Origin of the sequence: Agromyces italicus DSM 16388, assembly GCF_000421545.1 — a bacterium.
Lineage (GTDB): Bacteria > Actinomycetota > Actinomycetes > Actinomycetales > Microbacteriaceae > Agromyces > Agromyces italicus.
This window is the reverse complement of the sequence record NZ_ATXF01000005.1, coordinates 171593-285123: the sequence shown is the minus strand read 5'-3', so window position 1 is coordinate 285123 and position 113531 is coordinate 171593. Positions and strand designations below refer to the sequence as shown.

At 71.7% G+C, this 113531-nt stretch carries 101 protein-coding genes (2 of these 101 running past the window's edge); 41 read left to right on the top strand and 60 right to left on the bottom strand.

Features of this window, described 5'->3' with window-relative positions; all coding sequences use genetic code 11:
* Positions 1-182, top strand: partial view of a MocR-like transcription factor YczR gene (yczR, locus tag H516_RS0105590; protein ID WP_022888736.1) — the 3' end only. The gene continues 1276 nt to the left of window position 1, outside the view; only the last 182 of its 1458 coding nucleotides appear in the window; the start codon falls outside the window, past its left edge; its stop codon occupies positions 180-182.
* A gap of 198 nt (positions 183-380) precedes the next feature.
* On the opposite strand, the gene H516_RS22820 is transcribed toward yczR, so the two are convergent.
* Positions 381-1574 carry a hypothetical protein gene (locus H516_RS22820; RefSeq protein WP_281166813.1) on the bottom strand — a complete coding sequence of 398 codons (1194 nt, stop codon included), beginning with the start codon at positions 1572-1574 and terminating at the stop codon, positions 381-383.
* Between the two features lie 100 nt (positions 1575-1674).
* Positions 1675-2781 (bottom strand): hypothetical protein, encoded by a 1107-nt coding sequence (locus H516_RS0105580; protein ID WP_157432159.1) that lies wholly within the window; start codon positions 2779-2781, stop codon positions 1675-1677.
* 104 nt (positions 2782-2885) lie between these two features.
* On the opposite strand from H516_RS0105580, the gene H516_RS18560 reads away from it, so the two are divergent.
* Entirely contained in the window at positions 2886-6671 is a 3786-nt protein-coding gene (locus tag H516_RS18560; RefSeq protein ID WP_022888733.1) for an efflux RND transporter permease subunit, read from the top strand.
* A 451-nt stretch (positions 6672-7122) separates the two neighbouring features.
* Here the strand turns inward: H516_RS18560 and H516_RS0105570 are convergent, their stop codons facing one another.
* Both H516_RS0105570 and H516_RS0105565 read right to left on the bottom strand, forming a co-directional pair.
* Positions 7123-8421: an RNA polymerase sigma factor gene (locus tag H516_RS0105570; RefSeq protein ID WP_022888732.1), complete on the bottom strand. Its 1299-nt coding sequence runs from the start codon at positions 8419-8421 to the stop codon at positions 7123-7125.
* A gap of 1 nt (position 8422) precedes the next feature.
* Positions 8423-8845, bottom strand: coding sequence for a YciI family protein (locus H516_RS0105565; RefSeq protein ID WP_026378469.1), 423 nt, complete (start codon positions 8843-8845; stop codon positions 8423-8425).
* 213 nt (positions 8846-9058) lie between these two features.
* Between H516_RS0105565 and H516_RS20895 the strand changes: the two genes are divergently transcribed.
* From H516_RS20895 to H516_RS18550, 3 genes are all read left to right on the top strand, one after another.
* On the top strand, positions 9059-9439 hold the full coding sequence (locus H516_RS20895) for a heavy-metal-associated domain-containing protein (protein WP_022888730.1): 381 nt from the start codon (positions 9059-9061) through the stop codon (positions 9437-9439).
* Positions 9436-10047: a DUF305 domain-containing protein gene (locus tag H516_RS0105555; RefSeq protein ID WP_022888729.1), complete on the top strand. Its 612-nt coding sequence runs from the start codon at positions 9436-9438 to the stop codon at positions 10045-10047. The genes H516_RS20895 and H516_RS0105555 overlap by 4 nt, the downstream gene beginning before the upstream one ends.
* A gap of 98 nt (positions 10048-10145) precedes the next feature.
* Positions 10146-10748 carry a DUF6226 family protein gene (locus H516_RS18550; RefSeq protein WP_022888728.1) on the top strand — a complete coding sequence of 201 codons (603 nt, stop codon included), beginning with the start codon at positions 10146-10148 and terminating at the stop codon, positions 10746-10748.
* Positions 10749-10803: 55 nt separating this feature from the next.
* On the opposite strand, the gene H516_RS0105545 is transcribed toward H516_RS18550, so the two are convergent.
* A complete protein-coding gene (locus tag H516_RS0105545) occupies positions 10804-13074 on the bottom strand; it encodes a copper-translocating P-type ATPase (protein ID WP_022888727.1) in 2271 nt (756 codons plus the stop codon).
* Positions 13075-13617: 543 nt separating this feature from the next.
* Between H516_RS0105545 and H516_RS0105540 the strand changes: the two genes are divergently transcribed.
* Together H516_RS0105540 and H516_RS0105535 are read left to right on the top strand one after the other, a co-directional pair.
* A complete protein-coding gene (locus H516_RS0105540) occupies positions 13618-14550 on the top strand; it encodes an arginase family protein (RefSeq protein ID WP_022888726.1) in 933 nt (310 codons plus the stop codon).
* Positions 14551-14617: 67 nt separating this feature from the next.
* Positions 14618-15103: a SixA phosphatase family protein gene (locus H516_RS0105535; RefSeq protein WP_022888725.1), complete on the top strand. Its 486-nt coding sequence runs from the start codon at positions 14618-14620 to the stop codon at positions 15101-15103.
* Positions 15104-15114: 11 nt separating this feature from the next.
* Here H516_RS0105535 and H516_RS0105530 read toward each other — a convergent pair whose 3' ends face one another.
* The 7 genes from H516_RS0105530 to hutH form a co-directional block, all read right to left on the bottom strand.
* On the bottom strand, positions 15115-15681 hold the full coding sequence (locus H516_RS0105530) for a GNAT family N-acetyltransferase (protein WP_022888724.1): 567 nt from the start codon (positions 15679-15681) through the stop codon (positions 15115-15117).
* Between the two features lie 154 nt (positions 15682-15835).
* Complete coding sequence (hutI, locus tag H516_RS18545) at positions 15836-17071, bottom strand: imidazolonepropionase (RefSeq protein ID WP_022888723.1); 1236 nt, start codon at positions 17069-17071, stop codon at positions 15836-15838.
* Positions 17072-17199: 128 nt separating this feature from the next.
* Complete coding sequence (locus tag H516_RS0105520) at positions 17200-18954, bottom strand: urocanate hydratase (protein WP_022888722.1); 1755 nt, start codon at positions 18952-18954, stop codon at positions 17200-17202.
* A 494-nt stretch (positions 18955-19448) separates the two neighbouring features.
* Complete coding sequence (locus H516_RS18540) at positions 19449-20285, bottom strand: CPBP family intramembrane glutamic endopeptidase (RefSeq protein ID WP_022888721.1); 837 nt, start codon at positions 20283-20285, stop codon at positions 19449-19451.
* The gene (locus H516_RS18535; RefSeq protein ID WP_022888720.1) at positions 20282-21079 is read right to left on the bottom strand and encodes a CPBP family intramembrane glutamic endopeptidase; all 798 of its coding nucleotides are present in this window, start codon (positions 21077-21079) and stop codon (positions 20282-20284) included. The genes H516_RS18540 and H516_RS18535 overlap by 4 nt, the downstream gene beginning before the upstream one ends.
* Positions 21080-21238: 159 nt before the next feature.
* Positions 21239-22702 carry a M23 family metallopeptidase gene (locus tag H516_RS0105505; protein ID WP_022888719.1) on the bottom strand — a complete coding sequence of 488 codons (1464 nt, stop codon included), beginning with the start codon at positions 22700-22702 and terminating at the stop codon, positions 21239-21241.
* A gap of 292 nt (positions 22703-22994) precedes the next feature.
* Positions 22995-24572 carry a histidine ammonia-lyase gene (gene hutH, locus H516_RS0105500; RefSeq protein WP_022888718.1) on the bottom strand — a complete coding sequence of 526 codons (1578 nt, stop codon included), beginning with the start codon at positions 24570-24572 and terminating at the stop codon, positions 22995-22997.
* Positions 24573-24687: 115 nt separating this feature from the next.
* Between hutH and H516_RS0105495 the strand changes: the two genes are divergently transcribed.
* A complete protein-coding gene (locus H516_RS0105495; protein ID WP_022888717.1) occupies positions 24688-25560 on the top strand; it encodes an IclR family transcriptional regulator in 873 nt (290 codons plus the stop codon).
* 245 nt (positions 25561-25805) lie between these two features.
* Complete coding sequence (locus H516_RS0105490) at positions 25806-26240, top strand: cupin domain-containing protein (protein WP_022888716.1); 435 nt, start codon at positions 25806-25808, stop codon at positions 26238-26240.
* Between the two features lie 191 nt (positions 26241-26431).
* On the opposite strand, the gene H516_RS0105485 is transcribed toward H516_RS0105490, so the two are convergent.
* Positions 26432-27034, bottom strand: coding sequence for an antibiotic biosynthesis monooxygenase (locus H516_RS0105485; protein WP_022888715.1), 603 nt, complete (start codon positions 27032-27034; stop codon positions 26432-26434).
* Positions 27035-27164: 130 nt separating this feature from the next.
* Entirely contained in the window at positions 27165-27758 is a 594-nt protein-coding gene (locus H516_RS18530; RefSeq protein ID WP_022888714.1) for a helix-turn-helix domain-containing protein, read from the bottom strand.
* Positions 27759-27836: 78 nt separating this feature from the next.
* Here H516_RS18530 and H516_RS0105475 point away from each other — a divergent pair, with 78 nt between their 5' ends.
* Both H516_RS0105475 and H516_RS0105470 read left to right on the top strand, forming a co-directional pair.
* Positions 27837-28553 (top strand): ABC transporter ATP-binding protein, encoded by a 717-nt coding sequence (locus H516_RS0105475; RefSeq protein ID WP_022888713.1) that lies wholly within the window; start codon positions 27837-27839, stop codon positions 28551-28553.
* Positions 28550-29347: an ABC transporter permease gene (locus H516_RS0105470; protein WP_022888712.1), complete on the top strand. Its 798-nt coding sequence runs from the start codon at positions 28550-28552 to the stop codon at positions 29345-29347. The genes H516_RS0105475 and H516_RS0105470 overlap by 4 nt, the downstream gene beginning before the upstream one ends.
* Positions 29348-29416: 69 nt before the next feature.
* On the opposite strand, the gene H516_RS0105465 is transcribed toward H516_RS0105470, so the two are convergent.
* Entirely contained in the window at positions 29417-30322 is a 906-nt protein-coding gene (locus H516_RS0105465; protein WP_022888711.1) for a LysR family transcriptional regulator, read from the bottom strand.
* A gap of 70 nt (positions 30323-30392) precedes the next feature.
* On the opposite strand from H516_RS0105465, the gene H516_RS0105460 reads away from it, so the two are divergent.
* Positions 30393-31460 carry a YeiH family protein gene (locus tag H516_RS0105460; RefSeq protein ID WP_022888710.1) on the top strand — a complete coding sequence of 356 codons (1068 nt, stop codon included), beginning with the start codon at positions 30393-30395 and terminating at the stop codon, positions 31458-31460.
* A gap of 141 nt (positions 31461-31601) precedes the next feature.
* On the opposite strand, the gene H516_RS18525 is transcribed toward H516_RS0105460, so the two are convergent.
* Positions 31602-32591 (bottom strand): YihY/virulence factor BrkB family protein, encoded by a 990-nt coding sequence (locus tag H516_RS18525; RefSeq protein WP_022888709.1) that lies wholly within the window; start codon positions 32589-32591, stop codon positions 31602-31604.
* Positions 32592-32771: 180 nt separating this feature from the next.
* Between H516_RS18525 and H516_RS0105450 the strand changes: the two genes are divergently transcribed.
* Entirely contained in the window at positions 32772-33257 is a 486-nt protein-coding gene (locus tag H516_RS0105450; protein ID WP_022888708.1) for a hypothetical protein, read from the top strand.
* A 65-nt stretch (positions 33258-33322) separates the two neighbouring features.
* On the opposite strand, the gene H516_RS18520 is transcribed toward H516_RS0105450, so the two are convergent.
* The 5 genes from H516_RS18520 to H516_RS0105425 form a co-directional block, all read right to left on the bottom strand.
* A complete protein-coding gene (locus tag H516_RS18520) occupies positions 33323-34759 on the bottom strand; it encodes an acyltransferase family protein (RefSeq protein ID WP_022888707.1) in 1437 nt (478 codons plus the stop codon).
* 112 nt (positions 34760-34871) lie between these two features.
* Positions 34872-35546: a response regulator gene (locus H516_RS0105440; protein WP_026378464.1), complete on the bottom strand. Its 675-nt coding sequence runs from the start codon at positions 35544-35546 to the stop codon at positions 34872-34874.
* Positions 35543-36916, bottom strand: a complete 1374-nt coding sequence (locus tag H516_RS18515; RefSeq protein WP_022888705.1) for a sensor histidine kinase — start codon at positions 36914-36916, stop codon at positions 35543-35545. Before H516_RS18515 ends, H516_RS0105440 begins: the two co-directional genes overlap by 4 nt.
* 80 nt (positions 36917-36996) lie before the next feature.
* The gene (locus H516_RS21195; protein ID WP_051138707.1) at positions 36997-38052 is read right to left on the bottom strand and encodes an alpha/beta hydrolase; all 1056 of its coding nucleotides are present in this window, start codon (positions 38050-38052) and stop codon (positions 36997-36999) included.
* An 85-nt stretch (positions 38053-38137) separates the two neighbouring features.
* A complete protein-coding gene (locus tag H516_RS0105425) occupies positions 38138-38665 on the bottom strand; it encodes a GNAT family N-acetyltransferase (protein WP_022888703.1) in 528 nt (175 codons plus the stop codon).
* Between the two features lie 168 nt (positions 38666-38833).
* On the opposite strand from H516_RS0105425, the gene H516_RS0105420 reads away from it, so the two are divergent.
* From H516_RS0105420 to paaZ, 8 genes are all read left to right on the top strand, one after another.
* Positions 38834-39364, top strand: coding sequence for a glycosyl transferase (locus H516_RS0105420; RefSeq protein ID WP_022888702.1), 531 nt, complete (start codon positions 38834-38836; stop codon positions 39362-39364).
* Positions 39361-40173, top strand: a complete 813-nt coding sequence (locus H516_RS0105415; protein ID WP_022888701.1) for a MerR family transcriptional regulator — start codon at positions 39361-39363, stop codon at positions 40171-40173. The genes H516_RS0105420 and H516_RS0105415 overlap by 4 nt, the downstream gene beginning before the upstream one ends.
* Positions 40174-40486: 313 nt before the next feature.
* Positions 40487-42658 (top strand): DEAD/DEAH box helicase, encoded by a 2172-nt coding sequence (locus tag H516_RS18505; RefSeq protein ID WP_022888700.1) that lies wholly within the window; start codon positions 40487-40489, stop codon positions 42656-42658.
* Between the two features lie 183 nt (positions 42659-42841).
* Positions 42842-43633 (top strand): hypothetical protein, encoded by a 792-nt coding sequence (locus H516_RS22500; protein ID WP_211217073.1) that lies wholly within the window; start codon positions 42842-42844, stop codon positions 43631-43633.
* Positions 43634-43779: 146 nt separating this feature from the next.
* The gene (locus H516_RS0105400) at positions 43780-44976 is read left to right on the top strand and encodes a thiolase family protein (protein WP_026378461.1); all 1197 of its coding nucleotides are present in this window, start codon (positions 43780-43782) and stop codon (positions 44974-44976) included.
* Between the two features lie 2 nt (positions 44977-44978).
* On the top strand, positions 44979-45758 hold the full coding sequence (locus H516_RS0105395) for an enoyl-CoA hydratase/isomerase family protein (protein ID WP_051138706.1): 780 nt from the start codon (positions 44979-44981) through the stop codon (positions 45756-45758).
* Entirely contained in the window at positions 45755-46657 is a 903-nt protein-coding gene (locus H516_RS18495) for a 3-hydroxyacyl-CoA dehydrogenase family protein (RefSeq protein WP_022888698.1), read from the top strand. The genes H516_RS0105395 and H516_RS18495 overlap by 4 nt, the downstream gene beginning before the upstream one ends.
* Before the next feature lie 49 nt (positions 46658-46706).
* Positions 46707-48791 carry a phenylacetic acid degradation bifunctional protein PaaZ gene (gene paaZ / locus H516_RS0105385; RefSeq protein WP_026378459.1) on the top strand — a complete coding sequence of 695 codons (2085 nt, stop codon included), beginning with the start codon at positions 46707-46709 and terminating at the stop codon, positions 48789-48791.
* A gap of 363 nt (positions 48792-49154) precedes the next feature.
* On the opposite strand, the gene H516_RS0105380 is transcribed toward paaZ, so the two are convergent.
* Together H516_RS0105380 and H516_RS0105375 are read right to left on the bottom strand one after the other, a co-directional pair.
* Positions 49155-49772 (bottom strand): hypothetical protein, encoded by a 618-nt coding sequence (locus H516_RS0105380; RefSeq protein WP_157432157.1) that lies wholly within the window; start codon positions 49770-49772, stop codon positions 49155-49157.
* Positions 49773-50233: 461 nt separating this feature from the next.
* Positions 50234-52372, bottom strand: a complete 2139-nt coding sequence (locus tag H516_RS0105375) for a RecQ family ATP-dependent DNA helicase (RefSeq protein WP_022888695.1) — start codon at positions 52370-52372, stop codon at positions 50234-50236.
* 142 nt (positions 52373-52514) lie between these two features.
* On the opposite strand from H516_RS0105375, the gene H516_RS0105370 reads away from it, so the two are divergent.
* Positions 52515-52715 (top strand): hypothetical protein, encoded by a 201-nt coding sequence (locus H516_RS0105370; protein ID WP_022888694.1) that lies wholly within the window; start codon positions 52515-52517, stop codon positions 52713-52715.
* A gap of 37 nt (positions 52716-52752) precedes the next feature.
* Here H516_RS0105370 and H516_RS18490 read toward each other — a convergent pair whose 3' ends face one another.
* From H516_RS18490 to paaI, 3 genes are all read right to left on the bottom strand, one after another.
* Positions 52753-53382 (bottom strand): TetR/AcrR family transcriptional regulator, encoded by a 630-nt coding sequence (locus H516_RS18490; RefSeq protein WP_022888693.1) that lies wholly within the window; start codon positions 53380-53382, stop codon positions 52753-52755.
* A gap of 25 nt (positions 53383-53407) precedes the next feature.
* Entirely contained in the window at positions 53408-54667 is a 1260-nt protein-coding gene (gene paaK / locus H516_RS0105360) for a phenylacetate--CoA ligase PaaK (RefSeq protein ID WP_157432186.1), read from the bottom strand.
* Positions 54668-54762: 95 nt separating this feature from the next.
* On the bottom strand, positions 54763-55173 hold the full coding sequence (gene paaI, locus H516_RS0105355) for a hydroxyphenylacetyl-CoA thioesterase PaaI (RefSeq protein WP_022888691.1): 411 nt from the start codon (positions 55171-55173) through the stop codon (positions 54763-54765).
* Between the two features lie 146 nt (positions 55174-55319).
* On the opposite strand from paaI, the gene paaA reads away from it, so the two are divergent.
* The 6 genes from paaA to H516_RS0105325 all read left to right on the top strand — a co-directional run bounded on the left by paaA (position 55320) and on the right by H516_RS0105325 (position 60294).
* A complete protein-coding gene (paaA, locus tag H516_RS0105350) occupies positions 55320-56300 on the top strand; it encodes a 1,2-phenylacetyl-CoA epoxidase subunit PaaA (RefSeq protein WP_026378457.1) in 981 nt (326 codons plus the stop codon).
* Between the two features lie 112 nt (positions 56301-56412).
* Entirely contained in the window at positions 56413-56718 is a 306-nt protein-coding gene (gene paaB, locus H516_RS0105345) for a 1,2-phenylacetyl-CoA epoxidase subunit PaaB (protein ID WP_022888689.1), read from the top strand.
* On the top strand, positions 56715-57614 hold the full coding sequence (gene paaC / locus H516_RS0105340; protein ID WP_022888688.1) for a 1,2-phenylacetyl-CoA epoxidase subunit PaaC: 900 nt from the start codon (positions 56715-56717) through the stop codon (positions 57612-57614). Before paaB ends, paaC begins: the two co-directional genes overlap by 4 nt.
* Entirely contained in the window at positions 57608-58108 is a 501-nt protein-coding gene (gene paaD / locus H516_RS0105335; RefSeq protein WP_022888687.1) for a 1,2-phenylacetyl-CoA epoxidase subunit PaaD, read from the top strand. The genes paaC and paaD overlap by 7 nt, the downstream gene beginning before the upstream one ends.
* Positions 58108-59391 (top strand): 1,2-phenylacetyl-CoA epoxidase subunit PaaE, encoded by a 1284-nt coding sequence (paaE, locus tag H516_RS0105330; RefSeq protein ID WP_022888686.1) that lies wholly within the window; start codon positions 58108-58110, stop codon positions 59389-59391. The genes paaD and paaE overlap by 1 nt, the downstream gene beginning before the upstream one ends.
* A gap of 111 nt (positions 59392-59502) precedes the next feature.
* Positions 59503-60294 carry an enoyl-CoA hydratase/isomerase family protein gene (locus H516_RS0105325; RefSeq protein WP_022888685.1) on the top strand — a complete coding sequence of 264 codons (792 nt, stop codon included), beginning with the start codon at positions 59503-59505 and terminating at the stop codon, positions 60292-60294.
* A 231-nt stretch (positions 60295-60525) separates the two neighbouring features.
* Here the strand turns inward: H516_RS0105325 and mnhG are convergent, their stop codons facing one another.
* The 6 genes from mnhG to H516_RS18470 are packed head-to-tail and all read right to left on the bottom strand — an operon-like array spanning position 60526 to position 66901.
* Complete coding sequence (gene mnhG, locus H516_RS18485; protein ID WP_022888684.1) at positions 60526-60882, bottom strand: monovalent cation/H(+) antiporter subunit G; 357 nt, start codon at positions 60880-60882, stop codon at positions 60526-60528.
* The gene (locus H516_RS22340; protein WP_026378455.1) at positions 60879-61151 is read right to left on the bottom strand and encodes an MrpF/PhaF family protein; all 273 of its coding nucleotides are present in this window, start codon (positions 61149-61151) and stop codon (positions 60879-60881) included. The genes mnhG and H516_RS22340 overlap by 4 nt, the downstream gene beginning before the upstream one ends.
* Complete coding sequence (locus H516_RS20890; RefSeq protein WP_022888683.1) at positions 61148-61786, bottom strand: Na+/H+ antiporter subunit E; 639 nt, start codon at positions 61784-61786, stop codon at positions 61148-61150. Before H516_RS20890 ends, H516_RS22340 begins: the two co-directional genes overlap by 4 nt.
* Positions 61783-63390: a Na+/H+ antiporter subunit D gene (locus H516_RS0105305; RefSeq protein WP_022888682.1), complete on the bottom strand. Its 1608-nt coding sequence runs from the start codon at positions 63388-63390 to the stop codon at positions 61783-61785. Before H516_RS0105305 ends, H516_RS20890 begins: the two co-directional genes overlap by 4 nt.
* Complete coding sequence (locus H516_RS21190; protein ID WP_022888681.1) at positions 63387-63941, bottom strand: sodium:proton antiporter; 555 nt, start codon at positions 63939-63941, stop codon at positions 63387-63389. The genes H516_RS0105305 and H516_RS21190 overlap by 4 nt, the downstream gene beginning before the upstream one ends.
* Positions 63938-66901 carry a Na+/H+ antiporter subunit A gene (locus tag H516_RS18470; protein WP_022888680.1) on the bottom strand — a complete coding sequence of 988 codons (2964 nt, stop codon included), beginning with the start codon at positions 66899-66901 and terminating at the stop codon, positions 63938-63940. Before H516_RS18470 ends, H516_RS21190 begins: the two co-directional genes overlap by 4 nt.
* Positions 66902-67011: 110 nt before the next feature.
* Here H516_RS18470 and H516_RS0105290 point away from each other — a divergent pair, with 110 nt between their 5' ends.
* Positions 67012-68232 carry an ATP-binding protein gene (locus H516_RS0105290; protein ID WP_022888679.1) on the top strand — a complete coding sequence of 407 codons (1221 nt, stop codon included), beginning with the start codon at positions 67012-67014 and terminating at the stop codon, positions 68230-68232.
* 177 nt (positions 68233-68409) lie between these two features.
* On the opposite strand, the gene H516_RS0105285 is transcribed toward H516_RS0105290, so the two are convergent.
* Positions 68410-69075, bottom strand: a complete 666-nt coding sequence (locus H516_RS0105285; RefSeq protein ID WP_022888678.1) for a response regulator — start codon at positions 69073-69075, stop codon at positions 68410-68412.
* The gene (locus H516_RS0105280) at positions 69072-70340 is read right to left on the bottom strand and encodes a sensor histidine kinase (RefSeq protein WP_026378453.1); all 1269 of its coding nucleotides are present in this window, start codon (positions 70338-70340) and stop codon (positions 69072-69074) included. The genes H516_RS0105285 and H516_RS0105280 overlap by 4 nt, the downstream gene beginning before the upstream one ends.
* Before the next feature lie 146 nt (positions 70341-70486).
* Here H516_RS0105280 and H516_RS0105275 point away from each other — a divergent pair, with 146 nt between their 5' ends.
* Together H516_RS0105275 and H516_RS18465 are read left to right on the top strand one after the other, a co-directional pair.
* Positions 70487-71476, top strand: a complete 990-nt coding sequence (locus H516_RS0105275) for an SMP-30/gluconolactonase/LRE family protein (protein ID WP_022888676.1) — start codon at positions 70487-70489, stop codon at positions 71474-71476.
* Between the two features lie 155 nt (positions 71477-71631).
* The gene (locus H516_RS18465) at positions 71632-72240 is read left to right on the top strand and encodes an ankyrin repeat domain-containing protein (protein WP_033196878.1); all 609 of its coding nucleotides are present in this window, start codon (positions 71632-71634) and stop codon (positions 72238-72240) included.
* Positions 72241-72308: 68 nt separating this feature from the next.
* Here the strand turns inward: H516_RS18465 and H516_RS0105265 are convergent, their stop codons facing one another.
* Genes H516_RS0105265 through H516_RS0105250 form a run of 4 tightly spaced genes read right to left on the bottom strand, consistent with a single transcriptional unit; the run spans position 72309 to position 77118 of the window.
* Positions 72309-73013, bottom strand: coding sequence for an ABC transporter ATP-binding protein (locus H516_RS0105265; RefSeq protein ID WP_022888674.1), 705 nt, complete (start codon positions 73011-73013; stop codon positions 72309-72311).
* Positions 73010-75049, bottom strand: coding sequence for a branched-chain amino acid ABC transporter ATP-binding protein/permease (locus H516_RS0105260; protein WP_022888673.1), 2040 nt, complete (start codon positions 75047-75049; stop codon positions 73010-73012). The genes H516_RS0105265 and H516_RS0105260 overlap by 4 nt, the downstream gene beginning before the upstream one ends.
* A 1-nt stretch (position 75050) precedes the next feature.
* On the bottom strand, positions 75051-75920 hold the full coding sequence (locus H516_RS0105255; protein ID WP_022888672.1) for a branched-chain amino acid ABC transporter permease: 870 nt from the start codon (positions 75918-75920) through the stop codon (positions 75051-75053).
* 4 nt (positions 75921-75924) lie between these two features.
* The gene (locus H516_RS0105250) at positions 75925-77118 is read right to left on the bottom strand and encodes an ABC transporter substrate-binding protein (protein ID WP_022888671.1); all 1194 of its coding nucleotides are present in this window, start codon (positions 77116-77118) and stop codon (positions 75925-75927) included.
* Between the two features lie 236 nt (positions 77119-77354).
* Between H516_RS0105250 and H516_RS0105245 the strand changes: the two genes are divergently transcribed.
* A complete protein-coding gene (locus tag H516_RS0105245; protein WP_022888670.1) occupies positions 77355-78197 on the top strand; it encodes a sulfurtransferase in 843 nt (280 codons plus the stop codon).
* A gap of 4 nt (positions 78198-78201) precedes the next feature.
* On the opposite strand, the gene H516_RS0105240 is transcribed toward H516_RS0105245, so the two are convergent.
* From H516_RS0105240 to H516_RS18460, 3 genes are read right to left on the bottom strand one after another with little or no spacing between them, the layout of a single operon-like run.
* Positions 78202-78978, bottom strand: coding sequence for a MerR family transcriptional regulator (locus H516_RS0105240; protein ID WP_022888669.1), 777 nt, complete (start codon positions 78976-78978; stop codon positions 78202-78204).
* 4 nt (positions 78979-78982) lie between these two features.
* Positions 78983-79801 (bottom strand): alpha/beta fold hydrolase, encoded by an 819-nt coding sequence (locus H516_RS0105235; protein ID WP_022888668.1) that lies wholly within the window; start codon positions 79799-79801, stop codon positions 78983-78985.
* Between the two features lie 46 nt (positions 79802-79847).
* On the bottom strand, positions 79848-80690 hold the full coding sequence (locus tag H516_RS18460; protein WP_022888667.1) for a class I SAM-dependent methyltransferase: 843 nt from the start codon (positions 80688-80690) through the stop codon (positions 79848-79850).
* 112 nt (positions 80691-80802) lie between these two features.
* Between H516_RS18460 and H516_RS18455 the strand changes: the two genes are divergently transcribed.
* Positions 80803-81768: an FKBP-type peptidyl-prolyl cis-trans isomerase gene (locus H516_RS18455; protein WP_022888666.1), complete on the top strand. Its 966-nt coding sequence runs from the start codon at positions 80803-80805 to the stop codon at positions 81766-81768.
* Between the two features lie 98 nt (positions 81769-81866).
* Here the strand turns inward: H516_RS18455 and H516_RS18450 are convergent, their stop codons facing one another.
* Together H516_RS18450 and H516_RS0105215 are read right to left on the bottom strand one after the other, a co-directional pair.
* A complete protein-coding gene (locus H516_RS18450; RefSeq protein ID WP_022888665.1) occupies positions 81867-82721 on the bottom strand; it encodes an energy-coupling factor transporter transmembrane component T family protein in 855 nt (284 codons plus the stop codon).
* Positions 82718-84508: an ABC transporter ATP-binding protein gene (locus H516_RS0105215; protein WP_022888664.1), complete on the bottom strand. Its 1791-nt coding sequence runs from the start codon at positions 84506-84508 to the stop codon at positions 82718-82720. Before H516_RS0105215 ends, H516_RS18450 begins: the two co-directional genes overlap by 4 nt.
* Before the next feature lie 187 nt (positions 84509-84695).
* Here H516_RS0105215 and H516_RS0105210 point away from each other — a divergent pair, with 187 nt between their 5' ends.
* Positions 84696-85112, top strand: coding sequence for a UDP-3-O-(3-hydroxymyristoyl)glucosamine N-acyltransferase (locus tag H516_RS0105210; protein ID WP_022888663.1), 417 nt, complete (start codon positions 84696-84698; stop codon positions 85110-85112).
* Positions 85113-85142: 30 nt separating this feature from the next.
* On the opposite strand, the gene H516_RS0105205 is transcribed toward H516_RS0105210, so the two are convergent.
* Positions 85143-87509 carry an arylsulfatase gene (locus H516_RS0105205; RefSeq protein WP_022888662.1) on the bottom strand — a complete coding sequence of 789 codons (2367 nt, stop codon included), beginning with the start codon at positions 87507-87509 and terminating at the stop codon, positions 85143-85145.
* A gap of 131 nt (positions 87510-87640) precedes the next feature.
* Positions 87641-88690 carry an LLM class flavin-dependent oxidoreductase gene (locus H516_RS0105200; RefSeq protein WP_022888661.1) on the bottom strand — a complete coding sequence of 350 codons (1050 nt, stop codon included), beginning with the start codon at positions 88688-88690 and terminating at the stop codon, positions 87641-87643.
* Positions 88691-88850: 160 nt separating this feature from the next.
* Here H516_RS0105200 and H516_RS0105195 point away from each other — a divergent pair, with 160 nt between their 5' ends.
* On the top strand, positions 88851-90050 hold the full coding sequence (locus H516_RS0105195) for a baeRF3 domain-containing protein (RefSeq protein WP_022888660.1): 1200 nt from the start codon (positions 88851-88853) through the stop codon (positions 90048-90050).
* A gap of 77 nt (positions 90051-90127) precedes the next feature.
* Here the strand turns inward: H516_RS0105195 and H516_RS0105190 are convergent, their stop codons facing one another.
* Positions 90128-90472, bottom strand: a complete 345-nt coding sequence (locus tag H516_RS0105190) for a hypothetical protein (protein ID WP_022888659.1) — start codon at positions 90470-90472, stop codon at positions 90128-90130.
* Positions 90473-90589: 117 nt separating this feature from the next.
* Between H516_RS0105190 and H516_RS0105185 the strand changes: the two genes are divergently transcribed.
* Positions 90590-91594 (top strand): LLM class F420-dependent oxidoreductase, encoded by a 1005-nt coding sequence (locus H516_RS0105185; RefSeq protein ID WP_022888658.1) that lies wholly within the window; start codon positions 90590-90592, stop codon positions 91592-91594.
* 53 nt (positions 91595-91647) lie between these two features.
* Here H516_RS0105185 and H516_RS21185 read toward each other — a convergent pair whose 3' ends face one another.
* The 5 genes from H516_RS21185 to H516_RS0105160 form a co-directional block, all read right to left on the bottom strand.
* Positions 91648-92247: a hypothetical protein gene (locus H516_RS21185; protein ID WP_022888657.1), complete on the bottom strand. Its 600-nt coding sequence runs from the start codon at positions 92245-92247 to the stop codon at positions 91648-91650.
* Positions 92248-92383: 136 nt separating this feature from the next.
* Positions 92384-92806, bottom strand: coding sequence for a PIN domain-containing protein (locus H516_RS0105175; RefSeq protein WP_022888656.1), 423 nt, complete (start codon positions 92804-92806; stop codon positions 92384-92386).
* A gap of 31 nt (positions 92807-92837) precedes the next feature.
* A complete protein-coding gene (locus H516_RS0105170; protein ID WP_157432155.1) occupies positions 92838-93158 on the bottom strand; it encodes a hypothetical protein in 321 nt (106 codons plus the stop codon).
* A gap of 118 nt (positions 93159-93276) precedes the next feature.
* Positions 93277-96132, bottom strand: a complete 2856-nt coding sequence (locus tag H516_RS22815; protein WP_022888654.1) for a helix-turn-helix transcriptional regulator — start codon at positions 96130-96132, stop codon at positions 93277-93279.
* 117 nt (positions 96133-96249) lie between these two features.
* Complete coding sequence (locus tag H516_RS0105160) at positions 96250-96483, bottom strand: glutaredoxin family protein (protein WP_245561753.1); 234 nt, start codon at positions 96481-96483, stop codon at positions 96250-96252.
* A gap of 153 nt (positions 96484-96636) precedes the next feature.
* Between H516_RS0105160 and H516_RS0105155 the strand changes: the two genes are divergently transcribed.
* Positions 96637-97095 carry a PPOX class F420-dependent oxidoreductase gene (locus tag H516_RS0105155; protein WP_022888652.1) on the top strand — a complete coding sequence of 153 codons (459 nt, stop codon included), beginning with the start codon at positions 96637-96639 and terminating at the stop codon, positions 97093-97095.
* Positions 97096-97132: 37 nt separating this feature from the next.
* Here H516_RS0105155 and H516_RS18440 read toward each other — a convergent pair whose 3' ends face one another.
* Entirely contained in the window at positions 97133-100801 is a 3669-nt protein-coding gene (locus H516_RS18440; RefSeq protein ID WP_033196873.1) for a TM0106 family RecB-like putative nuclease, read from the bottom strand.
* Between the two features lie 129 nt (positions 100802-100930).
* Positions 100931-101551 (bottom strand): TetR/AcrR family transcriptional regulator, encoded by a 621-nt coding sequence (locus tag H516_RS0105145; protein ID WP_026378450.1) that lies wholly within the window; start codon positions 101549-101551, stop codon positions 100931-100933.
* 78 nt (positions 101552-101629) lie between these two features.
* Here H516_RS0105145 and H516_RS0105140 point away from each other — a divergent pair, with 78 nt between their 5' ends.
* Both H516_RS0105140 and H516_RS0105135 read left to right on the top strand, forming a co-directional pair.
* Complete coding sequence (locus H516_RS0105140; protein ID WP_022888649.1) at positions 101630-102664, top strand: agmatine deiminase family protein; 1035 nt, start codon at positions 101630-101632, stop codon at positions 102662-102664.
* Positions 102661-104385 carry an amidase gene (locus H516_RS0105135; protein WP_022888648.1) on the top strand — a complete coding sequence of 575 codons (1725 nt, stop codon included), beginning with the start codon at positions 102661-102663 and terminating at the stop codon, positions 104383-104385. Before H516_RS0105140 ends, H516_RS0105135 begins: the two co-directional genes overlap by 4 nt.
* 52 nt (positions 104386-104437) lie before the next feature.
* Here H516_RS0105135 and H516_RS0105130 read toward each other — a convergent pair whose 3' ends face one another.
* From H516_RS0105130 to H516_RS0105115, 4 genes are all read right to left on the bottom strand, one after another.
* Positions 104438-104968 carry a hypothetical protein gene (locus H516_RS0105130; protein WP_022888647.1) on the bottom strand — a complete coding sequence of 177 codons (531 nt, stop codon included), beginning with the start codon at positions 104966-104968 and terminating at the stop codon, positions 104438-104440.
* Positions 104969-105240: 272 nt separating this feature from the next.
* The gene (locus tag H516_RS0105125) at positions 105241-106842 is read right to left on the bottom strand and encodes a molybdopterin-dependent oxidoreductase (RefSeq protein ID WP_022888646.1); all 1602 of its coding nucleotides are present in this window, start codon (positions 106840-106842) and stop codon (positions 105241-105243) included.
* Between the two features lie 73 nt (positions 106843-106915).
* On the bottom strand, positions 106916-107611 hold the full coding sequence (locus H516_RS0105120; protein ID WP_026378448.1) for an alpha/beta hydrolase family protein: 696 nt from the start codon (positions 107609-107611) through the stop codon (positions 106916-106918).
* A gap of 5 nt (positions 107612-107616) precedes the next feature.
* Complete coding sequence (locus H516_RS0105115) at positions 107617-108699, bottom strand: DUF2207 domain-containing protein (RefSeq protein ID WP_022888644.1); 1083 nt, start codon at positions 108697-108699, stop codon at positions 107617-107619.
* Between the two features lie 90 nt (positions 108700-108789).
* On the opposite strand from H516_RS0105115, the gene H516_RS0105110 reads away from it, so the two are divergent.
* Positions 108790-109008 carry a hypothetical protein gene (locus tag H516_RS0105110; protein WP_022888643.1) on the top strand — a complete coding sequence of 73 codons (219 nt, stop codon included), beginning with the start codon at positions 108790-108792 and terminating at the stop codon, positions 109006-109008.
* A gap of 70 nt (positions 109009-109078) precedes the next feature.
* Here H516_RS0105110 and H516_RS0105105 read toward each other — a convergent pair whose 3' ends face one another.
* Entirely contained in the window at positions 109079-109786 is a 708-nt protein-coding gene (locus H516_RS0105105; RefSeq protein ID WP_022888642.1) for a FadR/GntR family transcriptional regulator, read from the bottom strand.
* 199 nt (positions 109787-109985) lie between these two features.
* Between H516_RS0105105 and H516_RS0105100 the strand changes: the two genes are divergently transcribed.
* Complete coding sequence (locus H516_RS0105100) at positions 109986-111785, top strand: 2-isopropylmalate synthase (RefSeq protein WP_033196820.1); 1800 nt, start codon at positions 109986-109988, stop codon at positions 111783-111785.
* Positions 111786-112023: 238 nt separating this feature from the next.
* Here the strand turns inward: H516_RS0105100 and H516_RS0105090 are convergent, their stop codons facing one another.
* Complete coding sequence (locus H516_RS0105090) at positions 112024-112314, bottom strand: response regulator transcription factor (RefSeq protein WP_211217071.1); 291 nt, start codon at positions 112312-112314, stop codon at positions 112024-112026.
* 183 nt (positions 112315-112497) lie between these two features.
* Positions 112498-113531: the 3' portion of an FUSC family protein gene (locus H516_RS0105085; RefSeq protein ID WP_022888638.1), read on the bottom strand. 4 nt of this gene lie beyond the right edge of the window; only the last 1034 of its 1038 coding nucleotides appear in the window; its start codon lies beyond the right edge, outside the window — the gene reads right to left on this strand; its stop codon occupies positions 112498-112500.

Here is a 113531-nt window from a genome sequence, read left to right as displayed (position 1 = left end):
GGCTGCTCATCGCCGCAGGCCCGCGGTTCGGCATCGACGGCGCCTTCGAGCGCTTCCTGCGCCTGCCGATCTGCCAGCCGGTCGCCGAGACCGAAGCCGCCGTGCAGGCGCTGCGGGTCGCCTGGGAGTCGATGGCGGGGATGCCCGCGGTCGACGCCGGCCTGCTGCCGGCCGTGGTCTGACGGGCGCCCCGCCCGTGGGCAGGGGAGTGCGGGGTGGCGGACGACTGCGCTCGTCCGTCACCCCGCCCCGACCGCACCGAGTGAGGTGCGGCCTACCCGTGCCGCACGGGTCTGCGGCACGGAATACGGGGCCGACCGGTTCGACCCGCTGAGCCGGTCGGGACCCGGCGCCGGTAGGGCGGCGCCGGGTAGATCCCGTTATCGGCGCATCGCGAACCGTCGGAAGCCGACGAGCACGAACCCGGCCACCAGCGCGAGCATCGCGAGGCCGAGGCCCGAGAGGTCTGCGCCGGTCGAGGCGAGCGACGCGTCCTCAGCGAGGACCGCCGTGGCGCCGCCCGAGGCGACGGCGGAGCCGTTGCCGTTGTCACCCGGGTCGGTGGGGTTCACCGGGTCCACCGGGTCCACCGGGTCCACCGGGTCCACCGGGTCCACCGGGTCCACCGGGTCCACCGGGTCCACCGGGTCCACCGGGTCGACCGGGTCGACCGGATCGACGGGGTCGACCGGATCGACGATCGTCGTCGACCCGCCGGTCTCGCTGTCGCCGATCACCGAGATGGCGTTGCCGCCGATCGTGATCGGCAGCGACAGTTCAGGCAGCAGCTGTGTTCCCCCGAGCAGCCCGCCATCACCGCCTGTCGTTGCGGAACCGCCCCCGGTTCCGGGCTGCACGACCGTCTCGGCGCCGGTCGACGACGAGTCGCCGATGACCGAGATGGCGTTGCCGCCGATCGTGATCGGCAGCGACAGTTCAGGCAGCAGCTGTGTTCCCCCGAGCAGCCCGCCATCACCGCCTGTCGTTGCGGAACCGCCCCCGGTTCCGGGCTGCACGACCGTCTCGGCGCCGCTCGACGACGAGTCGCCGATGACCGAGACGGCGTTGCCGCCGAGGGTGATCGGGATGTCGAGGTCGATCAGCCCCTGCGTGCCGCCGAGGAGCGAATCCTCCCCACCGGTCTCGGCGTTCGCAGCCTCGCCGGCGTCGCCGCCCGGCTCGGCCGCCGGTGCGCTCGACGTGGCGGCATCGTCGCTCGACGAGTCGCCGATGACCGAGATCGCGTTGCCGCCGATCGTGATCGGCACCTCGACGTCGATGAGCGCCTGGGTGCCCGAACCGATGCCGTTGTCACCCGAGGTGGCCGCGGCGGGCGCGGAGTCGTCGCCCGTCGCGACCTCCGTCGAGGCGTCCGACGACGACGAGCCGCCGATGAGCGAGATCGCGTTGCCGCCGAGCGTGATGGGCAGGTCGATCGAGATCCCGGCTTGGGTTCCCGACACGATACCGTCGCCGCCGCCCGTTTCGGACGCGTGGGCGACGCCGGCTCCGAGGAGCGTGAGCCCCCCGGCGAAGAGGGTCGCGTACAGCGCCCTCAAGGCCATTCTCTTCATGATCCAGTCCTCCTGACTGATGGGAATGTCGCTCCCGGGCAGGGAGCGATGACCGTGTCCGCGGGTGCACGCGGTGTGCGTGCCTGCGAACCGGCCCCCGTCAGTCAGGGGTGGAGTCGGTGTCGTACACCGGCGACGACGGCAGCTCGTCGTCGACCGAGTGGAGCGCGAGTGACGCGAGTGCGTCGAGTTCGAGGGCGGCGAACGCCGCGTCAGAGGTGCTGGATGCCGCGCCCGCACCAGCGCCCGCGGCGCCCGTGCCGGGCATGCCCGAACTGCCGCCGGGCGCGGCCGGCGTGCTCGGGGCGGTGGGCACGCCGTCGTGCGGGATTCCCCGTTGCGACGGCAGTGCGGAGGCGCTGCCGGTCTGCCCCTCCGCGTCCGAAGGCGGGCCCGAACTTGGAGGCCCGGAACTCCCGACCGTCGCAGGGTCGCTCCCACCCGGAGGCGCCGCCGGCGCCACCGGAGTCGTTGGGGCGACCGGGTTCTCGCCGGGTTCGCCGGGTTCACCGGGCACGACGGGGTCGTCCGGATCGCCGGGAAGCAGCGGGATCGACGGCACGTGGGGGAGCACCCCGGAACCGTCGATCGGCAGTTCGCCGATGTCGCCGACGACCGCGCCGAGCGTGGTGTCGACGGCGCCGACCACGGGGTCGAGCACCCCGCCGAGCGTGTCGTCGCCGAGCAGTGAGCCGAGCACGGGAAGCGAACCGACGAGCTCGTCGACGGCTCCCGTGACCGGGGTCGTGATCGCGCCGACCGTGCCATCGCCCGCGACGTCGGAGACGGTGCCGGTGACCTCGTTCGCGACCTGACCGACGGTGGAGTTCGCCCCGCCGATCAGGGAGTTCGTCGTGTCGGTGACCGTGTCGACCACCTCGGGGACGACGGTTTCGATCGTGTCGGCCACGGGCTCGGGCGCGACTTCGACCACGGGGTCGAGCAGCTCGTTCACGGGGTCGACGACCGTGTCGACGACCCCGTCGAGGGTGTCGCCGACCGCGCCGGTGAGCTCGGTCACCCCGCCGACCAGCGAGCCGACGCCGCCGAGCAGCCCGCTCGGCTCCTGCTCATCGGCCGAGGCGCTCGCGCCGCTCGAGAAAAGCGTGACGGCGAGCCACAGAGCCGAGAAGGCCGTGCCGAGCACGGCGTAGCGAAGCCACGGCACCTGCCGCGAAGCATCCCCGCCGACTCGCTCGACCCCCACGAGCGTCACCATATCGTGGGGAGCACCCCTCGGTCGAGGGGTTCTCGCGACGGATTCCGACACTCGGTGACATCCGCAGGCCACCCGCCTGCGAGAATCGAGCAATGCACCTGCTCGCTGCGCTCAGCATGAAGAACCGCGCGCTCATCGCGCTCGTCACGATCGTGGTCGCGATCTTCGGCGGCATCTCGCTCACAAGCCTGAAGCAGGAGCTCGCGCCGTCGATCGAGTTCCCGCAGCTGTCGATCGTGTCGAGCTATCCCGGCGCCTCGCCCGACATCGTCAACACCGATGTCTCGACGCCGATCGAGACGGCGATCCAGGGCATCACCGGCCTCGAGTCGACCTCGACGACGAGCTCGACGGGCCTCTCGCGGGTGACCGCGAGCTTCACCTACGGCACCGATCTCGCCTTCGCCGAGCAGAAGCTGCTGTCGGCGGTGAACCGAATCCAGAGCCAGCTGCCCGACGACGTCGACCCGCAGGTCGTCGCGCTGAGCCTCGACGACTTCCCGGTGCTCCAGATCGCCGTCACCGGCGCCGACGACCTGAGCGCCCTCTCCGACGAGATGGAGCGGACGACCCTCGGGGAGATCACCGACGTCGACGGTGTCCGCGACGCGACCCTCGTCGGTGAGATCGGCCAGCGGGTCACGATCACGCCCGACCCCGCGAAGCTCGCCGAGTTCGGCATCAGCCAGCAGGCCATCCGCGACGCGCTGGCGCAGAACGGCCTCCTCGTGCCCGCCGGCACGATCACCGAGGGTGACTCGACCTTCGCGGTGCAGACCGGCACGCGCATCGGCAGCGTCGACGAGATCGCGGCGCTGCCGGTGCTCGGCGCCACCGAGGCGCCGACGATCCCGGATGCCCCGGAGGGGGGCGAGGGCGAAGGCACCGAGCTGCCGACCGACGGCACCGAGCCGCCGACCGACGGCACCGAGACCGGCACCGAGACCGGCACCGAGACCGGGACCGGCAGCCTCCCGACCGCCGTGGTGCGGGTCCCCGCCGAGGTGTCCATCTCCGACGTGGCCACCGTCGAACTCACCGACAACCCGGTCACGAGCATCTCGCGCGTCGACGGCGAGCCCGCCCTCACGATCTCGGTCACGAAGCTGCCCGCCGCCAACACGGTCGAGGTGTCGAACGCCGTCACCGCGCTCCTGCCCGGTCTCGAGTCCTCGCTCGACACGACGAACCCCGGTGCGACCTTCACCGTCGTCTTCGACCAGGCGCCCTACATCGAGCAGTCGATCGAGTCGCTCGCGACCGAGGGCCTGCTCGGCCTCGCGTTCGCGGTGCTCGTCATCCTGATCTTCCTGCTCTCGGTGCGGGCCACCCTCGTCACCGCCATCTCGATCCCGACGTCGGTGCTGATCACCTTCATCGGGCTGCAAGCGGCCGACTACACCCTGAACATCCTGACACTCGGCGCCCTCACGATCGCCATCGGTCGTGTGGTCGACGACTCGATCGTCGTCATCGAGAACATCAAACGCCACCTCGTCGAGGGCGTCGACAAGGCCTCGACCATCGTGCGGGCGGTGCGGGAGGTCGCGGGCGCGATCACCGCCTCGACGATCACGACCGTCGCGGTGTTCCTGCCGATCGCGCTCGTCGAGGGGGTGACGGGCGAGCTGTTCCGCCCGTTCTCGCTGACCGTGACGATCGCGCTGCTCGCCTCGCTCCTCGTCGCGCTGACGATCGTGCCGGTCCTCGCCTACTGGTTCCTGAAGCCGGCCAAGCTGCACGTCGAGCAGGGAGCCGAGGAGGTCGAGGCCGAGGTGGCGGCGGCGGCGTTCGTCGACGACGTCTGGCTCGCGCCCGAGCTGCGCGACGAGAGCGGCGCCACCGAGCTGCCCGTCGCGGGCGGCGGCGAGCGCGGGGCCTCCGCCCGAATCGCCGTGACGCCGGCCGCGCCGGTGGTCGCGCCCGACGAACTCGAGCACCCGTCGCGCCTCCAGCGCGGCTACCTGCCGATCATCGCCTGGACGCTGAAGCACGGCGTGATCACGCTCATCATCGCCGTGCTGGTGCTCGTCGGCACGGGCGCGATGATCCCGCTGATGAAGACGAACTTCCTCGGCTCCTCGGGGCAGAACACCTTCCGCGTCACGCAGGAGCTGCCGATCGGCACGAGCCTCGAAGCGCTCGACGAGGCGTCGGAGCCGGTCGAGCAGGTGATCCGCGACACCGAGGGCGTCGAGACGGTGCAGACATCGATCGGTTCGGGCTCGAACCCGCTCGCCGCGGCCTTCGGCGGCGGCGGTGCCACCGTCACCTACTCGGTCACGACCGACGAGGACGCCGACCAGGACGCCCTTCAGGCCGAAGTGCGCGACGAGCTCGACGGTCTCGACTCCGGTGAGGTCGGCGAGGTCTCGTTGGCCGCATCGAGCGGCTTCGGCGCCTCGAACGACATCGAGGTCGACATCACGGCCTCGAACGCCGAAGACCTGCAGGCCGCGACCGACGCGGTCGTCGAGGAGCTCGACGGCGTGGGCTCGGTGTCGCAGGTCACCTCGAACCTGTCGGAGTCGCGACCGTATGTCGCCGTCGAGGTGAACCGCGCGGATGCCGCGGCCGCGGGCTACTCGGAGGTCGCACTCGGCGGCTTCGTCTCGGCCGCCATGCAGCCGCAGAGTGCCGGCTCTGTCGTGATCGACGAGAAGACCCTGACGATCTACCTCGCGACGGCGAACCCGCCTGTCTCGGTCGAGGAGCTCTCGGCACTGGAGGTCCCGACTTCGACGGGGATCGTGCGACTCGACACGCTCGCGACGGTCGAGCAGGTCGACGGTCCCGCCTCGGTCACGACGGTGCGGGGCCTGCGCAGCTCGACCGTCGCGGCGACGCCCGCGGGCGACGACCTCGGCACGGCGAGCGGCGAGGTGCAGGCCGCGGTGAGCACCGTCGAGTTGCCCGAGGGCACGACCGCCTCGCTCGGCGGCGTCACCGCCGACCAGCAGGAGTCGTTCTCGCAGCTCGGGCTCGCGCTGCTCGCCGCGATCCTGATCGTCTACATCGTGATGGTGGCGACGTTCCGCTCGCTGCTGCAGCCGCTGCTGCTGCTCGTGTCGGTGCCGTTCGCGGCGACCGGTGCGATCGCGCTCCAGGTGATCACGGGCATCCCGCTCGGCGTCGCCTCGCTCGTCGGCGTGCTCATGCTCGTCGGCATCGTCGTGACGAACGCGATCGTGCTCGTCGACCTCGTGAACCAGTACCGCGACCGGGGCATGAACGTGCGCGACGCTCTCGTGCACGGCGCCTCGCGACGACTCCGGCCGATCCTCATGACGGCCCTCGCGACGATCTTCGCGCTGCTGCCCATGGCGCTCGGCATCACCGGACATGGCGGCTTCATCTCGCAGCCGCTCGCGATCGTCGTGATCGGCGGACTGCTCTCGTCGACGCTGCTCACGCTCGTCGTGCTGCCCGTGCTGTACGACCTCGTCGAGGGCGGGCGCGAGCGGCGCAAGGCCAAGCGCGCCGCGAAGGCGGCGGCGGGCGGGGTGGATGCCCCGGTGCCGGTGCCGGTGCCGGTGCCGGTGGAGGCGCCCGCGGCAGAGGCGCCTGCGGCGGTGCCCACGGCCGACGCGGCCGCTCCGGAGCCAGTGGGGCCGGTGGTCGACGAGGACGCGGAGTCCGCCGGAACTGCCGACTTGCCGGTGAAGCCTTGGCCGACCGCCTCGCCGAGCGAATCGCCCGATGCAGCCGAAACTCGTGAGCCGGCAGCGCCGAGCGGAGGGGCGGAGCCGGCGGAGCAGGCCGAGCCGGCGGAGCAGGCAGAGCAGGCAGAGCCGATCGAACCGGCCGATTCGAGCGAATCCACTCGCCCGGATGAAGCCCGCGATGATGACGAGCCCGGAAGCTCGCAGCCCCGCTGAGACCGTCGCCCGCGATTCACCGCGGGAGGGTTTCCGTTTCGGGCTGTGCCAGTTCCCCCTCATCGTGAGGGGGGACTTGCGCGGGGTGAACGGCAGATGGGTCTGCGGAGGGTTTCTGTTTCGGGCTGTGCCAGTTCCCCCTCATCGTGAGGGGTGTGAAGGTCCCAGGACCTCGATGAGGGGGAACTGGCACAGCTCGGAGGGGAGCAGGTCTGGGGGCGGGGCTTCTTCGAGCGCGGCGGGTTCGGGTTTGCGATGAGGGGGAACTGGCAGAGCTCGGAGGGGAGCAGGTCTGGGGGCGGGGCTTCTTCGAGCGCGGCGGGTTCGGGTTTGCGATGAGGGGGAACTGGCAGAGCTCGGTGGCGCGGCTACCCGCGGACGGTGGTGCCCGGCACCGACGGCGATCGCGCCGCAAGGCGGCCAGCGATCGTCGCCGACGGTGCGGCGATCCTCAGCCGCTCAGCTTGGCGACCTTTGCGAGGAGGGCCTCGCGCTCGCGTTCGTTGCCGGTGAGGCGAGCCGCGGTCTCGAGTTCTGCGCGCGCCTCGTCGGAGCGTCCGAGCCGTGCGAGCAGTTCTCCGCGCACCGCGGGCAGGGCGGGATAGCCCGCGAGGCGCCCCGCCGCCACGAGTTCGTCGACGAGCCGCAGCGCCGAAGCCGGCCCGGTCGCCATCGCGACGGCGACGGCCCGGTTGAGCTCGACCACGGGCGACGGGGCGATGCGGCCGAGCGCCTCGTAGAGCACGACGATCTGCGCCCAGTCGGTATCGCCGGCGGTCGGGGCGACGGCGTGGCATCCGGCGATCGCGGCCTGCAGTCCGTAGGCGGCACGACCACGTCCGACGCGGTCGGCCCGCGCGAGCGCCGCCTGACCGCGCGCGATCTGCGCGCGGTCCCAGCGCGAGCGGTCCTGCTGATCGAGCGGGATCGCGCTGCCGTCTCCGGCGGTGCGCGCCCGAAACCGGGCGGCGGTGAACTCCATGAGCGCCACGAGCGACTGCGCCTCGGGTTCGCGGGGCATGAGCCCCGCGACCACGCGGGCGAGCCGCAGGGCCTCGGCCGAGACATCCGCACGTACCCATTCGCCGCCCGAGGCGGGCAGGTAGCCCTCGTTGAAGATCAGGTAGATGACGTGCAGCACCGAGGCGAGGCGCTCGCCGTACTCGGCAGGCTCCGGCACCGCGAAGGGCACGTTCGCCGCCGCGAGGGTCTTCTTCGCACGCACGATGCGCTGCTGGATGGTCGCGGTCGGCACGAGGAACGCGCGGGCGATCTCCTCGCTCGTGAGACCGCCGACGATGCGCAGGGTGAGGGCGATCTGCGCTTCGCGGGAGAGCACCGGGTGGCACGAGACGAAGACGAGCCGCAGCACGTCGTCGTCGATCGTTTCCGGGTCCCAGAAGGTGTCGGATGCCTCGGCGCCCTGCTGCTCGAGGTCGCGAGCCATCGCGGCGTAGCGCTCGTCGAGCCGCTCGCGGCGCCGCCAGCCGTCGATCGCGCGGCGCTTCGCGACGGTCGTGAGCCACGCGCCCGGGTTGTGCGGCACGCCCTCGGCCGGCCACTGCCTGAGCGCCTCGACCAGCGCCTCCTGCGCGAGGTCCTCGGCCTGGCCGACGTCGCCGGTGAAGCGGGCGAGCGTCGCCACGATGCGGGCCGACTCGATGCGCCACACCGCCGCGACGGCGCGCCGGGCCCGGTCGGCGTCGGCGTTCGCCGAGCCGGCCGTGCCCGAGGCATCCGCTGCGGTCATCTCAGCCGACCTTGCCCTCGAGCTCGTCGCGCCAGCCGGCCTCCTTCTGGATCCACTCGTTGTCCTGCGGGAAGTCCTCGAGCTCGGTGACGCGGCGCACCTCGAGCTTCGCTCCCGGGCCGAGCGGGCAGCGCTTGGCCCACTCCGCGGCCTCCTCGGGGCTCTGCGCCTGGATGATCCAGAAGCCGTTGAACAGCTCCTTCGTCTCGCCGTAGGGGCCGTCGGTCACGACGGGAGGAGTCTGGTCGAAGTCGACGACGAAGCCCTCCTTCGCGTCGGTCAGGCCCTCGCCGGCGAGCAGCACGCCGGCCTTCATGAGCTCCTCGTTGTAGGCGCCCATCGCGGCGATGACCTCGGTGAAGTCGAGCTGCTCGTAGGCCTCGACTGCGGCGTCGTTCGATCGCATGATCAGCATGTACTTCACGGTGTTCTCCTCGTTCGGGATTCGTGTTTCGGGTCGGGTCGAAGTGCCCGCCTCACTCATGCGTCGAACGGGCGACGACGAGATCGACACCTCGGCGAACTCTCTTCGCCCATGTTGTCAGGCGCGTGCGACCGCGTCATCCGTGAACCCGGCGGCTTGCGAAGGATACCCCACCGGGGTATAGTTCCAACCGAACCGACGGAAGGACGCATCATGACCATCGAGAACCCCATCGCCACCGCTGTTCCCGCAGGCGCCACCGAGCTCGCCCTCGCCGAGTCGAGCGGCGCCGATGCCTCGTGCTCGTGCTGCGCGATCCCCGACGCGTCGGCATCGACGGCCGCGGCCGAGACCGCGGCATCCGATGCCGCGGGGCTCGTGAGTGCCGACTACGCCGTCGCGGGCATGACCTGCGGCAGCTGCGTGAGCCACGTGAGCGCCGAGCTCGGTGCGCTCGAGGGCGTTGACTCGGTCGACGTCGCGCTCGTCGCGGGCGGCGTCTCGACCGTCACGGTGCGCAGTACCGCGCCCCTCGCCGACGCGGCCGTCGCCGCGGCCGTCGAGGAGGCCGGCTACGCGGTGGTCGCGCGATGAAGCGGCTCGCTGCGCTCGGCCTCGGGGTTGTCGGCGTGCTCGTGCTCGCGGGTTGCGCAGCGGCGGGCGGCTCGGGCGGCTCGGGCGACGCGGACGCGAGCGGACATGGCGGCCACGGCAGCGCCTCGCCCGAGGCATCCGCGAGTGAGGCGACGAACGCCGGCGCCGCCGACGTGATGTTCGCGCAGATGATGATCCCGCACCACGAGCAGGCGCTCGAGATGAGCGCGATCGTGCTCGCGAAGCCGGGTCTCGATCCCGAGGTCGCGACGCTCGCGGAGGAGATCCAGGCGGCGCAGGGGCCCGAGATCGCCCAGCTCGACGAGTGGCTCGAGGAGTGGGACGCCCCGCGCGAGATGTCGGGCGGCGGGCACGAGATGGCCGGGATGCTGAGCACCGACGAGCTCGCCGCGCTCGAGGCGGCCGATGCCGAGTCGGCGTCGACGCTCTTCCTCGAGCAGATGATCGCGCACCACGAGGGCGCGGTCCACATGGCCGAAGCGCAGCTCGAGTCGGGTGCGCACGCCGGGGCGCTCGAGATGGCCGAGGCGATCGTCGAGACGCAGAACGCCGAGATCGAGCGGATGCGGGAGCTGCTGGCCGAATAGCGGCACCTTGCAGGATGAGCGGGCCGAGACCCCCGGTAGCGGGAGTCTCGGCCCGCTCGTCCTGTTCTCCGCCGATGACGACGGCTAACGTTGCCGGCATGGATGTCGCAGCCGACGCTGCCCGATGGGGTGCCTCGTCGGGCATCGACGAGCTCGAATGGGTGTCGCGCTGGGGCGTGGAGAGCCCGCCGACCGAGTCGTACAGTCGGGTCACCGACGCCGAGCGGTATCGGGTGCTCCAGCCGTTCGCGCTCGCCGTGCTCGACGACCTCGAGCGGGTCTTCGACGTCGAGCGCGACGAGCTCACCGGGCTGAGCGGCGGCACCGCCGACCACGTCGACCTCGAGCGGGTCGTGCGCCTCGTGCCGGCCGATCCGGCCTCCGGTCCGCTGACCGTCGGGCTGACGAGCCTTCCCGGCCTGCTGCTGCGCTTCGGCGAGCACACCGACCTCGTGCTGCCCCGCTGCGGGTGCGACGCCTGCGACGAACTCGTGCAGGAGCTGCGTGACGCCCTGCGTTTCCGCGTCGAGGCACTGGTGACGGGGCGATTCGCCGAGAGCGGCGCCGCCGATGGTTCGGCATGGCACCGGTTCGTCACTGAAACGGGTTCGTCGGCCGGGTCGTCGAGTCCGGATGCCGCGGGGCCCGGTCCGCACCCGGTCTACGACCACGAGTGGTCGGCCTGGCGTCGCCGAGCATGACGGATGCTCCGCGCCGGTCGCGGCACGGAGCATCCGATCATCGTCGGGGAGCGACTCAGCGGCTGCGCTCGAGCACCGCCCGGGTGGATGCCTCGGGCCGGAGGTCGAGCCGGCGCAGCAGTTGCGCGTTCGCCGCGACGATGACCGTCGAGAGGCTCATCAGGATCGCCCCGACCGACATCGGCAGCACGAAGCCGATCGGCGCGAGGATGCCCGCCGCGAGCGGCACCGAGACGAGGTTGTAGCCGGCCGCCCACCAGAGGTTCTGGCTCATCTTGCGGTAGCTTGCCCGCGAGAGTTCGATGACCGAGATCACCGAGCGCGGGTCGCTCGATGCGAGGATCACCCCGGCCGAGGCGATCGCCACGTCGGTGCCGGCGCCGATCGCGATGCCGACGTCGGCCTGGGCGAGCGCCGGGGCGTCGTTCACGCCGTCGCCGACCATCGCGACGCTCAGGCCTTCGCCCTGCAACTCCTGCACCTTTGCGGCCTTGTCTTCGGGGCGCACCCCCGCGTAGACCCGGTCGATGCCGAGCGAGGCTGCGACGGTGCGCGCGACCGGTTCGGCGTCGCCCGTGATCATCACGACCTGAACGCCGAGCGCGTGCAGCGCCTCGACCGCTTCGCGCGACTCGGGCCGCACTTCGTCGGCCAGGGCGATCGCTCCCGCGACCTCGCCGTCGATGAGGACGTGCAGCACGGTCGCGCCCGATTCGGCCCACGGGGCGGATGCCTCGAGCACGTCGAGACCCTCACGGGCGAGCAGCCCGGGGCCGCCAACCTGCACGATGCGGCCGCCGACGTTCGCGCGCACGCCGATCGCCGCCGACGCCTCGAACTCGGTCGCGCCGTACACGGCCAGACCGCGGCGGAACGCGTCGGCGACGATCGCGTTCGCGAGGGGGTGCTCCGAATCCATCTCGGCGGAGGCGGCGTCGACCAGCACGGCGTCGAGGTCGAAGCCGGGTGCCGCCGCGGCATCCGTCACCGTCGGCTCACCCTTCGTGAGCGTGCCCGTCTTGTCGAACAGCACCGCCCCGACCGTGCGCATCGTCTCGAGCGCGAGGCGATCGGTCACGAGCACGCCGCCCTTCGCCGCCCGCTCGGTCGCGATCGAGACGACGAGCGGGATGGCGAGGCCGAGGGCGTGGGGGCAGGCGATCACGAGCACGGTGATCGTGCGGACGACGGCGTCGTCGGGGTTTCCGAGCAGCGTCCAGGCGATCGCCGTGATGACCGCGGCGCCGAGCGCGAACCAGAAGAGCCAGCCCGCCGCACGGTCGGCGAGACGCTGCGCGCGCGAGCTCGAAGCCTGCGCCTTCGCGACGAGCCGCTGGATGCCGGCGAGCGCCGTGTCGTCGCCGACCGCGCCGACCCGAACCCGGATCGCGGTGTCGGTCGCGACCGTGCCGGCGACGACGGGCTCGCCCGGCCCGCGGCTCACGGCGACCGACTCGCCCGTGATCATCGACTCGTCCATCGCTGCGGTGCCGTCGACGACCTCGCCGTCGGCGGGGACACGGCCTCCGGGGCGCACGATCACGAGGTCGCCGACGCGCAGCTCACTCGGCGAGACCGTTTCGGTGGCGGATGCCCCGTTGCCGGTCTCTGCGCCGTCGCCGCCGTCGACCACGCGCTCGGCCTCGTCGGGGAGCAGCGCGGCGAGGGCATCGAGCGCGCTCGAGGCCTGCATGATCGAGCGCATCTCGATCCAGTGGCCGAGGAGCATGATCACGATGAGGAGCGCGAGCTCCCACCAGAAGTCGAGGTGGTGGCTGAGCAGCATGAGGCTCGCGCCCAGACTGGCGAAGTACGCGACGGTGATCGCGAGGCCGATGAGCAGCATCATGCCGGGCTTGCGAGCCGTGAGCTCCGACCAGGCGCCCGTGAGGAACGGCTTGCCGCCCCAGAAGTACATGACCGTGCCGAGCACCGGCGAGATCCACGGGATGATCGCGTTGTCGGGCAACGTGTAGCCGAGGATCGACGCGAACATCGGGCTGAAGGCGATCGTCGGGATCGCGATGACGAGCATGATCCAGAACAGGCGGCGGAACTGGCCGACGTGGTCGCCGTGCCCGGCGTGCGAGCTCATGTCATGTCCGGCGTGGGCGTCGTGGGCGCTCATGTCGTGTCCGGCGTGGGAGCTCATGTCGTGTTCGGCGTGGGTGCCGTGCTCGGCGTGTCCTGTGTGGGCGCTCATGTCGTGTCCGGCGTGGGAGCTCATGTCGTGTTCGGCGTGGGTGCCGTGCTCGGCGTGTCCTGTGTGGGCGCCGTGCTCGGCGTGGTCGTGCCCTGTGTGCGTCTCGTTCCTGCCGGTGCTCATCTGCGCCACCCTCCTGCGTCTCTTGGCCTCAGGTTAATACCCCAGTGGGGTATCTGCAAGAAGGAACTCCGATGCGCCCCACACTATTCCGGGCACGGCCCCGGTGGGGGTGATCCGCGCTCGGCGAACACCCTCCCGCACATCGACGACGGCTGCCGCGATGGCCTCGAGGGCACTCGAAGCCCGGGCGCGAGCGTGCCCTCGTAGCCGTGCTCAGCACCGCGGCCGGGGCATCGCCGATCGCCGGCTCGTGACCGATGCAGGATGAGCGGGCCGGCACACACCTGAGCGGGCATGCCGATTCGCTCATCCTGCACACGACGATCGGATGTCGCGGCACGCGCCCGGACGGACGGCACCGGGACTTCAGACCGCACTCGTCAGGACGACGCGGCGGTCGACCTCGTCCTGAGAAGTGCGGGAGCGGCGCGGCCCGTGGCGCGTTCGGGCCCGCCCGCCCGGGCCAGCCCCCAGTCTGGGATCACAGACGTCCGGCGGCGCGGAGGACTGGGCACCGGCGCGCGCGACTCGTAGCGTGGGGGCATGGCCGATGTCGCACTCTCGCATGATCCGCTGTGGCGCCGCACGGGCGACTGGCCGTCGCCCGAAACGCTCGCCCCCGAGGCATCCGCCGCCCTCGCGCTGCTCGGCGTGCCCGCCTGGCGCACCTCGCTCTCGCCGACGAACGCGCACGCCACCCCCGCGGCAGTTCGGCAGGCACTGCGCCGCTACAGCCCTGCACTCGTGCCCGACCGAGTCGGTCGTGCCGATGCGGTCGACCTCGGCGAGCAGCTCGTGGTCGACGCGGGCGACGTCGTCGAACCCGACGGGCCCGAGGGCGAGGCGCGCACGCGCGCGACGGTCGCCGGCCTGCTCGGTCGCGCCGACGCCGTCATGGCGCTCGGCGGCGACAACTCCGTGACCGTGGCGACGGCGCTCGGTGCCTTCGGCGACCGGCTGGGCAGCGCCGGGCTCGTCACGATCGACGCGCACTACGACCTTCGCGACGGCGTCTCGAACGGATCGCCGGTGCGGCGCCTCGTCGAGGCCGGGCTCGACCCGCGCCGCATCGTGCAGATCGGCATCGCCGACTTCGCGAACTCCGCCGACTACGCCCGACGGGCTGCCGGGCTCGGCATCACGGTGATCCACCGCGACGAACTGCACGGGCGCCGCCCCGCCGACGTCATGGCCGAGGCGCTCGAGATCGCCGGCGCGGCAGGGGGCCCGGTGCACCTCGACATCGACGTCGACGCGTGCGACCGCGCGGTGGTGCCCGGATGCCCCGCCTCGATGCCGGGCGGACTCGCCGCCTGGGAGCTCCGCGCGCTCGTGCGGGCTGCGGGCTCGGACGCCCGGGTCGTGAGCGCCGACCTCACCGAGGTCGATGCGACCGCAGACTCGCCCGACGGGCGGACGGTGCGGCTGACCGCGCTCTGCGTGCTCGAGTTCCTCGCCGGCGTCGCCGGGCGCTGAGCGTCGCCGGGCGCTGACCGGCGCCGCGCGCGTTGTGGCCCGCCTCGAACGGTGCCACGCTGGAGGGGTGAAGACGCTCTACCTCGTGCGGCACGCGAAGTCGGACTGGGGCGATCCGATGCTCGACGACCACGATCGCCCGCTGAACGACCGCGGGCTGCGCGACGCACCGACGATGGGCCACCGGCTCGCGGACCGGGGCGTGCGACCCGACCGCATCGTGACGAGCACCGCGGTGCGCGCGCGCAGCACGGCGCGGCTCCTGGCGCGGACGCTCGGCATCGGCGACCATCACGTCGTGGAGGAGCGGAAGCTGTACGCGGCCTCGGAACGGAGCATCCTCGCCGTCGCAGCGGACCTCGACGACGAGCTCGGGGTCGCCATGCTCGTCGGCCACAATCCCGGCATGAGCGACGCCGTCGGCGAGCTCACCGGCGAATGGGTCGAGCTGCCGACGTGCGCCGTCGTCGAGTGCCGGGTCGCGGTCGACTCGTGGGTCGAGCTCGTCGAGGGCGCCGGCGAACTCATCAGGGTCGACACGCCCAAGCACTGACGCGACGCGGGTCAGCGGCCGACCCGATGCCAGGGTCTCGGGTCGGTGCGGACGAGCCCGAACAGGTCGACGTCGTGGTTCGTCCCGGCGTTGAAGAAGGCGCCGCGCAACCGCCCCTCGTGCGTGAACCCGCATTTCTCGGCGATGCGCCTGCTCGCGGCGTTGTCGGGCACGATGACGAGCTGGATGCGGTGCTGCTTCTTGGACGCGAAGAGGTAGTCGACGAGCAGCTGCACCGCCTCGGTCGTGTAGCCGTGGCCCGCGTGGGCGTCGCCGTACAGCTGGTACGAGAGCTCGAAGGCGTCCCAGTAGTTCACGGGCGTGAAGAACTCGATGTGGCCGACGATCCGCCCGCCACGATCGTGGATGAGCAGCGTGCCCTCCTCGCGCTCCCAGAACCCGTTCTCGGCGAACCGCGCGCGCAGCACCGATTCCGAGACGACGCCGAGCGGGAAGTAGGCGCCCCGGGTGCGGATCTCGACGTGCGCCGCGCAGAACGCGTCGAGCTCGCCTTCGCGCACCGGTGCGAGGGTGACCAGTTCGCCGCTCAGCATGCCGTCGTCTCCGGATGCCGCCATCCGCTCATGCCCGCAGCGTACACCTCGTCGAGACGGCGCCGATGAACTGCTCGGGGTCGACACGCCCAAGCACTGAGCGCCCGCACGCCATGCCGGATCGTGGTGTCGCACGAACCGTCGTCAACCGGCCGCAGTGACGACGATGTGCGCGACATCAGGTTGCGGCTGGTCGCCCGACGACCGGGGCGCCGGCGGCCCAGACGCGCCGCACGAGCGGCACACCCGGGCGGTAGGCGAGGTGCAGATGGCTCGGCGCGTCGAGCTCGACGAGGTCGGCACGCAGGCCCGGCCGGATCGAGCCGACGTCGTCACGACGCAGCGCCAGTGCCCCGCCCGCGGTCGACGCCCACAGCGCCTCGGCCGGGGTCATGCCCATGTCGCGCACGGCCACCGCGATGCAGAACGGCATCGAGCTCGTGAAGCTCGAGCCCGGGTTGCAGTCGCTCGCGAGTGCGACGGTCACGCCCGCGTCGATCAGCCGGCGCGCGTCGGGGTAGGGCTGGCGGGTCGAGAACTCGACGCCGGGCAGCAGCGTCGCGACGGTGTCGGACGAGGCGAGCGCCGAGACGTCCGCGTCGCTCAGGAAGGTGCAGTGGTCGACCGACGCGGCCCCGAGCTCGACGGCGAGGTGCACGCCCTCGCCTTCGCCGAGCTGGTTGCCGTGCACGCGCACGCCGAGACCGGCGGCGGCGCCCGCCTCGAGCACCCGGCGCGACTGCTCGGCGGTGAACGCCCCGCGCTCGCAGAAGGCGTCGACCCAGCGCGAGTGCGGGGCGCAGGCGGCGAGCATCTCGCCGATCACGACGTCGACGTAGGCGTCGCCGGCCGCAGCCTGGTCGCCGTCGAAGCGCGGGTCCTCGCGGAACTCGAACGGCACCACGTGCGCGCCGAGGAAGGTGACCTCCTGGGTCACCTCCCGGGCGAGGCGCACGAGGCGCTCCTCATCGGCGACGCTCAGGCCGTAGCCCGACTTGATCTCGAAGGTCGTCGTGCCCTGCGCGTGCAGTTCGGCGACGAAGCCCGCGAGACGCGCCCGCAGCTCGTCGTCGGTCGCGGCACGCGTCGCGGCGACGGTCGAACGGATGCCGCCCGCCTCGTAGCGGTCGCCCGCCATGCGCGCGGCGAACTCCTCGGCGCGGTCGCCGCCGAACACCAGGTGGGTGTGGCTGTCGACGAATCCCGGGATGACCGCACGGCCGCCGGCGTCGAGGAGTTCGACGCCGGCGGTCTGCGCGGGCGCGTCGGCCGCGGGGCCGACCCACGTCACGAGGCCGTCGTCGAACAGGACGGCGGCGTCGCGGATGATGCCGAGCGGGCCGCCCTCGCGGCCGGCCTGCTCGTCGTTCGTGACGAGCTCGCCGATGTTGGTGATGAGGGTGGCCCGAGGCATCCGTGTCGCCTTTCGATCGTTGTGCGGTGTCGAGTCTCTCAGTCGAGTGGGCGATCCTTGCGGCGAGATCGCGGGGCGATGCGCCAGGATCGCCCACTCGGCGAGAGCACGCGGGGGTGGGAGCGCGCTCAGCCTTCGAGCATCGGCACGTCGACGCCGCGCTCGCGCGCCACCTCGATCGCCCGCTCGTAGCCCGCGTCGACATGCCGGATCACGCCCATGCCCGGGTCGTTCGTGAGCAGCGCCGTGAGCTTGGCCGCGGCGAGCTCGGTGCCGTCGGCGACCGACACCTGGCCCGCGTGGATCGAGCGGCCGATACCGACGCCTCCGCCGTGGTGGATCGACACCCAGGTCGCGCCCGACGACGCGGCGGTGAGGGCGTTGAGCAGCGGCCAGTCGGCTATCGCGTCGGAGCCGTCCTTCATGGCCTCGGTCTCGCGGTAGGGGCTCGCGACGCTGCCCGAGTCGAGGTGGTCGCGGCCGATCACGATCGGCGCCCTCAGCTTGCCCTCGGCGACGAGTTCGTTGAAGCGCAGACCGGCCTTGTGGCGCTCGCCGTAGCCGAGCCAGCAGATGCGCGCGGGCAGGCCCTCGAACTCGACGCGCTCGGCGGCGGCGTCGAGCCACTTGTGCAGGTGCGTCTTCTCGGGGAAGAGCTCCTTGATCGCCTCGTCGGTGACGCGGATGTCTTCCGGGTCGCCCGAGAGGGCGACCCAGCGGAACGGCCCGAGGCCCTCGCAGAAGAGCGGGCGGATGTACGCCGGCACGAAGCCGGGGAACTCGAACGCGCGTTCGTAGCCGCCCTTGCGCGCCTCGTCGCGGATCGAGTTGCCGTAGTCGAACACCTCGGCGCCGGAGTCCTGGAACTCGACCATGGCCTGAACGTGATGCGCCATCGACTGCTGCGCCCGGGCCGTGAAGCCCTCGGGGTCGTCGGCGGCGGCCTGCTTCCAGTCGGCGACGGAGACACCCTCGGGCAGGTAGGCGAGCGGGTCGTGCGCGCTCGTCTGGTCGGTGACGACGTCGACCGTCAACTCGCCCGCGCGGTGGCGGCGCAGGATCTCGGGGAACACCTCGGCGGCGTTGCCCACGTAGCCCACCGACCAGCCGCGGCGCTCCTCCTTGGCCTTCAGCACCTTCGCGATCGCGGTGTCGAGGTCGGTCTCGATCTCGTCGAGGTAGCGCTTGCCGACGCGGCGGCGGAGCCGCGACTCGTCGACATCGACGATGAGGCAGGCGCCGTCGTTGAGCGTGACGGCGAGCGGCTGCGCGCCGCCCATGCCGCCGCAGCCGCCGGTGAGGGTGAGGGTTCCGGCGAGCGGGCCCTCGCCGTCGCGCCGGCCGGCCGCCGTCGCGCTGCCTCCGAGCGCGCTGCCGCCGAGCGCGCTGCCTCGGCCCTCGGCGATGAGCTTGCGGCCCACCGCGGCGAAGGTCTCGTAGGTGCCCTGAAGGATGCCCTGCGAGCCGATGTAGATCCACGAGCCGGCGGTCATCTGGCCGTACATCGTGAGGCCCTCCGCCTCGAGCCGGCGGAATTCGGGCCACGTCGCCCAGTCGCCGACGAGGTTCGAGTTGGCGATGAGCACGCGCGGCGCCCACACGTTGGTGCGGAAGACGCCCACGGGCTTGCCCGACTGCACGAGCAGGGTCTCGTCGGCCTCGAGGCGCTCGAGCGTCTTCGTGATGGCGTCGAACGCCTCCCAGTTGCGGGCGGCCTTGCCTGTGCCGCCGTAGACCACGAGGTCTTCGGGGTGCTCGGCGACCTCGGGGTCGAGGTTGTTCATGAGCATGCGCAGCGGCGCCTCGGTCTGCCAGCTCTTCGCGGTGAGCTCGGTGCCGCGGGGGGCGCGGACGGTGCGCGGGGTGGTCGTTGCGTCGGTCATGGTTCGATGGTCGCGCACCTGCGGCACCGCGACAACGGATGCCGCGTGTCGGGCGTCTGGGATTCCAGACGCGCCGGCAGCCGGCGTCGGCGGAGCGTCAGGGTGACGCCAAGCCGATTCCCGAATCGGGTGGAGGGCGGTCGTGAGGCGGCACCCTCGCCGCTGTCCAAGGGAGGGCGTCCCAATCACCCTGTGCCAGTTGCGCCTCATCGTGAGGCGCAACTGGCACAGCGTGAACGAGATCGTCGTGGGGCTCTTGCCGGTGGCTGCCGAGAATGCGGTTCGCGCGGGCCGCCGCTGTTCGGCGTGGGACAGCCCGGTCGCGCCGCGACGGCTCGGCGATCACGGGTGGGATGACCCGTAGGGCTCTCCGGGGAGGCGGACCGTCACGAGGAGCCTTCCGCCCGGCCGTCGTCGGCGTGGTCTCGGCTCTACCCCGCGATCCGGGCCTCGCGCCTCTCGCCGACGGAGGCGCTCGCGGCGGCCTGACCCGACTACACGCCCGGAACCGCGGTGCCGGGCAGTCCCGAGCCGGCCTGCTGCTGCGCGACCTTGCCGCGGATGAAGATCAGCAGCACGAGGCCAGCGAGAATGACCACGATGTTGCCCTGGGCGGCGAAGGCCGTGAGCGGGCCGTCGGCCGGATACGCAGTCTGCAGGAAGATCGACGGGTCGGTCGTCGCATGGAGCAGAATCGGCCAGATCAGGTTGCCCGTGACGCGGAGGGCGAGGTACATGCAGATGCCGAACGCGAACGTGTAGACGAGCTGGAAGGCGGTCGCGAGCGGCGGCTGACCCGACAGCAGGTTGCTCGAGTGCAGCGCGGCGAACAGTGCTGCGGAGACGAGGGCGACGGTGATCTCGCGGTAGCCGCCCCTGCGCATGAGGTTCACGACGAACCCGCGCGTCAGGGTCTCTTCGGCGAACCCGATGAACAGCCCCGCGACGAGCCACGCCACGACGAGCCCTGCACCCGCAGCGGCGTAGTCGACGGTCGCGAAGCGCAGCACGTTGAAGAGCAGCACGGCTACGACCGCGATCCACATCCAGCCGCGGCCGCGGATCGGCTGCGGGCCGAACAGCTCGCGCAGCCGGCCGAGCGACCAGGCGAGCACGACGAGCACGAGGCCGCCGAACGCGACCGGGATCACGGTGAAGACCCACACCATCGCTGCAGGTTCGATCTCGTCAGACGGGAACAACGGTGCGAACAGGAGCGGAACGCCCTGATACACGGCGAAGTACCCGACGACGAGCAGAAGGGAGCGCCACCAGCCGCCCTCCTCCCAGAACCGTCGCCACGGCGACCGGCCCTGCCCCGCGGGGGTCACGCGACCGCCGTCGTGAGACGCGTCGACCCGAGGCGCTCGTCGGCGCCGCGGATGACGAACCAGACGACCGCGAGGCCGATCACGCCGGCGATGAGATTCACGGTGCCCGCGAGAACGGCGAGCGGTCCGGGGGTGCCGTGGCCCACAGCGAAGGTCGAGAAGTCCCACAGGGCGTGCAGCACCATCGCCCAGATCAGCGTGCCCGTCGTGCGACGCAGGATGTAGAACACGGTTCCGCCGAGGAAGGCCATGCCGACCTGCTGCAGGGTCAGGAGGAGATCCTGGCCGGTGAACGCGTTCGCGAGGTGCATCAGGCCGAACAGGGCCGAGGTGATGAACCACACCCAACCCTCGCCGAGTCGGCTGCGAAGACCGACGAGCAGCAGGCCGCGAGTCGCCATCTCCTCGGTGAAGCCCACGAGCAGCAGCACGATCGACGCGGCGAAGAAGCCGATGTCGTACGAACCCCAGTCGGTGCTGGCGATGTTGATCACGAGCGCGACCGCCATGATGGCGGGCACGAAGATGGGCCAAGATGCGCTGCGCTTGCGGTCGAACAGGGCCGGATGCCACCACCCGAGCAGGCTCGCGGTGATCGCGAGCAGGACGGCGCCGACGACGAGCGAGACGCCGGCGCCGAGGAAGAGCGTGCCGCCGTCGTCGCCCAAGCGGGTGTACGGTATCCCGCTCAGCTGCTGGACGATGAAGACGACGATCGCGTACCCGAGCCAGATCGCGAGCCCGATCCAGACCCGAGGTCGAACGCGGAGAGGGGTGGTGGTGGACTCGATCACGGGCAGCCTCTCAATACGGGAACCGCGCAGCGCAGGCCTGCGCGAGCCGGTCATCGAATCATGGCAGAAGACGCCCCCGCTTCGGCGTCGAGGCACGTGCGGGACCGAGCGAGCGCGTCACCCCTCCGCGAGCGTCGTCGTGGTGACGCCCGAGGAGCGTCAGCCGAGCGCGATGCCGCGCGCCGCCATGAACGGGATCGCGTCGATCGCGGAGCCGTCGATCCGGACTTCGTAGTGCAGGTGGCAGCCGGTGGAGGCGCCGGTCGATCCGACCGCTCCGATGAGCTCTCCGGCAGCGACCTGCTCGCCGGGGGCGACGAGGATGCCGCCGTCGATGAGGTGGGCGTACCCGGTCGAGACGCCCGAGCCGTGATCGATGAGGATCCAGTTGCCGTACGATCCGCTCGGGCGGGCCTCGACGACGGTGCCGCCGGTCGCGGCGAACACCGGCGCGCGGCAGCCCGCGGCGAGGTCGGTGCCGCGGTGGAAGTCATTGACTCCGGGCAGCGGCTTGTTGGGCCGCGGGCCGAAGCCGTCGGTGAGATCGCTGTTCTCGACGGGCGTCGACCAGCCCTGGTCGCTCAGCTGCCCCGAGTCCTGCGGAAGGGTGTCGAGGAAGGCGACGCTCGTCGACGCCACGCGCGTCTTCAACCCGGAGAGGGCGGAGCGGGCCTTGCCCACGGCGCGCTCGGCATCTGCGACCTTCTCCTGTGCGCCATCGACGTCGATCTCGTCGACGGCCGCCCATGCTTCATCGGCGCGCGCCTCGGCCGCATCGGCCTCGGCGTCGCGCTTCGCGGTGATCTCGAGCAACTGGTCGGCGTCGCCGGCGATATCGGTGATTCGCGCAACCCCACCGAGCCCGGCGAGCAGGTCGCGCCCGGAGCCGATCGCGGCACCCATGGAGTTGAGGGAGGCGTTGCCGCCCTTCGACGCGGCGAGATAGCCCGCTGCGGCCACGTCGGCGTCATGGCGGGCGTCGTCGGCGAGCGACTGCAGGCGCTCCGCGATGCCCCGCGCGACCTCGCGGGTCGAGGTCAGTGCCTCGAGCTCGGCCTCTGCATCGCGCAGCGCGGCAATCGCACGGTCGAGTCGCGCTCGCGCCTGGAGCAGGGGACCGACGTTCGAGTCGGTCGGGGTCGAGATCCGGGCGAACGGACCGTCGCCGACGAGCACCACCGGTGCCCTCGGAGCCGTGACCGGTTGCGGGGCGGGCTGCTGGGTGCCCGGCGTGGGGGTCGGCGTGGGGGTCGGCTCGGGCGTCGGCGTCGGCTCGGGCGTCGGTGTCGGCGTGGGGGTCGGTGTCGGCGTGGGGGTCGGCGTGGGGGTCGGCTCGGGCGTCGGTGTCGGCGTCGGTTCTTCGGTCGGCGTCGGCGTCGGTTCTTCGGTCGGCGGGGGCTCTTCGCTCGGCGTGGGCTCTTCGGCCGGCGTCTCCACGGGCTCTTCGGCCGGCGTCTCCGCGCTCGCGGCAGGATCGCTCGCGGCAGGATCGCTCGCGGCAGGATCGGTCGGCGCGGCTTCGGTCGTCGCGGTGTCGGTCGCCTCGACCGGGGCCGTCTCTTCAGCGATGGCGGGAGGGACCACGCTCAGACCGATCAGCACCGCGATCGCGGTGGCCGCCACCGCAGTTCCGCTCGGCCGGGCGCGACGCGCTCGGAGAGGATCTTTCGCGATGAGACTGAATCGGTGCGGCATTGGTTTCCGTTCGGGTTGCCGGGCTTTCGGGCCGACGTACCTCAGTCTTGCATCCGTCTGTGCGGGGCACAACATCTCGATGGGTCGTGACCGTGCCCTCTTCGGGGGAGCCCGAGGGGGTCGCAGGCGAGCCGGGGACGACGACCGGAACGGTGCGGTCGCTACGCGGGGGGATCCCTCGATCCGCGGTGATCGCCGCCGAAACCCGGGGGCACGGGGCTCAGTCGAGTGCGCCGAGCGGCGCGGTTGCGCGTGCGGCGACCTCGCCCGACCGCACTGCGGCGGTGATCGCCTCGATCTCGGGCGAGAGGAAGCGGTCGGGGCCGGGGCCGGCCCCGACCGACTCGGTGAGCGCGACGACCGCGCCGGTCGCTGCGCCGGGCTCGAGCGGCGCCCGCAGCGAGAGGCCGCGGGCGGCCGTCATCACCTCGATCGCGAGCACGCGGGCGAGCCCGTCGACGGCGCGACGCAGCTTGCGGGCGGCGGCCCAGCCCATCGACACGTGGTCCTCCTGCATCGCCGAGGAGGGGATCGAGTCGACCGAGGCCGGCACGGCGAGGCGCTTGAGCTCCGAGACGATGCCCGCCGCCGTGTACTGCGCGATCATGAGGCCCGAGTCGACGCCGACCTCGTGGGCGAGGAACGGCGGGAGCCCCTGGTTGCGCGCCCGGTCGAGGAAGCGGTCGGTGCGCCGTTCGCTCATCGAGGCGACGTCGGCCACAGCGATCGCGAGGAAGTCGAGCACGTACGCGACGGGGGCACCGTGGAAGTTGCCGTTCGACTCGACCCGGCCGTCCTTCGTGAGCACTGGGTTGTCGATCGCACTCGCGAGCTCGGCCTCGGCGACCGAGATCGCGTGGGCCAGGGTGTCGCGGGCCGCACCGTGGACCTGAGGGGCGCACCGCAGCGAGTAGGCGTCTTGCACGCGGCCGTCCTCGGGGCCCTTGTGCGAGTGCACGATGGGCGACTCGGCGAGGAGCCGCCGCAGGTTCGAGGCCGAGTGGGCCTGCCCTCGCTGCGGGCGCAGCTCGTGCAGGTCGGCGGCGAACACCGCGTCGGTGCCCATGAGGCCCTCGATGCTCATCGCCGCCGAGATGTCGGCGGTGGTGAGCAGCAGCCGCAGATCGTCGATCGCGAGGGCGAGCATGCCGAGCATGCCGTCGGTGCCGTTGATGAGGGCGAGGCCCTCCTTCTCGCCGAGCTGGAGCGGCGCGATGCCCGCGGACGAGAGCGCCGACGAGGCATCCACGAGGTCGCCCTCGCCGGCCGAGCCCGTCGAGACCCGCACCTCGCCCTCGCCCATCGCGACGAGTGCGCAGTGCGCGAGGGGTGCGAGGTCGCCCGAGCAGCCGAGCGAGCCGTACTCGCGCACGACGGGGGTGATGCCGGCGTTGAGGATCGCCGCGTAGGTCTCGGCGGTCTCGCGGCGCACGCCGGTGCGGCCGGTCATGAGGGTTGAGAGGCGCAGCAGCATGAGCGCGCGGACGACCTCGCGCTCGACCTCCGCGCCCGAGCCGGCGGCGTGCGAGCGCACGAGACTCGCCTGCAGCTGCGCGCGGCGGTCGTCGGCGATGAAGGTCGTCGCGAGGGCGCCGAATCCGGTCGAGATGCCGTAGTGGGGGTGCGGGTCGGCGGCGAGCGCGTCGATGATCGCGCGGCTCGCGGCGACGCCGTCGAGGGCGGTCGGGTCGAGCACGACGGATGCCCCGTGGCGGGCCACGGCGACGACGTCGTCGATGCTCAGGCCGGCGATGCCGACGGTGACGGCAGAGGGGGTCGAGGTCGCGTTGCTGCTCATGTCTGATAGTCCACCTCGCGGATGCCTCGTGCGGGAGTGGTTCGCGGTGACATCCGTCTGGGATGCCAGACCGGCGTACGCTGGTGGAACCGGATCCCGAACGAGATGGCAGACGATGTCGGAATCGAACTCCCAGACCGACCGCGAGCGTCACCTCGATGCGGACGGTGCGAGCGGTGCGGTCGGCGCGGTCGGCGCGGCGGCGACCCGCCCGGCGACCTCGAAGGTGCCGGCGGCCGACCAGACGCTCGCGATCCTCGCGCACCTCGCCGCGCAGCGCGGCCCGGTACCCGCCGCGACCATCGCGCAGGCGCTCGAGCTGCCGCGGTCGACCGTGTACCACCTGCTCGCGGTCATGCAGGAGCGCGGCTTCGTCGTGCACCTGCCCGAGGAGCGGCGCTACGGCCTCGGCATCGCGGCGTTCGAGCTGTCGAGCGGATTCAGCAGGCAGCAGCCGCTGGCCCGCCTCGGCGGACCGCTCGTCGCGGGCCTCGTCGATCGCCTCGGCGAGAGCGGTCATCTCGCTGTGCTGCACGGCCGCGATGTGCTCTACCTCGTCGAGGAGCGCGCCCCGCGCCGCCCCTCGCTCGTCACCGACGTCGGGGTGCGCCTGCCCGCGCACCTCACCGCGACCGGCCGGGCGATGCTCGCGGCGCTGCCTCCCGCGCAGCTGCGCGCGCTCTACCCCGACCGAGGTGCGTTCGCCTGGCGCGGAGCGCCGAGCGATGCGGGCGAGTGGCGGTACGGCCGCCTCAAGCAGGTGCTGGAGCGGGTGCGCGAGGCAGGATGGGCCGCCGAGGACGGCGAGGTCACCGAAGGGCTCGCCTCAGTCGGTGCGGTCGTGCTCGATCACGTCGGCTGGCCGGCCGCCGCGATCGCGGTCACGTTTCGGGGCGATTCGGATGCCGCGGCGCGCGCCGACGAGATCGCCGCGGCCGTGCGCGCCGCGGCGGGCGAGCTGTCGCGTCGTATCGGCGCCGCCCGCTGAGCCGTCCCGCTCGTCCCGTCCCGGCCCGCCCGGCCCGTCCCGTCTCGTCTCGTCTCGTCCCGCCCTGCCTAATCCGCCGAGTCGCCAGAAAGTGTCGGAAACGGCTCGGGGAAGCGCGGATTTCGGCGACTGGCCGAGGGGTGCTCGGTGCCCGCCCGCCGAGTCGCCAGAAAGTGTCCGGATGTCGACGGGCGTGGGCGGTTCTCCGTGGGCCGTGGGCTCGCGGGGGCCGGTAGCGTGGCGGCATGACGGCATACGAGGTTGCAGACATCGGGGCGCCTGACGAGTGGCGTTCGCACTACGGCGGTTTTCGCCCCGACAGCTCGCGCGACGGGCGGCGGGTCGTCGACCACGACCTCGCCATGCAATACATCGGCCTCACTGCGAACGCACTCGAACCGGGCGAGCAGGCCGGCTACTGGCACACCCACTCGCGCATCGAGGAGCTCTATGTGTTCCTTTCGGGGCGCGGACAGATGGGCCTCGACGACGAGGTGGTCGCGGTCGGGCCCGGCTCCGTGGTGCGGGTCGGGCAGGGCGTCGCCCGTACCTGGCGCTGCGCGCCCGACGGCACCGAGCAGCTGCGCTGGCTCTGCATCAGGGCGGGCGGCTCCGAGTTGCCGCACCTGCCCGACGACTCGGCGCGCCTGCCGGAGAAGCCGATGCCCTGGGGCGACTGAGCCTCCGTGGCGAACCCGGCTCGCCCGGGCGCAACGAAGGCGCGAGCGGGGTCGCCCCCGGCGGCGGGCGAGTTGCAGGATCATCCGGTCGGCACCGCCGAGAGGAGGTGCGCCGGCCCGCTCATCCTGCAAGCCCGACCAGCGAAGCCCCGACGCGGCGGGAGCGGAAGGCGCCCCGCTCGCTGCGCTCGTTACTCGGCCGCCGCGCGCGGCGTGAGCCAGCGGTGCAGTACGCGCGTGACCCAGGGCAGCACCCAGTAGGTCATGATCGGCGTGAGGATGAGCGTGGTCACGAGCGCGCGCAGCCAGATCGGCAGCTCGCCGAAGCCCGGCACCGGTGACACGAGGTACGAGAACGCGAGGTTCACGGGGAAGAAGCCGAGCCAGATCGTGACGGCCTGCTTCCACCGCGGCGGTGCGGGCGGCGGGGATGCCTCGTCGAGGGGAGCGCCCGTGGCATCCGCCGCAGGAATCGACCCGGTCGCCGGGTCGTCGAACCAGCCCTCGATGCCCGTGCGTCGCCTGCTTCGCTCGGAGCGCACGAATCCCTCGCCCATCGACAGCCACCGGGTGCGCTCGCCCGAGCGCTCCCAGGCCTCGAGGGCCTCTTCGCTCGCGAAGCGGTAGAGCATGTGCCAGACCTGCGACGACTCGCCCGCGCGCACCCAGCCCGAGCCGAGGAAGCCCGGGTACTTGTTCGCGAGGTTGACGCCCGTCTGCACCCAGGCGGTCGCCTCGGCGATGTGCGCGGGGTCGACCTCGCGGCGGATCGAGACGGTGATGGGTTCGGACATGCGTGAATTCCTCGGGTTCCGGGCGCTTGTGGCGGGGGAAGCGGGCAGGGGAGGCGCTGCGGGGTGAGCGCGCCGACTGTCGAGTGTAGTTCGAGGATGTTTCGTGTTCGTGACCGGCGCCGACCGGTGATCAGGCCGGCCCGCTGCGCCCTGCTCGTTCGGCGGGTCCTTCTGCGGGCCGATCGGCCGGGTCGGGCATGAGCACGGTCGAGAGCATGACCGTGCGGCGGTCGGTGGTGGCATCCGAGCCGTCGGGCGGCGTCAGATAGGGCGCGAGCAGTTCGCCGAGGCCGGCCTGGATACGGGCGAGGTCGTCGGCGCCGACGTGCAGCCGCACCTGTCCGAAGCCGAGGAACTCGCGGAAGCCGGGGCCGGCCGAGGCGCGATCGAAGTCCTCGCCGAGATGGGCGAGGAAGGTGAGGAACGACTGCTGCAGTTCGCGGTCGCCCATCTCGCGGAGTTCGTCGTGGTCGACGTGGGCCATGCGCTCGCCGAGAGCGAAGGTGCGTTCGACCGCGCCCCGGATGCGCCGCTCGTCGACGACCGCGATGAGAGCGGCGTCGACGAGCGCGGCGACGTGACGGTAGAGGGTCGCCTGCGGGACGTCGGGCAGGGCGCTGCGGAGGTCGGAGGTCGTGACCCGTCGACCGTCGCCGAGCTGCTGGATGATCCGCAGCCGAACCGGGTGCATGACGACGTCGGCGATCGGCGAGACCTTGCGCACGGGTCGCTCCCTCCATTATTCTCATGATGAGAACATTCTCAATTCCTGAACGAAGTATCCCACCGAAGGGTGTCCCCCATGAACCCCACCGCGATCGAGGTCACCGGGCTGTCGAAGCGCTTCGGCGACGTCGAGGCCGTGCGCGAGGCGAGCTTCCGCGCCGAGCCCGGGCGCATCACCGGATTCCTCGGCCCCAACGGCGCGGGCAAGTCGACGACGCTCGCCATGCTGCTGGGGCTGACGCGGCCCGATACGGGCACCGCGCGAATCGGCGGCGCCTCCTATCGCGAGCTCGCCGATGCGAGCGGCACCGTGGGAGCGGTGCTCGACACGGCCGGCGCGCACCCCTCGATGACCGGCCGCGGTCACCTCCGGGCGTACGCAGAGCTCGGCGGGCACCCGATCGCCCGCGTCGACGAGGTCGCGGCGACGACGGGCATCGGCGACTACCTCGACCGGCGCATCCGCGGGTACTCCACCGGCATGCGTCGCCGTCTCGCGCTCGCGACGGCGCTGCTCGGCGCCCCGTCGGTGCTCGTGCTCGACGAACCCTCGAACGGCCTCGACCCGGCGGGCATCGTGTGGCTGCGCGAGTTCCTCCGCGCCTTCGCGGCGCGCGGCGGCACCGTGCTGCTCTCGAGTCACGTGCTCACCGAGCTCCAGCACGGCATCGACGACCTCGTGCTCATCGACCGGGGCCGGGTCGCCTGGTCGGGCCCGCTCGACGACTTCACCGGCTCCGCCGCGAACCTCGAGGCCGCGTTCCTCGCCCACACCATGGAGGTGCACCCGTGATCGCACTCGTTCGAGGCGAACTCGCCAAACTGCTCGCGACCCGTCTGCCGCTCGCCGCCCTGCTCACGGCGTTCGCGTGCGGCTTCGGGTTCACCGCACTGCTCGCGCTCGTCGGGCCCGGAGACTCGACCCCGCCGCTGCCGGGCGTCGAAACGGCCGAGGGCGTCGGCCTCGTCGTCGGCATGGGCGGACTGCTGCTGTTCGTGCCGGCCCTCATCGGCACGGTCGCCGTCACGGGCGAATACCGCCATCGAACGATCGGCACGACGTTCCTCACCGTTCCGCGGAGAGGTCGGGTGCTCGTCGCGAAGCTGCTCGTGTTCGGCGGGCTCGGGCTCGCCTACGGCGCCGTCGCCGCCGTCGGAACCGCGGGGGCGCTCCTCGCCGCCGCCGCAATGCGCGGAGTCTCGCTCGGCGTGCCGCTGGGTGCACTCGCCGTGATGCTCGCGCAGCTCGCACTGGCCGCCGCCGTCTACTCGGTGCTCGGCGTCGCGATCGGTGCGCTCGCCCGCAACCAGCTGCTCGCGGTCGGCATCGTGCTCGGCTACTTCTACTTCCTCGAGCACGTGCTGCTCCTCATCCCCGGGGTCAACGTCATCCACCCGTTCCTCCCCGGCGGTGCGACGGCGGCGCTGACCGACTTCACCTTCCTCAGCGAGGCGATCGGCGAGCAGATCCCGATCTCGATGCCCGTCGCGACCTCGCCCGCGATCGGCGCCCTCGTCCTTTTCGGGTATGCGGCCGTCGCTGCGGTGGTCGCGGTCGCCGTGCCGCTGCGGCGCGACGTGCGGTAGCCGCTCAGCCCCGCTGCCCGCTCCCCAGCCCCGCTGCCCGCTCCCGAGCCGCTCCGGCGGTCGAGCCCCTCAGCCGCCCAATTGGCCGAGCAGGGCCCCTGCCGGCGCCGACAGCGGCTCGCCGGTGCGCCACACGGCACGGAGCCGTCGCCCGAGGTCGAGTCCTTCGACCGGCACCTCGACGAGCTCGCCGCGGGCGATCCACGGTCGCGCGGCGAGCTCGCTGAGCACCGCGGGGCCGGCGCCGGACGCCGCCGAGATGAGCACGGCGGCGTTGCTCGAGAGCACCATCGCGGGAGCCGCGAGCACGCGCGCCTCCCTGCTCGCGGCCGGGCCGAGCGCCTCCGCGAGCGTGGAGCGGGTGCCCGACCCCGACTCGCGTGTGACGAGCGGTGTCGACGCGAGTTCGCCGGGGGTGATGTGGGTGCGCCTCGTCCACGGGTGTGCGGGGTCGACGACGACCACGAGCCGGTCGCGTGCGACGGTACGGCTGTGTGCGCCACGCGGGGTCGAGGGGGATTCGACGAAGCCGAGCTCGATCTCGCGGGCGGCGAGCAGTTCGAACACCTGGGCCGAGTTCTCGACGCGCACCCTGACGTCGAGGTCAGGGTGCGCGTGCCGGAGCCCGGCGATCCAGGCGGGCAGCAGGTACTCGGCGACGGTGAGGCTCGCCGCGAGGTCGAGCCGGGCCTCGTGGCGTTCGCGCAGCGCCGTGGAGGTCGCGAGGAGTTCGGCGACGCCGTCGACGAGTCGGCCGGCGAGTTCGGCGACGACGAGTCCGTCGGCGGTGAGCCGCGATCCGCGGGGGTGGCGTTCGACGAGCGTGAGTCCGAGGTTGCGTTCGAGGTTCGCGAGCGAGCGGCTCGCATTGGGCTGCGCCATGCCGACGGCGCGGGCGGCGGCACCGAGACTGCCGTGCGTGCCGATTGCGGCGAGCAGTTCGAGCACGGGCAGCTCCGGCCAACGGGAGGGCATATCTGCATGATATGCCTCAATGCCGGAATGACGGCTACTGCGCACCGAACGCCACTGCAATGGTGGAGGAATGCTCCACCCCGCACCACTGCCGAAGCGCCCACTCGCCGAGCGCCTGGGCAGCCGGATCCGGCTGCTCGCCCCCGGCCTGGCGCTCTGCGCCGCCGCCGCTGGTCTCGCGCTCGCCGCGACCCTCGTCCTGCCCACACTCAGCGCGCTGCTCACGGCGATCGTGCTCGGGGTGCTCCTGCGCAACCTCGTGCCGCTCTCGCCGCGGCTCGAGCCCGGGCTCGCGTTCGCGGCGAAGCCGCTGCTCCGCCTCGGGATCGTGCTGCTGGGCCTGCAACTCGTGCTCGGCGACATCCTCGCGCTCGGGCCCGGCATGATCGCCGTCGTCATCGCGATCGTCGCCGGCGGCATCGGCGCGACCCTCCTCATCGGCCGCTGGCTCGGCATCGGCGCGACGCAGCGCCTGCTCATCGCCTGCGGCTTCTCGATCTGCGGTGCGGCCGCGGTCGCCGCCGTCGACGGCGTGGTCGACGCCGACGAGGAGGAGGTCGTCACCGCCGTCGCGCTGGTCGTCATCTTCGGCACGCTCATGATCCCGCTCGTGCCCTTCGTCGCGGGACTCATCGGGCTCGACGATCGCCAGGCCGGGATGTGGGCGGGCGGGTCCATCCACGAGGTCGCGCAGGTCGTCGCGGTCGGCGGGGCCCTCGGCGGCACCGCGCTCGGCGTCGCCGTCGTCGTCAAACTCGCGCGGGTGCTCATGCTCGCCCCCGTGATGGCCGTCATCGGGCTCCAGCGACGTCGCGCGCTCGCGAAGGCCGAGGTCGACGGCGGTGCGGATGCCTCGGGCCGCCGTCGAACCGCGAAGCAGCCCCCGCTCGTTCCGCTCTTCGTCGTCGGCTTCATCGTGATGGTCGCGATCCGCTCACTCGGCGTCGTGCCGCCCGCCGTCGTCGCCGGCGCGGGCGTCGCGCAGACGATCCTGCTCGCCGCGGCGATGTTCGCGCTCGGCACCGGCGTGCGCTTCAGCATGTTCAAGCGCGTCGGGGTGCGCCCGTTCGCCCTCGCCGGCGCGTCGACCGTCGTCGTCGGCGGCATCGCGCTCGCGGGGGTCGCGCTCGTCGCCTGACCGCGCCCGCACCCGCATGCGCACGCACGTCAGCGTCGCGCGCGGAGCCCGCGCGTGCTCGGCGCGCCACGTCGGCATCGCCCGCGCCACTTCAACCGGCGTGGAGGGCGCGAAAGCGGTGCGCTGGGCAGGGATGCGCGTTCAGTCCTCGAGTCGCAGGTGCCGCGAGGCCTGCACATCGCGTTGGCGCTGCTCGCGGTTCTTCGCGATCATCCGCTCGTCGCGGAGCGGCAGCTGCACCCGTTCCTCGGCGATGATCCCGGCCCGCAACTGGCGCACCCGCTCGACCTCGGTGTCGAGCACCCCGCCGAACAGCAGCGCGAGGTTCGACAGCCACACCCAGAGGAGGAACGCGATCGCGGCCCCCAGGGCGCCGTAGGTGCGCTGAAACGAGCCGACGCCGAAGACGTACAGCCCGAAGAGCGCGGTGACGACCGCCCAGGCGGCGAGCGCGCCGAGGGCGCCCACGCTGAACCAGCGCAGGTGCCGGCGACGCACGTTCGGGGCCGCCCAGTACAGCACCGCGATGAGCGCGATCGCGATCGCCGCGAGCACCGGGATCTTGCCGAGGTCCCACCAGAAGGCCACGCCCTCGTCGAGGCCCATCACCCGGGCGAGGGCCTCTGCGACCGGCCCCGACACCACGAGCCCGAGCCCGGCGAGCACCGCGAGCACCACGACGACCGCCGAGACCGCGAGCATCGCCGGGCGCATCGCCCAGAACGGTCGCCCCTCCTCGACCTCGTAGATGCGGTTCATGCCGCGACCCAGCGAGCCGATGTAGCCCGAGGTCGCCCAGAGCAGGCCGATCAGGCCGGTCGCGAAGGCGAGGCCCGCGTGCGAGGCATCCAGCAACTGCTGGAGGGGAGTGCGCAGGGCCGCGACCACGTCGTCGCCGCCGAGTTCGCCGACGACGTCGAGGAACACGCCGACTGCCTTCTCGGCGCTCCCGAAGACACCGACCGCCGCGAGCGCCGCGAGCAGCCCGGGCAGGCTCGCGAGCAGGGCGTAGAAGGTGAGGGCCGCCGCGATGTCCTGCACCTGGTTGATCCGGTACTCGTGCACGGTGCGGGTGAGGACGATCCGCCAGTCCTCGCGCGACATCCGCACGGGTGAGTCGTGGTCGGGCATGCGGGGTCTCCGATCGGGGCGGTGCCGAGCATAGGGCGCGCGGCGCCCTGATGGGGAGGGGTTGCATGTCGGGTGCGTTCGACAGTGTGGCGCTCGTGGGCGAAGATATCCCGACGGCCACCGCCGCACGCGACCGACGCCCACGCGACCGAAGCCGAACGACAGACCGGAGCCGCAGCCATGTACGACGCCCCACGACCGGACCGGGCGCAGGCCTACCAGCTGAACCCGCTCCGGGTGCGACGGGCTTCACTGAAGGTCCTCTTCGTGCTCGTCACGGGTGGCGTGCTGCTCGCCGTCATCGCGGCACTCTCGGGCGCCGGACTCGGAGGGACGATCACGCAGGTCGCGCTCGAAGCTGCCTGGTGGATCATGCTCGCGCGGTGCCTCCGCTCCGAAGAGGAGGAGCTCGACCCGTCGCGGCCGTGGTGGCAGGCGACGTACCGTCCGACGGCGAGCTTCGCGATCACGGCCTACTTCGGCTTCGGCATCGGTTTCGCGACGATCAACTTCATGCCGCTCGCCGCCTACCTGCCGGCGGACGACGTGCTCGGCTTCGCGATCCGGCAGATCGTGTACCTCGCGCTCGGCCTGTTCTACCTGCACTCGGCCGTGCGACTGAAGATCCGCGAGCTGCGTCGACGGGCCGACGGCACCGGGCGCTGAGGCGCCGCTTCGGCCGGTCGCCGGGAGTCGGCCGGCACGGGCAGCCGTCGGCCCACGTGCAGAATTCAGGATGACTCGGGGCGCCACGCCGTCCTGAGCGCCCTGCGTGCGGCGCGTCGCGCGAGGCATCCTGAGTTCTGCACATCGAGAGCCGTGCGGACCCGCCGCCCGAGCCACGACCGCAACCGCGGGCCGGTGAGCGCGAGGACCAGCAGGGTCAGCGCGAAGGCCGCCGGCCATGGGGCGAAACCGGCGACGAGCAGCACCACGACGCCGCCCACGGCGCAGCCTGCCTCGAGCGCCGTCGTCGCGGCGCCGGCGCGCGCATCGGCCCCGCCGCGCGCATCGGCCCCGCCGTCCCGCTCCCGCCGCGCTCCGGCCCGCTCGAACCGGGCGAACACGAGCACGACCGCCGCCACGGCGATCGCGGCGACCGCGAGCCAGATCGGACGAGTCGCCCACCATCCGGCGCTGAGCGGCTCGGGCAACGGCATCCCGAATGCGGCGTTCGCGGCGAGCGCCGCACCCGCGAGCCCCACGAGCACGGGCATGTGCCAGAGGTAGACGGTCATGGCGCGTTCACCCGCGAACGAGACCCTGCGCGAGGCATCCCGCTCGATCACCCAGGCGCGGATGCGCGGTCGCGCGAGCTGGAACAGCGCGAGCTGCGCGACGCCGAGCACGACGAGGCAGAGCGTCGGCGGGTTGAGGTTGACGAACAGGTCGACCGGGTACGGCCCGGTGGTCGTGAGCACGGCGAGCAGCAGCAGCGATGCACCGGCGAGGCCCCTCAGTGCGCGACGGGCGAGGCCGTCGAGTGCGCCGTCGGCGAGATGGAATCCGAGCTGGTGCACGAGCAGCCAGACGAAGAGCAGATTGAGGTAGCCGATCGGCTCGATGCCCGTCGAGAGGCGCAGCAGATCGACGGCGACCACGCCGCCGAGCATCGCGAGCGGGGCGAGCACGGGCGCCCGTTCGTGCAGGCGCACGAGCATCGGCACGAGCGCGGAGATCCCGAGGTAGACGGCGAGGAACCACAGCGGCTGCCCGATGCGGAACCCCGCGGTGCCGACGACGTCGGCCGGCACGCCCGCGATCGTCAGCACGACGAGCGCGACCGCGACGACCGCGACCAGGGCGATCGCGGGGCGCACGAGCCGAGCGATGCGGGCGCGCACGTACTCCGCCGCCGATGCGCCGCGGGCGCGCATCGACCGCCAATGCGTGATGCTCGAGAACCCGCCGACGATGAAGAACAGCGGCATGATCTGCACGACCCAGCTCACCGGGCCGAACCAGGCCTGCTGCTCGAGGGCGTTCTCGAGCACCGGCCCGCCGGGGCCGACGCTCACCCCGACCATCATCGCGTGCAGCGCGAACACGACGGCGAGCAGCACCACGCGGATCGCGTCGACGCTGACATCTCGTCGCGCATCGGTGCGTTCGCGAACGGATGTCTCGGGGCGGGCCGCGACCCGCGGGCGTTCGAGTGTCTCGCTCATGGCGAGAGGCTACGAACGCGGCCGCGGGGGCGGCATCACCCCGGCGAGGGGTTCACGGGCGGTACCCCGGGGGTTCACGGGCGGTACCCCGGTACTGACCCGGGACGAACCGTCAGCCCGCGGAGGGAGAGACGAGGCCGGTGTCGTACGCGAGCACCACGGCGTGCACGCGGTCGCGCAGGCCGAGCTTCTGCAGGATCTTCGAGACGTGCGTCTTCACGGTCTGCTCGGCGATGAAGAGCGCCGCCGCGATCTCGGAGTTCGACATGCCGCGACCGACGAGGGTCAGCACCTCGAGCTCGCGCTCGGTGAGCTCGGCGAGGCGGTTGCCGGTGGGCTTCGGAGGTGGGCCGGAACGGGCGAAGTCCTCGATCAGCCGGCGGGTCACGCTCGGTGCCAGCAGGGCGTCGCCGCCCGCGACGACGCGGACGGCGTGCACGAGTTCGTCGGGCGTGGCATCCTTCAGCAGAAAGCCGCTCGCACCCGCCCGCAGTGCGTCGTAGACGTACTCGTCGATGTCGAAGGTCGTGAGCATGAGCACCCGCGGCACGTAGTCGGAGCTGCGGGGCGGGGTCTGCAGGGCACGGGTCGCCTCGATGCCGTTCTGCTGCGGCATGCGCACGTCCATCAGCACGACGTCGGGGCGCAGCTCGTGCGCGAGCGACACGGCCTCGACCCCGTCGGCCGCCTGGCCCACGACCTCGATGCCGGGCTGCGCGCCGAGCACGGCCGCGAAACCGGCACGGACCATCGCCTGGTCGTCGGCGATGAGCACTGAGATCGTCACCATTCGCCTCCGTCCGACCCGAGTGGAAGGGTCGCGAGTACACGGTATCCGCCGCCGGGCCGGGGGCCGTGTTCGGCACGCCCGCCCAGGAGGGCGGCGCGCTCGTCGATGCCGACGAGACCGTGCCCGCCGCCCGTGCGCTCGGCCGGCTCCGCGCCCCCTGCCGGCTCGCCCTCGGCCGGAGCCGGCGGCGGTTCGTTCTCGACGGCGACGACGAGGTCGTCGCCGAGCAGTTCGACCGACACGTGCGTCGCAGCGCCGGGCGCATGCCGCACGACGTTGCTCAGCGCCTCCTGCACGATCCGGTAGGCGGCGGTGCCGGCGAGACCGCCGGAAGGGAGGGCGGCATCGAGGTCGAGGGTCACCGGAACCCCCGCGCGCTCGACCGAGCCGACGAGGGCCGGCAGCTCGCCGAGACCCGGCTGGGGCGCGGTCTCGGCCTCGGCCTCCGCGCTGCGGAGGACGCTCAGCAGCTGCCGCATCTCGGTCATCGCGTTGCGCGCCGAGTCGGCGATCTCGGCGAACTCGGTCCGCGCCGCGTCGCTCAGCCCTTCCACCCGGTACGGCGCGCTCGTCGCCTGCACATGGATGATCGAGAGGCCGTGCGCGACGACGTCGTGGAGTTCGCGGGCGATGCGGTTGCGCTCCTCGACGAGCACCCGGCGCTCCTGCTCGGCGGCCGAGACGGCGCGCTCGCGGAACAGCTCTCCGGCGATCACCCGCCACTGCGCGACGAGCAGGGCGACCGGCAGTGCGATCGCGGTGAGCGAGGCGGCCGCGATCTCGTTCGCCGTCGCACCGGCGTCGGCGAACGCGAACGGCAGCGTCACGGCGACGCCCGCGAACCAGGCGATGCACATGCCCCGCCAGCTCATGCCCAGCAGGCCGAGCACGAACAGCAGCGCGGTCTGGCCGATGATCGTCGTCACGGGCCACGGCCACGGTGCTCCCTCGGAGCCCGCGGAGAGCAGCGCGAACACGAGGATGCCGGTCGTCGCGATCACGACGGCCGTCTTCGGGAATCGCATCGCGAGCGGCAGCGGGATCGCGAGCGCGAGGCCCGTGCCGAACGCGGCGAGGAGGTGCACCCCGTAGATCGTCGCGGCGAGCGGCACCGAGACGACGAACAGCACGAGCGCGAGCAGGGACGTCGCCACCCAGAGCCACGCGATGAACAGGCGCTCGGGATCGCGCGGCGTCGACTTCGCGCGCGCGAGCGTCAGCTTCGGCCACTGCCGTGCGGCGGGCCGGGTGCGCGGCGCAGGGCGAGCGGTCGGCGCCGACTGCGTCGGCGGGGGTGCGGGCGGCTCGGGTGCCCGCGGTGGAGCCGCGGGCGGACCGCTCGTCGGCTCTGGCTGGGTGGTGTCCATGATGCGAGTCAGCCTGTCACGACGGGCCGCCGCCCACATCCCTCCGGGGAACGATCCGCTGGGGCGTACCCCGGTAGGGGTCAGCCGAGGTGCTCGTGGAGGAACGCCGCGACGCGCGCGCGCAGCGCCTCGTCGAGGATGCCGATCGAGTGCTCGCCGCCCGTCACGATCGCCAACTCGACGGGGACGCCCGCGTTCGCGAGCTCCTCGGCGAGGCGCTGCGACTGGCCGAGCGGCACGATCTCGTCTTCGGCGTGCCCGATGAAGACGGGCGGGTCGCTTTCGTCGGCATGGGTCGCCGGCGAGGCATCCGCCGCCTGGGGGCAGTCGTCGTCATCGTCGCCCGGTTCGCAGCCGAGGTACGCGGCGACGATGCTGCGCAGCCAGAGGGATGCCTCGTCGGCGACCAGTTCGTCGGTTCGGAGCCCGACGGGGCCCGAGAGTTCGACGACGGCGGCGACCCGCGATCCCTCGTCGACGGCTCCCTCGCCCGAGGTGCCGAGGAGGGCGGCGAGGTTGCCGCCCGCGGAGCCGCCGAAGGCACCGATGCGCCCGGGGTCGATGCCGAACCGCTCGAACTGCGCGGGCCGGCGCAGCCACTCGACGGCGAGGGCGACGTCGTCGATCGCAGAAGGGAAGATCGCGTCGGGAACGAGCCGGTAGTCGACCGACACGGCGACGAACCCCTCGCTCGCGAGCCAGCGGCAGACGTTGCGCCAGTCGGTGTTGGCCTTGTCGCCGCGCTGCCAGCTGCCGCCGTGGATCGAGACGACGGCGGGCAGGCTCGGCGCGAGGTCGACGGCGGCGCCGGCCTCGGCGGGCACGGCGCCCGAGTCGGCACTGGCGGTGACGCCCGCCTCCGTGCCGACCGCCGTGGCGCCGGCCGCGGTCGTCTGCGCGACCGGATGGCAGACGTCGAGCGTCAGGAGTGTGCCGTCTTCGCGGACGCCGTACTCGAGGTCGGCATCGACGACGATCCCCTCGGGCGGCGTGAACGTGCGGATCCCGATGCGGTCGGTGCCGGCGACCTCGCTCGCCGAGTCGGGGCCCGGAGGGTCGATCTCGCGCAACTGCTGGTGGAAGCCCGAGAGCGCGACGATGCCCACGAGGGCGGCCGTCACGGCCGTCGCGGCCACCGCGACCCGCCTGCGGCGGGCGCCGGAGCCGCCTGTGCGTCGGGTCGAGTTCACACCGGGCTCCGGGTTCAGGGGTGGAGCGATGCTAACCCACGCGCAGCGACTTCGCCATGCAGACGCTGAACTCCTCGCCGACGTACGGCCCGAACTGTTCGATGTGCCGGTAGCCGTGCTTCTCGTACAGCGCGAGCGCGGCGAGGTGGCGCGGCCCCGTCTCGAGCACGATCTCGTCGAGGCCGAGCGCGGCGGCGTCGGCCTCGATACGGGCGAGCAGGGCGCCGGCGATGCCGAGCCCGCGGCCCGCGGGGTCGACGAACATGCGCTTGAGCTCGCCGCGGACGGGCCCGGCGGTCGGCGTTCCGGCCGTGGCCTCCGCACCCGTCGCTCCCGCGACGAGCGCCGCGATGCCGAGGGCGGTGCCGTGCGCGTCGCGCGCGACGTACAGCCGCACGTCGGATCGTTCGAGTTGCCCGACATCGAGCAGGAAGCACGCCTCGGGCGGGTAGAGGCCGCGCGAGTACTCGGTGCTGCCCTCGAGCAGACGCTCCACCTCGGGTTGGCGGGGCGGCTCGATCGCGATGGATGCGTCGGAGCTGAGTCGTTCGGCGTGCATGCGTCGAGCGTAGGCGGGCCGCGTTACGCCCAGGTTTCGCCCGGTGCACGGGGATGGTCTTCTCAGGGCCCTGCGAGGTGTCGGGCGATCTCGAGGTCGCGCATGGCGGCTCTGGTGGCGATGGCGATGTTTGACCCTCACGCGACGTGAGGATTCAAGCTTTCTCACATGACTGAGTACTTCAATGCATTCGAGATGAGCCCCGTTCCCGACGGTCCGGACGCCGTCGCGCCGGACCCGTTCCTCGGCATCTACGCGATGCCGATGTTCGTGAAGATCCCAACGAGGGACCTTCGCGCGTCGACAGATTTCTGGGTCCGCGGACTCGGCTTCGTCGACTTCTTCAGCGTTCCCGGCCAGATCGTCCATCTGCGACGGTGGGCGTTCCAGGACGTCCTGCTCGTTCCCGCGGACGACGATGCGGCCCCGTCAGCGGCATCCACGGTTCAGGTGTTCGTCTCCTGCGTGCTCAGCCAGCTCGAGTCCGTCGCCGACGCATGTCGAGAACTGTCACCAGATTCGGTGAATGGGCCGTACGACACGGCGTGGAGAACTCGCGACATCGCTGTCACCACTCCCGAGGGGGCACACGTCACGTTCACGGCGGCGACGCCGTTCACTCCCGACAGCGACGTGGGCCGCGATTTCGCGTCGGTCGGGATCTTCGCGCCGGGAGGCTCCGAAGGAGGAGGACAATGACCTCAATGGTTGACAACGAGACCGACGAGGACGCGACGGTCGGCGTCGCCGCCGACCTCCTCGGACTGACCGTTCGCACGCTCCACCACTGGGACGAGATCGGTCTCGCATCGGCATCCCGCCGCACACCTGCCGGCTACCGCCTCTACACCTGGGATGACCTCGAGCACCTCAGCCGAGTCGTGGCGTACCGCGAGGCCGGCCTGACGCTCGACGCGATTCGTGATGTGCTCGATGATGCGACCGCGAAGATCGGAGATACGCTGCGCGAGCAGCGGGCGCAGCTGGCCCGACGGATCCACGATCTCCAGCAGCTCGACGAACGACTCGAGCGCATGACCGACGCGCACGAGCGTGGCATCCTGATGAGCGACGCCGAGCAGCGTGAGGTCTTCGGCGAAGGTTGGGACCCGCAGCAATCGCGCGCGGCCCGCTTCGAATGGGGAGGTTCGAGGCAGTGGGCGCAGTTCGCGGAACGCTCCGCATCCCGATCGCAAAGTCAATGGCGGGCACTCTCCGAGGCCATGTCCGCCCTCCAGCGCGACCTCGCCGACGCGGTGAGCCGAGGCGTCGAACCCGGGAGCGAGGAGGCGGATGAACTCGCCGAACGCCACCGGCAGCTGTTCTCGAACTTCTTCCCATTGACCCGACGGATGCAGGTGTGCCTGGCTCGGATGTTCGAGGCCGACCCAGGATTCTCGTCGTACTACAACGGGATCGGAGACGGCCTCGCCACGTGGTTCCGTCAGAGCGTCGACGAATCCGCGCGTCACCACGGCATCGATCCGGATACCGCGATCTGGGAGTAACTCGCGCCCATAGGTGCAAGGGATCGCATCGCCTCGGCGGTTGTTGCCCACCGGAATCGATCGCATCCGCTGGCCTGCCGGTCGAGGGCACGGGGGTTTCCCAGCCGGATTCCGCTATCGTGGTGGAGTCGGTTCTGGACACCGTGCGTCGCACGGATGGGTTTGTGAGTCTGTAGGGCCGGTTTCGAGACGTTCGGTCTCGGATAGTCACCGTATGTGAACGGCCCCGGTCGACGAAGTTCCGGGTTCTCAGTGTGCTGCGCTCGCAGTGGCGCTGCCATGTACATCGAGTACAACCCAGGAAGTCACCACCATGCCCAAGAACAAGAAGCCCAAGGGCGGCCGACCCGCCGCCAATTTCGACCCCTCGTACGCCGGCAAGGGCCGCGCCCAGAAGTCGGGCTCGCGCAGCCCCGGCCACCGCGGCTACCGCCCCGAGGAGGAGGCGCCCCGCAAGGAGCGCTGGTCGCGCGACGAGCGCGTCGCTACCGGCCGCACCCCTCACCGTGCCGACCGTGAGGGCCGTGCCGCGAACGACCGCGACGACCGGGCGCACCGCTCGTCCGGCCGCGACGACCGCGCCCCTCGTTCGTACGACCGGAACGACCGGAACGACCGCCCTGCCCGCCCGCACTACCGCGAGGACCGTCCGGCCCGTTCGTACAACCGTGACGACCGCGCCCCCCGCTCGTACGACCGGAACGACCGCCCGGCGCGTTCGTTCGACCGTGACGATCGTGCGCCTCGTCGGTTCGACCGCGACGAGCGTCCTGCGCGTCCCTTCGACCGGAACGACCGCGACGACCGTCCCGCGCGCTCGTACGACCGCGACGATCGCGCCCCCCGCTCGTACGACCGCAGTGACCGCCCGGCGCGTTCGTTCGATCGGAACGACCGCAATGACCGCCCGGCGCGTTCGTTCGATCGGAACGACCGCAACGACCGTCCGGCGCGTTCGTTCGACCGCAACGACCGCAACGACCGTCCGGCGCGCTCCTTCGACCGCAACGACCGCAACGACCGTCCGGCGCGCTCCTTCGACCGGAACGACCGCGGCCCGCGCCGCGAGTTCGACCGCCCCGGCTTCCAGGACTCGGGCCGTCGCCCCTCGAACTTCTACCCGTCGCGCGACGAGAACCCCCGCTTCTCGCCGAACGACGACGTCGTCCTCGAGCGCCTCGAGGCCCAGGCCATCCAGGCCGACGCAGTCGACGGTGTGAGCTTCGGCGACCTCGGCCTCGGCAGCAACGTCGTCGCCGCGCTTGCGCAGCTCGGCGCCGTGTCGCCCTTCCCGATCCAGGCCGCGACGATCCCCGTCGTGCTCGAGGGTCGCGACGTGCTCGGCCGCGGAAAGACCGGCTCGGGCAAGACGATCGCCTTCGGCGCTCCCGCCGTCGAGCGGCTCATGCAGCTCTGGAGCGCTTCGGGCAAGGCCGGCGGCCGCCGCCAGATGGGCCGCAAGCCCCGCGCGCTCATCCTCGCGCCGACCCGCGAGCTCGCACTGCAGATCGACCGCACCGTGCAGCCGATCGCGCAGAGCGTCGGCCTCTTCACGACGCAGATCTACGGGGGCGTTCCCCAGGGCCGTCAGGTCGGCGCGCTGCAGCGCGGCGTCGACATCGTGATCGGCACCCCGGGCCGCATCGAAGACCTCATCGAGCAGGGTCGTCTCGACCTCTCCGAGGTCGTCATCACGGTGCTCGACGAGGCCGACCACATGTGCGACCTCGGCTTCCTCGAGCCGGTCCAGCGCATCATCCGCCGCACCGCGGAGGGCGGCCAGAAGCTGCTCTTCTCGGCGACCCTCGACCAGGGCGTCGCGACGCTCGTCGACGAGTTCCTCGTCGACCCGGCCGTGCACGAGGTCGCCGGTGAAGACCAGGCGTCGTCGACGATCGACCACCGCGTCTTCGTCATCGAGAACCGCGACAAGCGCGACATCGTCGCCGAACTCGCGAACCGCGACGGCAAGACGCTCGTGTTCAGCCGCACCCGCGCGTTCGCCGAAGACCTCACCGATCACCTCGAGAACTACGGCATCCGTGCCGTCGCATTGCACGGCGATCTCAATCAGTCGCGCCGCACGCGCAACCTCCAGCAGCTGACCTCAGGTCGGGTCAACGTGCTGGTGGCCACGGATGTCGCAGCGCGCGGCATCCACGTCGACGACATCGATCTCGTGATCCAGGCCGACGCACCCGACGAGTACAAGACCTACCTGCACCGCTCGGGCCGCACCGGCCGTGCCGGCAAGCAGGGTCGTGTCGTCACGCTCATCCCGCGCAACCGCCAGCGTCGCATGACCGAGCTGCTCGACCGCGCCGAGATCGATATCGACTTCGTCGATGTGCGGCTCGGCGACGACCTGCACGGCGAACTCGCGCGCGAAGCGTTCGTGGAGGCCGTCGAGGTGGTCTCGGTCGCCGAGACCGACGTGGTGGAGGTCGTCGAGACCGACCACGCCGCGGAGCAGACGGCCGTCTGAGTCGCGACCGACCGAGTCGAGGGCCCGCATCCGAGGGATGCGGGCCCTCGTCGTTCCGGCACGTCGGCGCCGCGAGCAGGGCGGGTCGTCTGCCGCGCGGCGGGCCGTGTCGATACGATGAGCGCGACGCGCGGGGTCGTCGTCTCGGCGACCGGGTTCCGGCGTGAGACTTGGAGGTCGAGCATGAGTGATCCCGGCGCCGCGAAGAACTCCGAACCGGCCCCCGCTTCCGTACCGGCGGCCTCGTCCGCGGGAGGGGCCGCGTCCGCCGCAGCCCCGCCCGCGGGGGTCAGCCGCACCATGCTGATCTGGTTCGGCATCGCGATCGTCGTGCTTTCCTTCGTCGCGGCGTTCCTCGGATCGGCGCTCGCCCGCCCGGCCGATTCGAACGCCGTGCCGACGCCGACGCCGACGATCAGCGAGGACGACCAGGCGGCGTACGAGGAGGCGATCGAGGAGATCCTGCCCGCGGGCTCGGCCGTGCGCGCCGGCACCGGCGCCCCCGAGTCGGGCAAGGGCTTCGAGGGCGACGTGTACCTCGATCTGGCGAGCTCCGACGTCTACGTGTTCCGAGACGGCGACTGGGCGATCGCCGGGAACATCCGGGCGGAGGCCGCCGAGAATCTGACGGGAGCGACGGGCGCGACCGGCGCCACCGGGGCGACGGGGGCCACCGGGGCGACGGGCGCCACCGGGGCGACGGGGGCCACCGGGGCGACGGGCGCCACCGGGGCGACGGGCGCCACCGGGGCGACGGGCGCCACCGGCGAGACCGGCGCCCCCGGGGCACCCGGTACGCAGGTGCTGCTCGGGGCGGGTGCGCCCCAGAACGACACGTGCACGGCCGACGGCGACGTCTACATCGACACCTCGGTCTCGGCCTTCTACCAGTGCAGCGCCGGCGCGTGGACGCTCTTCGGCCCGCCCGCCGCGCCTGCCCCGACCGCAACGCCCGACGAGCCCGCCGAGGGCTGAGGGATCGCGCCGAGTGGCGCGCGGGGCATCCGTTTGCCATAATTACTACCTGAACGGTCGGTCAGGAATTCCGGCCGTGCGGATGCCGCGGACCCCTGCCTACGCTGGGAGCAGCGTTCTCGAAGACAGTGCGGTCAGGAGTGAACATGGCAGAGGCCTACCTCGTCGGCGGGGTGCGCACCCCGGTCGGCCGTTACGGCGGCGTGCTCGCGGGCGTGCGACCCGATGACCTCGCGGCGCTCGTCGTGGGCGAGGCCGTGCGGCGCGCAGGGCTCGACGTCGTCGGGGAGCTCGGGGCGATCGACGAGGTCATCCTCGGCGCAGCGAATCAGGCCGGGGAGGACAACCGCAACGTCGCACGCATGGCGGTGCTGCTCGCGGGGCTGCCCGACGAGGTGCCGGGCGTCACGGTGAACCGCCTCTGCGCCTCGGGCATGTCGGCCATCACGATGGCGGCGCAGGCCGTGCGTGCGGGCGACGCCGACCTCGTGCTCGCGGGCGGCGTCGAGTCGATGACCCGTGCGCCCTGGGTGCAGCAGAAGCCCGAGCGGGCGTTCGCCAAGCCGGGTGCGCAATACGACACCTCGATCGGCTGGCGGTTCCCGAACCCGAAGCTGCTCGCGCGCGACAAGGCCACCTTCTCGATGCCCGAGACGGCCGAGGAGGTCGCTCGGGTCGACGGCATCACCCGTGACGACGCCGACGCCTTCGCCCTGCGCTCGCAGCAGCGCGCCGTCGCCGCGATCGCCGCTGGCCGCTTCGAGTCCGAGATCGTCGGCGTGCCGACGCACCACGGCGAGGTGCTCGTCGACGAGGGCCCTCGCCCCGAGACCACGCTCGAGGTGCTCGCCGGCCTCCGGCCCGTCGTGCCGGGCGGCTCGGTCGTGACCGCCGGCAACTCGAGCGCGCTGAACGACGGCGCGAGCGCGATCTTCGTCGCGAGCGGTGCGGCCGTCGAACGCTACGGGCTCACGCCCCGGGCGCGCATCGTCGTCGGCGCCTCGGCCGGACTCGCCCCTGAGATCATGGGCCTCGGCCCCGTGCCCGCGACCGAGAAGGCGCTCGAACGCGCCGGGATCGACCTCGACGACATCGGCTCGGTCGAGCTCAACGAGGCGTTCGCGACGCAGTCGCTCGCCTCGATGCGCCGCCTCGGGCTCGACCCCGAGCGGGTGAACGCCGACGGCGGTGCGATAGCCCTGGGGCATCCGCTCGGCTCGTCGGGCTCGCGCCTCGTCGTGACCCTGCTCGGCCGCATGGAGCGCGAGGGCTCGCGCTACGGCCTCGCCACCATGTGCGTCGGCGTGGGCCAGGGCAGCGCCCTCATCGTGGAGCGGGTGTGATGATGGCGGGTCTCGAGACGTCGCTTCGCTCCTCCTCGACCGATGATGGCGGGCCGCTGCTCGTCGAACGGCACGACGATCGCGTGGTCGCCGCCCTCAACCGCCCCGACAAGCGCAACGCGATCGACCAGTCGACGATCGACGCCCTCCATCTGCTCTGCGCCGAGCTCGAGGCGATCCCGCGCACGCTCATCCTCACGGGCTCCGGGGGCGTGTTCGCCTCGGGCGCCGACATCTCCCAGCTCCGCGACCGCCGCGCCGCCGACGCCCGCGCCGGCATCAACGCGAACGCCTTCGTGCGCATCGCGCTGCTGCCGATGCCCGTGATCGCCGCGCTCGACGGGTACGCGCTCGGGGGCGGCGCCGAGCTCGCGTACGCCGCCGACATCCGCATCGCGACGCCCTCGCTGAAGATCGGCAATCCCGAGACGGGGCTCGGCATCATCGCCGCGGCGGGCGCGAGCTGGCGCTTGAAGGAGATCGTGGGCGACGCGCGGGCGATCGAACTGCTGCTCACCGGCCGCACGATCGGCGCCGAGGAGGCGCGCGAGATCGGACTCGTCGGGGAGGTGCACCCGGCCGACGAGCTGCTGCCCGCCGCGCACGCGATCGCCGATCGGATCGCCCGCAACGATCGCGCGGCGACGATGGCGACGAAGCGCGTCTTCCGGGCGCCGCGCGAAGAGCACCCGGCCGTCGACCTCGAGGAGCAGGCCGTGCTCTTCGAGAGTCCCGAGAAGACGCGGCGGATGACCGAGTTCCTCGAGAGGAAGCAGAAATGAGCGGGTCTCAAGGTCTCGATACGCTTCGCGACTCGCCCACCGGAAGCGGCGCTCCCGCCGCCGTCGGCGTGCTCGGCGGCGGGCGGATGGGCGCGGGCATCGCGCACGCGTTCCTGCTCGCGGGCTCGAGGGTCACGATCGTCGAGCGCGACGCCGACGCCGCCGCGGCGGCCGCGCAGCGGGTGCTCGCCTCGGTCGAGGCCTCGGTCGTCCGCGGCACCGCCGACGAGGACGCCGCGGCCTACGCCGCCCGCTTCGCCACGAGCACCGACGTCGCCGACTTCGCGAACTGCGAGCTCGTCGTCGAGGCCGTGCCCGAGGACCTCGAGCTGAAGATCGACGCCCTCACCCGCGTCGAGCGGGTGCTCGCCCCGGCCGCGGCGCTCGCCTCGAACACCTCGTCGATCTCGATCGACCAGCTCGCGACCCTGCTCGACCGGCCCTCGCGCTTCGTCGGCATGCACTTCTTCAACCCCGTGCCGGCGTCGACTCTCGTCGAGGTCGTGCGCGGCGAGGCATCCGACCCGAAGCTCGTCGACGAGGCGCGCGGCTGGGTGCGCGCGATCGGCAAGACGCCCATCGTCGTCGCGGACGCCCCGGGCTTCGCCTCGTCGCGCCTCGGCGTCATGCTCGGGCTCGAGGCCATCCGCATGCTCGAGGAGGGCGTCGCCTCGGCCGAGGACATCGACGCGGCGATGACGCTCGGGTACAAGCACCCCGTCGGGCCGCTCAAGCTGACCGACCTCGTCGGACTCGACGTGCGGCTCGGCATCGCCGAGTACCTCGCGCAGACGCTCGGCGAACGATTCGCTCCGCCCGCCCTGCTGAGGCGCATGGTCGCCGAGGGCAGGCTCGGCCGCAAGAGCGGCGAGGGCTTCTACCAGTGGGATGCCTCGTGAGGGGTCTCGATTCGCCGCGCTACTCGACCACCGAGAGGACCATCAGATGATGACCGAGATCCTGCCGAGCTACGTCAACGGCGGGTGGTGGACGCCCTCCCCGTCCGCGCCGGCGACCGAGGTGCGCGACGCCTCCACGGGGGAGGTCGTGACCCGGGTGTCGACCGAGGGGCTCGACCTCGGCGCCGCGCTCGAGTACGCGCGCACCGTCGGCCAGGCCTCGCTCGGTGAACTCACCTTCCACCAGCGTGCGGTGCTGCTGAAGCAGATGGCCCTCGCGTTGACCGAGCGCAAAGCCGAGCTGTATGCGCTGTCGAGCCGCACCGGCGCCACCAAGCAGGACTCGTGGGTCGACATCGACGGCGGCATCGGCGTGTTGTTCACCTTCTCGGGCAAGGGCCGTCGTGAGATGCCGAATTCGAAGGTCTACCTCGACGGAGCCGTCGAGAACCTCTCGAAGGACGGTTCATTCCTGGGGCGGCATATCTATACCCGCCTGCCCGGTGCGGCCGTGCAGATCAACGCTTTCAACTTCCCGGTGTGGGGTTCGCTCGAGAAGTTCGCGCCCGCCTTCCTCGCCGGAATGCCCACCGTCGTGAAGCCTGCGACGCCGACCGGCTATCTCGCCGAGGCGTTCGTGCGCATCCTCGTCGAGTCGGGGCTGCTCCCCGACGGGTCGCTGCAGCTGGTCTCGGGCAGCGTGCCGACGCTCTTCGATCACCTGCGGCTCGGCGACCTCGTCGGGTTCACCGGCTCGGCCTCGACGGCCGAGAGGCTGCGCGCGCATGACGCCGTGCAGACCGGCGGGGTGCGTTTCACGAGCGAGACCGACTCGATCAATGCGAGCGTGCTCGGCACCGACGCGGTGGCCGGCACCCCCGAGTTCGATGCGTACGTCAAGCAGCTCGTCGTCGAGATGACGACGAAGGCGGGGCAGAAGTGCACCGCGATCCGCCGGGCGATCGTGCCCGAGGCCTCCGTCGACGCCGTCATCGACGCGGTGCGCGCACGCATCGCCGAGCGCGTCGTCGTCGGCGACCCGCGCGCCGAGGGCGTCACGATGGGCCCGCTCGCCTCGACCGCCCAGCGCGACGAGGTGCTGCGTCAGGTCGGCCGGCTCACCGCCGCGGGTGGCGAGCTCGTGATCGGTTCGACGGATGCCCCGACGGTCGCACTCGCGGACGGCTCGACCGGCTCGGCGCCCGACGGCGCCTTCGTCGCGCCGATGCTGCTGCGATTCGCGGATGCCGCGAGCCCGGCCCTGCACGAGGTCGAGGCCTTCGGCCCGGTCTCGTCGATCGTCGGTTACGGCTCGCTCGCCGAGGCCTCGGCGCTCGTCGCGCGCGGCGGCGGCTCACTCGTCACGAGCGTCGCGACCCATGACCCCGCGGTCGCCGTCGAACTCGCCTCGGGCATCGCAGCGTACAACGGTCGCGTGCTCTTCCTCGACCGCGACGACGCCCGCACCTCGACCGGTCACGGCTCGCCGCTGCCGAACCTCGTGCACGGCGGCCCCGGCCGCGCGGGCGGCGGGGAGGAGCTCGGCGGCATCCGCGCGGTGCTGCACCACATGCAGCGCACCGCGGTGCAGGGCTCGCCCGAGATGCTCACGACGCTCACCGGGGTGTGGCACGCGGGCGCGAGCGCGCGGGCCGGTGGGGTGCACCCGTTCCGCAAGTCGCTCGCCGAACTGCGGCTCGGCGACCAGGTCGTCAGCGGCTCGCGCACGGTGACGCTCGACGACATCGAGACCTTCGCGAACTTCACGGGCGACACCTTCTACGCCCACATGGACGAGGAGGCCGCGGCAGCGAACCCGTTCTTCCCGGGCCGGGTCGCGCACGGGTACCTGCTCGTCTCGTGGGCGGCGGGGCTCTTCGTCGACGCGGCACCGGGCCCGGTGCTCGCGAACTCCGGCCTCGAGAACCTGCGCTTCGTGACGCCGGTCTCGCCCGGCGACGCGATCCGAGTCGAGCTCACGGCCAAGCAGATCACTCCGCGTGAGACCGACGAGTACGGCGAGGTGCGGTGGGACGCGGTGCTCCGCAACCAGAACGACGAGCTCGTGGCGTCGTACGACGTGCTGACGCTCGTCGCGAAGGAGCAGGCCGGCGAGGCCACGCCGGTCGGGTAGTCACCGGCGTGCGGACGCCGCGGGGTCGCGCCGTCACTGCTGTGCGGGTGCCCCGGCGCCTACCGATCGCGCGTCGTCCCGGCTGTGCAGGTGCCCCGACCGCGCCGGCACCGCTGTGCAGGTGCCCCCGCGCCGCACTGATCGCGCGTCGCCGCGGTCTTGTGAACGCCTTCGGCCCGGTCGGATCATCCATCAGAGCTGTGCCAGTTCCCCCTCATCGTGCGGTGCCGATGAGGGGGAACCGACATGGCGCGGAGGGAACGTCCGATCCGATTCGGGTGGAGGCCCGAATGCTCTCCGCCCTGTCATCGGATGGCGGCGATCGCCCGTCCAGGGCGAAATCGCCGCCTGCCGGCGTGCCGGCTATTCGGTCGACCGTGCGACGGTCAGCAGATAGCCATCCGGGTCAGGGCAGGCGTTCTGCAGCGCCGCGTCGATGTCCCGGTCCATGAATCGGGGGTCGTCCCCGACTGAAGGGAACCAGGCGAACCCGGGATAGCTCTCGACCCAGACCTCGCGTTCGGGTGGCTCGGGCACTTCGATTCCGTTCGCGGCGAGGCACGGCGCGTAGAAGTCGGTCAGGTAGTCGTAGATCCAGCCGAGTTCGGTGTCGTTGGGAGCCGGGCGGGTGGTCTTCGTCGGGTACGCAGTATCGCAGGCGTATGCCGCGATCAGCTCCGCCTCGCTGCCGCTGCCCGTCCAGCCGATGGAGTCGGGTGAACCGTCGGCGTTGTCCGCTGCGTGGACCTTTTCGATCTGCAGTCCGGCCGCTTCATAGCACGCGCGCAGCACGTCGTTGCGGTTCTCATCGGTGACGTACGCTTCGAATGGGTCCGCTGGTCGCACCGCATCAGGGAAACTGGCGAGCACCCTCTGCCAGCGGGCGTCGGCGTTCTCGAGTCGCTTCGTCTCCGACTCCGCCTCGGAGAGCGGCGGATCGGGCTCGGGATAGGGAGCCAGGTCGGGCATCTCGATGCCCACGACCGCTGAGGCCGCTTCGGTCGGACCTGCGGCGGCATCGGCGGGCGACAGCGCAGCGCATGCGGTCAGCAGGAGCAGGGATGCCACGGGAAGAGCGAGGCACCAGCCCGCGGCCGGCAAGGGTCGCCGAGCGAGAAGCCGGGTCATGTGCTCGATGATTGCGGAGAAGTCACTCCGGATCAAGCGTCGACCAGGCGGGCCCGATGCGCCGTCGCCGTCGCCGTGTGCGCTCGAGTGGGTTTCGGTTCGGAGCAGCCGTACCGAAGTACCGAAGTACCGAAGTACCGGGGCCATGCGCGGCGGAACCGTCCGGGCGACGGTCGCGAAATCGCAGGTTGCGCTGATCGGCTCGCCCGAGCGTTACAAGTTGAGCCAGATCTGGTGGCAGGCGACTGGCGGCGGGTGGCAGGTGGCAGGCGACTGGCGGCAGGTGGCCCGCCGCCGTCGGCGCCGCTGCGGTGTCACCCGCGCAGCGCGAGGGCGAATGGCAGCACTCCGCCCGCCCCGGCGAGGCGCAGCTCGCGGGCGGCGACCGTGAGCGTCCACCGGCTGTCGGCGAGGTCGTCGACGAGCAGCACCGGCCCGGCCGGCACGTCGAGCCCCGCCGCGGAGAACCGACCCCACACGCCCGCGAGCCGGAACGCGCTGTTGCCGCCGGGCTGCCCGCTCGGGCCACCGTCGACCGGGTCGAGCGCGCCGAGGTAGGGGAGGCGGCCGACCTCTGCGAGGCCGCGCGCCAGCGAATCGACGAGCAGCGGCTTCGAGCGCGACGGCATCGCCACGACGGCAACGGGGCGGTCGGCCCAGCCCCAGTCGGCGAGCACTCGGACGCAGGCGGCGAGCAGTTGCGGCGACACCGGTGCATCGGGCGCCCCCGCGGCGAAGACCTCACGAAGGGTGCCGCCCCAGCCGAGATCGGTCAGGCGGGCGAGCGCCCGCCCCTCGCTCGCCTGTTCGGCGGGGGAGATGCGGCCCTTCACCGGCACCCCGAGCCGGTCGGCGCCGGTGGGCCAGGCGCGACGCGGCTCGATCGGCACACCGACCCGGTCGAGGGCCTTCGCCGCGGTCGCCGATGCCTCGGCGCCGATCGCGGTGGGGTACCAGACACCTGCGCAGTTGTCGCACCGCCCGCAAGGGGCCGCCGTCGCATCGTCGAGCGAGCGCTGCAGGAACTCCATGCGGCAGCCCCCGGTCGTCTCGTACTCGATCATGTGCTGCTGCTCGGCGAGCCGCTCGGCGGCGATGCGGCGGTAGCGCTCCTCGTCGTAGGCCCACGGCGCGCCGGTCGCGACCCAGCCGCCCTTCTCGCGCCGCACGGCGCCGTCGACATCGAGCACCTTCAGCAGCAGCTCGAGCGGCGTGCGCCGGAGGTCGACCCTCGCCTCGAGCGCGGGGGTCGACACCGGCGTGTCGGAGAGCGCGGCGATCACGCGTTCGGCCCGCTCGCGGTCGGGCATCGAGGCGGTCGCGAAGTAGTGCCAGATCTCGCGGTCTTCGACGCCCGGCAGCAGCAGCACGTCGGCCGACTCGGTCGCACGGCCCGCGCGGCCGACCTGCTGGTAGTAGGCGACCGGCGACGACGGCGCCCCGAGGTGCAGTACGAAACCGAGGTCGGGCTTGTCGAAGCCCATGCCGAGCGCGCTCGTCGCGACGAGCGCCTTGACCTCGTTGCGCTTCAGCATTCCCTCCGACTCGGCCCGCTCGTCTGGGTCGGTCTGCCCGGTGTACGCCCGCACCTCGTGCCCGCGCTCGCGCAGCAGCCGGGCGGTGTCGTTCGCCGCCGCCACCGTCAGCGTATAGATGATGCCCGAGCCGGGCATCTCGCCGAGATGCCCGACGAGCCAGGCCAGCCGACTCGCCGAGTCGGGCAGCCGCAGCACGCCGAGGCGCAGCGAGGTGCGTGCGAGGGGGCCGCGAATGGTGACGACGCCGCCTTCGGCGTCTCCTCCGCCGTGGCGCTCGAGCGAGCCGGATGCCTCACCCCCGAGTTGCTCGGCGACATCGGCCACGACCCGGCTGTTGGCCGTCGCGGTCGTGGCGAGCACGGGCACCTCGGCCGGCATCTGCGCGATCAGCTCGCGAAGGCGCCGGTAGTCGGGGCGGAAGTCGTGCCCCCAGTCGCTGATGCAATGCGCTTCGTCGACGACGAGCATGCCGATGCGGCGAACGAGTGCCGGCAACTGCTCGTCGCGGAACGAGGGGTTGTTCAGCCGCTCGGGCGAGACGAGCAGCACGTCGACCTCGTCGCGGTCGAGCCGGGCGAGCACCTCGCCCCATTCGTGCGGGTTGGTCGAGTTGATGGCGACCGCCCTGACGCCGGCCCGTTCGGCCGCGGCGATCTGGTCGCGCATGAGCGCGAGCAGCGGCGAGACGAGCACGGTGGGACCGCCGCCACGTCGGCGCAGCAGCAGGGTCGCGACGAAGTAGACGGCCGACTTGCCCCAGCCGGTGCGTTGCACGACGAGCGCCCGGCGACGACCCTCGACGAGTGCCTCGATCGCCTCGAACTGCCCGTCGTGGAAGTCGGCGTCGCCCCGCCCCACGAGCTCGCGGAGCGCCGCGAGCGCGGCGGATCGGGTGTCGGTCGTCTCCGGCGTCATCGCTCCAGCTTCGCGCATGCCTCGGACATCCGTGCGCGGGAAGGACGGGAACGCGGTGGCCCGGAGAAAGTAGGGCGATCGCCGGATGCCACGCCGCCACCTCAGAGCGCAGGCTCGAAGTCGACGAGCAGGAGGAGTCGACATGTTGGTCTCGGAGTACAGCTTTCCGCATCTGATCGCCGCGGGCGACGAGCGCCGGGCGCGTGAACTCGAACGTCGCCGCGTGGCCGACGAGCGGCGCGCGGAGCTCGCGACGCCGGCGCGTACTCGGCGTGCGGCCTCGCGCCGCAGCATCCGTCGGACCGCCGACCGCACCGTCGCGGGAGACTGCGCCACCGCGTGAGCCACCGCGTGAGCCGCCGCAGACCGGCGCGCCCGGCTCAGCCCAGCAGCTCCTGCACCCGGTTCGAGGTCGGCATGCGCAGCCCGTCGAGCGCGACCGCGATGACGTCGTCGGCCAGCTTGTCGGCGTCTTCGCGGCCGCCGGGGCGGTACCACTCGACGATCGAGTTGATCATGCCGAAGACGAGCCGCGCGACGACGCTCGCGTCGAGGTCGCTGCGCAGCGTTCCCTCGCGCTGCGCCTCTTCGACGAGCGCGGTGATGGCGCGGTCGAAGGCGCGGCGGCGGGCGAGTGCGCGGCGCTCGACCTCGGTGTTGCCGCGCACGCGCAGCAGCAGCGTGACGCTCGGCAGCCTGGCGACGAGAACGTGCACCGCGCCGCGGAGGGCGAGATCGAGGCGATCGGCCGCACGACCGCCCGAGGCATCCGCGTCGTGGAGCACCCCCTCGAGTGCGCTCAAGGCGTCGTCGAGGGCTCGCTCGAGGATCTCGTCTTTCGAAGCGAAGTGATGGTAGATGGCCGACTTCGAGAGCCCGAGCCGGTCGGCGAGCACGCCCATCGAGGTCGCGTCGTAGCCGTACTGGTTGAAGGCGGCGACGGCGACGTCGAGGATGCCCTGCTGGTCGTAGCCCGGGCGGCCTCGTCGAAGTGATCCGTTCTCGCTCATCGCCCCAAGTCTCTCACCGGGGCGCTCATTCGCCCCGCAGGTCGTAGACCCGCTTGTACTTGCCCTCGCTGCGCGGCAGCGCGCCCGGCTCCTCGAGCCTCACCTCGACGGTCGAGCCGATGAGTACCTTGATCTTCTTCGCCAGTACGACCGAAGCCGCCTCGCACACCTCGCGCGAGAGGTCGGGGTGCCGCTCGATGCGCACCGTCATCGCGTCCATGCGGCCTTCGCGGGTGAGTTCGAGGATGAAGTGCGGCGTGAGCTGCTCGATGCCGAGCACGATCTCCTCGATCTGCGTCGGGAAGAGATTCACCCCGCGCAGGATGATCATGTCGTCGTTGCGGCCGGTGATCTTCTCGATGCGGCGCATCGCGGGGCGCGCGGTGCCCGGCAGCAGGCGCGTGAGGTCGCGCGTGCGGTAGCGGATGACCGGGAACGCCTCCTTCGTGAGCGAGGTGAAGACGAGCTCGCCCATCTCGCCGTCGGCCAGCACCGCGCCCGAGTCGCCGTCGATGATCTCGGGCAGGAAGTGGTCCTCCCAGATGTGGGGGCCGTCCTTCGTCTCGATGCACTCGTTGCCGACGCCCGGCCCCATGACCTCGCTGAGCCCGTAGATGTCGAGCGCGTCGATGCCGAGGCGCTGCTCGAGCTCGTGGCGCATCTCGTTCGTCCACGGCTCGGCGCCGAGCACCGCCGTCTTGAGCGAGGTCGAGCGCGGGTCGATGCCGGCCGCGACCATCGCGTCGGCGATGGTGAGCAGGTAGCTCGGCGTGCAGAGGATCGCGTCGGGCTCGAAGTCGACGATGAGCTGCACCTGGCGGGCCGTCTGGCCGCCCGATATCGGGATGACGGTGGCGCCGAGCTTCTCGATGCCGGCGTGGGCGCCGAGCCCGCCGGTGAACAGGCCGTAGCCGTAGGCGTTGTGCACCTTCATGCCGGGGCGCACGCCGCTCGCGCGGAGCGAGCGGGCCACGAGGGTCGCCCAGCGGTCGAGGTCGCCCTTCGTGTAGCCGACGACGGTGGGCCGGCCGGTGGTACCGCTCGAGGCGTGGATGCGCGCGACCTCGGCCATCGGCACGGCGAACATGCCGAAGGGGTAGGTCTGCCGCAGGTCCTCCTTGGTGGTGAACGGCAGCTTCGCGACATCGGCGAGGCTCTGGATGTCACGGGGGTGCACCCCCGCCGCGTCGAACTTCGCGGTGTAGAGGGGCACGTGCTCGTACGCGTGCGCGACGGTCTGGCGCAGCCGCTCGAGCTGCAGCGCCTCGAGTTCTGCGCGGGTCATCCGCTCTTCGGGGTCGAGCTCGTCGGGGCGCGGGGGCACGAGGCCCGAGACGCTGGGGGAGGTGGTCGTCGTCGACACGTGGGGCTCCGTGCTGGTCAGAGGGTGCGGTTGGTGGAGATGGAACGGCCGCGGAACTCGGCGACCGCGTCGCCGTGCTCGTCGACGACCGAGACGTCGTAGAGTCCGGTGCGGCCCGACCGGGTACGGCGGACGGCGGTCGCGGTGAGGGTCTGCCCCGAGACGGTGGACTTCAGGAAGGTGATGTCGGCGCCCGCGGCGACGGTGACCGTCTCGTCCTCGTTGCAGGCGATCGCGAAGGCGGTGTCGGCCAGGGTGAAGACGAGGCCGCCGTGGGTGATGCCGAAGCCGTTGGTCATGTCGTCGCGCACGCGCATCGAGACCACGGCGTGGCCGGGGTCGTCGCGTTCGACGACGAGGCCGAGCGCCGCGGAGGCGAGGTCGCGCTGCATCATGGCACGGTTCGGGGCGGTCGCGGCATCCGTCATGTTCGACTCCTCATCGAGTTCGCGCGTCGTTGCTGCGACGCTGACGATGACTATATACTAACTGAACGATCGGTTAGTAATGTTGGATGCCACGTGGCGCTCCGTTCGCGAAGCGCCCGAACCCCACGAAGACACAGGAGTCGATGATGACCGCAGCTGCCGAGCTCAGCCTCGCCGGCGCCGAGCCCCAGGACGACGAGGGCCGGGCCCTCTTCGACGAGCTCATCGCGAAGGACTCGCGCATCGAGCCCCGCGATTGGATGCCCGAGGCGTACCGCAAGACGCTCATCCGCCAGATCAGCCAGCACGCGCACTCCGAGATCATCGGCATGCAGCCCGAGTCGAACTGGATCACACGAGCACCGAGCCTCAAGCGCAAGGCCATCCTCATGGCCAAGGTGCAAGACGAAGCCGGGCACGGCCTCTACCTCTACTCTGCGGCGCAGACGCTCGGCATCGGCCGCGACGAGATGATGAGCCAGCTCATCGAGGGCCGCGCCCGTTACTCGTCGATCTTCAATTACACCACCCCGACGTGGGCCGACATGGGTGCGATCGGCTGGCTGGTCGACGGCGCCGCGATCTGCAACCAGGTGCCGCTGTGCCGCGCGTCGTACGGCCCGTACGGCCGCGCGATGGTGCGCATCTGCAAGGAGGAGTCGTTCCACCAGCGGCAGGGGTTCGAGATCCTGCTCGAACTCATGCAGGGCACCGAGGCGCAGCGCGAGATGGCGCAGGACGCGGTGAACCGCTGGTACTGGCCGAGCCTGCAGATGTTCGGCCCGCCCGACGACGAGTCGCCGAACTCGGCGCAGTCGATGGCGTGGAACATCAAGCGCTTCTCGAACGACGAGCTGCGCCAGCGCTTCGTCGGCATGCTCGTGCCGCAGGCCGAGGTGCTCGGCGTGACCCTGCCCGACCCGGCGCTGCGCTTCAACGACGAAACCGGCGAGTACGACATGAGCGAGATCGACTGGACCGAGTTCAACGAGGTGCTCGCCGGTCGCGGCCCCGCCAACGCCGAGCGTCTCCGCCGTCGCCGCGAAGCGCACGACGAGGGCGCCTGGGTGCGCGAAGCCGCCGCCGAGTACGCCCGCAAGCAGTCGCTGAAGGCCGCGGCAGCATGAGCGGGTCGAGGAGCGAGCGCAGCGAGCGTCTCGAAATCGCGAGGTGGCGTCGGGGTTCGAGCGGGTTGAGGAGCGAGCGCAGCGAGCGTCTCGAAACCCAGAAGGAGACGAAATGAGCACCCCCGGTGAGCTCGGAACCGAGCCCTGGCCCCTGTGGGAGGTCTTCGTGCGCGCCAACCGCGGCCTGAGCCACGTGCACGTCGGCTCGCTGCACGCGCCCGACGCCGACATGGCCGTGCGCAACGCCCGCGACCTCTACACCCGCCGCAACGAGGGCATCTCGATCTGGGTCGTGCCGGCCGACGCCGTCACGACGAGCGACCCCGACGCGAAGGGCGCCTTCTTCGAGAGCCCGGCCGGCAAGAACTACCGGCACGCGGTGTACTACACGAAGAGCGAAGGGGTGAAGCACCTGTGAGCGAGAACTCGCCGGTTGAGGAGCGCCCGACGAAGGAGGACGCGTCTCGAAACCCGGAGTCCACCCACGGCGACGTCTCGGTCGACCGCCTCGCGCTCGCCGACGAACTCGCGGGCTCGGCCGAGGGTGCCGGTCGCGTCGCCTCCGCGGATGCCGCGGAGTACGCGCTGCGGCTCGGCGACGACGCGCTCGTGCTCGCCCAGCAGCTCGGCATGTGGATCACCCGTGCACCCGAGCTCGAGGAGGACATCGCCCTCGGCAACATCGGCCTCGACCTCATCGGCCACGCCCGCTCGCTGCTCCATTACGCCGGCACCGCCACGGGTCGCAGCGAAGACGAGCTCGCCTACTGGCGCGACGAGCCCGAGTGGCGCAACGCCTGGCTCTTCGAGCAGCCGAACGGCGACTTCGCATGCACGATCGCGCGTCAGCTCGTGGCATCCCTCTACCTCTTCGAGCTGTACGGCGCGCTCGCCGACTCGACCGACCCGACCCTTGCGGCGATCGCAGCGAAGTCGGTGAAGGAGGTCGACTACCACCGCGACCACGCGACCCAGTGGGTGCTGCGGCTCGCGGGCGGCACCGAGGAGTCGCGCCGGCGCATGATCCGCGGCGTCGAGGTCACCTGGCCGTACGTCGACGAGCTGTTCGCCGACGACGAGCTCACCGAGCGGCTCGCCGCCGACGGCGTCGCCGTGCTGCCCTCGACGCTGCGACCGGCGTTCGAGTCGGCCGTCGACGCGGTGTTCGCCGAGGCCTCGCTCGAACGGCCGTCCGGCCGAACCGCGGTCACCGCCTCGGGCGGGGGACGACGGGGCTCGCACACCGAGCACCTCGGGCCGCTCCTCGCCGAGATGCAGGTGCTCGCCCGACAGCACCCGGGGGCATCATGGTGACCGCGACCGCCGAGCGCACCGCCTGGCAGGTCGCGGCGACGGTGACCGACCCCGAGATCCCCGTGCTGACCATCGAAGACCTGGGTGTGCTGCGCACGGTCGAGGTCGCCGACGACGGCGCGGTGCACGTCGAGCTCACCCCCACCTACAGCGGATGCCCCGCGATGGACGCCATGCGCGACGACGTCGTGCTCGCGCTCACGCACGCGGGCTACGACGAGGTGCGGGTCGACCTCGTGCTCGCCCCCGCGTGGACCACCGACTGGATGACCGACATCGGCAAGCAGAAGCTGCGCCGCTACGGCATCCAGGCGCCCACGGGCCTCGCCGCCGCGCGCGGCGCGGGCCCCGTGCGCGTGCAGCTCGCCGTGAAGTGCCCCCGCTGCGACTCGCTCGACACCCGCGAGATCGCCCGCTTCGGCTCGACCTCGTGCAAGGCGCTCTACGAGTGCCGCGCTTGCCTCGAGCCCTTCGACTACTTCAAGGTGATCTGATGGCGGCGAGAAACCTGGGCTCGTCCTCCGAGCAGGTTGAGGAGGCGACGAAGGAGCCGTCTCGAAACCCAACCGGGCGATCCGGTTTCGAGACGCTCCCTTCGCTCGCTCCTCAACCAGCCGACGCTGCCATCGCCGAGGCGTTCCTCACCTCGACCGTGGGCGGCGAACATCTTCCGAAGCGCCGGCGCGCACGATTCCACTCGCTCGAGGTCGCCGAGGTGCGCCCGCTCACGAGCGATGCCGTCGAGGTGACCTTCACCGTTCCGGTCGAGCTCGCCGAGGAGTACAGCTACCTGCCCGGGCAGTACGTCGCCCTCCGCAAGGAGCTCGACGGGCACGAGCGCCGGCGAAGCTACTCGATCTGCCGCCCGCCGCAGACGGCCGACGACGGCACCGGCCGCATCTCGGTCGGCATCAAGCGCGACCTCGGCGGAATCTTCTCGAGCTGGGCGAACAGCGAGCTGCAGCCGGGTGACACCCTCGACGTGATGAGCCCGCAGGGCACCTTCACCTCGACGCTCGACGCCCTCGACGGCAAACACATCGTCGCGATCGCGGCGGGATCGGGCATCACGCCGCTCATGGCGCTCGCCCAGACGGTGCTCGCACGCTCCGAGACATCCGAATTCGAACTCGTCTACACGAACCGCTCGACGCTCGACGTGATGTTCCTCGAGGAGCTCGCCGAGCTGAAGGACCGGTACCCCTCGCGGCTCGCGCTGCACCACGTGCTCTCGCGCGAGCAGCGCACGGCGCCGATCCTCTCGGGGCGTATCGACGCGTCGAAGCTGGAGACGATGCTCGACGTGCTCATCCGGCCCGAGACGGTCGACGAGTGGTTCCTGTGCGGGCCGTTCGAGCTCGTGCAGCTCGCGCGAGACACCCTCGAGGCGCGGGGCGTGCCCGCGGCGCACGTACGTTACGAGCTCTTCACGACCGACGCCGATCGGGTCGAGCCGCGCCACGGTCGCCCGGTCGAGGTGAAGCAGGGCGAGGAAACGGTTGCGATCGAGTTCACCCTCGACGGGCAGTCGTCGACGGTCGAGAGCCCGGTGTCGGCGAACGAGTCGATCTTGAACGCGGCGCTTCGGGTCCGTCCCGACGTGCCGTTCGCGTGCGCGGGCGGGGTGTGCGGCACTTGCCGTGCGCGGGTCGTGTCGGGCTCGGTCAACATGACCGAGAACTACGCCCTCGAGCCCGACGAGCTCGAGCGCGGTTACGTGCTCACGTGCCAGTCGCACCCGAAGTCCGAGCGCGTCGTGGTCGATTATGACGTGTGAGCCCGTTGCGGGGGTGCTTTTCCGCAAGATCTCACGCGGTCGCGAGCGGAACATTGCGGTAAAGCACCCCCGCAACGGTGCGGGGGAGTGCGCATCGAGAGGAGCAACCCAGTGATCGAGTTCACGGTGGACGAGGCGACGCGGGTCGGCGAGGTCGTGCTGAACGCGCCCGACAAGCTCAACGCACTCGACGAGCACGCGATCGGCGAACTCGCCGCGGCGTACGACGAGGCGCTGCGCCACGCGCAGGCGGGAGAGCTGCGCGCCCTCGTGCTGCGCGGCGAGGGTCGCGCGTTCTGCGCGGGCCGCGACATCTCGGGCGTCGACCCGCGCGAGGACGACGTGCAGGGCTACCTCGGCGGCATCGTCGAGCCGCTGCTCAAGCGAATGGCCGCGATCCCGGTGCCGACGTTCGCGGTCGCGCACGGCGCCTGCCTCGGTGTCGGGCTGGGCCTGCTCATCGCGAGCGACATCGTCTACGTCGCCGACACCGCGAAGATCGGCTCGCCGTTCGCGAACCTCGGCGCGACCCTCGACTCGGGCGGGCACGCCCTCTTCGTCGAGCGCCTCGGGGCGCACCGCACGATGGACCTCATCGTCTCGGGCCGGCTCATGTCGGGCGCGGAGGCGGTCTCGGCGGGCCTGTTCTCGCAGGTGTTCGCCGCCGACGAGGTGCTTGACGCGACCCGCGCGGCAGCCGGCCGTGCGGCGAAGGGCGCCACGCAGGCGTTCGTCGCCTCGAAGCGCCTCGTCGCGGCGCTCCGCGACGAGCGCCTCGGGCTCTGGGCCTCGATGGCCGAGGAGAACCGGGCGCAGGCCGCGCTCTGCGACACCGCCGACTACCGCGAGGGCTTCGCCGCCTTCCAGGAGAAGCGCACGCCGGAGTTCACCGGGCGCGGGTGACGCCATTCGACCACCGCCGCTGGTTGCCGCCCGCCGCACCCTCCGTTCGCGCGATTTCGCATCGTGGTGTCGCGCAAACGGTCGCCACGGGCGGGCGCCAACGACGATTCGCGCGATTTCGCATCGTGGTGTCGCGCGAACAGTCGCCACGGGAGCGCAATAACGACGGTTTGCGCGACATCGGGCCGGGGCCGGGGCCGGGGCCGGGGCCGGGTGGGCGGCGCGGCGCCCTCAGCTCGCGGGGTGCTCGTCGTGCGCGGCGATGTCGCGCCCGAGGTCGTCCTCGATGAGCAGGTCGCGACGCACGTGGTCTGTGCGGTAGGCCGAGCGGCCGAGCATGTGGGCGGTCATCGGCTGGGTGAGCAGCTGGAACGTCATGATCACGATGACGGTCGAGATCACGCCCCACGTCGGCGCGCGCAGCGCGATCGCGAGCAGCACGGTCGCGAGGCCCAGCACCTGCGGCTTCGTCGCGGCGTGCAGGCGGGTCAGCACATCGGGGAACCGCACGATGCCGACGCCCGCCGCCATCGACAGGAACGCGCTCACGAGGATGAGCAGTCCGACGACGATCTCGGTGGCGTTCACGAGGCATCCTGCTTCGCCATGAAGCGTGCGATCGAGATCGAGCCGACGACCGCGAACATCGCGAGCACGAGCAGCACGACGAGCGTGTCGGTGTGCCGGTTGATCGCCATCTCGGCGCCGAGCGCGCACATCGCGATCGCGAGCAGCACGTCGGTCGCGAGGGCTCGGTCGAGGATCGACGGCCCCTTGATGATGCGCACGACCGCGGCGATCGCGCCGATGCCGAACATGAGGCCGGCGAGGATCGAGACGAGAGTGAGGAAGGTCACGGGGTGCCTCCGTTCTGGTCGGATGGCCCGTGGTGCATGTCGGAGTGGCTCGCGGTGCGCTCGCCCGCGCGACGCGCCCGACGCTCGGCCCGCACCACCTCGGCCTGCTCGTGCGTGCCGATCGCGAGCACGATGCGCTCCTCGGTGCCGAGCACCTGGCGGTGGGTGCGGTCGATGTCGGCCTGCGTGCGCGTGCCGAGCGCGTGCAGGTAGAGCAGGCCGCGCTCGCGGTCGATGTCGACGACGACGGTGCCCGGCACGACCGAGATCGCCTCGGCCGTGAGGGTCGTCACGAGGTCGGAGCGAGTGTGCAGCTGCACGACGATGATCGAGTTCATCGGCTTCCACCACGGCCAGATCGAGAACGCCGCCACCTGGAGCGAGGCGAAGACCACGTCGACCATCATGCGCAGCCCGAGCAGCAACCCCCGCCACGGGTTGAATCGCCCGCTGAGCAGCACGGGCGGCAGGTACAGCGCGCGGGTCACCGCGATCGCGAGCAGCAGCCCGGTGACGATGCTGAGCGCGTCGATGTGGTCCCAGAGCAGCAGCCAGAGCACCAGTAGCGCGACCAGCAGCGGCAACTGCCGCCAGACCGAGCGCCAGCGCGAGATCGGTTCGTTCGTGTGGGTCATCGCACCCCCTCGGGGAAGACGATCGAGACGTACACCGACGGGTCGCTGAGCCCCTCGGCTGCACGTCCGGCGAGGTCGTACAGCGGGCCGGCGAAGACGGTGAGGCACACGGTGACCGCGACGAGCGAGGCGGTCGCGACGACCATCAGCACGGGCGTCGTGCGGGTCGCGGTGACGGTCGCGCCCTCTGGTGCCTCGAGCACCGAGCCGAGCAGCACCGACTCGTAGCCCTCGAGTTCCTCGCGACCGCGCCAGAATGCCATGTTCCAGAAGCGGGTGAGCGCGTAGAGGGTGATGAGCGAGGTCGCCGCGCCCGCAGCGATGACGACCCAGATGAGCCAGACGGGCCCGGGCGCCCCGCCGCCGGCGGGCCCCGAGGCATCCGCCGTCGTGCCCTGCGCACCCGCGATGAAGAGGCCGGCCTTGCCGAGGAACCCTGAGAACGGCGGAATGCCGCCGAGGTTCATCGCCGGGATGAAGAAGAGCACCGCGAGCAGCGGCGAAGCCTTGGCGAGGCCCGCGAGGCGGGTGATCGACGTCGCCCCGCCGAAGCGCTCGATGAGTCCGGTGGTGAGGAACAGCGCGGTCTGCACTGTGATGTGGTGCACGACGTAGTAGATCGTGGCGGTCAGGCCGATCACGCTCGACAGGCCGATGCCGAAGATCATGTACCCGATGTGACTCACGAGGGTGAACGAGAGCAGGCGCTTGATGTCGGCCTGCGTGAGCGCACCGAGGATGCCGATGAGCATGGTCAGCCCGCCGATCACGATGAGCAGCGTCGACAAGTCGCTCTCGGTGAACAGCACGGTCTCGGTGCGGATGATCGCGTACACCCCGACCTTCGTCAGCAAGCCCGCGAACACTGCCGTGACCGGTGCGGGCGCCGTCGGGTACGAGTCGGGCAGCCAGAACGACAGCGGGAACACCGCCGCCTTGATGCCGAACGCGACGAGCAGCAGCAGGTGCAGGATGAGCTGCACGTCCTGCGGCAGCTCGGCGAGCCGCACCGAGAGCTGGGCGATGTTGGCCGTGCCCGTCGCACCGTAGATGAGCGCGATCGCGCTGAGGAAGAAGAGCGACGACACGAGGCTCGTGATGATGTACGTGACGCCCGAGCGGATGCGCTCGCCCGTGCCGCCGAGGGTCAGCAGCACGTAGCTCGCGGCCAGCAGGATCTCGAAGCCGACGTAGAGATTGAACAGGTCGCCCGCGATGAAGGCGTTGAACACGCCCGCCGACAGGATCAGGTAGCTCGGGTGGAAGATCGAGACCGGCGTCTCGCGATGCCGGTCGGCGATGCCCTGACCGACCGAGTACACGAGCACGACGAGCAGCATGATGGCCGAGATCACGAGCATGATCGCCGACAGCCGGTCGACGACGAGCGTGATGCCCCACGGGGCATCCCAGGCGCCGAGGTAGACGACGGCGGGCCCGCTCGTGTCGACCGCCACCAGCAGCACCGCCGCGATGCCCGTGACGGCGGCGAGCACTGAGATGCCGACGGCCATCTGCGCACGTCGGTGGCGACCGAGGATGAGCGCGGTCGCTGCGCCGAGCATCGGCAGGAGCACCACGAGGGGGACGAGCACGGCGGTCACGGGCGGCTCCCCTCGTCGTCGCGGTCGCGCGCGGATGCCTCGCGCTCGAGTTCTTCTTCGTCGATGCCGGCGTCGACCTCGTCGAGCCGCTGTCCTGAGCCCGTCGAAGGGTCCTCGTCGCTGGCCTCGATGAGCGACTGGATCGCCTCGTCGTCGGCGGCGGAGGAGCGGATGAGGTCGGCGGTCTCCTCCGCGTCCTCGGCGAGCTCCGCCTCGTCGTCGACGAGGTCGCCCTTCGCCCCGAGCTTCGCGAGCCACCAGGAGCGGTAGATCAGCGCGAGCATGAACGCCGTGATGCCGAGGTTGATGACGATCGCGGTGAGCACGAACGCCTGGGGGAGCGGATCGGAGATCTCGCCCTCGTCGACGCCCGCGCCGAGGATCGGCGCGAGTCCGGGGGTGCCGCTCATCAGGTACATGAGGATGTTCACCGCGTTGCCGACGAGCAGGAACCCGATGAGCACGCGGGTGAGGCTGCGCTCGAGCATCACTGAGATGCCGGCGCCGAAGAGCACGGCCATGAGGATGACGAGGGTGAGCGATGCGGTCATGCCGGGGCTCCCTCGCGGTCGGCGGCGGTGGGGTCGGATGCCTCGGGGTCGCCCTCGGTCTCCTCCTGGTGGCGGTCGACCTCCGCGCCGAGCGAACGCAGGATGTCGAGCACGAGCCCGACGACGACGAGGTAGACGCCGATGTCGAACAGCGTCGAGGTGCCGATCGAGAGGAGCCCGAGCACGGGCACCTCGGCCTCGAACCAGGTCGACTCGAAGGCGGTGAGCCCGAACAGCAGCGACGATGCTGCGGTGCCCGCGGCGAGCAGGAGCCCCGTGCCGAGCAGGCGACCTGCGTCGACCGGCGCGGCCTCGCCGAGCTCGTACCGGCCGCCGGCGAGATAGCGGGCCACCAGGGCGAGCCCCGCGAGCAGGCCCCCTGCGAAGCCGCCGCCCGGCGCGTTGTGGCCGACGAACAGCAGGTACACCGACACGATGATCGCCGGGTGGAAGAGGAGCCGAACGAGCACCTCGATGAGAATCGAGCGGTTGCGGGGCGAGAGCGTGCGGCCCGCCAGCAGCCAGGTCTGGCGACTGCCGTGGGCCTCGGCCGCGGCATCCGTCTCGTCGTCGACCTCGGCGAGGCGGGGCTTGGCCGCGCGGATCGACGAGGCCGGCTCGAGCACGGGCTGCAGCCGGTTGCGGCGGTCGGGCTGCTCGTCGAGGCGTGGGGCGCCACCGGTGCGGCCCGAGACGAAGATGAGGCTCGCCACGCCCGTCGCGACGGCGACGAGCACCGAGATCTCGCCGAGCGTGTCCCACGCGCGGATGTCGACGAGCATGACGTTCACGATGTTCTTGCCGTGCGCCTCGAGGCTGAGTGCAGGGAGCCCCTCGGAGATCGTCGGCTCGATGCGCGCGCCGAGCGCGACCAGGCCGATGACGCCCATCACGAGGCCGGCGAGCACGCCGATCATGGTGCGCGTCGCGCGGCCGACCGCGGACGGGTGCACGGCGCTCTGCTTCGGCAGGCGTCGCAGCACGAGCACGAACACGACGATCGTGATGGTCTCGACAAGCGCCTGGGTGAGCGCGAGGTCGGGCGCCCCCGACATGCCGAAGAGCAGCACGAGCCCGTACCCCGTGGCGCCGACGAGCAGCACCGAGGTCACGCGGCGGCGCACGATCGCGGCGGCGACGGCGGCGATCGCCATGATGAACGCGATGAACGGCTGCGCGGGGTAGTCCCAGAGCCGCACGCCGTCGGGCCAGGAGTCGTTGAGGATCGCCGCGGTGCCGAGCCCGCCGATGAAGACCACCATGATGATCGCGAGGTAGCCGGCGAGCCCGCGCACCTGGAACGCGGTGGTCACCCGGGCGGCGAGGCGGTCGACGAACGACACGATGCCGAGGTAGCCGCGCGCCGAGTCGAGCGCGGGCGGCACGGCCGCCTGCATGCGGGCGACCCGTTGCCGGCCCCAGACGAGCAGTGCGGCCAGGGCGAACACGGCGGCCGACAGCGCGAGCGCGGGCTCGAGGCCGTGCCAGAGCGCGAGGTGGTACTCGTGGCCGCCCGGCAGCTCGTCGGCGTAGGCGGCGAGCAGGGGCTCGATGAGCGGCACGGCGAAGGCGAAGACGACGGATGCCCCGGCGAGGAGTGCGGGCGCGACGCCGATCGCGGCGCCTTCGCGGTGCAGCGGGGTGGGCGCGACATCCGCCTTGGTGAAGAACGCACCCCAGACGAACCGCACCGTGTACGCGACCGTGAGCACCGAGCCGAGGAACGCCGCCGCGAGGGCGACCCAGCCCCAGGTGTCGCCGGCGAGCGCCGACTCGAGTTCGGCGGTGAAGACGGCCTCCTTCGCGACGAAGCCCAGCAGCGGCGGCAGGCCCGCCATCGAGGCGGCCGCGACGAACGCGATCGTGGCGATGACCGGCATCCGGCGGCCCAGGCCCGAGAGCTTGCGCCAGTCGCGCGTGCCGGCGGCGTGGTCGACGATGCCGACGACGAGGAACAGGGTGGCCTTGAACAGGGCGTGCGCGAGCAGCAGCGCGACACCGGCGAGTGCGGCGTCGCGGGTGCCGAAGCCCGTGACCATCACGAGGAACCCCAGCTGGCTGACCGTGCCGTAGGCGAGTAGGAGCTTGAGGTCGTACTGGCGCAGTGCTCGCCAGCCGCCGACGAGCATGGTGAGCGCGCCGAGGCCGATGACGATGGGATGCCACACCTCGAGCTCGGCGTAGCCGGGGGCAAGGCGCGCGACGAGGTACACGCCGGCCTTCACCATCGCCGCGGCGTGCAGGTAGGCGCTGACCGGCGTCGGTGCGGCCATCGCGGCGGGCAACCAGAAGTGGAACGGCACCAACGCGCTCTTGGAGATCGCGCCGAGGAGCACCAGCGCGATGGCCCACTCGCCGGCCGCGCCGGTCACGGGGTTCGCGACGAGTTCGGCGAGACTCGTCGTGCCGCCCTCGACGGCGAGGATGACGAGACCGACCAGCATCGCGAGCCCGCCGAAGGTCGTCACGGTGAGCGCCTGAAGTGCCGCACCGCGGCTCTCCTTGCGACCGGTGTAGTGGCCGATGAGGAGGTACGAGAGCACGCTCGTCGCCTCCCAGAAGGTGAACATCACGAAGACGTCGTCGGCGGTGACGAGGCCGAACATCACGCCTGCGAAGGCGAGCAGGAGCGCGGCGAAACGGCCGAGCGCCGGCTCGTCGTCGGTGAAGTAGTTCATGCAGTAGAGCAGCACGAGGGCGCCGACGCCCGTGACGATCAGCGCGAGGAGGAGGGCGAGCGCGTCGAGCCGGAAGGTCAGCGCGATGCCGAGCGTCGGGATCCACTCGACGGTCTCGACGAGCGGGGTGCCGGCGAGGACGCCGGGGAGCCAGGTGAGCAGCAGCACGAACACCGCGGCCGGGAGCAGGGCGATGACGGCGAAGACGCGTCGACCGAGGACGCGCGTGAGCAGGGGGGTGACGATGGCGAGGGCGCCGAAGAGGGCGAGGCAGAAGATCATCCACCCTCCTCGCGCTCGCACCGAGACTCCAGTCTACGGGAGGCCCCAGGGTCTTTAGCCGATTTTATGATTCCTCGATAAAGTTCGGTAAAGGTTCTAAGATCTCGACCATGGACAGCATCAGCAACCCGTACACGCCGAACGCCGGCGCTGCACCGGAGATCGTCGTCGGCAGGGACGATCAGCTCGATGCGTTCCGGGTGCTGCTCAGCCGGCTCGAACGCGGACGGACCGAGCAGTCGATGATCATCACCGGGCTCCGAGGCGTCGGCAAGACCGTGCTGCTCGGGCAGTTCCTGGACATCGCGAACGCCGCCCGCTGGGAGGTCGTCGAGATCGAGGCGAGCAAGCACGACGACGTCCGGTTCCGCCAGGCGATGTTCTCACAGCTCAAGGCGGCGCTGCTGCGCCTCTCGCCGCGTGCGCGATGGAGCGAGCGGAGCCGCCGGGCCGCCGAGGTCCTGAGCGCCTTCGCCGTGTCGGTCGACCTGCAGGGCACGTTCAGCGTCTCGTGGGACGTGCCGCCGGCCGAAGGGCTCGGGGATCACGGCGATCTCGGCATGGACCTGACCGACGTGTTCGTCGCCCTCGGCGAAGCGGCCGCCGAGCAGGAGCGCGGCGTGGCCCTGCTCGTCGACGAGGTGCAGTTCCTGGGGCGCGCCCAGCTCGAGGCGCTCATCCAGGCGGTGCACAAGACCGTACAGCGCCGGCTCCCGATCACCTTCGTCGGGGCTGGGCTGCCGCAGATCGCCGAGCTCGCGGGCGACGCGAAGTCGTATGCCGAGCGCCTGTTCAAGTTCCCGAGGATCGGCTCGCTGAGCGATGAGGATGCGCGCAAGGCGCTCGTCGAGCCCGCGCTCGTGGAGGGCGTCGTCTTCGACGACGACGCCGTCGAGCTCGCGATCGAGATCACCCAGGGCTACCCGTACTTCCTGCAGGAGCTGGGGTACCAGGTGTGGGGCGTCGCCAGCAGCGGGCGAGTGCACCGCGAGGACGTCGAGATCGCGAAGGAGGCATACGAGTCGAAGCTCGACGGCTCGTTCTTCCGCGTGCGGCTCGACCGGGCGACCCCCCTGCAGACCGCCTACATGCGGGCGATGGCCGAACTCGGGCCCGAGCCCCAGAAGGCCGCCGACGTCGCGCGGGTGATGGGCCGCGAGTCGACCCAGGTCGGCCCGACGCGCGCCGAGCTCATCGACATGGGCCTGCTCTACACGCCCGAGCACGGGTATGCGGCGTTCACCGTTCCCGACTTCGACCGGTTCATGCGCCGCGCGGCGCCTGAACTGATCGTGCCCGAGGTGCAGCGCCGCAAGCGCAAGGACGAATGACTCGCATCTCGTCTCTCGGCCTTGGCGACGAAGATTGCAGCGCGCTGTGAGCGCCGCGCAATCCCGGTGACGTCGGCGTCATCCACAAGGGGCCGAGCCTGCTCGACGTTGACGTCGTGGCATGGTCGGCCGGAACTCACCGTGATGTCGACACGAGGTTTCGAACGTCTGTGCGCCCTAACGCCGGATGATGCGTCGCTCGATCGCGGCGGCGACGGCGCCCGCGCGGGTGTCGACGCCGAGCTTCGCGTAGATGTGCGAGAGGTGCGACTTCACGGTCGCCTCCGAGACGAGCAGCTCCCGCGCCAGCTCCCGGTTGCCGAGGCCCTCGGCGAGCAGTTCGAGCACCTCGACCTCCCGCTCGGTGACCACGGGGCCGGGCGCGGCGGCGCGGCGTACGAGCGTCGCAGCGACCGAGGGGGCGAGCACCGTCTCGCCGCGGGCGACGGCGCGGATGCCGGCGAACAGCTCCGCGGGCGGGGCGTCCTTCAGGAGATAGCCGCCCGCGCCGGACTCCAGGGCGCGGAGGATGTCGGCCTCGGTGTCGTAGGTCGTCAGCACGAGGACGGCGGGCGGCTCGTCGAGCGCCCGCAGCCGCGAGGTGGCCTCGATGCCGCCGGGCCCGGCGCCGAGGTTGAGGTCCATGAGCACGACATCGGGTCGGTAGGCGCGCGCCTTCGAGACGGCCTCGTCGGCGTCGCCCGCTTCTGCGACGACCTCGAATCCCGCTCGGCCGCCGAGCAGGGCCGCGAGCCCCGCTCGGACCACCGGGTGGTCGTCGACGAGGACGACGCGCACGTCGGCCGCCTCGCTCGCCTCCGGCGCCCCGGATGCCCCGGTCACGATGCATCCCCTTCAGCGCCGCTCGTCAACGGGAACGAGACCGACACCGTCGTGCCGTCGCCCGGGGAGCTCTCGATCTCGGCTCGGCCGCCGAGTTCCTGGGCACGTTCGCGAAGGCCGCGCAGACCGTGGCCGCGCTCGCCGGTGCCGTGCCCGTCGGCCGCGCGCTCGCCGGTGCCGCGCTCGGACGAGCCTCGTCGGCCTGCCCCAGCGGCATCGAAGCCGACGCCGTCGTCGCGCACGTCGAGGCGCACCTCGTCGGGCTGGAACGTCAGGCTCACCACGATGCGACGCGCCTGCGCGTGCTCGAGCGCGTTGGCGAGCGCGCCCCTCGCGCTGCGCAGCAACGCACCGGCGACGACCGCGGGCACCGCCCGGGCGTCGCCGTGGCGGTGGAACTCGAGTGCGGCGCCCGCGCCCGTGGCGGTGGCATCCGCGACCAGCCGCTCGAGCGCCTCGGGCAGCGACTCCGCGCTGCCGCTCTCGAGCGAGGCGGGTGCGAGGTCGCGCACGACCCGGCGCACCTCGTCGAGGCCATCGCGGGCGGTCGCGGCGGCCGTGCGCACGTGCGAGCGCGCGGCCTCGGGGCGTGCCGACCAGTCCTGCTCGGCGGCCTGGAGCAGGAGGTTGATGCTCGAGAGCTGCTGGCCGACCGAGTCGTGGATCTCGCGCGAGAGCCGTTCGCGCTCCGCGAGTGCTCCGGAGCGGTGCTGCGCGTGCAGCAGCTCCTCCTGCGCGTCGGTGAGCTCGTCGAGGAGGAGCTGTCGGGCCGCAGACTCGCGCTGGAGCGCCCGGTAGACGAGCACGGTGACGACCGCGATGCCGATCGGGCCGGCGATGACGGTCGGGTCGAGGCCGTCGGCGATGCGGAGCTCGGCGGCCGTGACGAGACCGGTCATGAGCACGACGACGATCACCGCGCCGCGGAACGGCAGCACCTGGAGCACGGCGAAGCCGAGCGGCACGGCGCACCACGCGAACGAGGGCGCCGCGAGGGTGAGCAGCGCCCACAGCACCGTGACCGTCACCACCCACGCGGTCGGCCACCATGAGCGGGTCGGCAGCAGGGGCCGCACCGAGTACGCGACCGCCAGCAGGGCGGCGCCGGCGAGTACGAGCACGCCGTCGGCGCCGAGTCCGTGACGCTCGAGGTACCGCACGGCCGAGGTCGCGAGCAGGGCGAGGAACACGATCTGCAGCCAGCGGTCGAGGCTGGCGACTGGCGCGAGGATGCCACGGATGCCGGTGCGGTCGGAGACGGACATGATCGCCAAGCCTAGGCACGGGCGCTCCACGCGGGCATCATCCGATCGGCTATGCACGTGTAGCCGATCGCCCGACGCCGGTGCCCGGGCCCGCATCGAGGCTGGAAGCACACGTCGAGACCGGCGTGACAGAGACGAGGGAAACCATGAAGCGCACCATCGCCATCGCACTCGCCACGGCGAGCCTCACCGCAGGCATCGCCGGCGCGGGCCTCACGGCCGCACCCGAGGCGGCCCGCGCGCAACCGCAGGACCACGGCCGCCCGGACCGCTACACGGTGCCCGGCGACGCCGCCGGCTCGCGGTTCGAGGGCATCGGCGTCGACGAGCGACGCGGGCTGTTCTACGTCAGCGAGGTCACGGGCGGCGAGATCCACCGTGGTGACGCGAGCGAGCCGCAGGCCATGGAGTGGCTCGCGGGCGACGGCACCGACGGGCGCTACACCGCCCGCGGCGTCACCGTCGATCGCGCCGGCAACGTCTACGTCGCCGGCGGCCCGAACGGCCTCGGCAACCCCGACCGCCCCGAGCTGTGGGTCTACGACGAGGACGGCGAGCTGCTCGCCGCGCTCCGGGTGCCCGGCACCTCCGACGCGTTCCTCAACGACGTCGCGATCGGCGCAGACGGGGCCGCCTACTTCACGAACTCGAACGACCCGCAGATCTTCCGGGTCGCCGAGGACGGCGGTACCTGGCGGGCCGAGCTCTGGGCCGATGCCACCGGCACCGTCGAGCGGGCGGCCGGGTTCAACCTCGGCGGCATCGTGCTCTCGTCCGACCGCAGCGCGTTCGTCGTGGCGCAGGGCAACACCGGGCGGCTCTGGCGCTTCGCCACCGCCGACGGCGCGGTCTCCGAGATCGACACGCACGGGGCCGACCTCGTGAACGCCGACGGACTCGTGCGCCAGGGCAATCGCCTCACCGTCATCCGCAACTTCTCGAAGACGGTGGCGACCATGCGCGTCTCGGCCGACGGCGACGCGGTGCACCGCATCGAACAGCGGGCGAGCGACCCCGACCGCGTGTACACGACCGCCAAGATGCTGAACGGGCGCCTGCTCGCCGTCGACAGCAAGTTCGACGAGCAGCCCGCGGCCTCCGGCCCGTACGACGTCGTCGGATCGCCGTGGGGCTGACCCGCAGCGCTCGCCGCAGCGTCGTCGCGATCGTCGCGGCGGCGCTGCTGCTCACGGGCTGCGCGGCAGGCAGCGCGCCGGGCGCGTCCCCCGTCCCCGATGCCTCGCGGTCCGCGTCCGCCGCGCCGTCCGCCCCGCCGCGAGAGGATGTCACCATGACCGAGGCCCCCGCCCCTGTGCTCACCGACCCCGAAGGCACCCTGCTCAGCGCTGCGGCCGCCGGCGACGCCGCGACCGTCTCCCTCGCCATCCGGGCCGGTGCCGAGCTCGAGGCGCGCGACGGTCGCGGGCGCACCGCACTGCTGCTGGCCTCCGCGGCCGATCATGTCGAGGCCGCGAGCGTGCTCGTCGCGGCGGGCGCCGACCCCGACGCGCTCGACGACCGGCGCGACACCCCGTGGCTCGTCACCGGGGTCACCGGAAGCGTCGCGATGGCCGAGGTGCTCCTCGCCGCCGAACCCGACCTCACGATCGTGAACCGCTACGGCGGCATCTCGATCATCCCCGCGGGCGAGCGCGGCCACGTGGAGTACCTCGAGCGGGTGCTGCAGACCGACATCGACGTCGACCACGTCAACGACCTCGGCTGGACGGCGCTGCTCGAGGCCGTCATCCTCGGCGACGGGGGCCCGCGCCATCAGGAGACGGTGCGGGTGCTGCTCGAGGGCGGCGCCGACCGGTCGATCGCCGACCGCAACGGCGTCACCGCCCTCGAGCACGCCCGCGCGAGCGGCGACGACGCGATCGTCGCCCTGCTCGTCTGAGACGCGAACGGCGGCGGATGCCTCGCCGGGACTCGCGAGGCATCCGCCGCCGTGGCGGCGTGAGGGCGCTACGCCGCCGCACCGCCGAGGTAGGCGTTGCGCACCTCGGGCAGTTCGACGAGCTCGGCCGGCGTGCCCTCGAGCACCACGCGTCCGCGCTGCATGACGACCGCCCGGTCGGCGATGCCGAACGAGGCGCGCACGTTCTGCTCGACGAGCAGCACCGCGAGGCCGCGCGAACGCAGCTCGGTGAGCACCTTCATGATCTCGGCGACGACCTTCGGGGCGAGCCCGATGGAGGGCTCGTCGAGCATGATCGCCTTCGGCGCGGCCATCATGCCGCGGCCGATGGCGACCATCTGCTGCTCGCCGCCCGAGAGCGTGCCCGCCGCCTGCCCGAGCCGGGGCTTCAGCCGCGGGAACAGTTCGAGCACGGCATCGAGGTCGCCCCTGCCGCCCTTGCTCCACGCGCCGAGCATCAGGTTGTCGCGCACCGAAAGAGTCGGGAAGCAGAGGCGGTTCTCGGGCACGTGGGTGAGCCCGAGCGACGCCATCTTCTCGGTCGGGCGGCCCGTGATCTCGGTGCCGTCGAGCGCGACCGTGCCCCCGGTCGGACGGATGAGGCCGTTGACCGCGCGCAGCAGCGTCGTCTTGCCCGCACCGTTCGAGCCGACGACGGTCACGATCTCGCCTGCGGCGACCTCGAGGCTCACCTCGTGCAGGATGGCGAGCTTGCCGTAGCCCGCGTCGAGCGACTTCACCGAGAGCGTCATGCGTGCTCCTCCAGTTCCTTGAGCTCGGCCTCGGCCTCCTCGGCGTCGGTGCCGAGGTAGGCGACGATGACCGCGGGGTCGTTGCGCACCGATTCGGGGTCGCCGTGCGCGATGAGCACGCCGTCGTCGAGCACCGCGACCGTGTCGGCGAGCGCCATCACCTGCGCCACGTCGTGCTCGACGAGCACGATCGTGAGGCCGGCGTCGCGGAGGCGCCGGAGCAGCGTCGCGAGCATCTCGCGCTCGCGGCCCGAGAGCCCCGCCATCGGTTCGTCGAGCAGCAGCAGCGCGGGCTCGGAGGCGAGCGCGCGGCACACCTCCATCATGCGCTGGCGGCCGAACGGCAGGTCGCCCGCGGCGAGGCCCGAGACGTCCCCGAGCTGCATCGTCTCGAGGATCTCGCGGGCGATCTCCTCGTGGCGGTACTGCTCCCGGCCCTGCAGCCCGAGCATGCCGCGGAGGATGCCCGCGCGACCCTTGCGGTAGCGACCCATGTAGACGTTGCCGACGACGTCGGTCGACGAGAACACCTGGAGGTTCTGGAACGTGCGGGTGAGCCCCGCCTCGGCGCCCACGTGGGGCTTGCGCCCCTGGATCTCGGAGCCGAGGAAGGACACCGTGCCCGAGGTCGGCGCGATGGCGCCGGTGATCATGTTGAAGCACGTCGTCTTGCCCGCGCCGTTCGGCCCGATCAGGCCCATGATCTGCCCGGCCGGCACGGTGAGGGTCACTTCGTCGACGGCGACGACGCCGCCGTAGCGCTTCGTGAGTCCGCGCACCTCGAGGATCGGGGCGCCCGCGGGTACCGGCACCGAGACGGTCGGCACCGGCGCGGATGCCTCGTGCCCGCCGTCGCCCACGGCGTCGCCGTCGGCCGTTCCGTCGACCGGAGCGCTCGCGGCGCCTTCGCCCGGCAGCCCGCCGAACGCGCGCGTCGGCGCTTCGGCCGTGCCGTCGTCGGCCCCGCCGCCGGGGAGCGCGGCCGCACCGGCCGGCGCCGCGGCATCCGCCCGCCTCGCGCCGATGCGCGAGGTGATCGCCGCCCAGGCCGTCTTGACGACCTGGTAGAGGCCGCCCGGCAGCAGGATGATCACGAGGATCAGCACGAGGCCGTAGCCGATGAGCTGCACCTCGCCCGTCGCACCGGGGATGATCGCGGGGATCAGGTCACGCAGGCCCTCGGAGAGGAGCTCGACGATGAAGGCGCCCGCGATGGCGCCCCACACCGAGCCGAGCCCGCCGATGACGACCATGAGCAGCAGCTCGACCGAGACGTGGAACTCCGCGACCTGCGGCGAGACGATCTGCACCTGGTACGCGTAGAACACGCCGCCGAGGCCCGCGAAGCCCGCCGACAGGGTGAACACCTTGACGCGCAGCGCGTAGGTGTTCACACCGAGCGACTCGGCCGCGAGCTCGGAGTCGTTGACCGCCGAGAGCGCCCGGCCCGCACGCGAGCGGGTGAGGTTCAGCGCGAGCACGAGGCCGAGCAGCACGAACGGCGCGACGAACCAGAAGAACAGCCCGTTGTTGTCGATCGGGATGCCGAAGACTTCGGGTCGGCCGTAGCCGTAGATGCCCGTCGTGCGTCCGGTGAACTCCCACTCGCGCACCGCGATCATGACGATGAAGCCGAGGCCGAGCGTCGCGAGCGCGAGATAGTGCCCGCGCAGGCGCAGCATCGGCAGGCCGACGAGGAGCGCCGCGAGCATCGCCGCGACGACCCCGCCGACGGCGGCGACGAGCCCCGGCATCTCGAACTTCTGCAGCAGGATCGCGTGCGTGTAGGCGCCGATCGCGAAGAACGCCGCCTGCCCCAGCGACACCTGGCCTGCGAGGCCCATGAGCAGCGACAGGCCGATCGCGGGAAGCGCGAAGATCATCGAGAAGACGGCGATGTTCATCATCGACGAGCTCGCCGTGAACGGCACGATCAGGATGACGACCGCGAGGAGGGCCACCCCGATGATCGTGCCGCGGTTGTTGGGCCAGAAGCCGGTCTTCGACCGGAGGGCGGCCTTGTTCAGGTACGACATCTCAGACCCTTACCGCGTTCGGGCGCAGCACGAGGCCGGCCGGCCGGATGATCAGCACGATGATGAGGATGAAGAACGCGACCGCATCCTTCCAGCCCGATGCCACGTAGCCGGCCACGTACGACTCGATGATGCCGAGCAGCAGTGCCCCGACGATCGCGGCCCGGAACGAGACGAGCCCGCCGAGCACCGCCGCGACGAAGCCCTTGAGCCCGAGCAGCAGACCGCCCGACCAGATCGAGAGGTAGATCGGCGAGGAGACCACGCCCGCCGCGGCGCCGACGAAGCCGGCGATCGCGAAGGCGATGACCGAGGCCACGGCCGGCGAGATGCCGACGATGCGGGCGGCGACCGGCTGCTCGGCGCTCGCGCGGAGCGCCTTGCCCCAGCGGGTCTTCTCGTAGAAGAGCAGCACGCCGCCGCCCACCACGACCAGGGCGCCGAGCATCCAGAGCTCCTGCGAGCGGATGCTGACGCCGCCGAGGTTCAGGTCGCTGCCGGGGAACGCGGGGAGGCGCTTGCCCTCGGCGCCCCAGATGAGCAGCATGATCGCCTGGAGCAGCGTCGAGACGCCGAGCGTGAGGATGATCGAGACGAGCGTCGTGAGGTTCTTCACGCGCGAGATCACGAGGCGTTCGATGAGCACCGAGGCGAGGGTGACCGAGACGAGCGCGATGAGGATCGCGACGGGCAGCGGCAGGCCGGCCGTGACGAGCGAGATGCTCCCCAGGCCGGCCAGCGTCGCGTAGTCGCCCTGGGCGATGTTCACGACGTGCCGCACCGTGTAGGTGGCGATGAGGCCGACGGCGAGCAGGGCGTACACCGAGCCCTGCGAGAGCCCTGCCACCGTCAGCTGGAGGAAGTCGGTCAACGGATCACTCTTCGTAGAGCGTCCAGCGGCCGCCCTCGGCGAGCGCCATGATGAGGGCGTCGGCCGTGAGGCCCGAGTGGTTCTCGGGGGTCATCGTGAAGATGCCCGAGATGCCGACGACGTCGGTCGTCGCCTCGATCGCGTCGCGGAGCGCCTCGGGGTCGGTGCCGGCCTCTTCGATGGCCTTCGTGCCGACGAGCCACGCGTCGTAGGCGTGCCCCGCGAAGCTCGAGGGCGCCGAGTCGAACGACTCGGTGTAGTCGGCGATGAACTGGTCGATGACGGCCTTCTGGGGGTCGTCGTCGCTCAGCTGGTCGGCGACCAGCAGGCGGCCCATCGGGGCGATGACGCCGTCGGCGGCGGGGCCGGCGGCCTCGAAGAAGGCGTCGTTGGCGACGCCGTGCGACTGGTAGACCGGCTTGTCGACGCCGAGCTGCACGTAGGCGGCCTGCGCGAGGCCGGCCGACGGGGTGATGCCCCAGATGATGACGGCGTCGGCGTCGGCCGCGCGGATGTTCGTCATCTGCGCGGTGAAGTCGGTCGCGCTCGGCTCGAACGACTCGGTCGCGGTGAGCGTGATGCCGCGCTCGGAACCGAGCTCGGTGATGATGTCGGCGATGCCCTCGCCGAAGCCGGTGGCGTCGCGTACGAGGGCGAGCTTCGTGTAGCCCTTCGCCTCGGCGTCGTCGAGGATGCGCTCGAGCACGACGAGGTCGTTCTGCGCGGTCTTGAAGACCCACTCGGAGCCGTCGACGATCGCGGCGTTCGCGGCGACCGAGATGGTCGGCACTTGTGCGGCCTCGACGAGGGGGCGCATCGCGAGCGAGGGGCCCGTACGCGAGGAGCCGATGATGAGGTCGACGTCGTCGTTCTCGATCAGCTGGGTGGTCGCCTTCGCGGCGCCGTCCTCGGTGGACTGGTTGTCCTTGATGATCAGCTCGACCTCGCGGCCGTCGATGCCGCCGGCCTCGTTGAGCTGTTCGGCGAGCATGTTGAGGGTGTTCTGCTCGGGCACGCCGAGGTTCGCGCCGACGCCGGTGATGTCGAGCACGGCACCGATCTTGATGGGGCCCTCCTCCGAGGCGCCGTCGCCGCCGGAGTCGCCGCCGAAGTTGGAGGCGCCGCAACCGGTGAGGGCGAGTGCGATGGATGCCGCGACGGCGGCGGGGATGAGCAGGCGGCGCTGCGCACGGTGCATGGGTGAACTCTCCTTTGAGCCCGCAGGGGGTTCTCGTCGTTGAGGTGGGGGACGGATTCATGACCGACCATTCGGTCACTAAATCGACGCTGTCGACGATACGGTGCGCGACGAGGCATCCGCAAGCCGCCGTTATGCAACAGAGACGCGGATGCTGCGTGCAGAACGCTCGCTCGCGCTGCGTCCGTCCGGGGTGCAGCGAGCATTTCCGCAGGTGCAGGCGGCAGGATGGGAGCATGCCGATCCTCATCGACGCCGCCGAGCTCGCAGAACGCCTCGCCACGGGCCAGCGCACGGTCGTGCTCGACGTGCGCTGGTCGCTCGCCGCGCCCGACGGCACCGAGGCGCACCTCGCCGGGCACATCCCGGGTGCCGTGTACGTCGACCTCGACCGCGAGCTCGCCGATCACGACGTCGTGGGCGAGGGCCGGCACCCGCTGCCGAGCGAGCAGGCACTCACCGAGGCGATGCGCCGCTGGGGCCTTCGCGACGGCGACACCGTCGTCGTGACCGACGACCTCGGCAACCAGTCGGCCGCGCGGGCCTGGTGGCTGTTGCGCCACGCCGGCGTCGCCGACGTGCGGATGCTCGACGGCGCGCTCGCCGTATGGCGGGCGGCGGGGCATCCGCTCGAAACGGGCCGGGTCGCGCCCGAACCCGGTGACGCGACCGCGCGCTTCGGCGGTATGCCGGTCATCGACGCCGATGCGGCCGCCGCGCTTCCGGCCGGGGGAGTGCTGCTCGACGCGCGGGCCGGCGAGCGCTACCGCGGCGAGGTCGAGCCGATCGACCCCCGTGCCGGCCATATCCCAGGCGCGCGCTCCGCGCCGAGCGCCGGCAGCCTCGACGCGAGCGGACGATTCCTGCCCGCCGACGAGCTGCGGGAGCGCTTCGCCGTGCTCGGCGCCCGGCCGGGCGTCACCGTCGGCGCGTACTGCGGATCGGGCGTCACCGCCGCGCACGCCGTCGCGGCGCTCGCACTGGCAGGGGTCGACGCCGCGCTCTACCCCGGCTCCTGGAGCCAATGGTCGAACGACGAGACCCGCGCGGTCGCCACGGGCGCCGCGCCGGCCGAGTAGGCGATCACTCGCGCGGCACGGGCACGCCCGCGGCCCGGAGCCTGGCCTCCGTGAGGGCGGTCAGCCTGGACGAGATCGGCGCCTGGCCCTCGCCGTGGGTGTTGATCAGCGCGTACTTGGTCGATGCCTGGATCCAGGAGCGCAGGACGTCGGGATCGCCCATCAGGGACGGGTTTGCGAGGTAGTGGTCGGCCGTGGCGATCGCGAGCTCCTCGATGCGCGGGTCGTGCTCGTCCCACCCCTCGGCCTCCCAGCCGCGCTTGGTCAGCTCGACGTACCCGGCGTCGCCCAGCCGGAGCTCGAGCTGGGTCAGGAACCCGTCGAAGCCGCCCGGCAACAGCGCGAGGGCCAGCACGAGCGCCTCGCGCTGGCCGGCGACGTACTCGGAGTCGAACCCGAGATCGCGCATCGTGTCGAGCACCGCGCACGCGCGGTCGGGCAGCAGGGCCCGGTCGCCGTCGGCGAGCCGGTGCAGCGTGTCGCGGCGGCCGACCAGGTCGGCGATCCGATCGTTCAGCCGTCGCTCGACGTCGACGATGGCGGCCGTGAACCGCTCGGCGTCGGCGTCGAGCAGCTCCCCGATCTCGGCGAGCGGCACCCCCGCGGTCGCCATCGTCCGAACCTGCACCAGCCGCAGCAGCGCGTCCGACCCGTATCGGCGATACCCGGAGCTGTCGCGCCGGGGTTCATCGACCAGTCCGAGCCGGTGGTAGTGCCGCACGGTCCTCACCGTGACGCCCGCGTATGCCGCCGCCTGCCCGATCGTGAGTCCGCCCATCATTCCGTCAACGTACCGGGCGATCGAGGGCTGCGACCTCGCGCACGACCGCCGCCACCGCGGGCGAGTCCTTTCGAAGGATGCTCCCGTGGTTGCTCGCGACCTTCGCGCCCACCTTCAGGTTCGGGTTGCGAACCAGTATCGGGTCGAGGGCCTTGCGCATCTGCTCCTGCAGGTCGTCGCGGCTGCCGACCGCCTCGCCGGAGGCGACGACGTAGCGGACGGGCACGGTCAGGCTGTCGAGGGTCGGTTCGAGGGCGGCGTGCAGCAGGTGGGACTCGATGGCGAGATCCGCATGCGTCTCGGCGGAGAACCGCGCCGCGAGGCCCATGGGGCGAATCAGTGGCATCATCGGCTTCATCCGAGCGAAGACCTTCCTGATCTCGTCGTGGCCGGCCTCGTCGGTCCAGCCGACCGGGTACGGGCCGTCGACCCCCACCACGCCCAGCGTGCGGCCCGGGTTCCTGCTGGCCCAGTGCACGCCGAGCAGGGCTCCGTACGACCATCCCACCAGCAGCGCCCGGTCGACGCCCCTCGCCTCGAGAACGGCGTCGATGTCGCGGATGCAGGCCTCGAACGAGTAGTCGGCCGCGAGCTTCGACGTGCCGCGAGCGCGCTCGTCGAAGCTGAGGTGACGATAACCCGGCCCGAGGTCGGCGATGACGCGTCGCCAGTGCCGCTTCGAGGCGTACGCGCCGTTCAGGTAGAGCACGGGGATGCCGGGGCCACCGGTGTCGGTGACCGCCAGGGCGGTGTCGTCGACCGGCACCATGCCGGTCCAGGTCGTGTCGGATTCGGTTGCTGTCGTTGCCTTCGTCGTGATCATGTCGTCAGCCTGCACCGTGACCTTAGGTCAAGGTCAAGCCGCGACTTCAACGGGTTCGACCTCGACCCTTCGTCGCTGCCGGACGCTGCCCGATCGCGATGAGCGTCGTCACGTCGATGGACGCGATACCGCGCTCCTCGATCGCCGCGAGGAAGCGCCGCCGCACCTTCTCGACCGCCGGCGCGCCGAGGCCGCCGAGCATGAAGCGCAGCGCGGTGCCGTCGACGAGCGTCCACGAGAGCTCCGGCGTCAGCTCGAGATGCCGCTGCACCGTGTGCGCCCGCACCCCGGCGAGGCCGAGCCTCGTGAGCCACTGCGCGAGGCTGCCGGCCGTGTCGATCGATGCGCGGCCCGCGGCCGGCGGTGCGGCGGCATCGAGCGAGGCGCCGCCGTCGGGGAGCGCCTCGGCGAGCAGCTCGGGCAGTGGATCGAACGCGCCGCGCGCCCACACCGTGATCGCGGCCCGCCCGCCCGGCCGTGCGCGTTCGATCAGGTGACGGGCGCCGTCGTCGAGGTCGTCGAAGTCGAGCACCCCGAGCACGCACTGCACGAGGTCGTAGCCCGTCGGCTCCCACTCGGTGACGTCGGCGACGTGGAGCCGCAGCTGCGGCAGGCGTTCGCCGGCACGCTCACGGGCGATCTCGACGAGCTCGGCGGACAGGTCGACCGCGTCGACGACGCCGCCCGGCCCCACGAGCTCGGCCGTCGGCAGCGCCGAGGCGCCGTCGCCCGCGCACGCGTCGAGCACCGACTCGTCGAAACGCGGTCTCGACCTGGCCACCGTCGCCATCGAGATCGGATTCCAGACCGCCTCGTCGAGTGCGGCGTGGGAACCGGTGACAGCCGTGAACCCCCCGACGAAATCAGGCTCGCTCGTCGTCTCCCCCATGCGCCCATTCTGGCCCTGATCGGCCCGATTCGTGGGATTCAGGCAATCGAAAGGCGAACGGTGCAGACTGGATGCACTTGCATCACGTCCTCCGATCGAATCGAGTCACTCCATGAATCGTGCCCTGCGCCGTGGCGCGCCCTTCGCGCTCGCCACCGCGGCCGCCCTGCTCCTCGCCGGTTGCGCGAGCGGCGGCAGCACCGAGGCATCCGAGACCCCCGACGCCACCGCCGCCGCCTGCATGGAGGTCGAAGCCGGGGCCCTCAGCGACGGGGTGACGGTCGAGGGCGAGTTCTCGGAATCGCCCACCGCGACCTTCACGACTCCGCTCGAGGCAGAGGAGCTCCAACGCACGGTCGCCATCGAGGGCGACGGCGACGCGACCGAAGCCGGCCAGAAGATCAACGCCGTCGTGACGCTGTTCTCGGGCGCCTCGGGCGAGCAGCTCCTCTCGCAGCCCGCCCAGCTCACGGTGGGCGACGAGAGCGTGTTCGACGCGTTCCGCGCGGGTGTCGACTGCGTTCCGCTGGGCTCGCGCACCGTGACGGTCGCGCCCGCCTCGGCGCTCTACGACGGCCAGGGCAACGAGCAGATCGGCCTCGCGGCCGACGAGGACGTCGTCATCGTCGTCGACGTCGTCGAGGTGCAGGAGCCGCTGAAGCCCGGCGAGTGGACCGAGAACGTGCCGGAGGTGGAGTTCGGCGCCGAGGGCGAGGCCCCCACCGTCACCCTGCCGAAGGTCGACGCGCCGACCGAACTTCAGATGAAGGTGCTCGAAGAGGGCGACGGCGACACCGTCGGCGAGGGCGACAGCGTCACGGTGCACTACCAGGGCATCAGCTGGGACTCGGGTGAGGTCTTCGACCAGAGCTACACCCGCGGAGAGGCCTCGACGTTCACGACCGACGGCGTCATCCAGGGCTTCGGCGCTGCGCTCGTCGGCCAGAAGGTCGGAACGAAGCTCATCGTCGTGATCCCGCCCGAGTACGCCTACGGCACCGACCCCGCCGCGCACGACCTCGGCGGGCAGACGCTCGTGTTCCTCGTCGAGATCCAGGACACCGCGCCCGCGGCGTAGTCGACCGAGGGTGAGAAGGGTCGGATGCCGCATCCGACCCTTCTTCGTTTCGCGCCGCGGCACGGGGGGCGCGGGGCCCCGCCGGGGCGCGTTGCGCGTCAGCGGCCCCAGGTGAGCCACGCGATGACGGCGCTCACCGAGACGAAGCCGGCGACGAAGAGGGTGTCGCGCCGCCGCCACGGGCTCTGGACCCGCTCCGTGCGGGTGGCGTGGGCGCCGAAGGCGCGGGCATCCATCGCGAGGGCCACGCGCTCGGCGTGCCGGATCGCCGAGGCGAGCAGCGGCACCGCCGTGCCGAGCGCGCGGCGGGTCGCCGCGATCGGGCCGCGGCCGCGTACGGTGCCGCGCACCCGGTGCGCCGCCCGGATGATCTCGAGCTCGTGCCCGAAGCGCGGCACGAAGCGCAGCGCCGCGAGCGCCGTGTAGCCGATGCGGTACGGCACCCGGAGGTTCTGCACCATCGCGCGCACGAACTCGGGACCTGCCGAGGTCATGCCGGCCATGAGCGACAGCATCAGGATGGCGAGGATGCGCAGACCCGTCGTGAACCCGACGAGGTAGGCGGCGAGCGTGAAGCTCCACCCGCCGATCGAGAAGAGCACGGTGGCGGTCGCCGGGCCCGAGAGCCCGGCCGGGTCGACCCACACCCCGAAGCTGACGCCCAGCACCGCCGCCGCGAGCGGGGTGCCGACGAGCAGCGCCGCGACGACCCGGCCCGGGAGCCGGGCGCCGAGGAGCAGCACGAGGAGCGGGAGCACGATGAACGCGAGCGGCAGCAGCATGTCGCGGCTGAACACGACGACGAGCATCGCGGGCAGCGGAGCGGCGAGCTTGGCGAGGGGGTTCAGGGTCGCGAGCGGGCCGCGCCGGGGCCCGTTGGTGCCGGTCGCGGGGGCCGTGCCGGTCGTGAGGCGTGCGCCGGTCGCGGGGTGCGCGCCTGCGGTGCCGCTCATCGCGCCCCTCCCGCGGCGACCGGCAGTTGCGACATCCGGGTCACGGTGTGCCACTCGGGGTGGTGCTCGAGGCCGCGCGTCGCGCGCGCGAGCGGCGGGTGCCGGAGCCCCGCCTGCTCGATCAACGGACCCGCGAGCAGCTCGGCGGTCGGGCCGACGCCGAGGAGGCGTCCGCCCCGCATGACCGCGAGCCGGGTGGCGTAGTCGGCGACGAGCTGCAGGTCGTGGGTCACCACGAGCACGGTGGTGCCCTCATCGTTGAGCGAACGGAGCATGTCGAGCAGTTCGGCCGCGCGGGCGCGATCCTGACCGAAGGTCGGCTCGTCGAGCGCGAGCACCGGAGCGCCGGCCACGAGCGCGGTGCCAACCGAGAGCCGGCGTTTCTGCCCGCCCGAGAGCAGGAAGGGGTGCTGCTCGGCGAGCTCGTCGAGGCCGAACCGGCGGAGCATGCGGTCGGCGGACGCGGTGACCTCGGCGTCGTCGAGCCCCTGCAGCCTGAGCCCCTGCTCGAGCTCGTCGCGCACCGATCCCGCGATGAACTGGTGCTCGGGGTTCTGGAAGACGAAGCCGATCCGACGCGCACGCTCGCGCACATCGGCGCGGGCCGGGTCGACGCCGAGCACGTCGACCGTGCCGCGCGGGGCTTGGACGACGCCGGCGAGCGCTTGCAGCAGCGAGGTCTTGCCCGCGCCGTTGGTGCCGACGATCGCGAGGAACTCGCCCGCCGCGACTTCGAGGTCGACGTCGTGCACCACCACCGGTCCGCGCCGCCCGCCGCGCCTGACCGAGAGCCCGTGCGCCACGATCACGGTGCCGCTCCGCTCCTGAATCGCGGACGGCGGCGCGAGGGAGGGAGCCGGTGTGAGCGACGGGGCCGGCGTGAGCGCCGTCGAACGCACGGGGGAGGAGGCGCTGAGCGGCGCAGGGAGGCTCGGCAGGGCGTCGAGCGCCGCCGCGAGGTCGGCCGGGGTGAGCGGCAGCGGCCCGATCGGCACGCCGGCGTCGCGCAGGCGCATCGCCGCGAGCGTCGAGACCGGCAGCCAGACGCCGAGTGCCGCCAGTTCGTCGGCGCGCGCTTGCAGCGTCTGCCGCGCGGGGCCGTCGATCACGAGCCGGCCCGCGGCGTCGAGCACGATCACCCGGTCGACGAGGTCGACGGCCGCATCGAGGTTGTGCTCGACGAGCACGATCGCGTGATCGTCGTCGTCGGCGAGCTCGCGGAGCACGGCGTACACCTCGTCGATGCCCGCCGGATCGAGGTTCGCGGTCGGCTCGTCGAGCACGAGCACGGGGGCCGCCATCGCGAGCGCGCACGCGATCGCGAGCCGCTGCCTGCCGCCGCCCGAGAGGGTGTCGGGGTTCTCGGCACGGCGATCCCAGAGGCCGACGAGCTTCAGCGCTCGCTCGGCGCGCGCGAGCACCTCGGATGCCTCGACGAGCTGGTTCTCGGGCGCGAAGCACACCTCGTCGAGCACCGTTCCCGTGACGATCTGCGCGTCGGGATCCTGGAAGACCATCGCCACGTGTTCGCTCAATACGCCGACGGGGTGCTCGCGGCTGTCGAGACCCGCCACCCGCACCGTGCCCTCGAGCTCGGCCGGCACGGCGTGCGGCACGAGGCCGTCGAGCGCGAGCGCCAGCGTCGACTTGCCGCACCCGCTCGGCCCGAGGATGAGCACGACTTCGCCCGGCGCCACCTCGAACGACACCCCGGCCGGGGTCGGCCGAGCCGCACCCTCGTGGCGGATGCTCACGCGGTCGAGTTCGATGATGGGCGGAGTGCTCATGCTGGGGCCTGGGTCGGGGCGGTCGGACGGCGGCTCGCAGCGCGGCATCCGTGGGGCTTAGGACAGCCTAACCTCGCGAGCGGCCGTTCATCGCCCCGTCGCCCGCCGGCCTGCGGGAATACCCCGGTCAGTCGCGATGTTGTCTCTATGTTCGGGTGTGGAGTCACCACGCCGAAGGGAGGACGCCGTGGGCATCAGCTATGTCGAGTTCGAGGACGAAGCCGGGATCCTGCGTCGCTATCGCAAGCACGCGAACGGGCGTGGCCTCGTCGCCACCACCGCCAAGGTCGACCCGAGCGCGTTCGTCGACCCGACGGCCTATGTCGATCCCGGCGCGGAGGTGCAACGCGGCGCGCAGATCGGCCCGGGCGGCTGGATCGAGGGCGACGCGATCGTCGCCGAACGCGCCGTGATCGGCGTGAACGCCCACATCGGGCGGCGCGCCGTCGTCGGCCGCAACGCCGTCATCGGGCCGTACGCCAATGTCGGCACCGGCGCGAAGGTGCAGAACGGGGCACGCGTGCCCCGCGAGACGACGATCGCCGACGGCGACGAGTACCGCGCCTCGACGGAGGACCTGCGCCGGCTCGGCCTCGCGGCCTGAGCCGGCCGCGAGGCCGCCCAAGAGTCGCGATCACTGGCGAGCCATGGCGATGCGCATGCGCTCCTCGGGATCGATCAGGTGGTCGTGGTCGTCATCGCCGAGGTCGATCTGCACCCAGTTGATCCTGCCGGTGAAGCGGCTCGACTGCGGGGTGTAGTCGGAACTCACCGCCGTGCCGGATTCGTAGCCGACATCGGTCGTCTCATCGGCCGAGAAGATCAGCGCCTGGGTGGCGCCGACCCGGCCCGTACCGACCTGCTCACCGTCGTGGTACAGGGTGACATCGCCGCCCTTGCCGAGACCGCCGCCGTCGTAGGCGAACTCCATGCGCACCTGATGCGTCCCCGCAGGAACGGCTCGGTCGGCCTCCGTCGCGAACGACTGGATCCCGAGCACGTTGTAGACGAACTTGACCTTCCCGTCGGCGACGAAGACGCTCCACCCGCCGAATCGGCCGCCCTGCGCGATGATCACGCCGTTCGCACCGTTCTCGGGGATCTCGAGCTCAGCGGTGACGGAGAACGACTTGTTCTTGATGCTGACCACGCTGTTCTCCGAGAGCCGGCCCATTCCCGAGAACAACAGTTGGCTGTTCCCGTGGATGAGTGTCGGCCGGCCGGCGATATCGGCGTTCGCCCGGTCTGCGGTGCGATCGTCGAGCGGCAACACGTTGTACTTCACCGCCTCGATGAGCCAGAGCCGCTGCAACTGGTGCAGCTTTTCGGGGTTCTGCGCGGAGAGGTCGTGCGACTGGCTGTAGTCGGTGCCGCCGTCGTAGAGCTCCCAGAGGTCGTCGTCGAAGGCGACGACCCCGCCACCGACCATGTCCCACGGCGTGCGGTGCTTCGTGACGGCGCTCCACCCCTTGTGGTAGACGCCTCGGTTGCCGAACATCTCGAAGTACTGGAGATCGTGCCGCTCCGGGGCATCCGCATCGCTGAAGGAGTAGAGCATGCTCGTGCCCTCCATGGGCGACTGCTGTACGCCGTTCACCATCGTCGGCTCGGGCAGGCCGGCCGCCTCGAGGATGGTGGGCGCGACGTCGATGACGTGGCTGAACTGGCTGCGCAGGCCTCCCTGCTCGGCGATGCCCTTCGGCCACGAGACGATGGTGCCGTTGCGCGTGCCGCCCCAGTGCGACGCGACCTGCTTCGTCCACTGGAACGGGGCGTCCATGGCCCAGGCCCAGCCGACCGCGTAGTGGTTGTACGACGTCGGCGACCCGAACTCGTCCATCTTCGAGCGCATGAACTCGGGCGTCTCGAGCGCGGCCATGCCGTTGAAGTTCGCCATCTCGTTGAAGGCGCCGTTGACCGTGCCCTCGGCTGAGGCGCCGTTGTCGCCGATGATGTAGTAGATCAGCGTGTTCTCGAGCACGCCGAGGTCTTCGATCGCGTCGATGACGCGGCCGACGTGGTGATCGGTGTGCTCGAGGAAGCCCGCGTAGACCTCCATCTCCCGTTCGAGCACGGGCCTGAGCTCGGCGGGCATGTCGTCCCACGCCGGGATCTCGGCGTGGCGAGGGGTGAGCTCGGCGTCCGCCGGGATGATGCCGAGCTCCTTCTGCTTCGCGAAGGTCTTCTCGCGCTGCGCGTCCCAGCCGTCGGCGAACGCCCCTGCGTACTTGTCGGCCCATTCCTTCGGCACATGGTGCGGCGCATGGGTGGCGCCCGGCGCGAAGTAGACGAAGAACGGCTTCTCGGGCATCAGCGCCTTCTGCGTGCGGATCCAGCTGACCGCATGGTCGGCGAGGTCCTCGGTCAGGTGGTAGCCCTCCTCGGGGGTCGCCGGCGGTTCGATCGGGGTGGTGCCGTCGTAGAGCGCCGGATCCCACTGATTGTTCTCACCCCCGATGAAGCCGTAGAAGGTCTCGAACCCACCGCCCCCCGTCGGCCAGGCGTCGAACGGCCCCATCGGCGACGACTGCCAGACGGGCACCTCGTGGCACTTGCCGAACTGCGCGGTCGAATAGCCGTTCAGCTTCAGCGTCATCGCGACGGGCGCCTTGGTGTTCGGCTTCAGCGAGCTGTTGCCCGGGGCCGAGGTCGCCGTCTCGGTGATGCTGCCCATACCGACCGAGTGGTGGTTGCGACCGCTGAGCATCGCCGCTCGGGTGGGCGCGCACAGTGCTGTCGTGTGGAAGCGGTTGTAGCGGAGGCCCCGGGCGGCGAGTTTCTCGGCGTTCGGTGTGCGACAGGGGCCTCCGAAGGCGCTCGATGCCCCGAAGCCCGTGTCGTCGATGAGCACGATGAGCACGTTCGGCGCACCTTCGGGCGGTCTCAGCGGCTCGATCGGCGGATACGAGGTCTCCGGGTCCTTCGCGTCGTAGCTCGTGAATCCGGGTGCAGGACGGTCGGGAATCGGCAGCATCGTGCGTGCGTGACGATCAGGCTTCATGACATTCCCCCATGTCGATGGTCGAGTGATCAACCGGCACCTCGTCGCCGTCGACACGGTGCCGTCTCAGGTCACGGTACCGAAGTCCTCGTTCCGCCGAACCACCCAGATCGGGGCATACGGACGATGCCCTACCCGGCGAGGGCCCCCGCCAGCAGTTCGAGCGTCTGCTCGCGACCCGGCGTGCGGTCCTGCGGCTCCGACGTGTACGACCCGGCGATCGGCGCCACCATGATCTCGTCGATGCCGTGGCGGGCGGCGAGCTTCTGCAGCTCCGAGGCCGCGCCCGCGGCATCCCCGATCACCCAACGGCGTTCCATCGCGGCGATCGGTTCCGCCGCCTGCGAATCGGCGGGCGCCGCCTGCGCCTCGTCGATCGTCTCGAGCGGGCGCATCGGCCGGCCGAGCTGGAGCCGGGCCATCGAGCGCAGCTGCGGCAGCGCCCGAGCGCGGGCCTCGTCGAGCGTCAGCGCGACCGAGGCGTTCACCGTGAGGAAGGTCTCGGGCTCGGGGTGCGCCTCGCTCGGGCGGTAGCCGGTGCGGTAGAGCTCGAGCGCGCGCTCGAGCCCCTGGCCCGAGAAGTGGTTCGCGAAGACATAGGGCAGTCCGAGTTCGGCGGCGAGTTTCGCCGAGTAGTCGCTGGAGCCGAGGAGCCAGAGCGGCGGCACCGCGGCGGCTGCGGGGGTCGCGGTGATCGGGTACTCGCGTCCGCTCGTGAGGCGCAGCGTCGCGCCGTCGGGCGAGAGCAGCGACAGGATGTCGGCGAGGTGGTCGGGGAAGCGATCGACGTCGGCGGTCGGGCCGCTCACGCGGAGCAGCTGCGTGATCACCGGGTCGCTGCCCGGCGCACGCCCGATGCCGAGGTCGATGCGGCCGGGAGCCAGGGCCTCGAGCGCCGCGAACTGCTCGGCGACGACGAGCGGCGCATGGTTCGGCAGCATCACGCCGCCCGATCCCACCCGGATGCGTTCGGTCTGCGCCGCGATCGACGCGATCAGCACGGGCGGCGTCGTCGACGCGACCGCGGGCATGTTGTGGTGCTCGGCGAACCAGTAGCGGGTGAAGCCCAGCCGATCGGCGAGCTGCGCCAGGCGAACGGATGCCGCGACGGCATCTCGGCTCGTCTGGTCGCTCCGAACCGGAACGAGGTCGAGTACGGACAGGCGCGGCGAGATGTTCATCGCTTTCGGCAACCGCTGCGCCGCATCCGGTATTCCGGTTCGGGGCGTGATCATCGGGTCTCGCCGACGGATCTCGCAGATGGGGTGTCGCTCGCGCCCCGGTCTTCATAGGCTGGGAGGGAGCGACATCGTCGTCGCCCGATCTCGGGGGAGGATACGAATGACCGTCCACTACCAATTGCCCACCACGGCCGATTTCGCGGCGCTCGCGGGCGCGCATCACCCCGCTATCACGATCTACCTGTCGACCTCGCCCGTCGTCAGCGAGCGCGAGCGGTCCGAGGTCGCTGCGCGCAGCGCCTTCGACGAGGCCATCGAGCAGGTGCGCTCCGGCGGCGCCTCCTCGGCCGAGGTGGCGGCGTTCCGAGCCGAGCGCGACCGGATCGTCGGCGACCAGCGCCTCTGGGGCGGGCTCGCCCGCTCGATGGCGATCTTCGTCGCACCGGGCTTCAGCGAGGTGTTCGTGCTGCCGAATCGGCTCGACGACGCCTGGCACGTCGGCTCGCACTTCACGCTCGGGCAGCTGCTTCGGGCGCCCAGCCAAGACCAGGAGGCGTTCGCGCTCACCCTCTCGGCGCACGAGTGGTCGCTCTGGCACGCGACGCCGACCGACCGGGCGGCGAAGCTCGAGATCGATCAGTCGGGTGCGGCGAACCTCGATGAGGCGACGAACCGCGAGCCCAATGAGGACCGGCCGCGCGGTGCGAACCGCGGCATCTCCAGTCAGGGGGGCGCAAGCCGTCTGATGGGCGACGAGGGTCGCAAGACCCTGCTCGACCAGTACTCGAAGCGGGTCATCGAGATCGCCCGTCGCGAACTCCTCGCCCGCGACCCCGACGAGCGCGTGCCGGTGTTCGTGTTCGCCGCAGAGCCCCTGCTCAGCCTCTTCCTCGCGAACACCCGCAACTCGCGCCGGGTCATCGCGGTGCCGGGCTCGCCAGACCGGCTCGGGCCGGCCGAGGTCGACGAGTCACTGCGTCAGCAGCTCGCGAAGCTGAACGTGCACGAGGCCGAGCAGGCCCTGCGCGAGCTCACCGAGGGCACGGCCGGCCGGGTCGAGCGCGATCTCGCGGCGATCGCCCGTGAGGCCGCCGACGGTGCCGTCGAGACGCTCTGGTTCGACTTCACCACCTCGGTGAACGGCACGCTCGACCACGAGTCGGGCGCCATGGAGTTCGCGAGCGACCACGGTTCGGGCGAGACCCTCGACGACGGAACCCGAGCCGGCGACCTGCTGCCCCAGCTGGCGCTGCTCGTCATCTCGAAGGGCGGCAAGGTCGTCACGGTGCGCAGCGGCGACCTCGACGGAACGGTGTGGGCGGGCCCGGCGATGGCCGAGCTGCGCTTCGCGCTCGCGTAACGGTCGCACGCAACGCACGGTACACACGACGGATGCCACGGGGCGGACCCCGTGGCATCCTTCATGCATGTCCGCCCTCAGCGGAACGAGGGCACGCGCTCGCGCAGCGGAAGGCGGAAGCCCTCGCGCCATCGGAAGCGCACGATGATCTCGCGGGCCTGCATGTCCTCGATGATGGCTTCGACGGGAACTTCGGAGAGCACGCGCGGGCGGCTCTCCTCGGGCGGGGTCTCTCGGATCTCGAGCCAGAGGCTCTCGGGATGCGGCACGACGCCGGGGTTGGCGGCGACGAGCTCGAGCTGCCATCCGGTCGACGGGGCGAGCCCGTGACCGGCGACGCGGATGAGGCGTGCATCGCAGGTTTCGACGACGGTCGCGTCGAAATCGGCGACGGCGTATTCGCAATGGAGCTGACCGTTCATTGGGCCGAAGCTACGCCTGTACCCTCATCGCGGCCTCAGTGCTGACGCTGAAACGAGGTGCGCCGTACGGAGTATGCCCGTCAGACGCCACGGCCGTGCTCTCCTAGGCTGTTTCCCATGCGTTTCGGAATGTTCGTTCCCCAGGGCTGGCGGTACGACCTCGTCGGCATCGATCCCGCCGAGCAGTGGGCCGCCATGCGCGGTCTCGCCGAGTTCGCCGATGCGGCGGGGTCGCCCTTCGAGTCGGTCTGGGTCTACGACCACTTCCACACCACCCCCGTGCCGTCGCCGACCGAGGCGACGCACGAGGCGTGGACCCTCATGGCCGCGTTCGCCGCGTCGACCACGCGCGTGCGGCTCGGCCAGATGTGCACGTGCATCGGCTACCGCAACCCCGCGTACCTCGCGAAGGTCGCGGCGACCGCCGACCTCGTCTCGGGCGGTCGCATCGAGATGGGCATCGGCGGCGGCTGGTACGAGCACGAGTGGCGGGCGTACGGCTACGGATTCCCGTCGGTCCCCGATCGGCTCGGCATGCTGCGCGAGGGCGTCGAGATCATGCGTCAGGCGTGGACGACCGGGCAGGCGACGCTCGACGGACGCTTCTTCCAGGTCGACGGGGCGATCGTGCAGCCGCAGCCCCTGCAGCCGGGCGGCATCCCCCTCTGGATCGCGGGCGGCGGCGAGCAGGTGACGCTCAGGATCGCCGCGAAGTACGCCGCCTACACGAACTTCACGGGCACGAGCGAGGAGTTCGCGCACAAGAGCTCGGTGCTGCGCGGGCACTGCGAGGCGATCGGCCGGGATGCCTCGGAGATCACCCGCTCGTCGAACTTCAACACCGTGATCGGCACGTCTTCGGCCGACGTCGAAGCGCGCCTCGAGCGCATCGAAGCCCGGGTCGCGCCGCACCTCGGCGCCGAGGGCGCCGCGACGTTCATGGAGAACTACTTCCACGCGGCGCCGGCCGCGCTCGTCGGCACGCCCGACGAGATCGTCGCGAAGCTCGAGGAGCGCCGCTCGGCGGGGCTCGACTACGCGATCCTCTACCCACCGGAGGCGGCCTACGACCGCTCGGGGCTCGAGCTGTTCGCCGCGGAGGTCGTTCCGGCCCTGCGCTGACGCTGCCCCCTGCGCTGACGCTGCCCCCTGCGCTGACGCCTGCCCCCACGGGTTTACAGGACAACGGGCGATTCGCAGGACACCTGTGCGCGGGATCGTCCTGTAAACCCGCTGTTGTCCTGTAAACCCGCGGGGTCGGGGGCGGGGTCGGGGTCGGGGGCGGGGGGCGAGGGCGGTGCGACGCTGATCATGACGCGATCCGCCTCGATCGGGACGGCGACGAGGTCGCCGACCGCGAGATCGCCGGGGAGCTCGAGCCGCGCGAGGCCGTGACATCCACCGTCCGCGAAGCGGATCGACACCGCAACGACCTTCGCGACCGAGACGCGGCCGATCAGGCGGGCCTCCGCCCAGTCGGGCCGGTGAGGGCCGCGCTCGGCGTCGACCGCGACCTCAAGGCCGGGGCCGACCGAGACGTCGCGCACCGTCGCGAGAGCGACCCCGCGATGGCGCACGCGCTCACCGAGCGCGCCGGCGGGCGTCGGGGCGAGGTGCGTGAGCGGGGTGCCGTCGCGCTCGGCGAGTCGCGTCATCGAGAGCCCGCCGACGATGATGTCGGTCGTCGTGGCGCGGGTGCCCGCCGGCCAGCGCTCGGGCGCGATCGGGTCGGGAATCGAGCGTCGCAGCGTCGGGAGCAGACGGGTGAGCGTCATGCGAGGCGCCGAGCGGTCGAAGGCATGCTTCCGTTCTACGCCGACTCGGGGCCGCGCGCCCGATTGTTACGCGATCCGAACGGCGGGGCGGGCGATCCTGACGGGTTCGCCACTCGAACCCGACGCCCCGGGTTCGCTACACGTACTCGACGACGGTGCCGAGCGCGTCGTACGTCGTGAGCGCCCGGCGGTCGCACGTGACGAGCGCGACGCCGGCGTCGATCGCCGCCAGCGCGACGAGGCCGTCGATCGCCGAACCACCCGTGACGCCCGCCTCGGCCAAGCGGCCGACTGCGGTCGCGGCCACTGCGGCATCGAGGGGATGACTCGACGCGAACCGGTCCGCAATGAGCTGTGCGGCCTCAGCGGCCGAGAGGCGGTGCTGCGCGGGCAGCCGGGTGAGCGCCGAGTAGGTCTCGATCGCCGCGTGACCGGCGAGACCCAGCCTCGCCCGGCCGACTCGGGCCGCGATCGCGGCGTGGGCGCTGTGCGACGGCAGCACGAGCGCGACCGCCGCGCTCGCGTCGAGCAGGAGGTGGGCTCCGCCCGGGTTCGTCATGGCGTACGACCCCGATGGTCTCAGCGCCGACTCAGTCCTCGATGCCGCGATGCTCGGCCCATGACGCGCCGCCGCTTCCGGCGTAAGTCTCTGCGTACTCGGCCAGGCGCGCGCCCTGCATCTCGGCGGCGTTCGTGCCCGCCCTGGCGGGAGCCGCGGCCTGCGCCGCCGCCTGCCCGGCGAGGCGCTCACCCTGCAGATCGGCCGAGGAACGAGCGGCCGCCGACTGCTTGTGGGTGCGTTCCTGATGCAGTTCGGCTTCACTCGAGCCGGGGTTTCCGGCGCAACCGACCAGGGCGACGAGGAGCATCGCGCTTGCGGCGGCGGCTGCGCCTCTGATGACTGATGACATGGTGGAGCTCCTTCCGGGCGATGCCGATGGCATCCGAATCCTGCGTACGGGGCTCACGCTAGGCAGCGGCCGCGGGCGCGACATCCGGCGCGACCCCTCAGATGTGCGCGCGAACCCCTCAGATCTCGTGCGTCTCCCGCACCATCCGGGCGAGATCGATGCGATTGGCGGCACCGGTCTTGCGCAGCAGGTTCGAGACGTGCGAGCTCACCGTCTTCTCGCTGATCGTCAGCAGTTCGGCGATCTCGGCATACGTGCGCCCGTCGACGAGGTAGGGCAGGAGTTCTCGCTCGCGCCCGGTGAGCGAGACACCCGCCACGCGGTCGGCCTCGGCGCGAGCGGTTCCCTCGGCCTGCAGGCGGATCCTCGCCCACCGCGCGAGGGTCTCGAGTTCGGCCGCGAGCCCGTCGGCCTCGGTGCGGTGGGCGATCGCGGCACCACGCCGGAGGAGGGCGATGCCGACCCGCCGCCGCGCGCCGCCGTCGATGAGCCCCTGCTCCGCGCCACGCCGACACGCATACGCCTCCTCCCAGGCAAGGTCGGCGGCGGCGGCGCGGTCAGCGGTGTCGACCCAGCGGTCGAAGCCGTCGGGGAGATTTCGCGCGCGCGATCGCTCTGCCGCGTACAGCGCGTCGAGCGCGTCGAGGTCGTCGGCGTACGAGATGCCCATCGTTCGGCTGATCACGTGCGGATGCTCCGCCTCGAGCTCGTCGAGCATCTCGAGCGCGGTCGGGGTACCGGGGCGCTCCGCTTCGCCGTCGCGGGCGGCCGTCGACCGGTCGGCGAGCGCGCGCGCGGCGAGCGGCATCAGCCACTCGGAGCCGTGACCGCCGGGACCCCCCTCGATCATCGGGATGAGGGCGTCGAGCGCTCCGTCGGGGTCGTCTCCGGCGAGGCTCGTGAGAGCCTGGGCGACCGCGCGCTCGAGCGCGGCGTAGGCGGGCGGATCGGGAAACCGCTCATGCGCGCGTTGCAGATGTGCCTCGGCCTCGTCGACTCGCCCGCGCAGCGCCGCGAATCGGGCGGAGATCGACCGAATCGCGAGCTCGATGTAGTCGGGCGTGTCCTCGGCGCGCACGACCCGGAGCGCGTCGCGCACCGCGGGAGTCGCACCGACGGTCATCCAGCTGCCGGCCTCGATGCACGCGAGCGCGGCGATCGAGAGCCGAGGTGCGCCCGCCTCCGCCAGCCTGCCTCGCAGATCGCGCAGTCCCTCGGCCGCCGCTCGGTACCCCGGCATCGAGTACGCCAGCCACAGCGCGGCGAGCCTCGCCGGCTCGAAGTGACCCGCCGGCAAGGCGATCGCGAACGTCTCCTCGGCAAGGCGGGTGGCTCTCGGGAGGTCGCGCGTGGCGGCGGCGAGCTCGGCGGAGGCGGCCAGCGCGTACGAGAGCGCCTCTGTATCGTCGAGTTGCTCGGCGCGTCGCAGCGCTTCCTCGGCGTGCGCGACGCTGCTCGGGTCGCCTTCCATGATCTCGGCATGCACGAGTTCGGCGAGAGCCAGAGCGTACTGCCGGCTGTCGGGAGCCTGCACGGTGAGCTCGAATGCCTCGCGGGCGGTGGTCGCGGTACCGAGGTCGCCGCCGAGCCTGACCTCGAGCCGTCGGCGATGCAGCAACAGCTCGGCACGGGCGAGCGGATCGTCGGGGCCGATCGAGTCGAGCAGCGCGACGACCGCGGCGTACTCGTCGTCGTCGGATTCGGCGGCGGCCGCGGCGGCAGCCCACTCGGCGAGCAGCGCCCTCGGTTCGACGCCGGCTCCCTGCAGCCCGGGGGCGAGTTCGACGCAGCGGCGAATGAGTCGCAGCTCGGTCGTGGGCTCGTCGGACCCGTGCAGCGCGCCGAGCGCCCGTCGGCTCGCGGCGAAGCATCCGTCGACGTCGCCGGCCCCGGCGAGGTGATCGGCCAGATCGATGATCCGGTCGGGCGTCGCGCCGTCGACCTCGATCAATCGCTCGACACCATGCGCGAGCGTCGCATGCTGTCGGCGCAGCTCGTCGTCGGGCACGGAGGTCACGAGGAGTTCGGCGATCAGCGGATGGTGGAACCACACGCGACCGCTGTCGTCGTGGTCGAGCACGTGGGTCGCGAGCGCGGGCTGGAGTTCGTTCGCGGCTTCACCCCAGGCGGGGTCGAGCCCCGCGAGGATGCTCAGGCGGATCGGCTTGCCGTGGATCGCGAGCAGGACGGTGAGTTCGCGTGTGCGGGCGGGCAGCGTCGCCCACGTCTGAAGCAGGGCCGTTCCGAGATCGCCGGATGCCCCCGACGGCGTGCCGGCCGGCGGCGCGGCGAGCGCGGTCGGCTCGACGCCCTCGAGCAGGAGCTGCGCGTGGTACGGATTGCCGCCGGTGCGATCGAGCACGTCGCGCACGAGGGCGTCGTGCGGGGGAGCCCCGAGCTGCGCGGCGATCAGGTCGTGCATGCCGAGCCGATCGAGCGGCTGAACCGGCACCGACCGTGCGCCCGGGAGGCGGAGCAGGTCGGCACGCCATCGATCGACGGGTCGGCCGGTCCCCGAGCGCACGGTCGTGAGGATCGCGAGCGGACGATCGTCCGCGCCGCCGACGACGAACATCAGGGCGTCGAGTGTATGGGAGTCGGCCCACTGGAGGTCGTCGACGGTGACGACGACGGGCCCGAGTTCGGTGAGCCGCTCGATCGCCGCATCGAGCCGGAGAGGGAGCGGTCGGCGGATCTCCTCGCGCAGCGGCCGGCCGCCCTCCGCCTGCGCGAGCAGTGTGCGCACGGCGAGATTCGGCATCCGCGTCGTGAGTGGAAGATTGCGCACCGACAGCACGCGAGCCCGATCGGGGGCCGAGCGCGCGGCCGTCTCCATGAGCGCGGTCTTGCCGATCCCCGCGTCGCCGTGCAGCACGACGATGCGCGTCGAACTGTCGTATGCGGCCTCGAGCTCGAGCGAGAGCGCCGCCAGCTCGCGCTCGCGCCCGTGCAGTCGACGTGCCTCGCGTGGCATGCGGCCAAGTGTTCCACGCGACGCTCCGGGCGTCGAGGCCGCTGCGGCGGGAACCACCCCCCAGATCGAGGGGCCGCCTCCGGGCCGGTGTCCGCCGGCCCGGTCGGAGCGAATGGGCTACGCGGCGAACGTCTCGTCGAGCTTCGCGCCCAGTTCGGCGTCGGTGGGCTCGGTGAAGTGGGTGCCGTCGGGGAAGACGACGACCGGGATGTTCGTGCGCCCCGAGATCGACTTGGCGATGTCGGCGGCCTCGACGTTCACCTCGAGGTCGACGTAGTCGTAGTCGACGCCGCGCCCGTCGAGCAGCCGCTTCGAGCGGCGGCAGTCGCCGCACCAAGCGGCGCCGTACATGGTGATGCGGTCGGGGTTCGCTGCAGTGGAGGAAGTCACACACATACTGTACGCATTACCGGTCTGGGGTATTCCCGAGCGGAGAGCGCCGTTGTGCGCGACATCGAAGGAAATCGCAGGAATGCGCGGGCGCCGGAGCGGGTTCGCCCTGACATGACGAAGAACGCCGGGCCCGTCCCGCTCACCGAGACCGAAGCCTCCGAGCTGCTCGCCGCACAGAGTTTCGGGGTGCTCGCCACGCTGAAGCGCGACGGGCAGCCCCACCTGGCCACCATGCTCTACGGCTGGGACCCGTCGGAGCGCATCGCCCGCTTCTCGACGACGAGCACGCGTCTGAAGACGACGCACCTGAAGCGCGATCCGCGGGCGACCCTGCACGTCTCGGCCGACGACCACTGGTCGTTCGCCGCGGTCGAGGGTCGCGCGGAGGTCTCTGCCCCGACCGTCGAGCCGGGCGATGCGATCGGGATCGAGCTGCTGTCGATGGTGCCGGAGGCCGCGCGTCCCGCAGACCCGAGCGCATTCTTCGCCGAAGCGGTGGCCGAGGGCCGGGTCGTCATCCGCCTGCGTCCGGAGCGGCTCGGTGGAACCCGTCTCGACTTCGGCGACTGATCGCGCAGCGGCCTCGCCCTGGCTCGGGCAAGGCCACTCAGCTCGCCGCGCTCGCCGCGGCGGGCTGCGACTCGCCGGAGTCGACGATGCGCGACTCGCGCGGGCCGGTGGGTCGTGGGGCCGCCGCTCCGACGAGTCGCATGAACGCGCTGAGTTGCGCGACCCCCTCGGCGCGGTGGGGGAGTCCGTCGAGGAGCCCCGGCGAGTAGACGAGGTACGCCGCCCACTTGGCCCGCGAGATGGCCACGTTCAGTCGGTTCTTCAGCAGCAGGAACTCGAGACCGCGTGGTGCGGAGTGCGCCGAGGACGCCGCGAGCGAGACGATCGCGACGACCGCCTCTTGACCTTGGAACTTGTCGACCGTGCCGACCGGGACCTCGGTGAACCCGGCGGTGTCGAGTGCCTCGCGGACGGTGGCGAGTTGCGCGTTGTAGGGCGTCACGACGATCAGGTCGCGCTGTTCGAGCGGGCGCGGCGCGGCGGCGATCGGCACGGTCGATGAGTCCGCGGCGTCCCTCCAGGTTCGGCCGACGAGGGAGCGCACGAGGTGCACGACCGACTCGGCCTCTTCGGGCGAGTACGTCGAATTGCCGTCGTGCAAGACGGGGACGGCGGTGACGCCGGGCGCGACGCCGTCGAGCGAACGATGCTCGGCGACCGGGTGCGAGCGCAACTCGCCCTCGTACGAGAGGCGCGACACCGGGCCCGCGACCGCCGGGTGCATGCGGCGGCTCTCGGCGAGGAAGTAGCCGTACTCGGCGGGCAGCACGTCGTGGCCGTCGGCGACCCAGCCGAGTGCCGAGGCGTCGACCGGTTCGGGATGCAGGGCCTGGCTCACCTGCGGCAGCTGCTGCGGGTCGCCGAGCAGCAGCAGCCGCTCGGCCGAGACGGAGACCGCGATCGTCGAGGCGAGCGAGAACTGCCCGGCCTCGTCGATGACGAGCAGGTCGAGCGAACCGCGGGGCACCCGTCGGACGTTGCAGAAGTCCCAGGCGGTGCCGCCGATGACGTAGCCGCCGGGGCGGTCGCCGGTGAACGCGGCGACGCCGTCTTTGGTGCTCAGCGCCGTGAAGCCGTGAGCGCCGGCCTGGCCTGCGTCTTTCAGATGCTTCGCGACGAGTTCGCGATCGAGCCCGGCGGCGTTCACGACCGCATCGAGCACGTTCTCGACGACCGAGTGCGACTGGGCCACGACGCCGATGCGCCAGCCGTGGTCGCGCACGAGCGCGGCGATCACGTGCGCGGCGAGGTAGGTCTTGCCCGTGCCGGGAGGCCCCTGCACCGCGAGGTACGAACGATCGAGCCGGCGAACGGACTCGACGACCGCAGGCACGTAGTCGTGGTCGTCGCCGAGGGGGACGAGCCCGCCCGCGGCGCGCGGCGGCCTGCGCCGCAGCACGTCCATCGCCGCGCCGGGCGGCAGCTCGGCCACGCGCCCGGGGATCGGCGCCGCCCACTCGGCGATCGCGTCGCGCAGCGCGTCGGCCCGGGGCGGAGCGCCGGGCGCGATCGCGAGCGGGAGCTCGGTCCACGTGATGCCGGGCTGACCGCGCTCCTCCACCCGGACCCCGTCGTCGGTGATCTCGATGACGGTGGCGTTCGACCACGCACGCTGGCCCGGCCGGGTCGACTGCGAGGGGAACGGCGCCGGCCAGTCGTAGAGCAGGAACACTTCGCCGCCGACGCTGAACCGTGAGCCGGGGGCGACGCGGCCGTCGAGTCGCAGTTCGCGCCGTGCGCTCTGCCACCGGGGCTCCTCGTACCACTTGCCGACCGCCTGCGAACGGGCCGGGTCGACGACGAGGACGTCGCGGTGCTCCTCCCAGCTCTCGAGCGGCTGGTCGCTGCGGAGGTAGTGCGACCACCAGAAGCTCTTCGCCTCGCGGGCGTGGTAGTCGATCGCCGCGGAGGCGAGGGCGAGGGCCTCGGTATCGGCGTCGCGGAGCGAGCCTCCGACGAGGTGCCGGTGCGTGGCCGCGCGTTCGTCGCGTTCGCGCACGATCGCCCTCAGCTGAAGCGCGAGCGGCGAGGCCTCGTAGATCTTGCCCTCGGCACGGTCGGCGAGCATCGACGCGGCGACCGGGCGGATGCCCTCGCGGGCGCCGACCGCCAGCAGCCAGTCGCGCAGGCGCAGGGTCGACACGCAGTCGTAGCGGTTGTAGTCGGCGAGGTCGGCGAGGATGCGGGTCGCCTCCTCGGCGGCCGTGGCGTCGCCCGTCGCGCGCGCGGCGGTGCGCAGTTCGCTCGCCCGCACGTACTCGGTGATCGAGTCGGCGCCCGATTTCACCTCGGCCTCGCGCAGCTCGGAGCCCATGTAGAGGGGTTCGAGCTTCTTGATGGAGTACGAACGACTGCCGACTCGAACCGCGCGCTTCACGATCGGGTAGAGGTCGACGAGTACGCCGTCGGCGAGCAACTGGTCGACCTCGGCCTCACCGACGCCGTGCCGCGCGGCGATGGCGGTGAGGTGGGTGCGCTCGTAGCTCGCGTAGTGGAAGATGTGCAGCCCGGGGTGCACCTGCCGGCGCAGCTTCACGAGCTCGAGAAACCCCAGCAGTGCCTCGCGCTCTTCGGCGAATGAATGCGCCCAGAACGCGGTGAAGGTCTCGGCCTGGTCGACCATGCCCCACAAGTAGTCGAGGTTCCAGCTGGTGCCGTCGCCCTCGGTATAGAGCGGGTCGCCTTCGAAGTCGAAGAACAGGTCGCCCGGATTCGGCTCGGGAATCGCCGCGATGGCGCGGGAGTCGCGCACTGCGACGGGCGGGGGCAGCGGCGGGTCGCCCTCGTGCCACGCGCCCGAGGCGGCCGCCTCGCTCGCCTCGGCCTCGGCGCGCAGTTGCAGCCGTGCCTGCTCGCGCAGGTTCTCGAGCGTCGCCTCCATCAGGTGGGGCACGGGCCCCTGCGACGCCGCGAGCTCGTCGATCGTCGTGATGCCCGCCGCGGCGAGCGGCTCGCGCTGGGTCACCCGCATGCCGCCGACCATCAGCACATCGCGTCGCGCCTGCACCTCGAGCTCGCAGCTCGGGCACCGGCCGTCGTGGTCGTACCGCGGGTCGCCCCACGCGACCGGTTCGGTGTCGGCGACGCGGTCGGCGACGATGCGCTGAAGGCGGACGACCCGTTCGCGGTACACGGGCAGGATGTCGTCGAGCCGGTGCACGCTCACCGTGCCGTCGCCGAGGAGGAGTTCGACGGTGTCGTCGATCGGGACCTCGAGGCGGCGGAGCTGCTCGGCGTAGGAGGCGAGCTGGAGGAGCGCCGTCACCCGCGCTCGCCGGGCGAGCTTCGCGTCTTGCACGCGGTAGCGCCCGTCGGGCTGGCGCACGATGAAGTCGGCGAAGCCGATGAACCCCTGGCGCGGAACCGGCTCGTCGCTGAAGGTCGCCTGGAACACCACGGGTGCTCCCGCCCGGAACGCGGCGATCGTCGCCTCGACCGCGGCGGCGACCGCTGCAGGGTCGCGCACGTCGGGCCGCTCGATCTCGACGACGGCGTCGCCGAACTCGGCACGATAGCCCTCGAGCAGGCGGATCTCGTGCGCGTCGCCGAGCTCGCCGGCGCGGCGCAGCATGGGGTCGTCGAGGGGGGCGAACAGGGTGTCGCGCCCGAGCTTCACGTCGAGCTCGCGGAGGAAGGCGAACTCGCAGTCGCTCGCCTTCTTCAGATCGCTCGCGCTCGTGACCACGGAGCCGTTCGAGAGGTACATCGGGCTCCTTCGTTCGGATGCCTCAACGGTACCCGCGGGCACCGACATCGCGCCGAGGGGCGCGGGGGTCGGGGCCTCGATGCTCCGCTGCGCTCGCCACTCGATCACCGGGGCTGCGCGCTTCGCGCATCACCCGAGCGCGCCTCGGGAGAGGCCGAGCATGCCCTCGACGGCGTGCAGCGTCAGCGCGGCGCGCCCGCCGGTGTCGCCCCAGCGCACGAGCGCCTGCGCGTTGAGCCCGTCGACCATGCCGAGCAGCTGCCAGGCCACCCCCGCCGCATCGTCGGTCTCGAAGTCACCGGTGCGCACGCCGGCGGCGATGACGCCCCGCAGCACGGCCTGCCAGGCGTCCATCTCCTCGCGCACCGCGCGCGCGAGCGTTTCGTTGCGTCGGCCGAGCGCCCAGGCCTCGACCCACACGACGGTCACGTCGTCGCGGGTGCCGTCGAGCACGGTGCGGATGAGCGCGCCGAGCTGCACGCGCGGCCCCTCGACGGTCGCGAGCAGCGCCTCGATCTCGATGATCTCGGCCGAGACGACAGCCTGGAAGGTGCGGGCGATGAGCGTCTCCATGCTCGGCACGTAGTGCGCGACGAGTGCGGGGGCGACACCGGCGGAGGCGGCGACGGCGCGGAGCGTCACGGCCGCCAGGCCCTGTTCGAGTGCGAGGTCGCGCGCGGCGCGGGCGATGTCGTCGGCGCGCTCGGCGGGCGACTTGCGGGCGGCGCGCACACGGGTCGGCGTTGACATGATTCCTCATTGTATGTAGTCTCACCACATTATTGATCAAACGGTCAATAATTCCCCCGTCGAAGTGGAGAACCTCGTATGAGCTGGCGCATGCCGAGCGAGACCGCACCCCACGAGCGCACGTGGATGGCGTTCCCGCGCGAGGGCATCACCCTCGGCGAGGAGACCGCCGAGCGCGAGGAGGGCTACGCCGCGTGGACGGCCGTGGCCCACGCGGTCGCCGAGTTCGAGCCCGTCACGATGGTCGTCGACCCGAGCGAGCTCGCGCGTGCCCGTCGCATGCTGAGCGGCGACATCGAGCTCGTCGAGGCGCCGCTCGACGAGTTCTGGATGCGCGACTTCGGCCCCACCTTCGTCATCGACGACGAGCACCCCGGTGTGCTCGGCGCGGTCGACTGGACCTTCAACGGCTGGGGCGCCCCCGAGTGGGCCGAGTGGCGGAAATCGGCCGAGATCGCCCGCGTCATCGCCCCGCTCGTCGGCGCCGAACTCGTGTCGAGCGTGCTCGTGAACGAGGGCGGCGGCATCCACGTCGACGGCGAGGGCACCGTGCTCGTCACCGAGACCGTGCAGCTCGACCCGCGCCGCAACCCCTACGCCGACAAGGCCCGCGTCGAGGCCGAGCTCGCCCGCACGATCGGTGCGACCAAGGTCGTCTGGCTGCCCCGCGGCCTCACCCGCGACTACGACGAGTTCGGCACGAACGGCCACGTCGACATCGTCGCCACCATCACCTCGCCCGGGACGCTGCTGCTGCACTCGCAGCAGAACCCCGAGCACCCCGACTTCGAGGTCACGCGCGAGCTGCGCGCCCTGCTCTCCGAGCAGACGGATGCCGCGGGGCGGCGTTTCGACATCGTCGACCTGCCCGCGCCCGAGGCGCTCCGCGACGAGGAGGGCTTCGTCGACTACAGCTACGTGAACCACCTGGTCGTGAACGAGGGCATCATCGCCTGCGGCTTCGGCGAAGCGGCGGCGGATGCCACGGCGCGCGAGATCCTCGAGGCGGCCTACCCCGGCCGTCGTGCCGTGACCGTCGATTCGCGCCCGATCTTCGCCCGTGGCGGCGGCATCCACTGCATCACCCAGCAGCAGCCGGCGGTCGGCCGATGAGCGGGTTCGACGTCGTCGAGGCGTCGATCGCCGAGCTGCGGGAGGCGCTCGAGTCGAGTCGCGTGTCGGCGGTCGATCTGCTCGACGCGTACCTCGCCCGCATCGCGGCGTACGACGCACCCGGAACGGCGACCGCGCTGGGCGCGCTCGTCGTCATGAACCCCGAGGCCCGGGCCGACGCTGCGGCCTCCGACGCCCGGCGCGCCCGCGGTGACGTACGGGGGCCGCTCGACGGAATCCCGTACACCGCGAAGGACAGTTACCTCGCGAAGGGACTCACGGCGGCGTCGGGTTCGCCCGCGTTCGAGCACCTCGTCGCGCAGCGCGACGCCTTCACGATCGAGCGGCTGCGTGCGGCGGGCGCCGTGCTCATCGGGCTCACGAACATGCCCCCGATGGCGAACGGCGGCATGCAGCGCGGCGTCTACGGCCGCGCCGAGAGCCCGTACAACGCCGAATACCTGACGGCCGCGTTCGGCTCGGGTTCGTCGAACGGCTCGGGCACCGCGACGGCGGCGTCGTTCGCGGCGTTCGGGCTCGGCGAGGAGACCTGGTCGAGCGGACGCGCGCCGGCGTCGAACAACGCGCTCTGCGCGTACACGCCGTCGCGCGGCGTCATCTCGACCCGCGGCAACTGGCCGCTCGTGCCGACGATGGACGTCGTCGTGCCGCATACCCGCACCATGGCCGACCTGCTCGAGGTGCTCGACGTCATCGTCGCCGACGACGCCGAGACGCGCGGCGACTTCTGGCGTGCGCAGCCGTGGGTGGCGCTGCCGGCGACCTCGAAGGTGCGGCCCGCCTCGTACCCGGCGCTCGAGGGCGCGGATGTCTCGGCCGCGCGCGCGGCGCTCGCGGGCAAGCGGTTCGGGGTCCCCGCGATGTACGTCAATGCCGACCCGGTCGCCGGCACCGGCGACCACGTCGGCATCGGCGGCCCGACGGGTCGGCGCATCGAGACCCGCGCTTCGGTCATCGCCCTGTGGGAGGCCGCGCGCCGCGACCTCGAGGCAGCCGGAGCCGAGGTCGTCGAGGTCGACTTCCCCGTGGTCTCGAACTACGAGGGCGACCGGCCGGGCACGCCGACGATCGCGACGCGCGGGCTCGTCTCGCCCGAGTACCTGCGCCGCGAGATCATCGACCTGTCGGCGTGGGCGTGGGACGACTTTCTGCGCGCGAACGGCGACCCGGCGCTCGACCGCCTCGCCGACGTCGAGGGAGCGACGATCTTCCCCCACCCCGAGGGCGCAATGCCCGACCGCTACGACGGGTTCGACGACGACATCGCGACGTACCCGGCGCAGGTGCGCGAGCACCCCGTCACTTCCTTCACCGAGATCCCCGAACTCGAGGCCGGCCTCCGCGGACTCGAGGAGACGCGCCGCATCGACCTCGAGCAGTGGATGGAGGAGCTCAGCCTCGACGCCGTGGTGTTCCCGGCCGCGGCCGACGTCGGCCCTGCCGACATGGACGTGAACGAGGCCTCGGCCGACCTGGGCTGGCGCAACGGCGTGTGGGTCTCCAACGGCAATCTGGTGCCCCGCCACCTCGGCATCCCGACGGTGACGGTGCCGATGGGCACGATGGCCGACATCGGCATGCCGGTCGGGCTCACCTTCGCGGGGCGCGCCTACGACGACTCCGCGCTGCTGACACTCGCCGCGGCCTTCGAGGCGACCGGCGCCCGCCGCAGCGAGCCGCCGCGCACGCCGCGCCTCTGAACTTGCAGGCGGTGGGTTTCGAGACGCGTCCTCCTTCGTCGGGCGCTCCTCCTCAACCCGCGGTCCACTCGGAAAGGGGCGTCGAGCTCGCGCGGGCGCGCTCGAGGGCGGGCCGGTCGAAGAGTTCGAGTCGTGTCGCCGATTCGACGTGCACCCGCGTGCGCAGCAGCTTCGTGGCGATGCGCTCGAGTTCGTCGGCCTCCCCGCCACCGCGGTGCAGTGCGGTCGTCACGAGGAGTTCGACCGGGCGCGGCGGCATCCACGGCGTCTCGTCGTCGATCTCGTCGTCGCCGCCCGCGACACCATCGCTTCCCTCGTCGCCGAGGTGGAGAACCCTGATGTCGCTCGCCTCGCGCTTCGCGAACACCCGGATCAGCTCGTCGCGACGAATCATGAGTCGGTCGGCGATCGGAAGCTCGTCGAACGTCACCCGACCGTCGATCCTCACGATCGAGCCTCGACGCTCGGCGTACTCTGCGATCGCGTCGGCGACGACGTACGACTTGGTCGTATCGAGAAGATACGCCAGGTCGGTGATCGCTCGGTGCGTCTGGTCATGGACTCGGATGGTTCGCGTCGGCATGCTGATCCTCGATTGCGTGGGTCGAGGCCGTCAGCCGTGCGGGGGTGTTCCGCTGGCGGACGGCGTGCACAAGTGGCCTTGTGGACGACCGGGGTGTGGCGTTGTGGAACTGTGGACGTCTCGGGTGTGGAGTTGTGGAACTGTCGATCTCCTCCATGGAGCGATACTCCCTCCGGACACGTCGCCGCGCCACGCCGAACAGGATCCTGTGGAGTTTCGGGGGACCATCCAGGATGTCGAGGACCGGTGCCGCGACCGACTCGTGGAGGCGATCAGCGCACGTCGAACGAGATCTCGTGGAGGCCGGTCGCACCATCGGGCACGACGCCCTGCTCCTCCGCCGTCTGCACTTCGCCGTCGGCCCCGATCGCGCGTACGCGGGCGGTGTGGGTTCCGGGCGAGGCATCCGGCCATTCGTAGCGCCACTGCACCCACGTGTCGGCCGAGATCGCGGTCGCGAGCATCGTCGGGCGCCACTCGCCCTCGTCGAGCTGCACCTCGACGGCGTCGATGCCGACGTGCTGGTGCCAGGCGACGCCCGCGAGTACGGCGGTGCCGACGGCGACCGACTGACCGTGGCGCGGAACGTCGATGCGGGATTGCAGCTTGATCGGGCCACGGGCGCTCCAGCCGCGGTCGGTCCAGTAGGCGTCGACGGCGTCGAAGCGGGTCACCTCGAGCTCGACCAGCCACTTCGTCGCCGAGACGTAGCCGTAGAGACCCGGCACGACCATGCGCACCGGGAACCCGTGCTCGAGCGGCAGCGGCTCGCCGTTCATGCCGACCGCGAGGATCGCGGCCCGGTCGTCCTGCAGCACCTCGAGCGGCGTCGAGGCGGTGAATCCGTCGATGCTGCGCGAGAGCACCATGTCGGCCTCGGCGAGCGGGCGGGCCCGCGCGAGCAGTTCGCGAATCGGATGCCCCAGCCACACCGCGTTGTCGATGAGGCTGCCGCCCACCTCGTTCGAGACGCAGGCGAGCGTGGTGACGCTCTCGTCGAGGGGGAGGGCGAGCAGTTCGTCCCAGGTGAGCTCGACCTCGCGCTCGACCATCCCGTGGATGCGGAGGCGCCACTCGGCCGGATCGACGAGCGGGACGGCGAGGGCGGTGTCGATGCGGTAGAACTCCCCATTCGGAGTGATGACCGGGGCGAGTCCGTCGATGCCGAGCTCCGCGCCGGCCGGCACCGACACGGTCGTCGCCGGAGCGGGCAGCCTGATCGCGTCGCGCACGGCCGAGAGCGCCCTCCCGCCGGCGCGCAGCGCCGCACCCGAGACCGCAGCGAGCACGCCGATCGCCGTCGCGCCGCCGGCCCACACGAGAAACCCGCGGCGGGTCGAGGAGGAGCGAAGCGACGTCTCGAGACCTGGTTGGGTCGGATCGCCGGGTTTCGAGACGTTCGCAGGCGCCCCCTCCTCGACCAGCGAGCCCCGCAACCGCCCGAGCAGCACCCGCAACGCCAGCACCGCCGCGAGCCCGGCGACGAGCGAGGGCACCACGGCGAGGAGCGGCGCATTCGCGCGCGTCGCGGCGGCCACGGCGCCGACCACGCCGAACAGCCCGAGCACCACCTGCCCCCACGGCGGCCGTCGCACCTCGAGCACCCCGGCGGCGCCCGAGACGACGAGCAGCACCACGCCGATGCCGATGAGCAGTGCCGGCTTGTCGCCGGTGCCGAAGAGTGCGATCGCGGCGTCCTTCGCCCACGGCGGTGCGAAGTCGATGAGGGCCGCGCCGACCACGACGAACGGACCCGACTCGGGCGCGATGATCGCCGCGGTCAGTTCGCCGAGCCCAACGCCGAAGGCGGCCGCGGCGACCCCCGCCGCAGCGGGCGGCAGCCACGTGCGGCCGGCATCGGGGGTCTCGTTCATGCCGCCAGCGTACGCCGCGAATCGATCCCGACGAGGTCGCACCGGAACGGCGTTCGTGAACCGTAAGATCCGGTCAGCCGTGCGCGCGAACGAACTCAGCGGTCGGCGCCGCGAGGCCTGCCCCGATCTCGGCCGCGGGGCGCTTCGCGCCCTTCACCTCGAAGGAGTGGTTGCCGCCCTCGATCCACTCCACGACGGCGTTCGGGCCGACGCGTTCGGCCACCTGGTCGAGCTGTTCGTTGGGAATCGCGAACGGGTCGTTGCGCCCCTGCAGGAACAGCATCGGCACCGTGATCCCGGGCAGGTGCTCGTCGCGCGGCTTCTCGGGCCTGCCCGGCGCGTGCAGGGGGTACCCGAGGAAGACGAGCCCCGCGACATCCAGGCCCTCGGCGACGGCCATCGACGCCATGCGCCCGCCGAACGACTTGCCCGCCGCCCAGATCGGCGCGCCGGCACGGCCTGCTTCCGTCGCGCGCGCCGTCGCGACCGCGACGACCTCACGCCATGCGGCGATCGCGGCCGGCGGTCGGTCGGGGAACCTCCGCCCGGCCTCCCGGTAGGCGAAGTTGAAGCGCAGGGTCGCGAAGCCGGCATCGTTGAGCGCGCGCGTGTAGCCCGACATGAAGGGATGCTCCATGCCCGCCCCGGCGCCGTGGGCGACGACGATCGTGGCCGCAGACGGCGTCGCGCCCGCCGCGCGCCCGGCGATCGCAGAGACGGGGCCGCCGTCGAGTTCGACGGTGAGGCGCTCCTCCGACTCGGTCGGCATGTCGCTCATGCTCCGAACACCTCGAAGATGCCGCCGACGCCGTCGACGACCGAGCCTGCGCCGTCGACGAGGTCGCCCACGGCCGCGGTCAGCTGGACCACGCCGCCGACCGCATCGATCGCCAGCGCGATGTCGGCGGTCACCTCGACGAGGTCGCCGAGCGTCTCGCGGTTCGTGTGCGCGAGCGTCTCGGCCTCGAGCTCGAGCTTCGCGATCCACTCGCGCTCGAGTCCGAAGAGCACCGCGTACGGCAGCAGGCGTTCGTTGAGGTGGAACCGCGCGAGCGGTGCGGATGCCTCGTCGCCGGCGTGGGCGAGCGGCGGCGGCACCGTGGCATCCGATCGCAATTCGGCGCCGCTCGGCGATTGCAGCGCGCGCAGCCGATCGGCTTCGGCGACCTCGAGATAGCGGTGCAGCCCGACGAGGTGCTCGCGGACCGGGGTCGCCGCGGGAAGGAACCTCCGCCACCAGGCCGGGGTGATGAAGATCGTGGCGATCGTCGCGGCGAGGGCGATGAGCGTCGCGACGAGTGCGGGCAGCTCGCCGCCGATCAGCGCGAAGACGATGAACAGCGCCTCGACGAGCATGCCGAGGTACGCGAGCACGGTGAGCGTCGTGCCGGGCCAGCTGACCCGGCGCTCGGCGATGAGCCTGTCGCGGGCGAGACCGTGCTCGGCGTTCAGGAGAAGGGTCTTCAGCCGGCCGGCCAATGCCCGGCGGTCGGCCGAGAATCGGCGCAGGCGCGTGGCGGTGTGCTCGGGGCCGAACAGGGCCTCGAGCAGCGCCGTCTCGTCGGCGGTGAGCACGGCGCCGTCGGCGAGTTCGACGCCGATCGGCTCGCGCGTGCCCTGCGCGCCGGCGATGAGGCGCACCTTGCGCTTCACGGCGAGATCGATGAGTGCAGCCGAAGGCGCACGGCGGTCGGCGTCGACGAGGAGGGCGTCGCGGAAGACGGTCGACCCGCGCGGGGGCGTGTACTGCACGACCGGGGCGTTCACCCGCTGCGCCGCGATCACGCGCGCGACGATCCCGAGCACCAGGATGACGCCGGCGGGCACGACGGCGAGGAGGACGACGGCGGTGAGCACGCGCCCAGTCTAGGGATGCTGCGGGGCACCGCGCCGGACTCGCCGGAGCTTCGGCGCCCGATGTCGCAGGGGCGGCGTAACTTGACTGCCATGACGAACCTGGCCCAGACCGAAAGCTCGATCGCCGTGCTCGACGAGCCCTGCCCGCGGTGCGGGTCGGGGTCGGTGCGCGTGATCGTCTACGGCCCGCTCGACCTCGCGGTCGAGGCCGAGTCGGTCGACCTGCTCCTCTCCGACGACTCCCCGATCTTCGACTGCCGCGAGTGCGGGTTCGAATGGGGGCTCGCGGTCCGCGAGCTGCTCGGTTGAGACGGCGATCAGGTCGCGGGACTCGCGTCCCCGTCGCATCACCGATTCCGAGGATCGTGCACCGTCTCGCTCAGACGAGCCTCGCCTTCAGGGATTCCAGATGGGTGCGGCTGAGTTGCGCGGCCTCGATCGGTTCGCGGTCGGCGATGGCGTCGACGATGTGCCGGTGGGCCACCTGGTCGGCGCCCTCGTCGGTCACCGGCCGGAGTCGGAGCATGTCGACCATGGCGTGACGCAACCGCGGCACGAACCCGTCGAAGAGCTCCGTGAGGATCTCGTTGTGCGCGGCCGCGACGACCTGCCGGTGGAAAGCGGTGTCGGCATCGACATGCGCCTCGATGCTGGCGTAGGGCGCGGAGCGTGCGTCGAGGGAGCGGCGCAGCAAGCGCAGCTCCGCCGGCGTCCGCCGCTCAGCGGCGAGCTCGGCCGCAGCGGACTCGATCGCGATGCGTGCTTCGATCACCGAGATGATGTCGGTTCGGCGCAGCACGGCGTCCCAGTCCTCCGGAGCGTCGAGGGCAGTGACGAAGACGCCGGCGCCTTGCCGCGATTGCAGGATGCCGCGGCCGGCGAGGTGCCGGATCGCCTCGCGAACGGTCGAGCGGCCGACCCCGAGCTGAGGTCCCAGCGTCGTCTCTCCGGGCAGACGCTCGCCGAGTACCCACTCTCCTGCGCGGATGCGGGTGAGCAGCAGTTCGGCCGCCTGCTCCGCCAGCGACGCTCGTCGCACCTGGGCCAATCGCGTCTCCGTCATCTCGCTGCTCGTCTGATGGATCATTCACCATCCTAGTGATTCCAATCGCGCAGACTTCGAGCCAGTTCTCTACTTGTCTGAGGAGTCGTGCTAGGTTGTCGGTGTGCTTCTCGGACTCCTCCTTCTTCGCCGCCACGGCGGGGCCTAGCCTGACCGGCTCCCCGACGTGGAGCGGAATCGCGCGCCGGTCGTCTCCCCGCACGACCGAAGAAGGACACCGCTCATGAGTTCGACAGCTTTCTCCAACATCTCCACGCCGGTCGGTCCGGTACCCGCCGATGCGGCTTCCTGGAACCGGCAGCGACACTCGCAGATGCCGTCCCGCCGCTACCGCGACGCGTACTCCCGCGTCGAAGTGCCGCTCGTCGAGCGGGAGTGGCCGCAACGCCGCCTGCTCGCAGCGCCCCTGTGGGTGCCGGTGGATCTGCGCGACGGCAACCAAGCGCTCGCCGAGCCGATGGACCCGGCGCGGAAGCGCCGCTTCTTCGAGCTGATGGTGCGGATGGGCTACAAGGAGATCGAGGTCGGGTATCCGTCGGCGTCGCAGACCGATTACGACTTCGTACGGCTGATCGCCGAGACCGACCTCGCTCCCGAGGACGTGACGATCGTCGTGTTCACGCCCGCCCGCCGTGACCTCATCGAACGCACCGTCGCATCGATCCGCGGGATCCGCAACGACGTCGTCATCCACCTGTATACCGCCACCGCGCCGACCTGGCGCAGCGTCGTGCTCGGGCACGACCGCAGCACGCTCGCTGACCTGATCCTCGCCGGCGGCCGCGACGTGCTCGACTTCGCGGGGGACCTCCCGACGGTGCGCTTCGAATTCTCGCCCGAGGTCTTCAACCTCACTGAACCCGACTACGTCCTCGAAATCTGCGACGCAATGACCGAGCTGTGGGATGCGACCCCGCAACGCCCGGTCATCCTGAACTTCCCGGCGACCGTGGAGATCGCGACGCCGAACGTGTACGCCGACCAGATCGAGTACATGCACAAGAACCTGGCCCGCCGTGACGCCGTCGTCCTCTCGGTGCATCCCCACAACGATCGGGGCACCGGCATCGCCTGCGCCGAGCTGGCCGTGCTCGCCGGTGCGCAACGCGTCGAAGGCTGCATCTTCGGCAACGGCGAACGCACCGGCAACGTCGACATCGCCACCCTGGCGCTCAACCTGCACGCGCAGGGCATCGACCCGATGATCGACTTCTCCGATATCGACGAGATCCGCCGCACCGTCGAGCACAGCAACCGTCTCGAAATCCACCCCCGCCACCCCTACGTCGGCGACCTCGTGCACACCGCGTTCAGCGGCACTCATCAGGACGCCATCAGGAAGGGCTTCGCCGAGCACCGTGCCCGCGCGACTTCCGAAGGCCGACCGGAGCGCGAGATCGAGTGGCGGGTGCCGTCCCTGCCGATCGACCCCGCGGATCTCGGCCGCAGCTACGACGCCGTCATCCGCGTCAATTCGCAATCCGGCAAGGGCGGCATCGCCTACCTCCTGGAAACCGAGTACGGCATCGAACTCCCCCGCCGCCTGCAGATCGACTTCGCCCGTCGCGTCCAAGAGCATGCCGACGCGACCGGCGTCGAAGTCGACGCGCCGGAGCTGCTGGGCCTGTTCGAACGCAGCTACCTGAGCCGTGCGGGCGGGGGCGTCGAACTGCTCGATCTGCGATCCGAGAGTCACGAGACGTCCACGATCACGAGTGTCCGCATCCGGGTCGACGGAGCCGAACACGGCGGCAGCTACGACGGCATCGGTCCGGTGGAAGCCGTCACCCGTCTTCTCGCAGAGCGCGGCATCCCTGTCGACATCCTCTCGCTGCACCAGACTTCGCTGTCTGCCGGAAACAGCAGCGAAGCCCTCACCCTCATCGAATTCCGAGATCGCACCGGCACGGGGTGGGTGGCGGGCCGGGACCGCTCCGTCCTCACCGCAACCGTGAACGCCGTCCTCGGCGCCGCACACGCACCGTCAGAGATCCCGAAGCAGGGCATCTCGATCAGCGGGTGAGACCGGGCCGTCGCTGTCGAGCGCATTCCGGATGGCGTCGTGTCGTTCACGCGTGAGGCGAATGCGCGTGGCGAACAGGATCCCGGGGATGAGGCAGATTCCGGTTCCGACGGCCATGAGCAGCCGGATGGCGGACAGCGCATCCGGGGTCGGGCCTCGCACGGCCGAGGTCACGATCGAGCAACTGGTCAACTGGTTCGCCGCGGAAGCGAAGAGCCGAGGAGACTGATGAACCGCACTACGTCGCCGACCGCGTCCAGACGACGGCGGCGATGACGCGACGATTCTCGTCGGCGCACTGCAGGAGACCGAGCTTCACGAAGATCGATCGGATGTGCGACTCGACGGTGCGCTCCGACACGCACAGGGCCGTCGCGATCGCCGTGTTCGACGCGCCCGTCGCGAGTGTGCGGAGCACGGTCGTCTCACCGGCGCTGAGTGCGGCGAGGTCGGGGACTCGGGCGTCGATCCAATCGAATTCGGTTCGCTGGGGCTGGGGCTGGGGCTGGGGTTGGAGAAGCAGCCGCAATTTCGCCTCCTCATGCACGCGGCGTTCCGGGACAAGGCACTGCCGTCGGGGCGACGGGGTACGGGGAGCCGGCCTGTCACGGTGCTCGGGGTCAGTCTGCACCCGCTCGAGCGCGGCGGTGAGCCCCAATCCGGGGGGAGCGGCCGACGGCGGTCCGCCTGCCGGCCCCGGCCTCGGCCCCGGCTACTGCTCGTCGAGCAGTTCGCCGCGGATGCGGCGGAGGTCCTCCATGAGCGATCCGACGAGGATCCAATGCCCCGAGCGCGGCGGGGCGATGACGAGCGGGGCGGTGAGCGCGGGCACCGCGGAGGTCATCGGTTCGGGCTCGGGCTCGATGTCGGCCAGATGCACGGCGAGACGCACGTCGTGGGCGGAGCGACGCAGCTGCTCGGCGATCGCCCGTACCGTCGGCTCGTCGGAGAGGGCGTCGTCGTAATGGTCGAAGAAGGCGCGGGTCATGCCGATGACCTGCGTCACGATCGGGCTCAACCGTTCGACGAGCGCGCGCATCTCGGCGAGGTCGGTGCGGTGCGCCGAGCGTCTGGGGTTCAACGTGAGCGACTCCTCGCCGGCGGAGATCGCCGCATCCGCGGTATCCCGCATCGGCCGCATGAGGCGCGCCTCGAGCATGAGCTGCTGAAGCTCGGCGGGCGATTGCGGCGTCTCGAGGGCGCTCGCGAGGCGGTCGAGGGATGCCGCGAGCTCGCCGCCGAGGAGGGCGAGGTCGCGCCGTGCGGGCCCGACCGCGACCGGCGGCACGATGAGTGCGTTCACGACGATGCCGATCAGCGCGCCGATGAGCGTCTCGAGCACCCGGTCGATCGCGTACTCGGGTGACGTGGCGCCGAGCGCGAGCACGAGCATCGCGCTGATCGCCACCTGGTTCGAGGTGCCGGGCGTCATCTTGAGGGTCCAGGCGACGAGCATCGCGACGACGATCACCACGAGGATGACGGCGCTGTTCTGGCCGAACGCGAGCGAGATGCCCGTGGCGATGAGGACGCCCAGGATGACGCCGATCGACCGCTCGATCGCCTTGCCGAACGACTGGTTCACGCTCGGCTGCACGACGAGCAGGGCGGCGATCGCCGCGAACACCGGCAGCTGCCCGGGAATCAGCCAGCCCGCGACGAGCCACGCGGTGATCGTCGCGACGGCGGCCTTCGCGACCTGAAGGATGGGCACGCGTTTCGTCGCCCTGAAGGTCGAGGTGATCG

Excerpts from the sequence above, each read along its gene's own strand:
- H516_RS22820 (WP_281166813.1), bottom strand. The coding sequence starts at position 1,574 with ATGAAGAGAATGGCCTTGAGGGCGCTGTACGCGACCCTCTTCGCCGGG.
- H516_RS18560 (WP_022888733.1), top strand. The coding sequence starts at position 2,886 with ATGCACCTGCTCGCTGCGCTCAGCATGAAGAACCGCGCGCTCATCGCG.
- H516_RS0105570 (WP_022888732.1), bottom strand. The coding sequence starts at position 8,421 with ATGACCGCAGCGGATGCCTCGGGCACGGCCGGCTCGGCGAACGCCGAC.
- H516_RS20895 (WP_022888730.1), top strand. The coding sequence starts at position 9,059 with ATGACCATCGAGAACCCCATCGCCACCGCTGTTCCCGCAGGCGCCACC.
- H516_RS0105555 (WP_022888729.1), top strand. The coding sequence starts at position 9,436 with ATGAAGCGGCTCGCTGCGCTCGGCCTCGGGGTTGTCGGCGTGCTCGTG.
- H516_RS18550 (WP_022888728.1), top strand. The coding sequence starts at position 10,146 with ATGGATGTCGCAGCCGACGCTGCCCGATGGGGTGCCTCGTCGGGCATC.
- H516_RS0105545 (WP_022888727.1), bottom strand. The coding sequence starts at position 13,074 with ATGAGCACCGGCAGGAACGAGACGCACACAGGGCACGACCACGCCGAG.
- H516_RS0105540 (WP_022888726.1), top strand. The coding sequence starts at position 13,618 with ATGGCCGATGTCGCACTCTCGCATGATCCGCTGTGGCGCCGCACGGGC.
- H516_RS0105530 (WP_022888724.1), bottom strand. The coding sequence starts at position 15,681 with ATGGCGGCATCCGGAGACGACGGCATGCTGAGCGGCGAACTGGTCACC.
- hutI (WP_022888723.1), bottom strand. The coding sequence starts at position 17,071 with ATGCCTCGGGCCACCCTCATCACCAACATCGGCGAGCTCGTCACGAAC.
- H516_RS0105520 (WP_022888722.1), bottom strand. The coding sequence starts at position 18,954 with ATGACCGACGCAACGACCACCCCGCGCACCGTCCGCGCCCCCCGCGGC.
- hutH (WP_022888718.1), bottom strand. The coding sequence starts at position 24,572 with ATGAGCAGCAACGCGACCTCGACCCCCTCTGCCGTCACCGTCGGCATC.
- H516_RS0105495 (WP_022888717.1), top strand. The coding sequence starts at position 24,688 with ATGTCGGAATCGAACTCCCAGACCGACCGCGAGCGTCACCTCGATGCG.
- H516_RS0105490 (WP_022888716.1), top strand. The coding sequence starts at position 25,806 with ATGACGGCATACGAGGTTGCAGACATCGGGGCGCCTGACGAGTGGCGT.
- H516_RS0105485 (WP_022888715.1), bottom strand. The coding sequence starts at position 27,034 with ATGTCCGAACCCATCACCGTCTCGATCCGCCGCGAGGTCGACCCCGCG.
- H516_RS0105475 (WP_022888713.1), top strand. The coding sequence starts at position 27,837 with ATGAACCCCACCGCGATCGAGGTCACCGGGCTGTCGAAGCGCTTCGGC.
- H516_RS0105465 (WP_022888711.1), bottom strand. The coding sequence starts at position 30,322 with ATGCCCTCCCGTTGGCCGGAGCTGCCCGTGCTCGAACTGCTCGCCGCA.
- H516_RS0105460 (WP_022888710.1), top strand. The coding sequence starts at position 30,393 with ATGCTCCACCCCGCACCACTGCCGAAGCGCCCACTCGCCGAGCGCCTG.
- H516_RS18525 (WP_022888709.1), bottom strand. The coding sequence starts at position 32,591 with ATGCCCGACCACGACTCACCCGTGCGGATGTCGCGCGAGGACTGGCGG.
- H516_RS0105450 (WP_022888708.1), top strand. The coding sequence starts at position 32,772 with ATGTACGACGCCCCACGACCGGACCGGGCGCAGGCCTACCAGCTGAAC.
- H516_RS18520 (WP_022888707.1), bottom strand. The coding sequence starts at position 34,759 with ATGAGCGAGACACTCGAACGCCCGCGGGTCGCGGCCCGCCCCGAGACA.
- H516_RS18515 (WP_022888705.1), bottom strand. The coding sequence starts at position 36,916 with ATGGACACCACCCAGCCAGAGCCGACGAGCGGTCCGCCCGCGGCTCCA.
- H516_RS0105425 (WP_022888703.1), bottom strand. The coding sequence starts at position 38,665 with ATGCACGCCGAACGACTCAGCTCCGACGCATCCATCGCGATCGAGCCG.
- H516_RS0105420 (WP_022888702.1), top strand. The coding sequence starts at position 38,834 with ATGACTGAGTACTTCAATGCATTCGAGATGAGCCCCGTTCCCGACGGT.
- H516_RS0105415 (WP_022888701.1), top strand. The coding sequence starts at position 39,361 with ATGACCTCAATGGTTGACAACGAGACCGACGAGGACGCGACGGTCGGC.
- H516_RS18505 (WP_022888700.1), top strand. The coding sequence starts at position 40,487 with ATGCCCAAGAACAAGAAGCCCAAGGGCGGCCGACCCGCCGCCAATTTC.
- H516_RS22500 (WP_211217073.1), top strand. The coding sequence starts at position 42,842 with ATGAGTGATCCCGGCGCCGCGAAGAACTCCGAACCGGCCCCCGCTTCC.
- H516_RS0105400 (WP_026378461.1), top strand. The coding sequence starts at position 43,780 with ATGGCAGAGGCCTACCTCGTCGGCGGGGTGCGCACCCCGGTCGGCCGT.
- H516_RS0105395 (WP_051138706.1), top strand. The coding sequence starts at position 44,979 with ATGGCGGGTCTCGAGACGTCGCTTCGCTCCTCCTCGACCGATGATGGC.
- H516_RS18495 (WP_022888698.1), top strand. The coding sequence starts at position 45,755 with ATGAGCGGGTCTCAAGGTCTCGATACGCTTCGCGACTCGCCCACCGGA.
- paaZ (WP_026378459.1), top strand. The coding sequence starts at position 46,707 with ATGACCGAGATCCTGCCGAGCTACGTCAACGGCGGGTGGTGGACGCCC.
- H516_RS0105375 (WP_022888695.1), bottom strand. The coding sequence starts at position 52,372 with ATGACGCCGGAGACGACCGACACCCGATCCGCCGCGCTCGCGGCGCTC.
- H516_RS0105370 (WP_022888694.1), top strand. The coding sequence starts at position 52,515 with ATGTTGGTCTCGGAGTACAGCTTTCCGCATCTGATCGCCGCGGGCGAC.
- H516_RS18490 (WP_022888693.1), bottom strand. The coding sequence starts at position 53,382 with ATGAGCGAGAACGGATCACTTCGACGAGGCCGCCCGGGCTACGACCAG.
- paaK (WP_157432186.1), bottom strand. The coding sequence starts at position 54,667 with ATGACCCGCGCAGAACTCGAGGCGCTGCAGCTCGAGCGGCTGCGCCAG.
- paaI (WP_022888691.1), bottom strand. The coding sequence starts at position 55,173 with ATGACGGATGCCGCGACCGCCCCGAACCGTGCCATGATGCAGCGCGAC.
- paaA (WP_026378457.1), top strand. The coding sequence starts at position 55,320 with ATGACCGCAGCTGCCGAGCTCAGCCTCGCCGGCGCCGAGCCCCAGGAC.
- paaB (WP_022888689.1), top strand. The coding sequence starts at position 56,413 with ATGAGCACCCCCGGTGAGCTCGGAACCGAGCCCTGGCCCCTGTGGGAG.
- paaD (WP_022888687.1), top strand. The coding sequence starts at position 57,608 with ATGGTGACCGCGACCGCCGAGCGCACCGCCTGGCAGGTCGCGGCGACG.
- paaE (WP_022888686.1), top strand. The coding sequence starts at position 58,108 with ATGGCGGCGAGAAACCTGGGCTCGTCCTCCGAGCAGGTTGAGGAGGCG.
- H516_RS20890 (WP_022888683.1), bottom strand. The coding sequence starts at position 61,786 with ATGACCCACACGAACGAACCGATCTCGCGCTGGCGCTCGGTCTGGCGG.
- H516_RS21190 (WP_022888681.1), bottom strand. The coding sequence starts at position 63,941 with ATGACCGCATCGCTCACCCTCGTCATCCTCATGGCCGTGCTCTTCGGC.
- H516_RS18470 (WP_022888680.1), bottom strand. The coding sequence starts at position 66,901 with ATGATCTTCTGCCTCGCCCTCTTCGGCGCCCTCGCCATCGTCACCCCC.
- H516_RS0105290 (WP_022888679.1), top strand. The coding sequence starts at position 67,012 with ATGGACAGCATCAGCAACCCGTACACGCCGAACGCCGGCGCTGCACCG.
- H516_RS0105280 (WP_026378453.1), bottom strand. The coding sequence starts at position 70,340 with ATGTCCGTCTCCGACCGCACCGGCATCCGTGGCATCCTCGCGCCAGTC.
- H516_RS0105275 (WP_022888676.1), top strand. The coding sequence starts at position 70,487 with ATGAAGCGCACCATCGCCATCGCACTCGCCACGGCGAGCCTCACCGCA.
- H516_RS18465 (WP_033196878.1), top strand. The coding sequence starts at position 71,632 with ATGACCGAGGCCCCCGCCCCTGTGCTCACCGACCCCGAAGGCACCCTG.
- H516_RS0105265 (WP_022888674.1), bottom strand. The coding sequence starts at position 73,013 with ATGACGCTCTCGGTGAAGTCGCTCGACGCGGGCTACGGCAAGCTCGCC.
- H516_RS0105260 (WP_022888673.1), bottom strand. The coding sequence starts at position 75,049 with ATGTCGTACCTGAACAAGGCCGCCCTCCGGTCGAAGACCGGCTTCTGG.
- H516_RS0105250 (WP_022888671.1), bottom strand. The coding sequence starts at position 77,118 with ATGCACCGTGCGCAGCGCCGCCTGCTCATCCCCGCCGCCGTCGCGGCA.
- H516_RS0105245 (WP_022888670.1), top strand. The coding sequence starts at position 77,355 with ATGCCGATCCTCATCGACGCCGCCGAGCTCGCAGAACGCCTCGCCACG.
- H516_RS0105240 (WP_022888669.1), bottom strand. The coding sequence starts at position 78,978 with ATGATGGGCGGACTCACGATCGGGCAGGCGGCGGCATACGCGGGCGTC.
- H516_RS0105235 (WP_022888668.1), bottom strand. The coding sequence starts at position 79,801 with ATGATCACGACGAAGGCAACGACAGCAACCGAATCCGACACGACCTGG.
- H516_RS18460 (WP_022888667.1), bottom strand. The coding sequence starts at position 80,690 with ATGGGGGAGACGACGAGCGAGCCTGATTTCGTCGGGGGGTTCACGGCT.
- H516_RS18455 (WP_022888666.1), top strand. The coding sequence starts at position 80,803 with ATGAATCGTGCCCTGCGCCGTGGCGCGCCCTTCGCGCTCGCCACCGCG.
- H516_RS18450 (WP_022888665.1), bottom strand. The coding sequence starts at position 82,721 with ATGAGCGGCACCGCAGGCGCGCACCCCGCGACCGGCGCACGCCTCACG.
- H516_RS0105215 (WP_022888664.1), bottom strand. The coding sequence starts at position 84,508 with ATGAGCACTCCGCCCATCATCGAACTCGACCGCGTGAGCATCCGCCAC.
- H516_RS0105205 (WP_022888662.1), bottom strand. The coding sequence starts at position 87,509 with ATGAAGCCTGATCGTCACGCACGCACGATGCTGCCGATTCCCGACCGT.
- H516_RS0105200 (WP_022888661.1), bottom strand. The coding sequence starts at position 88,690 with ATGAACATCTCGCCGCGCCTGTCCGTACTCGACCTCGTTCCGGTTCGG.
- H516_RS0105195 (WP_022888660.1), top strand. The coding sequence starts at position 88,851 with ATGACCGTCCACTACCAATTGCCCACCACGGCCGATTTCGCGGCGCTC.
- H516_RS0105190 (WP_022888659.1), bottom strand. The coding sequence starts at position 90,472 with ATGAACGGTCAGCTCCATTGCGAATACGCCGTCGCCGATTTCGACGCG.
- H516_RS0105185 (WP_022888658.1), top strand. The coding sequence starts at position 90,590 with ATGCGTTTCGGAATGTTCGTTCCCCAGGGCTGGCGGTACGACCTCGTC.
- H516_RS21185 (WP_022888657.1), bottom strand. The coding sequence starts at position 92,247 with ATGACGCTCACCCGTCTGCTCCCGACGCTGCGACGCTCGATTCCCGAC.
- H516_RS0105175 (WP_022888656.1), bottom strand. The coding sequence starts at position 92,806 with ATGACGAACCCGGGCGGAGCCCACCTCCTGCTCGACGCGAGCGCGGCG.
- H516_RS0105170 (WP_157432155.1), bottom strand. The coding sequence starts at position 93,158 with ATGTCATCAGTCATCAGAGGCGCAGCCGCCGCCGCAAGCGCGATGCTC.
- H516_RS22815 (WP_022888654.1), bottom strand. The coding sequence starts at position 96,132 with ATGCCACGCGAGGCACGTCGACTGCACGGGCGCGAGCGCGAGCTGGCG.
- H516_RS0105160 (WP_245561753.1), bottom strand. The coding sequence starts at position 96,483 with ATGTACGGCGCCGCTTGGTGCGGCGACTGCCGCCGCTCGAAGCGGCTG.
- H516_RS0105155 (WP_022888652.1), top strand. The coding sequence starts at position 96,637 with ATGACGAAGAACGCCGGGCCCGTCCCGCTCACCGAGACCGAAGCCTCC.
- H516_RS18440 (WP_033196873.1), bottom strand. The coding sequence starts at position 100,801 with ATGTACCTCTCGAACGGCTCCGTGGTCACGAGCGCGAGCGATCTGAAG.
- H516_RS0105145 (WP_026378450.1), bottom strand. The coding sequence starts at position 101,551 with ATGTCAACGCCGACCCGTGTGCGCGCCGCCCGCAAGTCGCCCGCCGAG.
- H516_RS0105140 (WP_022888649.1), top strand. The coding sequence starts at position 101,630 with ATGAGCTGGCGCATGCCGAGCGAGACCGCACCCCACGAGCGCACGTGG.
- H516_RS0105135 (WP_022888648.1), top strand. The coding sequence starts at position 102,661 with ATGAGCGGGTTCGACGTCGTCGAGGCGTCGATCGCCGAGCTGCGGGAG.
- H516_RS0105130 (WP_022888647.1), bottom strand. The coding sequence starts at position 104,968 with ATGCCGACGCGAACCATCCGAGTCCATGACCAGACGCACCGAGCGATC.
- H516_RS0105125 (WP_022888646.1), bottom strand. The coding sequence starts at position 106,842 with ATGAACGAGACCCCCGATGCCGGCCGCACGTGGCTGCCGCCCGCTGCG.
- H516_RS0105120 (WP_026378448.1), bottom strand. The coding sequence starts at position 107,611 with ATGCCGACCGAGTCGGAGGAGCGCCTCACCGTCGAACTCGACGGCGGC.
- H516_RS0105110 (WP_022888643.1), top strand. The coding sequence starts at position 108,790 with ATGACGAACCTGGCCCAGACCGAAAGCTCGATCGCCGTGCTCGACGAG.
- H516_RS0105105 (WP_022888642.1), bottom strand. The coding sequence starts at position 109,786 with ATGATCCATCAGACGAGCAGCGAGATGACGGAGACGCGATTGGCCCAG.
- H516_RS0105100 (WP_033196820.1), top strand. The coding sequence starts at position 109,986 with ATGAGTTCGACAGCTTTCTCCAACATCTCCACGCCGGTCGGTCCGGTA.